Raw genomic sequence first — 113,877 nt, forward strand, 5'->3', positions numbered from 1 at the left:
CTGTGCAACCAAGTCAGTCCGCCGATCAGCGCCCAGTCCTCGGCCAGCGGCACTTCCAGCTCGGTAAAGGCATTCAGGCTGCGCGCCGTCTGCACCTGACGGTCCACCAGGTTGCCGCGTTTACCGCGCACGTTAACGTAGTTTTCTGCCTGGTTACGGCCTTGCAGCGCTTCCACGCCACCGCTCCAGCGCCAGCCATCCGTGTTCTGCCACTTGTGGGTCAGGCGTACGCCGACATCTTCACTGTCGACTTCCAGCACCTGGAATATCGGGTGCCACAGCGATTTCTCGCTGTAGAAGCTCGACAGCTCCAGACTGTGCCCGCCGTCCAGTTGCAGGGTGGTGATATTGCCGATGCGGTTGAGGGTGAAGTCGCGCTTGTTATCGCCGGTCACCGTGCTCAGCGCGGCCTGCTCAGGGTTACGCCGCAGCTGCGCCTTGGTCAGGCTGCCGGGGATTTCCGAATCGGTTTCCACATGGCTGATATAAAAGCGGGTCGACAGGCGCTCATTGATACGCCCGCCGATATTGGCGAAATAGCGCTGGTTTTCCTGACGCGCGTGATCGCGAAAACCGTCCTGGGAATAATCGGAAAAACTCAGGTAGGCATCCCAGTCGCCAAAGTCTTCAGCCACCGCCCCGAAGATGCGCTGGTAATCGAAACTGCCCGCTTCGGTGCGCAGCTGCACCGTGGGCGCGGTCTTGCCGGTGGGCGTGACAAAGTTGATCGCACCACCCAGGTTGGCAGCGCCATAGCGCCAGGCGTTGGCGCCGCGCATGACCTCGATATGATCCAGGGCAATCGGCTCAATGGCCTGAAAGTCACCACTGCCATCCGCCAGGTTGAGTGGCGCGCCGTCCTGCATCAGCAGGATGCCGCGCTGGTGGAAGGTGCGCTGCAAGCCAGAGCCACGGATCGACAGACGCGATTCCTCGGCGCCGGAGCGCGACTGAATGTACACACCGGTGGCCTGGCCCAAAGCATCCTGCGGCGAGCTGGCGCGGCCGGTCTTGTAGGTTTCGGCATCGACGACACTGGCACCACCGGGAATCCGCGCAAACTCGGCGCGCTTCTCGGCAATCGTCGGCGCAGTGGCATCGCCCTGCTGTTTACCGACGATGGTGCTGTCTTCCAGTTTTAGCTGCTCGGCATAGGCAGAACTGGCCAAGCTGATGCTGACAGCCAACAGGCTGAATACGGATATCTGACGCATGGACTTCCCCAACTTCGGTCCGTCGGGCGCTCTTCAAGCACCGACAGACGCGGTTTTTTATCTGGTTTCAAGTGATCAGCGCGGCCGCAAATGCGGCCGCAGCAACAGCAACTCAAGCCAGAACGGGGGATGCGCGGGGGTTGGCCGAGGGCCAGAGGTAGCGGACAGGTCGCGGGGTGAAGAAGAACGTCAGCAGGGGCGCGCGACTGGGCGCCAGCAGGCCCAGCAGGCCGAAGAACGCCGCCAGGATGATCGCACTGAAGGTGGAACTCAGGGAGCAACCGGAACCGGTGGCAGGATTGGGCGCCACCACACCGGAACCTTCCAGATCAGCACCGGCGCCGAAGTTGCCCTCAAAGGAGCAGTACTGGCTACCCAGCCCGCTGAGCTGCAGGCCAGCCATCTGGCCGTGACCGATACTGCAGGCGAACGCACTGAACAGAACGCTGAAATACAGCATCCAGGCCAGCAGGCGACGGTCAGTACGGGTCATTTTCATGGGGCGCGACTCTAGCATTGCTCCGGGGCGCATGTGACACAGCCGCACTGCGATGGATTGCCGCAGCGCGCTGGCGGCAATCTTAGTTCGGCCAGGGTGCCTGCGCCAACAACTCCGCGCAGCGAATTTGCACAAACTCACGCAGCAACAACACCGGCTTACTCAGTTGCGCGCGGTGCGCGCAGATCAGGTTGAGCGGTGTCGGCTCGCCGCGCAGCTCAGTTAGCAGCACCTGGAGCCGTCCGGCACGTACATCGCCAGCTACATCCAGCCAGGATTTGTAGACCAGCCCGGCACCGCTGACGGCCCAGCGCCGAACTACGTCGGCATCGTCACTGACCCGGTCACCTTTGACGCTGATGCCCTGCTCGCGCTTGCCGTCGCTGAAGCGCCAGCGGTCATGCAGCCGCCCACCGAGCATATAGAGCAGGCAGTTGTGCTCGCTCAGTTCATCGACCGTTTGCGGCGTTCCGTGCTTGTGCAGGTACTGCGGTGCGGCGCACAACACGCGGCGGTTGGACGCGGCCACTGGTAAGGCGACCAGGCTGGAGTCCTCCGGTGCGCCGTAGCGCAGGGCGATGTCCACCGGCTCGCGAAACAGATCGGCCACGCGATCGCCCAGCAGCAGGCGCAGCTGCACCTGCGGGTGCGCCAGCTGAAACTCATCCAACCAAGGCAGCAAGGTATTGCGACCGAAATCCGACGGTGCAGAAAGCTGCAACGGTCCACTGATACCGACCTTGCTACCGGCCAGCCGCTGCCGGCCGTCATCCAGACTCTGCAAGGCCAGGCGCGCATGGCCGAGAAACAGCTCGCCCTCGGGAGTCAGGCGCAGGCTGCGGGTGGAGCGGCTGAACAGGCGAACGTCCAGTTGCTGCTCCAAGCGCTTAAGCGCAGCGCTGGCCACCGCCGGGGAAATGTCCAGGCGCCGGGCGGCGGCTGACAGGTTGCCCAGGTCAGCGGTGGTGACAAACAACTGCAGATCATCAAAACGCAGCATGGCGGCTCATTTTCAAAAAAGTATTGAAAGAGACTCTAGTAGCCGCCTGTTTTTCTCGTCAATCAAATAACCGAGCATGTGCAGCACTTGAACCGGAGTCCGCCATGACCACGCCACTGACTTTGATTGCCACCATCACCGCACGCCCCGGCCATGCCGAGGCGGTTGAAGCCGGTCTGCGCCAGCTGGTGCCGCCTAGCCAGGCCGAAGCCGGTTGCCTGCAATACAACCTGCACCTGCATAAGGAGCAGCCCAACCGCTTCATCATGGTTGAACAATGGCAGGACGCCGCCGCTCTCAGCGCGCACCAGCAGACCGCGCACTTTCTGCACTTCGGCGAAACCTGCGGCAACCTGCTGGAACAGGTCGATCATCAACTGATGCAACGCATTGTCTAAGGAGCCCTTTATGAAAGCTGTCGCTTATTACCACTCCCTGCCCGCCGACCACACCGACGCCCTGCAGGATGTTGACCTGCCGACTCCAACCCCCGGTCCGCGCGATCTGTTGGTCGAGGTCAAGGCCATTTCAGTCAACCCGGTGGACACCAAAATCCGCCGTAACGTCGCCCCAACCGACGGCGACGCCAAGGTACTGGGCTGGGATGCCAGCGGTATCGTCAAAGCGGTGGGCAGCGAGGTCAGCCTGTTCCAGCCCGGCGATCAGGTTTACTACGCCGGGGCAATCAACCGTGCAGGGGCCAACAGCGAACTGCATGTGGTGGATGAGCGCATCGTCGGGCACATGCCCAACAGCCTGCCGTTTGCCGAAGCCGCCGCCCTGCCGCTGACCGCGATCACCGCCTGGGAGCTGCTGTTCGAGCGCCTGCAGATCACTCAGGGCAACACTGACCTGGGCCAGAGCCTGCTGATCGTCGGCGCCGCTGGTGGCGTTGGTTCGATTCTGGTGCAGCTGGCCCGCAAACTCACCGGCCTGACCGTGATCGGTACCGCCTCCCGTCCGGAAACTCAAGCCTGGGTCCGCGAGCTGGGCGCGCACCATGTGATCGACCATCGTCAGCCGCTGAGTGAAGAGCTGCAACGCATCGGCATCAATCAGGTCACGCACGTCGCCAGCCTGACCCAGACCGACCAGCACTTCGCGCAACTGGTCGAAGCCCTGGCACCGCAAGGCCGTCTGGCGTTGATCGATGACCCGGAGCAGCCACTGGACATCATGCAGCTCAAGCGCAAAAGCCTGTCGCTGCACTGGGAACTGATGTTTACCCGCTCGCTGTTCGAGACCGCCGACATGATCGAGCAGCATCGCCTGCTGGATCGGGTGGCCGAACTGGTGGATGCCGGCACACTGCGCACCACCCTGGGCGAGCACTTCGGCAGCATCAACGCCACCAACCTGCGCCGCGCGCATGCGCTGCTGGAGAGCGGGACAGCCAAAGGCAAGATCGTTCTCGAGGGGTTTTAACGGCGCGGCACTCCCCGGTTCACGTTCCGCGTGAGCCGGGCAGCTTTTTTATCACGCACCCTGCATTCGATAAGCGGCCAGCTAGACTCATTACATTGCCGTTGCAGGGGCAATTTCCCACTCAACTCTTTCAACCTGGCTTGCCATTGGCGGTAAGGGATGCAACCCGATCTTCAAGGCCCACTGCGCCTGGCTGGCGTATATATCCTGTTCAGCACCCTGTGGATTTTCGGCAGCGACTACCTGCTGCATGCTCTGGTCAGGGACAGTGAACTGATGGCTGAGCTGCAAACAGGCAAAGGCCTGCTGTTCATCTTGCTCAGCACCGGGCTGATCTTCTTTGTCAGCCAGCGTGATCGCCTGGCGCAGCGCCAATTACTGGAAAAACTCACCGATAAAAGCCGCCTGCTGCACCACACCCAACGTAACGCCGGCCTGGGCAGTTGGGAGTACCGCGACGGCTTTCATTGGAGCGAGGAAGCCCTCTGCCTGCTAGGCCGCAATGCTGACAGCCCACCGTGCGCTCCTGAACAGCTGCTCAGTTGGCTGCACCCTGCCGAACGCGCTGCCGTGCAACGTGCTCTGCATGCCCTGCTCGATGACCACCACCGCATGATGGTCAGCGCACGTCTGCTGCAACCCAACCCCCAGCAGACCACCTGGTTGATGCTGCGCGGCGAAGCCGACGCTGATGGCCGCATCTTTGGCACCGTGCAAAACATCAGCGCGCAGAAACGTGATGAAAGTGCCCTGCGCGAAAGCGAGCAGCGCTTTCGCCTGCTGTTCGAACAGACGCCACGGATTGCCGTACAGGGCTATGACCGCGAACGCCGGGTGATTTACTGGAACCAGGCCAGCACCCTGCTCTACGGCTACGCTGTGCATGAGGTGATGGGACGGCGCCTGGAAGAGCTGATCGTGCCGCTTCCCGCACGCAGTAAAGTGGCCAGCGCGATCAACCAGTGGCAACTCGGTGGCTCGCCAATCCCGGCGGCTGAGGTGCAGTTACAGCGCAAGGACGGCAGCCTGGTGTGGGTCTATTCCAGCCACCTGATGCTGCGCAACAGCCTGGATCAGCTGGAGCTGTACTGCGTCGATATCGACCTCACCGAACAGAAGAAAATCGACAGCGAATTGCAGGTCAGCGAGAGCCGCTACCGCTCGCTGGTCGAGCACCTCGGCGATGCGATTTTTATCACCGATGCCGACGACAAGCTGAGTTTCCTCAACCCCGCCTGGGAAGAAATCAGCGGCTACCCCATCCATGAAAGCCTGGGCAGCCCACTGCACCGTTTTATGCCCGAACTGAGTCAGACCACTGTGCGCCAACGCCTGGAAGAACTGCGCAGCGGTAAGCTCAACAGTCTGCGACTGGAGTGCCAATTGCTTACCCACAAGGGTGAAGCTCGGCAGGTTGAATTGCAGCTGAATCTGAGCAAGCTCGAACACACGCTACACGGCAGCCTGCACGACGTGCATGAGCGCTATCAGACGCAACACCTGCAGCAGGCCCGGAATGCGGTACTCGACGAACTGCTGGGGCTGCACCCACTGTGCAACATTCTCAGCGGCATCACCCGGCGCCTGGAAAGCCTGCAGCCGCAGATGCGCGTGTCGATCATGCTGCTCGACGAGCATCAGCGCCTGCGTATAGGTGCCGCACCGAGTTTGCCGGACGCCTATTGCCAAGCCATCGAGGGCGTTGAAGCCGCGCTGGAAGTGGGTTCATGCGGGCATGCGGCCGCGAGTGGCGAGTTGGTGATCGCCGAAGACCTCAGCCAGCACCCCTATTGGCGCGATTACCAACACGTTGCCCTGGCTGCTGGTCTGCACGCCTGCTGGTCACTGCCATTCAAAGATGACAATGGTCAGGTGCTGGGCACCTTTGGCATCTACTACCCACAACCAACCCGACCCAGCGCAGCCGATATCGCCCTGGTTACTGAGTTCACTCGCCTGGCGGGGCTCGCCGTGCAGTTCAGTGCCACACGGGTGAGTTGATCTGCCCGACGGCAGGTCAGCGGTGATTGATTTGTTACAGGTCAATGAAAGTTCATACCGAGCAACTAGACTGGCTTCTCCGAAAACCTAATTACCACCGCTCGCGCTGTAGCCAGGCAATGCCTGGGCGTTGACAGCCACCGAGGGTTCATAACGGGTTCTTACAGAGGAGGCTCGGCGATGAATGTCATGATCCAACCGGTCAAAACGGCTGCAGGTCCCGGCTGGCAAGTCTGCTTAGGTAAGCAGAGTGTGACCTTTCGCAGTGAAAGCGAAGCACGCCAGTTTGTCAGCACCCTGCAAGCACGCCTCAGTGCGCCACATGAATTGCCTGTGGCACAACGGCGGGCGGCCAGCTGAGCCTAAGCGCGGCCCACACCACGCTCGACCCAACGGGTGAAGAGGGAAAAGCTCACGGCCAAGACCCCGCAGCCGAATATCACCACGGCAACCGGCCAGGCACTGCCGTCATGCAAGACACCAACCATGGCGGCGGCACTGGCAGCAATAACGAATTGCAGGCTACCCAGCAGCGCTGACGCACTGCCGGCATGGCTACCCTGCCCCGCCATGGCGCAGGCCGAGGCGTTGGGCAGAAGAATGCCCAAGCTGGCAATGCAGCCGAACAAGGGAATCAGCAGCGGCCACAAGGCCTGTGGCTTGGCCAGTGCCACCAGTAGCAGCGCCAGACCACAAGCCAGGTAGAACCACACGGTCTTACCTAGCCAGTACGCCGGTCCGTGCCGCGCCACCAGCCAGGCGTTCAGCTGCGCAACCAGAATAAAGCCCAGGGCGTTGCTGCCGAACAGCCAACCGTAATGTTCGGCGGGGATGCCATACAGCTCGATAAATACGAATGGCGAGCCGGCGATATAAGCAAACATCCCGGCAATCGCACAGCCGCCGGTCAACGCGTACCCCAGAAACGGCAAGTCAGCGAACAGCCGCCTGTATTCCCCCAACGCGCCACGCAAAGGCGCAGGCGGTGCGTCTTTGGCCAGGGTTTCCGGCAACCACCTTGCCACGGCCAATAGGCAGATAAAGCTGAACAGCGTCAGGCAGATAAAAATCGATGGCCAACCCAGTGTACTGAGCAGCAACCCACCGCCCAGCGGCGCGAGAATCGGCGCCAGGCCCATCACCAGCATCAGCTGGGAAAACACCTTGGCCGAGCTGATCGGATCACACAGGTCGCGCACCACCGCCCGCGATACCACCATCCCGGCGCAACCGCCCAGGGCCTGTACAAAGCGTGCAGTAATGAGCCATTCCAGGCTGGGCGCCAGGGCACAGGCCAGTGATGCCAGACTGAACAGCATGACGCCGACCAGCAGAGGTTTACGCCGACCAAAGCGGTCTGCCAGTGGGCCGTAGGCCAGTTGACCGATGGCCAGGCCAGCAAAGTAGGCTGCCAACGACAGCTGCACGTGCTCCACATCCGTGGCAAATGCACGTGCCAAGGTTGGGAAGCTCGGCAGGTAAAAATCGATAGCCAACGGGCCAAAAGCGCTTAATGCACCGAGAACCAACAAAAGACGTAACGGCATGGGTTTCCAGACAAGAAGTGGTAACAGAGGCAGGCTCAGCGCATATGGCCTGCTCGGAGTGAACCCAGGAAAGCAAAAAAGGCGCCGGCTGACTTGCGCTGCAAGCCAACCTACGCCCCACGTTAAAGCCAGAACATCAAATGGAGGTGTCGGCTTTTTTCCGGCCCTTGCCGACCTTCTCTGCCAACGATTCCACCAACAGGTAGAACATCGGAATCAGGAAGATCGCCAGGAAGGTTGCCGCCATCATCCCGCCGATTACCCCGGTGCCGATTGAGTGACGACTCGCCGAGCCTGCGCCCGAGCTGATCGCCAACGGCACAACACCGAGAATGAAGGCCAGCGAAGTCATGATGATCGGACGGAACCGCAGGCGCGAGGCCTCCAGTGCCGACTCAAAGATGCCCATGCCCTGATGCCGGCAGAGCACGGCGAACTCGACGATCAGAATGGCGTTCTTCGCCGCCAAGCCGATTAGGGTCACCAGACCAACCTGGAAGTACAGGTCGTTCTCGATGCCGCGCAGCCACACCGCGAGAATCGCCCCGAACACCGCAAACGGCACCGCAGTAACCACGGCCAGCGGCAGGGTCCAGCGTTCATACTGGGCAGCGAGGATCAGGAACACCATGATCAGGCCGAAGATAAAGGCACTGCTGCCCGAACCTTGCGATGCCACTTCCTGGAAAGCCGAGCCGGTCCAACCGATGCTGTAATCGCTACCGAGCACCTCATCCGCCACTTGCTGAATCGCGCTCAGCGCCTGACCTGAGCTGTAGCCAGGTGCCGGCCCGCCAAGGATCTTCGCAGCTGGGTAGACGTTGAAGCGTGCATAGGTATCCGGGCCGAGAATCCGCTCAACCTTGACCAGGCTGGCCAGCGATACCAGCTCGCCACTGCCCGCGCGCACATAGACCTGGGACAAATCTTCTGGCTTGCTGCGGAACTCCGCTTCGGCCTGCAGGCTGACCTGGAAGGTACGGCCATACAGGCTGAAATCGTTGACGTAGTAGCTACCAAAGGTCGCTTGCATGGCGGTGAATACATCATTCACTGCCACACCCAGGGCGCGCGCCTTGGTCCGGTCCAGATCGATAAAGTATTGCGGCACGTTGGCGCTGAAGGTGCTCTGCACCCCTGCCAGCTCAGGGCGCTTCGCGGCGGCGGCGAGGAAGGCCTGAACCTTGGCCGCCAGTTCGGCAGTGGTGCCGCCACTGCGGTCCTGAATAAAGCCTTCAAAACCGCCGGTGGTGCTCATACCGGTGATCGGTGGCGGGTTGAAGCTGAGTACCACGCCGTCCTTCTGCGCGGCGCCCATACCCATAAATTCACCGGTCAGGTTACGCGCGTCCAATTCAGGCGTGGTGCGCTCACTCCAGTCTTTCAGCGGCACGAAGGACACCCCTGCGTTGCTGCGGGTGCCGAAGGTCAGCACGTCGAAGCCGGCGAAGGTCACTACATCCTGCACCGCTGGGTGCGCCATCAACTGCTGGGTCACGTCACCGGTGAGTTTCTCGGTGCGGGTCAGCGACGCGGCAGGCGGCAGGAAGTAAGCGTTGATCACATAGCCCTGATCTTCATTGGGCACCAGGGAGCTGGGCACCCGGTTGAACAGCAGCACCATCACCGCGATCATCGCGCCGAACAGCAACAACCCGACCGCCGAACGCTTGAGGAAGAAACGCACACCTGCGGTGTAGCCATTGGTCAGTTTGTCGAAGACCCGGTTGAAGGCGCGGAATGGTGCCGCCGGCTCGTGATGCCCAGGCTTGAGCAACAATGCACAGAGCGCCGGGCTCAGAGTCAGGGCGACGATACCGGAGATCACCACCGACACGGCAATGGTGATGGCGAACTGTTTATACATCTCCCCCGCCAGGCCGCCGAGGAAGCCCACCGGCACGAATACCGCGCAGAGCACCAGGACGATGGCAATGATCGGCCCGGTCACTTCTTCCATGGCCTTGATGGTCGCTTCACGCGGGCCGATCTTGTCGGTGGCCATTACCCGCTCGACGTTTTCGATCACCACAATGGCGTCGTCCACCACGATACCGATGGCCAGCACCATGCCGAACAGGGTCAGCAGGTTGATCGAGAACCCGAGCATGTACATGCCGGCGAAAGTACCGACCAGCGAAACGGGAATTGCCAGCACCGGGATCAGCGTGGCGCGCCAGTTCTGCAGAAAGATAAACACCACCAGCACAACCAGGATCAAGGCTTCGAAGAAGGTCTTGATCACTTCATCAATCGACACCTGAACGAACTTGGTGGTGTCGTACGGCACTTTATAGGTCATGCCGCTGGGGAAGTTTTTCGACAGACGGTCGAGCGTCTTGCTCACTGCCTCGGCAGTGTCCAGAGCATTCGCGCCGGGCTGCAGGTACACACCGAAAGCAGCGTTCTGCTGACCGTTGAGCGAGGTCATCAGCGAGTAGTCCTGAGCACCCAGTTCGATCCGTGCAACGTCCTTGAGCAGCAGGCTGGCACCGGTGTCATCGGTGCGCAGGATGACGTTCTCAAACTCTTTCGGGTCGGTGAACCGGCCCTGGGTGGTCACCGTGTAGGTGAAATCCTGCTTCTGCTTGAGCGGCTGCTGGCCGAAGCTGCCGGCGGCGAACTGCGAGTTTTGCTCACGGATCGAATTGACCACATCGGTCGGCGTCAGGTTGTACTGCGCCAGCTTGTCCGGACGCAGCCAGATGCGCATGGAATAGTCTTTCGAGCCGAACTGGCTGACATCACCCACGCCTGGCAGACGCTTGAGTTCGTCGATCACGTTGATCAGCGCATAGTTGCTGATATACACCGGGTCGCGCGAACCATCCGGCGAGTACAGGGTGACCACCTGAAGAATGTCCGAAGACTTCTTCTGCACCTTGACGCCCTGCCGGCGCACTTCTTCCGGCAGTTTGGCCAGTGCAGCCTGCACCCGGTTGTTGACGTCGATAGTGGCCTGGTCGGGGTCGCGGCCTACCTCGAAGTACACCGACAGACTCATGGCGTTGCCGCCGGAGTTGGACTGCTGGTAGATCATCCCCTCCACGCCGTTGATCGACTGCTCCAGCGGCGCTGCCACTGTTTCAGCAATCACCTGGGCGCTGGCACCGGCGTAGCTGGCGCTAACCGACACCTGCGGTGGCAGGATCTGTGGGTACTGGGCGATCGGCAACGAGCGCATGGCCATCAGGCCCGCTAGCACGATGATGATCGAGATGACCGCGGAAAATACCGGGCGGTCGATAAAGAAGCGTGAGATCACCGGGTACGCTCCTTAGGATTGGCTGGTGGCAGGGGCAACAACTTTGACGGGGCTGTCTGGACGCACTTTCGGCAGGCCTTCGACAATCACCCGATCGCCAGCGCTGATACCGGACACAATCACCCAGCGGCCTTTAGCCGTATGCCCGGTGGTGACCTGACGCTTACGCGCAACACCGCCATCGTCCACCACATAGACAAATGTTCCGCCTGGGCCCTGGGCAATCGCGCGCTCTGGCAGGGTCATGGCATTGGGAATGCTCAGGCCTTTGACCTGCACCCGGACGAACTGACCCGGCAACAGCGTCTGATCCGGGTTAGGTACCACAGCGCGCGCGCTGACGGTACCGGTGCCGCGATCCACCAGGCTATCGGTGAAGTCCACCTTGCCTTCCAGTGGGTAAACACTGCCGTCACCCAGTTTGATCTGCACACTCATCTTGCCGTCTTCCGGCAGCACCAGGCTGCCGTTTTGCAGCCCACTGCGCACGCTTTCCACATCGGAATCCGGGGCGGCAAAGTTGACGTAAATCGGGTCCAGTTGGGTGATATTGCTCAGCAGGCTGGCACTCGGATCGCCGGCCACCATCAGGCTGCCTTCGGACACGGTTTCCTTACTGGTGATACCGGAGATCGGCGCTTTTACCGTGGTGTAGTCGAGGTCAATCTGCTTGGACTGCACCTCGGCCTCGGCGGCCTGGATATTCGCCTTGCTCTGCTCGAAATTGGAGATGGCATTATCCAATTCACTTTCGCTGGCAAAGCCCTTTTTCTGCAGTTCGCGGATGCGTTTGAGGTCACGCTCGGTCTGCCGATAGCGCGCCTGCTCTTGCGCCAACGCACCCTTGGCACGGCTTAGGGCGGCCTGGTAGGTGCGCGGGTCGATGCGGAACATCACTTGGCCTTTCTTGACCTGGCTACCTTCCAGGTAAGTCCGCTCCTGCAGAATGCCGCTGACCTGAGCCCGCACCTGCACTTCGCGGAAGCCGGCAGTGCGCGCGGAATATTCAAGCTCCAGCGGCAACGCCTCGGCCTTCACGGTTTCGACCACCACCTCGGGCGCTGGCGCAGCGTCGGCAGCAAACAACGGGGCGGCCCAAAAAGCCAACAGCAAGGAACCGGCAGCGACCGGCAGGCGACGGGGAAAAAGCATGGATGTCTCCGAATAAACGCAAGGTGCAACGTTTGAGACCGGCAATGCTAGTTACATACACGAGTGTTTGTAAATAGAACATTACCCATAAGTTCATTACACTTTGTCCTGAGCCTAGCCAGAAATACGCCTACTGCCATGCGTCGAACCAAAGAAGAAGCCGAGAAAACCCGTTGCGCCATCCTTGAGGCCGCCGAAACGCTGTTTTTGGAAAAAGGTGTGGCGCACACCAGCCTGGAGCACATCGCCCGGCATGCAGGGGTGACGCGCGGCGCGGTGTATTGGCACTTTGCCAACAAGGCGGATCTGTTCAACGCCATGCTCGGCCAAGTTCGTCTGCCGCCCGAGCAATTGGCCGAGCGATTGCGCGGCTGCCCGGCTCACGACCCGCTCATGACCCTGCGAGAGCTATGCATCGAGGCCATCGAAAACCTGGCGCGCGATCAACAAAAACGCCGCATCTTCACGATTTTGCTGCGCCGATGTGAGTTCACCGAAGAGCTGCGCGAGGCCGAAGAACGCCACGAAGCCTTTATCAATCTGTTTATCGCGCTCTGCGAACAGCAGTTCAGTGCACCGTCCGTCGCATCACGGCTGCACCCTGGGTTGAGTCCGCGCCTTGCAGCGAGGGCTGTGCACGCGCTGATTGTCGGTTTATTCCACGATTGGTTACGCGACCCCAATCTGTTCGATCCGCTCAACGATGCTGCGCCGATGATCGATGCCTGCTTTCGTGGGCTGATCCGCGATTGGCCAGACGCAACCGTGCTTACGCCAGGCTAACCCCGTAGCCCTGTTCAACGATGGCCACCATCAACTGATCCACCGGCATGCTGCTGCTCACCCGCACCTCACCGCCGGGAAATTTCACTTTCACATCCGCCGCCGGATCACAGGCCAACAGCGCCTCGGTGATGGTTTTGACGCAATGTTGGCAAGTCATGCCATCAACCCGGAATGCGTGAACTTGAGACACTTGCATAAACAACCTCCTGAATTAATAAACCGCATGATAAACGGTTAGCTGAGTGTTGCCCTTGCCATAAGCGTAAGGTCAAGGGATATAACGGCTTGACCTTACCCGCATGGCAAGGTTGATCCTGTGCTGGAACTCAATAGAGGACCACCCATGTCCAGCCTCACTACCTTCAACCTGCCTATCAGCGGCATGACCTGCACCAGCTGCGCCGGGCGGGTCGAACGCGCCCTGGCCAAGGTGGCGGATGTCGCCAGCGTCAGCATCAACCTGGCCAGTGAACAGGCCCGCGTCGAAGCGCCCGCTGACAGCCTGGAACAGTTGGTAAATGCCGTTAGCGCAGCCGGCTATCAAGTACCCAGCGAGCGTCTGGAGCTGGCTCTTTCCGGCATGACCTGCGCTAGCTGTGCGGGGCGTATCGAACGCGCCCTGGCGCAGCAACCGGGCGTGCTCTCGGTCAGCGTCAACCTGGCCAGCGAGCGGGCGCAGCTGCAGGTGCTGCGTGGCACAGATAACAACGCTTTGCTGCAGGCCGTCAGCCAGGCCGGCTACCGCGCCAGCGTGCTGGACGATGCAACCCAGGCCCAACCAACGGCTGAGCGGCATCTGCAGCGCGAGCGCTGGGCCCTGCTGCTGGCCATTGTGTTGACCGTACCGCTGGTCATCCCCATGCTCGTCGAACCCTTCGGCCTGCACTGGATGCTACCGGCCTGGCTGCAATTCGCCCTGGCCACACCGGTGCAATTCATCTTCGGTGCGCGCTTCTACCGCGCGGCCTGGAGCGCCCTGCGCGCCCGTGCCGGGAATATGGACCAGCTGGTGGCCATCGGCACCAGCGCCGCCTACGGCCTAAGCCTGTATCAGTGGGCGGCAAGCCCGGCTGGCAGCATGCCGCATCTGTATTTCGAAGCCTCAGCAGTGATCATCACGCTGATTCTGCTCGGCAAATACCTGGAAAGCCGCGCTAAACGCCAGACCAGCAGCGCCATCCGCGCCCTGCAGGCGCTGCGTCCGGAACGCGCCCTGCGCCTGCGCGATGGCACCGAACAGTGGGTGGCGTTGGGTGAGCTGCAACCGGGTGACGCCATCGTGGTCAAGCCCGGTGAGCGCTTCCCGGTCGATGGCCTGGTTCGCGAAGGCCAAAGTCATGCCGACGAAGCCCTGATCAGCGGCGAAAGCCTGCCACAACCCAAACAGCCGGGTGATAGCGTCACGGCAGGGGCAATCAACGGCGAAGGCCGCCTGCTGGTGGAAACCACCGCCCTCGGCGCGGAAACCGTGCTGTCACGAATTATTCGCCTGGTCGAAGATGCACAGGCAGCGAAAGCGCCGATCCAGAAGCTGGTGGATAAAGTCAGCCAGGTCTTCGTGCCCAGTGTGCTGCTGATCGCTCTGGCCACCCTGCTCGGCTGGCTGCTGCTTGGCGTGGGTATCGAAACCTCGCTGCTCAATGCCGTAGCAGTGCTGGTAATCGCCTGTCCCTGCGCCCTTGGCCTGGCGACGCCCACGGCGATTATGGCCGGTACCGGCGTGGCGGCGCGCCATGGCATTCTGATCAAGGATGCCGAAGCCCTGGAAGTCGCCCATTCGGTAACCCTGGTGGCGTTCGACAAGACCGGCACCCTGACCTCCGGCGCGCCGCGTATCGCCCACCTGCGCGCGGTCGATGGCAACACGACCGAGCTACTGCAACTGGCCGGCGCCCTGCAGCGCGGCAGCGAACATCCGCTGGCCAAGGCAGTGTTGGATCAGTGCACAGAACAACAACTGAGCCTCGCCGACGTCAGCCACAGTAAGGCGCTGGCCGGGCGTGGTATCGCCGGGCAGATCGGCGAGCAGCAACTGGCCCTGGGCAACAAGCGCCTGCTCGAAGAACACTTTCTGCACCACGATGAACTGGCAACCGACGCCCTGGTCTGGGAGGCCGAAGGCCGCACCCTGTCCTGGCTGCTGGAGTTGGCGCCGCAACCGCAGGTACTCGGCCTGTTCGCCTTTGGCGACACACTTAAACCAGGAGCTGCCGAGGCCATCGCCGCGCTGACCACCCAAGGCATTGCCAGTCATCTGATCAGCGGCGATAACCCCGGCAGCGTCAAAGCCGTGGCCGAAGCCCTGGGCATCAGTGCCGCGCATGCCGAAGTGCTGCCGGCGGACAAGGCGGCGATCATCTCTGAGCTGAAGAAAGACGCGGTGGTGGCCATGGTCGGCGACGGCATCAACGACGCGCCAGCGCTGGCCGCTGCCGATGTCGGCATCGCCATGGGCAGTGGCACCGATGTGGCCATGCACGCCGCCGGCATCACCCTGATGCGCGGCGACCCACGCCTGGTGGCCGACGCCCTGGATATCAGCCGACGCACCTACAACAAGATCCGCCAGAACCTGTTCTGGGCCTTCGCCTATAACCTGGTCGGCATTCCGCTGGCCGCCGCCGGTCTGCTTAACCCGATGCTCGCCGGCGCCGCCATGGCGTTGTCCAGCGTCAGCGTGGTGAGCAATGCTCTGCTGCTGAAAACCTGGAAGCCCAAGGACCACGAATAAGCCGCCGGCCAGGAGAAAAACCATGAACATCGGCCAAGCCGCCAAGAAAACCGGCCTTAGCGCCAAGATGATTCGCTACTACGAAAGTATCGACCTACTGCCCGAGGCCGGCCGCAGCGAAAGCGGTTACCGTCAGTACAGCCAGCAGGACCTGCATCGCCTGGCGTTTATCAAACGCTCGCGCGATCTGGGCTTTTCCCTGGCCGAAGTCAGCCAGCTACTGGCCCTGTGGCAGGACCGCCAACGCGCCAGTGCCGATGTGAAAGCCCTGGCCGCTGCCCATATCAACGAGCTGGAACGCAAGATCAGCGAACTCAGCGGCCTGCGCGACACCCTCAAGGAGTTGATGGACAACTGCCAGGGCAACGACCGACCGGACTGCCCGATCCTCAAGGATCTGGAGTCCGGCTGTTGTCATTGAAGGTTTAGAGCCTGTTTACGATCTCGCGAGCTAGAGCCAGACAAGGCAAAAACAGCCGAGGAAGCGGAGTTTACGAGCTGTAAATGAGCATTCCGAGGCTGTTTTTACGCCGGATGGCCGACGCGCAGCAGATCGTAAACAGGCTCTTAGATCGCCTGCTGCAACGCCCGGCAATCTACCGCGAAATGGTCAGCCAACTCCGGCCAGGGGTTTTCCGCCAGGTTGACCAGCACGCTGCGCGCGCCAGCAGCGCGGGCACACTCCAGGTCAAAGCGGTAGTCACCCACCATCACCAGCTCGCTCGGTGCAACCTGCCAGGTGCGAGCGAAATGCAGCAGGCCACCCGGATCAGGCTTGGGCGGCGCCTCGTCACGGCCAATCACGTCCGGCACGGCAAAGCAGTCGTCCAGACCGATGGCGCGCAGGGTCAGCAGCGCCAGTTCATGGGCGTTGCGGGTGAGAATGCCAAGCCGGCAACCACGCCCACGCAGCTCGCGCACCAGCTCAATCGCCCCGGGGGCTGGCTGCGAGGCCAAAGCCAGTTCACGCTCATGCTCCAGCAGCCAGGCATGTTTGGCCGCAGCCACCGCCTCAGGCAACGACGCCAGATAGCCAAGAATGTCTTCAGCTAATGGAATATCCAGCGCCCGCTTGATGGCCTCGAAGTCGTGCACCGCCAGGGTCAGAGTGCCGTCCATATCGAATACCCAGTGCTTCGCACTGCGCAAAGTCACTTCCAATCCTCACGGATTCGGGTAAGCCCTTCCTGGGCAACCGAGGCAACCAATTGGCCCTGCCGGTTGAAGATGCTGCCACGGGAGAAGCCACGGGCGTTACCAGCCCAAGGGCTGTCCATGCTGTAGAGCAGCCAGTCGTCCATGCGCAGGTTACCGTGGAACCACAGCGAGTGGTCGAGGCTGGCGACCTGCATGAACTTCTGCCACACCGACACGCCATGCGGCAGCATCGAGGTGGTCAGCAGGTTGAAGTCGCTGGCGTAACCCAACAGGTACTTGTGCAGCTGAGGGTCATCCGGCAGTTCCCCAGCCGCACGGAACCATACATGCTTGACAGGCTCGCTGGGTTTGGGTGCAAACGGGTTGCTCAGGGTGACAGGACGGATCTCGATCGGTTTATCGCTTACCGCGCGCTCACGCATGCGCTCCGGCAAGGCATCCACCACCAGGCGCGCCAGTTCGGTTTCCGATTTGAGGCCTTCAGGCCCCGGCACGTCCGGCATGCTGTTCTGGTGATGAAAGCCCTCTTCATCAAACTGGAACGACGCGCTGCAGGTAAAGATCGGCTTACCCTTCTGGATCGCCGTCACCCGCCGCGTGCTGAAACTGCCGCCATCGCGTACGCGCTCAACCTGATACACCACCGGCAACGTGGCATCGCCGGGGCGCAGGAAGTAGCCGTGCATGGAATGCACATGGCGCGCGGCCTCGACCGTCTGACTGGCTGCCGATACACATTGGCCGAGCACCTGGCCGCCATACAGCTGGCGAAAGCCGAGGTCCTGGCTGACGCCGCGGAACAAATTCTCTTCGATGGTTTCCAGGGTCAGCAGGGCGACCAACTCATTCAACACCTGACTCATGCATGCTCTCCTGTTAACGCATCTGGCTGGGGGCGAGATGGTAAAGACTTTGCCAACGCTTGTCGGCCCGACTGAAAGATGGATGTGGACAATAATGGCAGCATTCTAGCCAATCGAGCGCGGAGCTTGAGCGCAAGCAGAGCCTGCCGCCATACTTTGGCCACTTCCGCCCGAGCCCGCCCCCATGCGCCTGCCGCTGGTCTATCACGACGACTACAGCCCGCCCTTCCCGGCCAACCACCGCTTCCCCATGGAGAAGTTTCGCCTGCTGCGCGATCACCTGGTGGAAAGCGGCCTGAACACCGATGCCGAACTGCTGCGCCCTGAACTGTGCCCCACCGACGTACTCGCCCTGGCCCACTGTCCGACTTATATCCAGCGTTTCGCCAGCGGCGAACTGGCGTATGAAGAACAACGCCGCCTCGGTCTGCCCTGGAGTGCCGCCCTGGCGCAGCGCACCATTCGCGCCGTGGGTGGCTCGCTGCTGGCGGCGGAGCAAGCGCTGCAACACGGTCTAGCCTGCCACCTGGCCGGCGGCACCCACCATGCGCATTACGACCACCCGGCCGGCTTCTGCATCTTCAATGACCTGGCAGTGATCAGCCAGTACCTGCTGGCCAGCGGCAAGGCCCAGCGCGTGCTGATCTTCGACTGCGACGTGCATCAGGGCGATGGCACCGCGCGCCTGCTTGAGAACACCCCGGAAGCGATCACCGTGTCGCTGCACTGCGAGAAGAACTACCCGGCGCGCAAGGCCGCCAGCGACTGGGACATTCCCCTGCCCAACGGTATGGGCGATGACGACTACCTCAAGGTGGTCAACGACAGCCTCAACTACCTGCTGCCGCTGTACCAGCCGGATATCGTGCTCTACGACGCCGGGGTCGATGTGCACCAGCACGATGCCCTCGGCTATCTCAACCTGACGGATGCAGGCATCGCTGCCCGTGATGAAGCCGTACTCAACCACTGCCTGAGCCGCGATATTCCCGTGGCCGGGCTGATCGGCGGGGGCTACGACAAGGACCGCATGGCCCTGGCCCGCCGCCACGGCATACTGCATCACAGTGCGGCCAAGGTCTGGCAAACGCGCGGGCTGGGATAAAACCTGCACACGCGCTGTCATATCGCCCACCTCTACTGCCAAGGACTTTCACACAGCATGTACGCAAAACTCAGCACCCTGCTGGCAGCACTGGCATTCGCCACTGCCGCCCAGGCCGACGACACACTGCAGTCGCTGGTAGACGAGACCATCCACCCGCTGATGGCGGAACACGATATTGCCGGCATGGCCGTGGCGATCACGCACAACGGCCAGGCGCACTACTTCAACTACGGCGTGGCGCGCCTGGACGACCAGCAAGCGGTAACCAGCGACACACTGTTTGAAATCGGCTCGCTGAGCAAACCGCTTACCGCCACCCTCGCCGCCCTGGCCCAGGCTACCGGCAAGGTGACCCTCGCCGACAGCGCCGGCCTGCACTGGCCCGAGCTGCAAGGCAGCCAGCTGGAACACGCCAGCTTGCTCAACCTCGGCACCTACACCGCCGGCGGGCTGCCGCTGCAGTTCCCTGACAGCGTGGCCGACCCGGCCAGCATGCTCGCCTACTACCGCCAGTGGCAGCCTGAATACGCGGCGGGCACACACCGGCGCTATTCCAACCCCAGCATCGGCCTGCTCGGCATGCTCGCCGCCAAGAGCATGGGCCAGCCGTTCCCCACCTTGATGGAGGGCACGCTGTTCCCCGCGCTCGGCATGTCGCACAGCTATATCCAGGTGCCGACAGCACAGCTGCCACGCTATGCCTTCGGCTACAGCAAGGACAACCAGCCGCTGCGCGTCACCCCGGGCATGCTCGACGCCGAAGCCTACGGGGTGAAAACCAACGCCCGGGACATGCTGCGTTTTGTCCAGGCCAACCTGAATCCTGCCGGCCTGAATAAAGACCTGCAGCGCGCAATCGCCATGACCCACACCGGCTATTACCGCGTCGGCGAGATGACCCAGGGCCTCGGCTGGGAGCGTTACCCCTACCCGATCAGCCTGGAGCGCCTGCAGGCCGGCAACTCCCCGGCCATGGCCCTGGAGTCGCAACCCGCTACACGTCTCCCACCACTGGAAAGTGAGCCAAGCGACAGCCTGTTCAATAAAACCGGCTCAACCGGCGGCTTCGGCGCCTACGCGGTGTTTGTCCCCAGTCAGAACCTCGGCCTTGTAATGCTGGCCAACAAGAACTACCCCAACGCTGCCAGAATCAAGGCCGCCCACGCCATACTGAGCGCGTTGGATAAGCCCCCCACACACTGAATGGAATCCTGTCATGGATGACTCGTTTGCCCTGAACCAAGCTAACTGGAATGAGCGCGCCGCCTTGCATGCAGCGTCGCCCGATTACCAGGTTCAGCTGTTTATCGCCTCGCCCACGCACTTATCCGAAGTGGTGCGCTTTGATCTACCGCGCCTCGGCGATATCCATGGCCTGCGCGCGGTGCACCTGCAGTGTCATATCGGCACCGACACCCTGTCGCTGGCCCGTCTGGGTGCGCAGATAAGCGGTCTGGATTTCTCTGCAGCCTCGTTGGAGCAAGCTCGCCTACTGGCGAGCAGCTGCGGTGAGCAGATCGAATTTGTCGAAGCCTCTGTGTACGACGCGGCCAAGGCGCTCGGCGCGCACTCGTTTGACCTGGTTTATACGGGCATCGGCGCGCTGAACTGGCTACCGCAGATTGATGATTGGGCGCGCAATGTCGCCGCCCTACTCAAGCCCGGCGGACGGCTGTTTCTGCGCGAGATGCATCCCGTACTGATGACGCTCGACCAGGACTGCCAAGATGCTCTGCAGATGGTCCATTCCTACTTTGAACACAGCGAGCCGCAGGTCTGGAATGACGAATACAGCTATGTGGCAAGCGACAGCAAGCTGACCGCCACCACCACCCACGAATGGAACCACGGCCTGGGCGAAATCATCACCGCGCTGCTGCGCCACGGCATGCGCCTGACGGCCTTGGAAGAGCACACCAGCCTGCCCTGGGAAGCCCTGCCGGGCCAGATGAGCCTGGGCGAGGATGGTGAGTGGCGGCTGGATAACCAGCCGGAAAGGCTGCCGTTGAGCTATACGCTGCAGGCGGTCAAGGTCGGCTAACCTGCAGGTGGACAACAGCGACTGTCCACCTGCAACGCCCAATTACCCCGCCAGCACCTTATCCAACGCCTGCTCCAACGTCGCTACGGTGCGTTCGATATTGCCAAGCTTATCCAGCCCAAACAGGCCCAGGCGGAAGGTCTGGAAGTCTGCTGGTTCATCGCACTGCAGCGGCACGCCGGCAGCAATCTGCAGGCCCTGAGCAGCGAATTTGCTGCCGTTCTTGATGCTCGCGTCGGTGGTGTAGCACACCACTACTCCGGGGGCCTCGAAGCCTTCGGCGGCGACGCTTTTAAAGCCTTTGCTGGCCAGTAATGCGCGCACGCGATCACCGAGTTCCTGCTGCTGGCTGCGCACGGTGGCAAAGCCGATGGCTTCGGCCTCGCGCATGGCATCGCGAAAACGCGCCAGGGCATCGCTCGGCATGGTCGCGTGGTAAGCGTGGCCGCCCTGTTCGTAGGCCTGCATGATCTGCAGCCATTTTTTCAGGTCACAGGCAAAGCTGGTGCTTTGAGTGGCTTCGACGCGGGCTTGGGCGGCTTCACTGAGCATCACCAGGGCGCAGCAGGGCGAGGCGCTCCAGCCTTTTTGCGGGGCGCTGATCAGCACGTCGATACCGCAGGCCTGCATGTCCACCCAGAGGGTGCCGGAGGCGATGCAATCGAGCACAAACAGGCCGCCGACCGCATGCACAGCATCCGCCACGGCGCGCAGGTAGCCGTCTGGCAGGATCATTCCGGACGAGGTTTCCACGTGCGGGGCAAATACCACCTGCGGCTTTTCAGCGGCGATCACCGCCAGCACATCGACCAGCCGTGGCGGCATGAATGCCGCCTGACTGCCCTCGGCAACCGGACGCGCCTTGAGCACAATCGCTTCCGAGGGGATCTGGCCCATCTCGAAAATCTGCGTCCAGCGATAGCTGAACCAGCCATTGCGCAGTACCAGGCACTTCTGCCCGGTGGCCAGCTGACGCGCTACAGCCTCCATGCCATAGGTGCCGCTACCGGGCACGATGGCCACGGCATGGGCGTTGTAGACCTGCTTCAGGGTGCTGGAGATATCCGTCATCACGCCCTGAAACGACTGCGACATATGGTTGAGGGAGCGGTCGGTGTAAACCACCGAGTATTCGATCAGGCCGTCGGGGTCGATGCTGGGGTAAAGGTCAGACATAAGGGGCTCCAGTCAGAAAAGTCTCCCGCGACCCTGCCCGAAGCCGGGGCAAATGACAAGGTCGCGGCAGGCTCGGTTAGAATGCACGCCCGTAATCCCCACCTGATATCGCCATGACCGACAGCCACCCCGCATTTGCCCCTCGCGTTGCCATTATCGGCGGCGGCCCTGCCGGGCTTATGGCGGCCGAAGTGCTGGCCCAGGGTGGTGTGCAGGTCGATCTTTACGACGGCATGCCTTCGGTGGGGCGCAAGTTCCTGCTGGCCGGGGTCGGCGGGATGAATATCACCCATTCCGAAGCCAAGCCGGCTTTTGTCGCTCGTTATGGCCCGCGCCAGGCTGAAGTGGCCGAGCTGCTAGATGCGCTCGATGCCGACGCCTTGCGCGCCTGGATTCACGACCTGGGTATCGACACCTTTGTCGGAACTTCGGGGCGAGTATTCCCCACCGACATGAAAGCCGCGCCGCTGCTGCGTGCCTGGCTCAAGCGCCTGCGTGAGCTGGGTGTGCAGATCCACACCCGCCATCGCTGGCTGGGCTGGAATAGCGAAGGTGCGCTGCGGATTGCCTCGCCCGCCGGCGAACAAGCCGTGACCGCCGACGCCACACTACTGGCCCTGGGTGGCGCCAGTTGGGCACGACTGGGCTCAGACGGCGCCTGGGTGACGCTGCTACAAGCACGTGGCGTGACCATCGCGCCCTTGCAGGCGAGCAACTGCGGCTTCGATGTCAGCGCCTGGAGCCCGTTTCTGCGGGACAAGTTCGCCGGCGCGCCGCTTAAGAACGTCAGCCTTAACCTGGCCAGCGAAACGCCGCGTCTGGGCGAATTTGTGCTGACCGCCAGCGGTATCGAAGGCAGCCTGGTCTACGCCCTGTCGGCGGATATTCGCGAGACGATCAACCAGCACGGCAGTGCCACCGTGCACCTCGACCTGCTGCCGCAAACGTCGCTGGCTAAATTGCAGGCAGCCCTGAGCAAACCGCGCGGCTCACAGTCCATGGCTAAACACCTGCATCGCCAGGCGGGGATCGACGGGGTCAAAGCTGCTCTGCTGCGGGAGCTGGCCAACGCTGCAGCCTTCAATGATCCCGTGCTACTGGCCAATGCAATCAAGGCACTGCCGATCACCCTGGTGCGTCCGCGGCCATTGGATGAAGCCATCAGCACAGCGGGCGGCGTGCCGTTCGAGCAACTGGACGAGCAACTGATGCTCAAGGCGCTGCCTGGCACCTTCTGCGCCGGGGAAATGCTTGACTGGGAAGCGCCCACCGGCGGCTACCTGCTGACCGCCTGCTTTGCCAGCGGCCGCCACGCCGCCCAAGGCATGCTCAACTGGCTGCCGCACACCAGATAAGCCCACACGCCGGGCCTCAAGCGGCTATGCTTGGGAAAACCGTCACAGAGCGGTGTTCTTCCACGCGCACAGGTACTCTCCAGCCGTGATTCCACTAGTGGTCTGCGATGACTCGAACATGGCGCGCAAGCAGTTGATCCGCGCCCTGCCGCCTGAATGGCCAGTGACCATCAGCCAGGCCACCAATGGCCAAGAAGCCTTGACCGCGCTGCGTCAGGGGCTGGGCCAGGTGATGCTGCTGGATCTCACCATGCCCGTGCTGGACGGTTATGAAACCCTCGCGGCCATGCGCGCTGAGGGCCTCGCCTGCAAGGTCGTGGTGGTGTCCGGCGACGTGCAGGATGAAGCCGTCCGCCGGGTGAAAGAACTCGGTGCACTGGCCTTTATCAAGAAGCCGGCTGACCCCGACACCCTGCGTAACACCCTGCTCGAACTGGGCCTGTTCGACCCCAAAGCCACCCCGACTGCGCTTGCTCAGGCTGCCGTACTGGATGAGTTGAAGGTCAACTTCCGCGATGCTCTGCGCGAAGTGACCAACGTCGCCATGGGCCGCGCCGCCGCGTTACTGGCCAAGGTGCTGCACGTTTTTGTGCAATTGCCGGTGCCCCAGGTGAATATCTTCGAGGTCAGTGAGCTGCACATGACCCTCACCGACGCCATGCGTGGCGAGCGCCTGAGCGCGGTGTGCCAGGGCTTTATTGGGGATGGCATCGCCGGTGAAGCACTGCTGCTGTTCCATGACTCAGAAGTCGCCGACATGGCGAAGCTGCTGGGCTGGCAGCCGAAAGACGACACCCAGACCTCGGAAATGCTGCTGGACCTGGCCAGCATCCTCACCGGCGCCTGCCTAGCCGGGATCGCCGAACAGATCGACGTGCGCTTCTCCCAGGGCCATCCACAGCTGTTGGGCCAGCATTCCTCCATCGAGCGGCTGATTCACCTCAACCAGCGACGCTGGCGCAAAACCCTGGCCATTGAGGTGAGCTATAGCCTGGAAGCCCACAACATTCACTTTGATCTATTGCTGCTGTTTACCGAAGACTCGATCAAGCGCCTGACCAACAAACTCAACTACCTGATGAGTTAAGCCATGCCAGCACAGATAGACATCAAAGAGGTTCACTGGCTGCTCGATATCGTGCAGTGCATTGACGTTGGCGTGATCGTGCTCGACCGCCAATACCGGGTTGAGGTGTGGAACAGCTTTATGGAAAACCACTCTGGCATGGGCCCGGACGAGGTGCACGGCAAAACCCTATTCAGCCTGTTCAGTGAAATCGACGAAGCCTGGCTACGGCGCAAGGTGGATACCGTCGTAGCGCTGGGCACCCGTGCTTTCAGCCTATGGGAACAGCATCCCTACCTGATGCACTTCAAGAACTACCAGCCGATTACCGGCCAGGAAGACTTTATGTACCAGAACGTCACCCTGCTGCCACTGGGCGGTTCGGGCAACGCGGTGGAACATATCTGCGTAGTGATCTACGACATGACCGCCGCGGCCACCCATAAGAAACAACTGGAAGCGGCGCAGGCCAATCGCTAAGCGATTTGCCCGCGAGCGGCGCATTCGGGCAAAAGACGCCCCCGGATTGCATCCGGGATGCGGCTGAGATTACTTAACAAACTTACCGGGCTTACCCGCTTTCCCGCCAAAGCTCGGCACCTTGCGTACAGCCTTGACCGCCGGCGCAGCCGGTTCATCGGTCTCCATCCAGCGCCCCAGGCTGCCGCCTTTACCGCCGCCGACCACTTTCGGCTTCTTGGCCTTCTTCGGCTTTTTCACCACCTGGCCGCCGGGCAGCGTCTGCGGCACACGGTGGTCAGGGATAAAGTCGGGCTCGTCGATGCGTTGCAGCACTTGTTGCGTCAGGGTTTCGATGGCCGAGAGCAGTTGCACTTCATCAGCACAGACCAGCGACACCGCCTGACCGGTGGTGCCGGCACGCCCGGTACGGCCGATGCGGTGCACGTAATCTTCGGCCACGATGGGCAGGTCGAAATTGACCACCAGCGGCATGTCGTCGATGTCCAGGCCACGGGCTGCCACATCAGTAGCTACCAGCACCTTGATCTCGCCGTCCTTGAAACGCTGCAGGGCACGCTGGCGAGTGGCCTGGGGTTTGTCGCCGTGGATCGAGTCCGCACTTATGCCGTGGCGCTGCAGCTCGGCTTCCAGCTCATCAACGCCCTTGCGGGTTTTCACGAAGACCAGGGCCTGACTCCAGCGTTTGCTCTGGTACAGGTGCAGGAAGAGTTCGGTCTTGCGCTTCTTGTCCACCGGGATCAGCCACTGTTTGACCGATTTGGCGGCGGCGTTGCGCGGGCTGACTTCGATGCTCAGCGGGTCATTCAGCATCTCGCCGGCCATGGTCCGAATCGCTTCGGAGAAGGTGGCGGAGAACAGCAGGGTCTGGCGCTTTTTCGGCAGTGCGCGGAACACACTCTCCAACTCGTTGGCAAACCCCAGGTCGAGCATGCGGTCGGCTTCATCCAGCACCAGGGTTTGCACCTGATTGAACTTCACTGCGTTCTGTCGAAACAGGTCGAGCAAGCGGCCTGGGGTGGCCACCAGCACGTCCACGCCTTTGCGCAGCTTCATCATCTGCGGGTTGATGCTGACCCCGCCATACACCGCGTAGCTGCGCAGCGGCAGGTGCTGACCGTAGGTGAGAAAACTCTGCAGCACCTGCTCGGCCAGCTCACGGGTCGGCACCAGCACCAGCGCACGCACCGAATTACTCGCCACCTGCGGCCCTTCCATCATCAACCGCTGCAACACCGGCAGGGCAAAGCCGGCAGTCTTGCCGGTACCAGTCTGCGCGGCGGCCATCAGGTCGCGTCCCTGCAGAACCGGCACGATGGCCTGAGCCTGCACGGCCGTGGGGGTTTTGTAATCGAGGCTGTCGAGGGTGCGTAGCAGAGGCTCGATCAGGCCGAGGGAGGCAAACGTCATAGGGCTAACCGCTGAAATAAGTCGATGGCGCAGAGTTTATCCTGCTTGGGCGCAGACGGCCTGGCTGTCTTCACCGGGCCATCAACTACAAAGCCCGGAATGATCCGGGCTTTAAGGTACGAGCGTACGCGTGTTGAGTTAGGGCTTGTGCGGCCGCGCGAGAAACTCGTGGGATTGCATTTCCAGCAGACGACTCAGCGTGCGCTGGAACTCGAAGGTAAGACGACCGCCAGTGTAGAGGTCTTTCAGCTCCACCTCGGCAGAGATGATCAGCTTGACGTTGCGGTCGTAGAACTCGTCCACCAAGTTGATAAAGCGCCGGGCCATGTCGTCCTTCGCGGTGCTCATCTGCTCGACATTGGCCAGCAGCACCGCATGGAAGATTTTACCCAGTTCGATGTAGTCGTTCTGGCTACGCGGGCCATCGCACAGCTCACGGAAGTCGAACCAGGCCACGTCATCACCAACCTTGCGCGCCACGATGGCGCGGCTCTCGATCATCAGCGGCTCGTTTTCCTGCACCTCGCAGTGCTCGGGCAGCAGGCTGACAAAGCTCTTCTGCAAGCTTTCCTCGGCGGCAGCGTCAAGCGGCCAGTGGAACAGCTCGGCTTGCTCCAACGCACGCAGACGGTAGTCGATACCGCTGTCGACGTTGACGATCTCGGTGTGCTGCTTGAGCAGGGCGATGGCCGGCAGGAAACGCGCGCGCTGCAGGCCGTCCTTGTACAGGCCATCCGGCACGATATTGGAGGTGGCAACCAGGCTGACGCCGTTCTTGAACAGCTCTTCCAGCAGGGTGGCGAGGATCATCGCGTCGGTAATATCACTGACGAAGAATTCGTCGAAGCAGATAACCCGTGCCTCATCGGCGAACCGTTTGCCGATAATGATCAGCGGGTTCTTCTCGCCCTTGAGGGTGCGCATTTCTTCGTGCACGCGCTTCATAAAGCGGTGGAAATGCGTGCGCACCTTGCGCTCGAACGGCAGCGCATCAAAAAAGGTATCGACCAGGTAGGTTTTGCCGCGACCCACGCCACCCCAGAAGTACAGGCCCTTGACCGGCCCCTGCGGTTTTTTGCCGAACAGTTTGCCGAAGACGCCGGCGCTGCCCTTGTCGGCAGCGATCAGGTCGTCATACAGGCGCTGCAGGTGACGCACCGCAGTTTCCTGGGCAGCGTCATGAAAGAAATCAGGGCGTTTAAGGTCAGCCTGGTAGCGTTCTAGGGGGGTCATAAATTCGTTAGCCGGGCAAGTAAAACGGGGGCGTCACTTTAGCGACGCCCCCGTTGATTGGCAATCGGCCAGCATGGCTGCTGGACGGAAATCCGATTAATGCACCGCCCTGCGCGTTACTCAGCGGGTGCTAGCGCCTCACGCAGGCGCTGAATCGCCGCCTGACAGGCACTGCTGTCGGCGAATGCAGGGCTTTGCGCCACGCACTCATCGTCCAACCAGACGCCAAAACCGCCATCTTGCTCGCGCACATCCAATGCTTCACCGGATTGCAGACGCTTATTAGCCATGCCTGCCGCTTTACCATCGGCAAACGATTTGGACAGCAGCAACTGCTCGCCAGCGGCATCCAGCAGGCGGAAGCGGAAGCTGCCGTCATCGTCGCGGAAGCTGACAAAGCGGGCGCTCTTGCCCGCTTTTTTCTTCTCGCCCGCCGTATTGACGGTTTGGCTGCGGAACGAGCGCAGGCCCACAGCCTCGCGCAACTCACCGAGAAAAGGTGTAGCAGTCTTGCGCGCCTTGGCGGCGCCGGCCAGCAGAATATCTTCCAGATCAGCCGGTTTGCTGATCAGAGCGTGATAGCGCTCGCGAGCCTCGCCCAACTCGGCTTCCAGCAGGTTGCACAACGCTTGCTTGGCTTCGCCCCAGGCCAGGCCGCCTTCCAGCGCAGCGCGGAAATCCGTCTGCTGGGTCGGTGCGGCAAAGGCCTGATAGAGGGTAAACAGGTGCGAGCTATCCGGGTCTTTTGGCTCGCCCGGCAGTTTGGAATCGGTCACCACTCGTGCAACGGCATCCTTGAGCTGCTTGGCACTGCCGAACAACGGGATGGTGTTGTCGTAGCTCTTGCTCATCTTGCGCCCATCGAGGCCTGGCAAGGTCGCTACGTCTTCCTCGATCACCGCTTCGGGCAGGGTGAACAGTTCCTTGCCATTACCAAACAGGTGGTTGAAGCGCTGACCGATATCGCGGGCCATTTCCACGTGCTGGATCTGGTCGCGGCCGACCGGCACCTTGTGCGCGTTGAACATCAGAATGTCCGCAGCCATCAGCACCGGGTAACTGAACAGGCCCATGGTGATGCCCGCATCCGGGTCTTCGCCTTGCTCGACGTTCTTGTCCACCGAAGCCTTGTAGGCGTGTGCGCGATTAAGCAGGCCCTTGCCGGCAACGCAGGTGAGCAGCCAGCACAGCTCAGGAATCTCGGGGATATCCGACTGGCGGTAGAAAGTGGCCTTGTCGGTATCCAGCCCCAAGGCTAGCCAGGTTGCAGCGATTTCCAGACGGGAACGCTGGATCCGCGCAGGCTCATCGCACTTGATCAGCGCGTGGTAGTCGGCCAGGAAGTAGAACGAATCTGCATCAGCGGCGCGGCTAGCAACGATGGCCGGGCGAATCGCGCCCGCGTAGTTGCCGAGGTGCGGCGTGCCGGTGGTGGTGATGCCGGTAAGGATACGAGTGGTCATAACGTTCGCTTATTGAGGCTCAATCAGTTCAGAGTCGCGGCAGCAGCAAATCTTTGAGATCCGTTAACTTGCCGTGAAAAAAGTGGCCGCATTCTGCCACTTTCAGCAGCTCATGGGCACGTCCGAGTGCCGCCGACCACTGGGACACCACCTGAGGGTCGATCACTTCGTCGTCTTCAGGCTGGATCAGGATCAGCGGGCAATGGCTGGCTGGGGGCGTTTCTTCGCTCAGGCGCTGCACCGCCGGCGCCACCATAAACAGCTTGTCGAGCGTCACACCCTTGGCTTCCAGGCGTGCACCGAGCGCAGCAGCGACAAAGCCACCAAAGGAAAAACCCAGCAGGGTCACGGGTAATTCGGGATGCTGCGCACGCAGCCAATTGGCCACGGCCTCGGCATCATCCACCTCACCGCTGGCCATATCGTGGCTGCCCGCGCTGGCGCCGACGCCACGGTAATTGAAACGCAACGTGGCCAGGCCACAGTCACGGGCCGTGCGTTGCAGGGTGGAGACCACCTTGTTGAGCATGGTGCCGCCCTGCACCGGATTGGGGTGGCAGATCAGCGCCACGCCACGGGCATCGGGGGTGTCCAGCCACAGGGCTTCGAGTTGGCCGCAGGGGCCGGCAATCATTAGAGGGGTTTCGCGGGTGAGCAACAGGGAACTCCGTGACCTCGCAGTGGGTCGACTCGTCTAGCTGACAGCCTGCGCCATACACACACCACCGCAAACGTTTCGGCATTGCATTGCGGTATACAGCACAGGTTCGAGCCGTTAACGTAAAGCAAAGCCGTTTAGAGAGGAAGGACTCGTGGAACAGACGCTCACCGCCTGGTTGCTACCCGCCATTACCCTGGTAGCTGGCATTGCCATTGGCTTCCTGATTGCCCGCCTGGCACCCAATGCGGCCCCTAGCCGCACCCAGCGTCAGCTGGATGAAATTCAAGAACGCTTCGACACCTACCAAAGCGAGGTGGTGACTCATTTCAACACCACCGCCAACCTGGTGAAAAAGCTCAGCCAAACTCAACTGGACGTGCAACAGCACCTGTCAGACGGGGCCAACCGCCTGGCACTCGACGAGCTGACTCGCCAGCGCCTGCTCGCGACCCTGCACGCCGATGAAAGCAGTGAAAAGCGCGAGCGTATCAAGGCACCGCTCCATCATGAAATGCCAAAGGACTACGCGCCGAAAAGCGCCGATGTGCCAGGCATGCTCGACGAAAGCTACGGTTTGAAGAACAAGTAAACGCCGCTGAGTCGGTCGTTTCGGCGACCGAATAGGCAATAAAAAGCCCCGCATTAGACGGGGCTTTTTAATGTGCAGCAGATTTAGATGGCGCCGCGCTCACGCAGCAGAGCCAACAACTGCTTGACGCCCTCTTCCACCGACAGCGACTGCGTATCGATCACCAGATCGGCATTCAGCGGCACGTCATAGGGGAAGGATTCACCCGGGATATTGTCACCACCCGCCGCGTACAAGCCCTGCGGATCACGCTCAGCGCAGACCTGCGGAGACGCCTGCACATAGACAGTGATCAGGCGCTCTGCACCGATCAATGCTTTGGCCTGCTCGCGGCCTTCGGCATCCGGCGCCACAAAGGCGGCCAGGGTTAGCAGACCGGCTTCGTTGAACTGACGCGCCACGTGCGCGGCACGGCGCCAGTTCTCGGTGCGCCCGGCACGATCCTGCGGCAGACCTTTGTTCAGGTCATGGCGCAGATTCTGGCCATCCAGCACATAAACCGCGCGACCCATGTCGAACAGCTTGCGCTCTACGGCGTAGGCCAAGGTGCTCTTGCCCGCGCCGGACAGGCCGCTGAACAGCACGGTGGCCGGCTGCTGGCCGAAGCGCGTGGCACGCTCTTCGGTGGACACATGCGCCAGCTCACCGTGATGAGTGCTGCCGCCGGCACCGACCGGTTCGGCGATGATCATACCGGCACCGACGGTGCCGTTAGTCAGGCGGTCGATGACGATAAACGAGCCGGTAGTGCGGTTATGCGCATAGCCGTCCAGCGCGATCGGTGCATCCAGGGCGATGCGCACCTGGCCAATTTCGTTGAGCTGCAGGCTGCTCGCCGCGCCCTCTTCCAAGGTATTCACATCGACCCGGTGGGTGATGCTGGCGATCGAACCCGGCACGTAGCTGGTGGCGCGTTTGATGTCGTATTTCTTGCCCGGCAGCATCGGCTCTTCGGCCATCCACACCAGCATGGCGTCGAAGCTGTCGACTACCTGCGGGCGGTTGTCGGCATGCACCAGCATGTCGCCACGGGAGACGTCGATTTCATCTTCCAGGGTGATGGTGATCGCCTGACCTGGACCGGCCTGCTCCAGCTCACCTTCAAAGGTGACGATGGATTTGACCTTGCTGCCCTTACCCGACGGCAGCGCGATGATTTCGTCGCCCTTGCGCACGATGCCGCTGGCCAGGGTGCCGGCGAAACCGCGGAAGTTCAGGTTCGGACGATTGACGTACTGCACCGGGAAGCGCAGATCGTCGAAATTGCGATCGCCCGCCACTTCCACGGTTTCGAGAATTTCCATCAGCGACTGGCCGGTGTACCAAGGCGACTGCTCGCTCTTGTTCACCACGTTGTCGCCCTTCAGCGCCGACATCGGCACGAAGTGCAGCGAGCTTGGCTTGAGCGCAATACCTTCGGCGAACTTCAGGTAATCGGCCTTGATCTGCTCGAATACGCCTTGATCGAAGCCCTTGAGGTCCATCTTGTTGATGGCCACAACGATGTGCTTGATGCCCAGCAGGCTGGCGATAAAGCTATGACGCTTGGTCTGGGTCTGCACACCGTAGCGCGCGTCGATCAGGATGATCGCCAGGTCGCAGGTGGAGGCACCAGTGGCCATGTTGCGGGTGTACTGCTCATGGCCGGGGGTGTCGGCGATGATGAATTTGCGCTTGGCGGTGCTGAAATAGCGGTAGGCCACGTCGATGGTGATGCCCTGCTCGCGCTCGGCCTGCAGGCCGTCGACCAGCAATGCCAGATCGACTTCTTCGCCAGTGGTGCCGGACTTCTTCGAGTCACGGGTGATGGCTTCCAGATGGTCTTCATAGATCATCTTCGAGTCGTGCAGCAGGCGGCCAATCAGGGTGCTCTTGCCGTCGTCGACGTTGCCGCAGGTAAGGAAGCGCAGCAGTTCTTTGCGCTCGTGCTGGGCCAGGTAAGCGAGGATGTCTTCGCTGATCAGATCGGATTGGTGCGACATATTAAAAGTACCCCTGACGTTTTTTCTCTTCCATGGAACCGGCAGCATCGTGGTCGATGACGCGGCCCTGGCGCTCGGAAGTACGGGTCAGGAGCATTTCCTGAATGATGTCAGTGAGGCTGGTGGCCGTGGATTCCACCGCGCCGGTCAGCGGGTAGCAGCCGAGGGTGCGGAAACGCACCATCTTCTTAGTGATACGCGCTTTCTCTTCATCCGAGAGGTGCTCGAGGATGCGATCGTCGTCGATCATGATCAGTGTGCCATTCTTTTCGATCACTTCACGCTCGGCGGCGAAGTACAGCGGCACGATCGGGATCTGTTCCAGGTAGATGTACTGCCAGATGTCCAGCTCGGTCCAGTTGGACAGCGGGAACACACGGATTGACTCGCCCTTCTTGACGTTGCCGTTGTACACATTCCACAGCTCGGGACGCTGGTTCTTCGGGTCCCAACGATGCTTGCTGTCGCGGAAGGAGTACACGCGCTCTTTAGCGCGGGATTTCTCTTCGTCGCGGCGCGCGCCACCGAAGGCGGCGTCAAAGCCGTACTTGTCCAGCGCCTGCTTGAGGCCTTCGGTCTTCATCACATCGGTGTGCTTGGCACTGCCGTAGGTGAAGGGGTTCATGTCCTGCGCCACACCATCGGGGTTGATGTGGGTGATCAGGTCTAGGCCGTACTCGTTGACCATCTTCTCGCGGAAGCTGTACATCTCCTGAAACTTCCAGCGCGTGTCGACGTGCATCACCGGGAACGGCAGCTTCCCAGGAAAGAACGCCTTTCGTGCCAGGTGCAGCATCACGGCGGAGTCTTTACCGATGGAATAGAGCATTACCGGGTTGTCGAATTCGGCGGCCACTTCACGAATGATGTGGATACTTTCCGCCTCCAGCTGTTTCAGGTGGGTCAGTTTATCGAGCATGGCTACTCACGAAATGCGATGTGTTTGGGCCGGCGGGCCGTGGACGAGGGCGCACTCTAGCACAGCACCCACTTCTAATCAGGAGCCCAGTTAGATCGAAACGATCTAGCTTTATACCTGCCGGGAAGGCGGTAATTGCGCCTCATACTGGGTTTGGGCAATCAATAAACAGATGCTCAATAGCAAAGCGCCACGCCAGATAATCACCCAGCGCCTGCACACCGTAACGCTCGGTGGCGTGATGGCCGGCGGCGATAAAGCTGATGCCATTTTCCCGGGCGCTGTGGAAGGTCTGCTCGGAGGCTTCGCCGGTCAGGTACAGATCGACCCCGGCAGCAATCGCCTGGTCGATATAACCCTGACCGCCACCGGTGCACCAACCGACTCGACGAATCATCTCGTCACCTTCGACCAGCAGTGGTTCGCGGCCAAGCACCTGATGCACATGGCGGGCGAAATCGCGCGGGCTCATGGCCTCGGCCAGCGAGCCAATTAGACCGACGGTGCGCGGATTTTCTGGCTCCACCGGGCCTTCCACGGTAATACCCAGCTGAGCGGCCAGTTGCACGTTGTTGCCAACGTCGGGGTGCACATCCAGTGGCAGGTGATAGGCCAGCAGACTGATGTCGTTGGCCAGCAAGGTCTGCAAACGGCGGCGCTTCATCCCGGTAATGCAGGGATTCTCACCCTTCCAGAAGTAACCGTGATGCACCAGCAGCACATCGGCGTCGGCTTCAACGGCAGCCTCTATCAGCGCCTGACTGGCGGTCACGCCACTGACGATACGCCGAACCTGCGGCCGGCCCTCGACCTGCAGACCATTGGGACAGTAATCACTGATGCGCGCGGCATTCAGGTAGCGGTCGGCTTCTTCCACTAGGGCAGCTAGGGCAATGGCCATAGGGTTTCCTTATCAACAGGTGTGCAGGCGCTGCTTTATTCGCAGCCACCTCTCTATAATGGCGCACCTTAAGGGGCGCATCCGCCCCCGGCAACCCTCAGGATTGGATCGATGTTCAAGGCCCTGCGTTTCCTCGGCTGGCCCCTTTTGGTCGGTGTGCTGTCAGCACTGCTGATCATGCAGTATTTCCCCCAGTGGGTCGGCTTGCCGGGGCAGGACGTGCACGTGCGCCAGGCGCCGTTCTACAGCCGTATGCAGGAAGGTCCGGTGTCCTATGCCGACGCGGTGAATCTGGCCTCGCCGGCCGTCGCCAACCTGTACACCACCAAGTTCGTCAACAAACCTGCGCATCCATTGTTCGAGGACCCGCAGTTTCGCAAGTTCTTCGGCGATAACCTGCCCAAGCAACGGCGCATGGAGTCGAGCCTCGGCTCGGCAGTAATCATGAGCCCGGAAGGCTACCTGCTGACCAACAACCATGTGGTCGCGGGTGCTGATCAGATCGTCGTGGCCCTGAAAGATGGCCGCGAGCCCCTGGCTCGCATCATTGGCAGCGACCCGGAAACTGACCTCGCGGTGCTGAAAATCGACCTGCAGGACCTGCCGTTTATCACCCTCGGTCGCTCAGACAATATCCGTATTGGCGACGTCAGCCTGGCCATCGGCAACCCGTTCGGCGTTGGCCAAACCGTGACCATGGGCATCATCAGCGCCACCGGGCGCAACCAGCTGGGCCTCAACACCTACGAAGACTTTATCCAGACCGACGCAGCGATCAACCCCGGCAACTCCGGCGGCGCCCTGGTGGATGCCTACGGCAACCTGGTGGGTATCAATACCGCGATTTTCTCCAAGTCCGGCGGCTCACAAGGCATCGGCTTTGCCATCCCGGTCAAACTAGCGATGGATGTGATGCAGGCGATTATTGAGCACGGCCAGGTGATTCGCGGCTGGCTAGGCATCGAAGTACAACCGTTGACCCCAGAGCTGGCGGAATCCTTCGGCATGGACGGTCGCCCTGGGATCGTCGTGGCCGGTATTTACCGCGACGGCCCCGCGCAGAAGGCCGGCCTGCAGCCAGGCGATCTGATCCTCAGCATCGATGGTGAAGCCGCCGGCGATGGCCGACGCTCGATGAACCAGGTGGCGCGTGCCAAGCCGGGTGAGAAGATCAGCATCGACATCCTGCGCAACGGCAAGCCCCTGAAACTGACCGCTGAGATCGGTGTAAGACCGCCCGTCAACGGCAGCTAACCCTCATCCTTTTTAACTTTGCGCAACGCAAGCGATAACTCTTCTCAATTTTAATGTTATGTTATTACATTAAATATAAAAGAAGGATGTCTCCCCTTGCGCGCCGCCCACGCCTTACTCGCCAGCCTGCTGCTTCCCAGCACCTTTGCTGCAGCAGCAGAAAACCCCGTTGAGCTTTCTGCCACCACCGTCACCGCCCGCCAGGAACAAGCAGATGGCCCAGTTCAGGGTTACCGCGCCACCCGTTCGGCCAGCGCGACGCGTACCGATACGCCGATTGCCCAGATTGCCCAGAGCATCAATGTGGTACCCGCCCAGGTGCTCAATGACCTGGGTACCTCGCGCATCGACCGCGCCCTGGACTTCGCTGGCGGCGTGTCCAGGCAAAACAACTTCGGCGGCCTGACCTTCCTCAATTACAGCGTGCGCGGCTTCACCACCGGCGAGTTGTACAAAAACGGCTTCGCCATCAACCGTGGCAGCTACAGTTCGCCGGACGCCTCCGGCATTGAGCGCATCGAAGTACTCAAAGGCCCGGCTGCCAGCCTGTATGGCCGTGGCGACCCGGGCGGCATGATCAATATCGTCAGCAAGAAACCGCAGGCCGAGGCTTTCAGCCAACTCAAGGCCAGCGCCGGGAGCTGGGACCGCTACCGCAGCAGCCTGGATGTCAACACCCCGCTGAATGACGACGCCACCCTGCTATCGCGGGTCAACCTGGCGGTCGAGGACAATCAGAGCTTTCGCGACCATGTCGGCAGCGAACGGCAGATCGTCAGCCCGTCGCTGAGTTGGCAGCTGAACCCCGACACCCTGCTGCTGATCGAGAGCGAATTCACCCGCACCGAGTCGGTGTTCGACCGTGGTATCCCGGCGGTGAACAACCGCATGGGCGCGGTGAAAGACTCCACGTTTATGGGCGAACCGAACGACGGCAGCATCCGCAACGACAACCAGATGCTGCAGGTCAGCCTTGAGCATTACCTCAATGACAGCTGGAAGCTGCGCCTGGCCAACCACTACGCCCAAGGTCGCCTCCAAGGCAATAGCTCCGAGCCGTCACGCCTGGTTGGCGACACCGTGACGCGTTTCTATCGCCAGCGCAGCTTCGAATGGAACGACAGCATCACCCAAGCCGAACTGCATGGCAGCTTCAACCTCGGCAGCTGGCAGCACCAGACCCTCGCCGGCCTGGAGTACGAAAACTACCGCAACAGCCAGAAGTACCCGCAAAGCGCGACCACACTGGGCTACGGCCAGAACATCTACCAACCCCAGTACGGCCAGGCCAAGCCGGCCATCGTCAATCCCAACGACTTCTTCGAGCATACCGAGAGCTTTGCCCTCAACCTGCAGGATCAGATCAGCTTCAGCGAACGCCTGAGTGGCCTGATCGGCGCGCGCTTCGAACGCTTCGAACAGACCGCGCTGAACCGCAGCACCCGGGTCAGCAATGAGCAGAACAAGGATGTCGCCACCGCGCGCACAGGGCTGCTCTATCAACTGACGCCGCAAATCGGGGTGTTCGCCAACGCCTCCACCTCGTTCAAGCCCAACAGCATCAGCAGCCAGGGCACGGTATTCAAACCGGAGAAGGGCCTGGGCTATGAAACCGGGCTGAAGCTCGACCTGCTCGACAGCCGCATGGGCGCGACCATCGCGCTGTTTCATATCGACAAGGAAAACGTGCTGACCGCCGACCCGGCCAACCCCGGCGACAGCATCGCGGCCGGCAAAGCGCGCAGCCAGGGCCTGGATATGCAGTTCAGCGGCCAGCTCAGCGATGCCGTGCGCATCATTGGCGCCTACGCCTTTATCGATGCCGAAGTCACCGAAGACAACAGCCTGCCGGTCGGCAGCAAGCTGCTCGGCGTCGCCCGCCACAGCGGTAGCCTGCTGACCGTCTACCAGTTTCAGGAAGGCCGCCTGCGCGGCTCGGATATCGGCGCCGCACTCAACTATGTAGGGGATCGCTCGGGGCAAGCCGGCAGCGACTTCGAATTGCCGGCCTACAGCACCGTCGACCTGCTCGCGCGCTACCAGGCCAATGAAGACCTGAGCATCGGCCTGAACCTCAACAACCTGTTCGACCGCGAGTACTACGAGCGCGCTTTCAACAGCGTCTGGGTCATGCCCGGCGACCCTCGCAACCTCAGCCTCAGCCTGACCCTCAATCTCTGACCCACCACTCAAGGAACCTCAGTATGCGTACTGCCAAACCCGCCATGCTCACTGCGCTGTTCGCCGCCCTGCTCGCCGGGCAAGTCCAGGCCCACGGCCTGTGGACCGAACAGCGCCGCGGCCATATCGAAACCATCTACGGTCACGGTGCCGAGGACAACGCTTTCAAGGCCGAGAAAATCAGCGGCGCCTGGGCCTATGACGCCGCCGGTAAGATGATTCCGGTGACCGTCCAGCGCCTGGAGGATCACGCCCGTCTGCAACCGCTGAAAACCCCGGCGGTGCTCGGCGTAGCCCTGGATAACGGCGCCTGGTCACTGACCCCGGACAAACAGTGGATCAACCAGGGCCGCAGCAAAGTGCCGAACTCGACCGAGTCGCTGCACACCTTCAAGTACAGCCTGGCGATTTACCAGGAAGGCGCCACGTTGCCGAAGCTGGATCAATTGAAGATGGTTATCCTGCCGGAAGTCGACCCACTCAAGGTCGGCCCCGGTAAGCCGCTGGCCGTGCGGGTACTGGTAGATGACAAACCAGCAGCGGGGGTCGAGCTGATCGGTGACTACCGTGGCGCGCCGCACCAGGTCAGCGCCACCACCGATGCCGACGGCCGCGCCCAGGTACTGGTGCGCAACGAAGGGCTGAACATCATCAGCGCGTCCATCGACCTGCCAGTCAAAGGCGACAAGGACATCGAGACGCGCGGTCTGTTTACCTCGCTGACCTTCCTCGGTGCAGCGCACCACGAGTAAGGCTTCGCTGATAACAAAAAGCCGGAGCAGTGCTCCGGCTTTTTTACGACATCCAGTTAAAGGCCTTGCAGCGCGTCCAGCAGTGCCTGGTTCTGCTCCTGTGTGCCGATGGTGATACGCAGGAACTGGGCAATGCGCTGCTGCTTGAAGTGACGCACGATCACCCCCTGCTCACGCAGGCCAGCGGCCAGGGCTGCGGCATCCTTACCCGGATGGCGGGCAAACACGAAGTTCGCCTGTGATGGCAGCACCTCAAAGCCGAGCTTTTCTAGCCCAGCCACCACAACCTCACGGCTTTCGATCACCCGCTGGCAGGTCTGCTCGAAGTAAACCTTGTCCTCAAATGCCGCCGCCGCGCCGGCAATCGCCATACGGTCCAACGGGTAGGAGTTAAAGCTGTTCTTGATCCGCTCCAGCGCTTCGATCAGGTCCGGATGCCCCACCGCAATGCCGACCCGCAATCCGGCCAACGAGCGCGACTTAGACAAGGTCTGGCTGACCAGCAGGTTCGGGTACTTGTCCACCAGACTGATCGCCGTTTCACCGCCGAAGTCGATATAGGCTTCATCCACCAACACCACGGTATCAGGGTTGGCCTTGAGCAAACGCTCGATCGCCTCCAGGGCCAGCCCGCAGCCAGTCGGCGCATTGGGGTTGGGGAAGATAATGCCGCCGTTGGGCCGCACGTAATCCTCAACGCGAATCTGGAACTGCTCATCCAGCGGCACCTGCACAAAGTCGATGCCATACAGGCCGCAGTACACCGGGTAGAAGCTGTAGCTGATATCCGGGAAAAGCAGCGGCTGGCCATGCTGGAACAGGCCGTGGAAGGCGTGCGCCAGCACCTCGTCGGAACCGTTACCGACAAATACCTGAGCGGTCTGCACGCCGTAATAGTCAGCCACCGCCTGTTTCAGGCGGTCGCTGTTCGGGTCCGGGTACAGGCGCAGGTTGTCATTGACCTCGGCCTGCATGGCGGCGATGGCCTTGGGCGACGGACCATAGGGGTTTTCGTTGGTGTTTAGTTTGACCAGCTTGGCCAGCTTCGGCTGTTCACCTGGCACATAAGGCACCAGGTCTTTGACGAAGGGGCTCCAGAATTTGCTCATCTGCCCTTCTCTCCTCGAATTCAATTCTGGGGTGAGGCGCGCCTCCGCGCGCCCTGAAATTCAGTTCTTTATGCGGTATTCGGCGCTACGGGCGTGGGCGGTCAGCGACTCGCCACGGGCCAGCACACTGGCCACCTTGCCCAGCTCCGACGCACCTTCAGCCGAACAGTGAATGATCGACGAGCGTTTCTGGAAGTCATACACCCCCAGCGGCGAGGAATAACGCGCGGTACCGGAGGTCGGCAGCACATGGTTGGGCCCTGCGCAGTAATCGCCAAGGGCTTCAGCGGTGTAACGGCCCATAAAGATCGCACCAGCATGACGAATCAGTGGCAGGTACTCTTCCGGGGTTTCCACCGACAGCTCCAAATGCTCCGGCGCGATACGGTTAGCCACTTCAATGGCCTGAGCCATGTCGGCCACCTGAATCAGCGCACCACGGCCTTCCAGTGAGGTGCGCGCAATCGTCTCGCGCTCCAGGGTCGGCAGCAGCTTGGCAATGCTTTCGGCGACGCGATCAAGGAAGGCGGCATCCGGGCTGACCAGGATCGACTGGGCGTCTTCGTCGTGCTCGGCCTGGGAGAACAGGTCCATGGCGATCCAGTCCGGATCGGTCTGGCCGTCACACACCACCAGAATTTCCGACGGCCCGGCGATCATGTCGATACCGACCTTGCCGAACACATGACGCTTAGCCGTGGCGACGTAGATATTGCCCGGGCCGACAATCTTGTCCACCGGCGGCACGCTTTCGGTGCCATAGGCCAACGCTGCGACGGCTTGCGCACCGCCGATGGTGAACACCCGGTCGACGCCGGCAATACAGGCCGCGGCGAGAACGATTTCATTGATCTCGCCACGCGGGGTCGGCACCACCATCACTACTTCCGGCACGCCAGCGACCTTGGCCGGGATGGCGTTCATCAGCACCGAAGACGGATAGGATGCTTTGCCACCCGGCACGTACAGACCGGCGCGGTCCAACGGGGTAACCTTCTGCCCCAACACCGTGCCGTCGGCTTCGGTGTAGGTCCAGGAATCCTGTTTCTGCCGCTCGTGGTAGCTGCGCACACGCTCGGCGGCTTTTTCCAGGGCACTGCGCTGCTCAGGGGTGATGCGGGTCAGGGCCAGTTCCAGACGCTCGCGCGGCAGAATCAAATCCGCCATGGACGCAACATCCAGGCCATCGAACTGCTTGGTGAACTCGACCAGCGCCGCATCGCCGCGCTCACGCACGGCTTTGATGATGTCCAGCACGCGCTGGTTGACCGCGTCGTCCGAGACACTTTCCCAGCTCAGCAGATGATCCAGATGCTGGGCAAAGTCCTGGTCAGCGGCATTGAGTCGGCGAATAGCGATAGGAGCGGTCATAGCGGGCCTCTTAAATTGGCAAATGCTCGGGCGTCGCTAGGCTACCAAGCCCACCGTATGGACGCCCGAGATAATTGGCTATGACACGGATAGGCAGACGCGGCGTAATGCCGCGTTGAGGGTATTAGCGGGGGTGTCGCGCTTCAACTGCATCGCGCAGGGTGTCGATCAACGCCTGAATGCGCGCATGCTGCATCTTCATCGACGCCTTGTTGACGATCAGCCGCGAGCTAATCATGGCAATCAGCTCCTGAGCTTCCAGGCCATTGGCGCGTAGGGTGTTACCGGTGTCAACCACGTCAATGATCTTGTCAGCCAACCCCACCAGCGGTGCCAACTCCATCGAGCCATACAGCTTGATGATGTCGACCTGACGGCCCTGCTCGGCGTAATACCGCTTGGCCACGTTGACGAACTTGGTGGCCACCCGCAGACGGCCTTTCGGCTCAGGTGCACCAACAGCACCGGCGGTCATCAGCTTGCATTGGGCAATGCGCAGATCCAGCGGCTCATACAAGCCCTGGCCGCCGTATTCCATCAGCACATCTTTACCAGCCACACCGAGATCGGCCGCGCCGTGTTCGACATAAGTCGGCACGTCAGTGGCACGCACGATTAGCAGGCGCACATCATCCAGAGTGGTCGGGATGATCAGCTTGCGACTTTTATCCGGGTTCTCGGTCGGCTCAATGCCCGCCGCTGCCAGCAGCGGCAGGGTGTCATCGAGAATCCGGCCTTTGGAAAGGGCAATCGTCAGCATGGTCTTAGCCCGGCACGCGGCGAATCTTCGCCCCCAGCAACTGCAATTTCTCTTCGATGCACTCGTAACCACGGTCGATGTGGTAAATGCGGTCGATCAGGGTGTCACCTTCGGCGACCAGTGCCGAGATCACCAGGCTGGCCGACGCTCGCAGGTCGGTGGCCATGACGGGCGCGCCCTTGAGCTTCTCGACCCCAGTGACGATGGCGGTGTTGCCCTCGACCTGGATCTGCGCGCCCATGCGGATCATTTCATGCACGTGCATAAAGCGGTTTTCGAACACGGTTTCGATCACCGTGCCGGTGCCCTCGGCAATTGCATTGAGGGCAATAAACTGCGCCTGCATATCGGTGGGGAACGCCGGGTACGGAGCGGTACGCAGGTTAACGGCTTTCGGCCGCTTGCCGTGCATGTTCAGCTCGATCCAATCGTTGCCACAGGTGATTTCCGCACCGGCTTCCTGCAGCTTGGACAGCACCGCTTCCAGGGTGGTCGGATCGGTGTCTTTGACCTTGACCCGGCCGCCCGTAACAGCTGCAGCCACCAGGTAGGTGCCGGTTTCGATACGGTCAGGCATCACGCTGAAGCGCGCGCCATGCAGACGCTCGACGCCATCGATGGTGATGGTGTCAGTACCAGCACCGCTGATTTTCGCGCCCATGGCGATCAGGCAGTTGGCCAGGTCGACCACTTCCGGCTCGCGCGCGGCGTTTTCCAGCACGCTACGGCCTTTGGCCAGAGTCGCGGCCATCATGATGTTTTCAGTACCGGTCACACTGACGGTATCGAAGAAGAAGTGCGCGCCACGCAGACCGCCTTCCGGGGCCTTGGCCTTGATGTAACCGGCTTCGACATCGATGATCGCGCCCATGGCTTCGAGGCCACGGATGTGCAGATCAACCGGACGCGAGCCGATGGCGCAGCCACCTGGCAGGGCCACTTCGGCATAACCGAAGCGCGCGACCATCGGGCCGAGCACCAGGATCGAGGCGCGCATGGTTTTCACCAGCTCATAGGGCGCAACCAGAGTCTTGATCGCCCGCGCATCGACTTCCACGCTGAGCTTCTCGTCGATGATCGGCTCGATACCCATGCGACCGAACAGCTCGATCATGGTGGTGATATCGTGCAGGTGCGGCAGGTTGCAGATGGTGACGGGTGCGTCACCGAGCAGGGTGGCGGCGAGAATCGGCAGGGCAGAGTTCTTCGCCCCGGAAATGCGGATTTCGCCATCAAGGCGCACACCGCCGGTAATAATCAGTTTGTCCATGATTCTCTCGGTTTAGGAGCGCGCGGCCCAATCGGCACGGCTGAAGAATTTCATACTCACGGCGTGAATGCTGCCATCGGCGATCCAGGCATTGAGGTGAGCGTAGATCTGCTGCTGGCGTTTGACCGGACTAATGGCGGCCAATTCGTCACTGATCAGGTTCAGCTGAAAGTTGCAGCCTTCGCCTTCAACTTCCACCTGGGTATCCGGCAATTTAGCCTCAAGGAGACTCTTTACTTCTAAGGCCTGCATGCTCAACCTCGATCAACGCATAAATTAACGACTGCCGAGCAGACGCTCGCGGGTCGAGCATCATACAAAAAAGCCCCCCGCCTGCGAACCCCGCATTACTGCCAGCCGACCGAAGCCTTGATCAGGCTTGCAGCGGAAGAATCTCCAGCAAACCGCAAACGCCAGCGATCTCGCGCATGTCCTTGGGCAGATTACTCACGCTGAGGGTCTTGCCGGCCGCACTGGCATCACGCATAAACGCCAACAACAGCGACAGCCCGACGCTACTGGATTTCTCCACACCCGCGCAATCAATCACACATGCCGCAGCCGGACTGACCTTGAGCAGGCGCGCACCTTGCTCACGCAGCGCCGGCGCGCTGAGGTAATCGAGTATGCCGGCCAGGCTAAAAACGCCAGGCGACGCCTCACGGATACTGGCTTGACTCACGATGCATTGGCCCCTTGGCGGGCTTTGGCAACGGTCTCGGTCCAGTTGTCGATGACCCTGTCCAGGTCATTGCGATTGTCTTGCATGGCCTGGGCGAACTGATCACGGAATAACTTACCGACGTTAATGCCGTTGATCACCACGTTGCGCATCTTCCAGGTGCCATCGAGGCTGACCATGGTGTAAGACAGCGGGTAAACCACGCCCTTGCCGTCCTTGATTTCCATGTTTACCGAGGTGCGCTCAGGGTCCTGCTGGCCGCTGACTGGCAGCACGCGGATATCCTGGTTGTTGTATTCGAGCAAGGCATTGCCATAGAACTGCATCAAGCTGCGCTTGAAGTTCTCCTGAAAGCGCTGCATCTGCTCAGGCGAAGCCTGTCGCGAGTAACGCACGGTCATCACACCACGAGAAATCCCGTCAACATCCACCACCGGGCCAAGAATGCTGTTCAGGGCGTTGTAAAACGCACCCGGATCGGTACGGTACTGCTCTTTGTTGGCCTTGAGGTCGGCTAGCAGCGTGGTGGTGGTCTGCTGCACCACTTCATGAGCGGCTGGAGCTGCCAACGCCTGGAATGAGATAGCGGCCAGACAGATAAACAAACCGTTACGCAGCGTTTTGAACATAGTCAGCACCCCTCTTAATTTGCCTGGTCTTTGTTGACCGAATTCAGCAAAAACTTACCAATCAGGTCTTCCAGCACCAACGACGACTGCGTGTCGTGAATGGTGCTGCCATCACGCAGCACCTCTTCTTCGCCGCCCACGCTAATCCCAATGTATTTCTCGCCCAACAAGCCCGCGGTCAGAATCGAGGCGGTAGAGTCTGCCGGCAAGTTATCCACGGCATCATCCAACACCATGGTGACGCGCCCCATGTAGCTGTTGCGGTCCAGATCAATGGCGGTGACCTTACCAATCGTCACGCCGGCCATGGTCACTTTCGATCTGACCGTCAACCCCACGATATTCTCAAAGTGCGCATACACCTTGTAGGTATTTTCACTGCTGCCAACAGTCAGGCCGCTCACGCGCAAGGCCAGCAGCAACAAGGCCAACAACCCAGCCAACATGAACAAGCCGACACCCACTTCCAGCGTGCGGTTCTGCATCAGAAATCTCCAAACATCAAAGCAGTCAGAATAAAGTCCAGCCCCAGCACGGCGAGCGAGGCGTACACCACGGTTTTCGTGGTGGCACGACTAATCCCTTCCGAAGTCGGCTCACAGTCATAGCCCTGAAACACGGCAATCCAGGTCACAACAAACGCAAAGACCACACTCTTGATCACACCATTGAGCACATCTTCACGGAATGAAACACTGCTTTGCATGTTGGCCCAGAACGAACCTTCATAAACCCCCAGCCAGTCGACGGCGACCATCGCACCGCCCCAGATACCGACCACACTGAAGATCATCGCCAGCAGCGGCATCGAAATAAAACCGGCCCAAAGCCGCGGCGCGACAATATATTTGAGCGGGTCAACGCCGATCATCGCCAGGCTCGACAGCTGCTCGGTGGATTTCATATTGCCGATTTCCGCAGTCAACGCCGAACCGGCGCGGCCGGCAAACAGCAAAGCAGTAACCACTGGCCCCAATTCGCGCAGCAGTGTGAGGGCGACCATTTGCCCCACCGCCTGCTCGGAACCGTATTTGGCCAGAATGCTAAAGCCCTGCAGCGACAGCACCATGCCGATAAAGATGCCGGACACGACAATGATGGCCAGGGACATCACCCCAACCGAATACAGCTGCTTGATTAGTAGCTGAAAACTGTTTCCGGTTGAGCCACGCCCCAACAGCGCACGCAGCAAAAACAGCACCGAGCGCCCCAGCGTGGCCACCACATCAATACCGGCGCGACCGAACAGGCGCACCCGCTCGAGCACAGATGTCTTGCGCATCAGCGCCCCCCCAGAAGATCGTCGCGGTAATTGGCCGCCGGAAAGTGAAACGGTACCGGGCCATCGGGGATGCCCTGCATAAACTGACGCACGCGCGGGTTATCCGACGCCATCAACTCAGCCGGAGTGCCCTGCCCCAGCACCTGGGTGTCCCCCACGATATAGATGTAGTCGGCAATACTGGCGGTTTCCGCCAGGTCATGAGACACCACAATGCTGGTGATCGCTAACGCATCGCTCAGCAGGCGAATCAGTCGCACCAGAACCCCCATGGCAATCGGGTCCTGGCCGACGAAAGGCTCGTCATACATCAGTATTTGTGGGTCCAGGGCAATCGCTCGAGCCAATGCCACACGACGCTTCATGCCGCCCGAGAGCTCATCCGGCATCAACTCCAGCGCACCACGAAGGCCCACCGCCTGCAACTTCATCAGGACAATGTCACGAATCATCTCTTCAGGGAGTTTGGTGTGCACGCGCAGGGGGAAGGCAACGTTCTCGAACACGTCCAGGTCTGTAAACAGCGCACCACTCTGGAACAGCACGCCCATCTGTTTGCGCATGTCGAACAGCTCACTGCGCGACAGCGTCGGCAAGTTCAGCCCATTGACCCAAACTTCACCCTGACTCGGCTTGAGTTCAGCCGCGATCAAGCGCAACAGCGTGGTTTTGCCACAGCCAGACGGCCCCATGATCCCTGTGACTTTGCCACGGGGAATCTGGATATCGATGTTTTTGAAAATATCCCGCTCGCCACGCTTGAAGCTGACGTTCTTCAGCTCAACCGCATACGGGTTCTCGGCGCTCATCTGGACTCCTTGCTCAACGCTTGCCTGACTGACGTATCGCCCTGAACAAAGGGCACTACAGATCGTCGAACGTACCGAAAATGGCCGCGAACTATACCACTGCGGCACTGACCGCCCAAGACTGAAGGTGTTGCTGAAGATAAGCACCGCACAACTACAACCTGCCACGAACCACTCGAAATACTGGGCAGGCACACCTTTCTCGTTATAATCCCCAGCTTTTAGCCTGTTCACCGCAGAGATGTCATGAGCCAATCAACCGATCTGATTCAGTCAGCGCAGCGCACCATTCGCTTGGAGCTCGAAGCTATTCAGGATCTGCTGGCGCGCATCAATGATGATTTTGTGCGCGCCTGCGAGCTGATTCTCGCCAGCAAGGGTCGTGTAGTGGTACTCGGCATGGGCAAATCCGGCCACGTCGGCAACAAGATTGCCGCCACATTGGCCAGCACAGGCACCACTGCGTTTTTTGTGCACCCAGCTGAAGCGAGCCACGGTGACATGGGCATGATCACCCGCGATGACGTGGTACTGGCCTTATCCAACTCAGGTTCTACCGCAGAAATCGTCACCCTGCTGCCGCTGATCAAACGCCTAGGCATCCGCCTGATCAGCATGACCGGCAACCCAGACTCTCCTCTGGCCACTGCAGCTGAAGTCAACCTGGACGCCCGTGTGTCTCAGGAAGCCTGCCCACTGAACCTGGCGCCAACGTCGTCGACTACCGTGTCACTGGTTCTGGGCGATGCTCTTGCCGTAGCCTTGCTCGAAGCTCGCGGCTTTACCGCCGAAGATTTTGCTTTTTCCCATCCGGGCGGCGCACTGGGCCGACGCCTGCTGCTTAAGGTGGACAACGTGATGCACGCCGGCGACAGCCTGCCACGCATCAAGCGCGGCACATCGCTGCGTGATGCACTACTGGAAATGACCCAGAAAGGCCTGGGCATGACCGTGGTAACAGAGGATGACGGTCGCCTAGCCGGGATATTCACTGACGGCGACCTGCGCCGTACCCTGGACCGCAATATCGACGTGCGCCAGACCATTATCGATGACGTAATGACCGTCCACGGCAAGACTGCCCGCGCAGACATGTTGGCGGCAGAGGCCTTGAAAATCATGGAAGACCACAAGATCAGCTCACTGGTCGTTGTCGACGAAAACGATCTGCCCATCGGCGCACTGAACATGCACGACCTGCTCCGTGCCGGAGTGATGTGATGATCGATGCCGACCTGCTGCAACGCGCTCAAGCCATAAAACTGGCCATTTTCGATGTCGACGGCGTCCTCACAGACGGCAAGCTTTATTTTCTGGTCGACGGCAGCGAATTCAAGACGTTCAACACCCTCGACGGTCACGGCATCAAGATGCTGATCAACTCCGGCGTGCGCACCGCGATTATCAGCGGCCGCAAAACACCCGTGGTTGAACGCCGCGCGCAAAATCTGGGGATTCAGCACCTCTACCAAGGTCGCGAAGACAAGCTGGTAGTTCTTGATGAACTGCTTGGCGAACTGGGCCTAGACTATGCACAGGTTGCATACCTCGGTGACGACTTGCCCGACCTGCCGGTGATTCGCCGCGTCGGCCTGGGCATGGCTGTTGCCAGCGCCGACAACTTTGTCCGCCAGCACGCCCATGGGATTACCCGCGCCCGCGGAGGCGAAGGCGCCGCCCGTGAGTTCTGCGAACTGATCATGCACGCCCAAGGCACCCTCGAAGCCGCCCAAGCTGCTTACCTATAGGCCAAACATGCCCCGCAAATTATTCAACGTTGTTCTGTTTGCCTTTGTCGCGCTACTGGTAGCGGCGCTCGGCTATTGGAACCTCAGCCCTGACAGTTTCAACGAACAGCCCCAGTCAGCCGAGACCGACACCACCATCGACTTTTACGCCACCAACACCTACACCGTTCAATACCAGGCCGATGGCAAACTGCACTATGAGTTGAAGGCCGACAAGGTCGAGCACGTTAAGGCCAGCGACATCACCCTGATGACCAGCCCGAATATGAACCTATTCCGCGGCACCGAGCTGCCCTGGAAAATCCGCAGCGAGCGCGGTGAAGTATCGCCAGGCGGCGTTGAGGTCGAGCTGATCGACAAGGTGCGCGTTGAGCGTACCGACGCCAAAGGCCGGCCGACTATTCTTACCACCAGCCGCCTGACCGTATTCCCCGAGAAGGAATATGCGCAGACCCAGCAAGCCGTTAGAATCGACGCGGCCAATGGGGTGACCACGGCACAAGGAATGAAAGCGTACATGAATGACGGCAGGATGCTCCTGCTGTCCAACGTAAGAGGTCAGCATGAGGCTCGTTAACACCCTCCCCCTACTACTCAGCCTCAGCGCCGCACTCGGAAGTGTCAGCGCCTGGGCCCTACCCTCCGATCGCGAACAGCCTATCCGCATCCAGGCTGACAGCGCGGAACTTGATGACAAGCAAGGCGTAGCGGTCTACCGCGGTGATGTCGTCATCACCCAGGGCACCATGAAGGTCACTGGCGACACCGTGACCATTACCCAGAATGCCCAAGGCGATGTCGAGGTATTTACCTCTGTCGGCAAGCCGGCCTACTACGAGCAACTGCCGTCAGCCGACAAGCAGATCGTCAAGGCCTACGGCCTGACCATCCAGTATTTCATGGCCAACGAGCGCGTCGTCCTGATCGATCAGGCCAAGGTGATTCAGGAAGGCAACACCTTCGAAGGCGAAAAAATCGTCTATGACACCCAGCGCCAGATCGTCAACGCCGGCCGTGCCACAGACACCAACGTCACCGCGCCACGCCCGCGCATCGACATGGTGATCCAGCCGAAGAACAAACCAGCCGACCAGCAGGCGCAGTAATAATGGCCACATTGAAAGCCCAACACCTGGCCAAGAGCTACAAAGGCCGCCAGGTTGTGCGCGACGTCAGCCTGAGTATCGACAGCGGGCAGATTGTCGGCTTGCTTGGCCCCAACGGCGCCGGCAAGACCACCTGTTTCTACATGATCGTCGGCCTCGTACAGGCCGATCAGGGTCGCGTGATGATCGATGATCTCGACGTCAGTCATCAGCCCATGCATGGCCGCGCTCGCGCCGGCATTGGCTACCTGCCGCAGGAAGCCTCGATTTTCCGCAAGCTCAGCGTAGCCGACAACATCATGGCCATCCTGGAAACCCGCAAGGATCTGGATGGCGCTGCTCGTCGCAAGGAACTTGAAGGCCTGCTGCAGGAATTCCATATCAGCCATATTCGCGACAACCTCGGCATGAGCCTGTCCGGTGGTGAGCGCCGCCGCGTGGAAATTGCCCGCGCCTTGGCGACTAACCCCAAGTTCATCCTGCTCGACGAACCCTTTGCCGGTGTCGATCCGATTTCCGTCGGCGATATCAAGCAGATCATCCACCACCTCAAGGCCAAGGGTATCGGTGTATTGATCACCGACCACAACGTGCGCGAGACCCTGGATATCTGCGAAACCGCCTATATCGTCAGCGATGGCCAGCTGATCGCAGAGGGTGATGCCGAGGCCATTCTGGCCAACCAGACAGTCAAAGAAGTGTATCTGGGGCATGAGTTCCGCCTGTAACCACAGCTTTTCTCAAGCCGACTGCAGCCAAGGCTAGGCAAAACCCTTAAAGTCAGGCATATAATTTGCTTCCTAGTGGCGCTTTTTTGAAAACGCCCTGTTGTGGATTGCGCACAGACGCCGGTAAATAAGGTCTGCAATGAAACCATCGCTAGTCCTGAGAATGGGCCAGCAGCTGACGATGACACCGCAGCTGCAACAGGCCATCCGCCTGCTCCAACTGTCTACCCTGGATCTTCAGCAAGAGATCCAGGAAGCTTTGGAGTCCAACCCGATGCTCGAACGCCAGGAAGATGGCGATGATTTCGACAATTCGGACCCTATGGCCGATGGCGCAGAAAGCGCCAGCCCCAGCGAACAGCCCGAAGCGCCCTATCAGGAAACCAACTACCAGGAAGCCACGCAGACCGTGGACAACCTGGAAGAAGGCGATTGGGGCGAACGCATTCCCAATGAGCTGCCCGTCGATACCGCCTGGGAAGATATCTACCAGACCAGCGCCAGCAGTCTGCCCAGCAGCACCAACGATGACGACGAGTGGGATTTCACTACCCGCACCTCCAGCGGTGAGAGCCTGCAAAGCCACCTGCTCTGGCAGCTCAACCTGGCCCCGATGTCCGACAAGGATCGCCTGATCGGCGTCACCCTGATCGACTGCATCAACGAACAGGGCTACCTGGAAGAAACCCTGGAAGAGGTGGTCGAAGCCTTCGACCCAGAACTTGATATCGAGCTCGACGAAGTTGAAGCCGTTTTACACCGCATCCAGCAATTCGAGCCCACCGGTATCGCCGCGCGCAACTTGGGTGAGTGCCTGCTTCTGCAACTGCGTCAGCTGCCAGCGAAAACCCCTTGGCTGAGCGAAGCCCAGCGCCTGGCCAGCGACTACCTCGACCTGCTCGGCAGCCGCGACTACAGCCAGTTGATGCGCCGCATGAAGCTCAAAGAAGACGAGCTGCGCCAGGTTATCGACCTAATTCAAAGCCTCAACCCGCGCCCTGGCTCGCAGATCGAATCCAGCGAGCCGGAATACGTGGTACCCGATGTAATCGTGCGCAAACACAACGAGCGCTGGCTGGTTGAACTCAACCAGGAAGCCATGCCGCGCCTGCGGGTCAACGCGCAATACGCCGGCTTTGTGAAACGCGCCGATTCCAGCGCCGACAATACCTTTATGCGTAACCAGCTGCAGGAAGCGCGCTGGTTTATCAAAAGCCTGCAAAGCCGCAACGAAACTTTGATGAAAGTGGCCACGCAGATCGTTGAACACCAGCGCGGCTTCCTCGACTACGGCGATGAGGCGATGAAACCCTTGGTGCTGCACGACATTGCCGAAGCGGTGGGCATGCATGAGTCGACCATCTCACGGGTGACCACGCAGAAATTCATGCACACCCCGCGTGGCATTTACGAGCTGAAATACTTCTTTTCCAGCCACGTCAGCACCTCCGAGGGCGGCGAATGCTCGTCCACGGCAATCCGCGCCATCATCAAAAAACTGGTCGCCGCTGAAAATGCGAAAAAGCCGTTGAGTGACAGCAAGATCGCTGGTTTACTGGAAGCACAGGGCATTCAAGTCGCTCGCCGCACGGTCGCCAAGTACCGTGAATCCCTCGGAATAGCGCCTTCCAGTGAGCGCAAACGATTGATCTAAGGCGGCACAAAGAAGGAAGACATCAACCCAGACAGAACATGCCCAGGCCTTGCCTTTTCGCAAAAGCAGCCATACTGCCAACATGCAATCAGCGATAGTGCCAGGCTCGTTCTGCCCGAGTCTTCCACGCCACAGTGTTCCGGCGGCAGGCCTCATGCCTGCCTCTTACACACGGCAACAAGGAGAAAGCGGTATGCAAGTCAACATCAGTGGACACCAGCTGGATGTGACCGACGCCCTACGCGACTACATCGCCGAAAAACTCGGTCGATTGGAGCGCCACTTCGACAAGATCACCAATGTACAAGTCACCATGGAGGTCGAGAAACTCAAACAGAAAATCGAAGCGACCCTGCACATTGCTGGCGGTGAAGTTGTCGCCAATGCTGAACATGAAGACATGTACGCAGCCATCGATCTACTGACTGATAAACTCGACCGACAACTCATCAAACACAAGGAAAAACAGCTCGAACGTCAACAGGGCGCTATGGCCCGCTGACATCGTCTATCTCCTATGATCCGACTTGAAACTATCCTGACCCCCGGCCGTTCTTTAGTGAACGTGCCGGGCGGCAGCAAAAAACGTGTCCTCGAACAGATTGCCAACCTGGTGGCCCGTGAGCTACCTGACCTGGACGGCCAAGACATCTTCGAAAGCCTGATAGCCCGGGAAAAACTTGGCTCGACCGGTTTCGGCAATGGCATTGCCATTCCGCACTGTCGCCTGCCGGGTTGTACCGCGCCGATCAGCGCCTTGCTGCGCCTGGACGCTGCTGTAGACTTCGACGCCATCGACGGTGCGCCTGTGGACCTGCTGTTTGTCCTGCTGGTGCCCGAAGCTGCCACCGACGCTCACCTGGAACTGCTCCGGCAGATCGCCAGCATGCTCGATCGCAGCGATGTGCGTGCCAGCCTGCGCCAAGCGGAAAGCAGCGAAGCCCTGTATCAGGTGGTAGTGGACGTACAAAGCCAACTCAACCGAGCCTGAGCATGCGCCTGATCATCGTTAGCGGTCGCTCCGGCTCTGGGAAGAGCACCGCCCTCGATGTGCTTGAGGACAACGGTTTCTACTGTATCGACAACCTGCCAGCCGGGCTGCTGCCTGAACTGGCTGAGCGCGCCCTGCTGCACACCGAACTGCTGCATCCGCAGGTCGCGGTGTCGATTGATGCGCGCAACCTGCCGAGCCACCTAAAGCGCTTTCCCGAGCTGCTTGAAGAAGTTCGCGCACGGCACATCAAGTGCGATGTGATCTACCTGGATGCCGACGAAGAAACCCTGCTCAAGCGCTTCTCGGAAACCCGTCGGCGCCACCCGCTGACCAACGAGAGCCGCTCGTTGGCTGAAGCCATCGCCGATGAAGCGCTGCTACTAGGGCCGATCATCGACCTGGCCGACCTTAAGATCGACACCACCCACCTCAATCTGTACCAGCTGCGCGACAGCCTCAAGCTGCGCCTGCTTAATCAGCCTGAGCCGGGTACTGCATTTCTGCTGGAGTCCTTTGGTTTCAAGCGCGGCATGCCGGTGGACGCCGACCTGGTCTTCGATGTGCGCTGCCTGCCCAACCCCTATTGGAAGCCGGACTTGCGCGACTTCTCCGGCCTCGACCAGCCGGTAGTCGACTACCTCTCGGCCCAGGCCGATGTCGAAGACATGTACCAGGACATCCTCGCCTACCTGACCAAATGGCTGCCGCGCTTTGCCGCCAGCAACCGCGCCTATGTCACGGTGGCGATTGGCTGCACCGGCGGCCACCACCGCTCGGTGTACCTGGCCAACCGCCTGGGGGAAACCCTCAAACCCATCCTGAAAAACGTTCAGACTCGCCACCGCGACCTCAGCTAAGGAATTGCCGCGATGCCCGCCTGCGAAATCACAATTATCAACAAGCTTGGCCTGCACGCCCGTGCGGCGGCCAAGTTTGTCGGCGTCGCTGGGCGTTTTCCCTGCCAGGTTAAGGTAGGCCGCACACCGGAGAGTCTGGTCGACGGCAAGAGCATCATGGCAGTAATGATGCTCGCAGCCGGCAAAGGCACACCGGTGCACCTGCACACCGAAGGCGAGCAGGATAGCGAGGCGCTGCAGGCCCTGAGCGAGCTGATCAACAACTACTTCGACGAAGGCGAATAGCTGATTGTGAGGCAGTAAAAAGGGGCTGAACGCTTACGCGACAGCCCCTTTTTTCATGCAAGCGGAATCAACTACCCGCCACGGTCATCCGCTCGATCAGCACCGAACCTGTGCGAATATTGCTGCGCAGTTCCAGATCATTACCGACTGCAACAATCTGCTTGAACATGTCGCGCAGGTTGCCGGCAATCGTGACTTCCTGCACCGGGAACTGGATTTCGCCATTCTCAACCCAGTAGCCACCGGCACCGCGCGAATAATCACCGGTGACCATATTCAGGCCCTGGCCCATTAGCTCGGTAACCAGCAAACCACGCCCCATGCGCTTGAGCAGCGCCTTCTGGTCTTCATCGCCATGGCTGACAAACAGATTATGCACCCCACCGGAGTTGGCGGTGCTGGGCATGCCCAGCTTGCGTCCGGAGTAGGTGCCGAGCACATAGGACAGCAGCTCGCCGCGCTCGACAAAGGATTTTGCGTAGGTCGCCAGACCGTCGCCATCAAAGGCAGCGCTGCCCAGCGCACGGGGGATATGTGGGCGCTCATCCAGTGTCAACCACGTAGGGAATAACTGCTGACCTAGTGTCCCTTCAAGAAACGACGACTTGCGGTACAAATTGCCGCCGGAAATCGCCGCGAGAAAACTGCCAAACAGCCCACCCGCTAACTCTGCAGCGAACAGCACTGGCACTTCGCAGGTCGGTACCGGACGCGCACCCAACCGGCTTACCGCACGCTCGGCGGCACGACGACCAATGCTGCTGGCATCGGCCAGCAACTCGCCCTGGCGATTAACGTCGTACCAATAGTCGCGCTGCATCTGCCCGCCGTCTTCGGCGATCATCACGCAGCTCAAGCTGTGCCGCGTGCTGGCGTAACCGCTGATAAAGCCATGGCTGTTGCCATAAACCCGGCAGCCTTGATGGGTATTCAGCGTGGTGCCGTCGGCGTTCTTGATCCGCTGATCGGCAGCAAAAGCCGCAGCCTCACAGCTCAAGGCCTGCTCGATGGCCTGCTCAGGCGTGATCGACCAGGCGTGGTACAAATCCAGCTGGGGCAGCTCGCGGGCCATCAGTGCAGCATCGGCCAAGCCGGCGCATTCGTCTTCAGAGGCATGTTTGGCAATCGCCAGGGCGGCCGCGACCGTTTCACGGATCGCCGCCTCACCACTTGCAGAGGTGCTGGCAGAGCCCTTGCGCTGCCCCACATACAACGTGATGCCAAAACCTTGGTCGCGGTTGAACTCGACTGTTTCCACATCACCCTGACGCACCGTGGTGGACAAGCCCTGCTCCACCGAGACGGCAACCTCGCAGGCACTCGCGCCCTGCTTTTTAGCCTCGGCAATAATCTGCTCCACCTGCGCCTGTAAATGCGGCACAGCCTGCGGGCCGACGATGTCTACTGCACTCATAAGAACTCCTGAACGATAAGCGACAAGCGCGGCCACACAGGCCAGACGCTTACAGCTGGAAACTTGCTGCTATCATGTCGGCGTTTTCCACTGGACCGCCACCATGTCTGAATACCTTGACGACGACTTCTCCGGCGAGAAGAGCAAAACCCAGATCAAGCGCGAGTTTCATGCGTTGCAGGATCTGGGGCAACGCCTGACTACCCTGAAACTTGATCTGCTAAACAAGCTGCCGCTGACCGACGAGCTGCGCCGCGCGCTGGCCGAAGCGCCCAAACACACCGCCAATGCCGCGAAGAAGCGCCATGTGCAGTTTATTGGCCGCTTGATGCGCGACCAGGACATCCCAGCCATCCTGACCCTGCTCGACCAGCTGGATGCCTCAACCCGCCAGTACAACGAACGTTTTCATAACCTGGAACGCTGGCGTGACCGCCTGCTCAACGGCGACGACGACACCCTGGAAAAATTTGTCGTCGAATACCCCGACGCCGACCGCCAGCACCTGCGCCAGCTGATCCGTCAGGGCCAGCACGAACTGGCGCAGAACAAAGCGCCTGCCGCGTCCCGCAAAATTTTCAAATACATCCGCGAACTGGACGAAACCCAGCGCGGCTTGCGCTAGACCAGCACATCGATTGGGCTGCGCAACGCTCAACCCAATCGACGATTTTTAGCTGCCCGTACCGCCCACCGTAATCGCATCAATCTTCAGCGTCGGCTGGCCCACGCCAACCGGCACCGATTGGCCGTCCTTGCCGCAGGTGCCAACGCCGCTGTCCAGTGCCAGGTCGTTACCAACCATCGACACCTTGCTCATGGCTTCCGGGCCATTGCCGATCAGGGTGGCGCCTTTAACCGGGGCGGTGATCTTACCGTCTTCGATCAGGTAAGCCTCGCTGGTGGAGAACACGAACTTGCCGCTGGTGATATCCACCTGGCCGCCGCCGAGGTTGGCGCAGTAGATGCCCTTCTTCACCGAACGGATGATTTCTTCCGGGTCGCTTTCGCCGGCCAGCATGTACGTGTTGGTCATGCGTGGCATAGGCAGGTGCGCGTAGGACTCACGACGACCGTTACCGGTGCAGGCCACGCCCATCAGGCGGGCATTCAGTTTGTCCTGCATGTAGCCCTTGAGCACGCCGTTCTCGATCAGCGTGGTGCACTGGGTCTGGGTGCCTTCATCGTCCATGCTCAGGGAACCACGGCGCTCGGCCAGGGTGCCATCGTCGACGATGGTGCACAGGCTGGACGCCACCTGCTCGCCCATGCGGCCGCTGTAGGCCGAACTGCCTTTACGGTTGAAGTCGCCCTCCAGGCCATGACCGACGGCCTCGTGCAGCAGCACGCCAGACCAACCGGCGCCCATCACTACGGGCATCGTGCCTGCTGGAGCTGGAATCGCTTCCAGATTGACCAGTGCTTGACGCAGCGCCTCACGGGCATAGCCCATGGCGCGCTCTTCGTTATTGCTGGTCTGTTCGAGGAAGTAGCGGTAATCGGTACGCCCGCCGCCGCCTTGGCTGCCGCGCTCGCGACGACCGTTCTGCTCGACGATCACGCTGACATTGAAGCGCACCAGCGGGCGAATGTCCGCGCCCAGGCTGCCGTCATTCGCCGCCACCAGAACGCGATCCCACACCCCAGCCAGGCTGACCGAGACCTGCTTGATGCGTGGGTCAAGGGCGCGGGTAGCGACGTCGATGCGTTTGAGCAGCTCGACCTTTTCCGCCCGCCCCAGCACATCCAACGGGTTGTCCTGGGCATACAGCGGTTTGACCAGCGGGCTGCTGAACGCTTGCACTCGACCGCTCTGCCCGGCACGAGCAATCGAACGGGCAGCTCGCGCAGCCTGACTCAGGGCATCGGCAGTGATCGCATTGCTGTAGGCAAAACCAGTTTTCTCACCTGACTGAGCGCGTACACCGACACCCTGATCGAGGTTGAAACTGCCTTCCTTGACGATGCCGTCTTCCAGCGCCCAGGTTTCTGAGACCTGGCTCTGGAAGTACAGGTCGGCCGCATCGATTCCCGGCCCGGCCAAGTCAGCCAGAACCGCAGGCAGGTGTTCAATGGTCAAGCCGCCCGGCCCCAGCAGATGTTCACTGACGGATACCAACATACTGTTCATTGCTCAATCTCGTTGATGACTGTTGCACCTGGCAGCCGTGGTTCGGCTGCCGCAAAAAATCGTTTATGCCGCGCCACCGGCATGCGCTGGCGGATCGCCGCCTGCTCGGCTGCATCCCGTTCGGCCAGCAGTACGCCAGGCCCCTGCGGCAGCTCGGCGAGCACGCGGCCCCAGGGATCGACCAGTGCTGAATGACCAAAGGTTTCGCGCCCGCCAGGATGAGTGCCACCCTGTCCAGCCGCCAGCACGTAGCACTGGGTTTCGATGGCCCGCGCGCGAGTCAATATCTGCCAATGTGCGGCTCCGGTAACCGCAGTAAAGGCCGCCGGCGCGCAGATCAGCTCTGCACCGGCTGCGCGCAGGGCACTGTACAACTCGGGAAAGCGCAGGTCATAGCAAACGGTCATGCCCAAGCGCCCGACCGGGGTATCGGCAACCACGACCTGAGCGCCGAAGGCATAATCATCCGACTCGCGGTAACGGCCATGGCTGTCGCTGACATCCACATCGAACAAGTGCAGCTTGTCATAGCGTGCCACGCGCTGGCCGGCATTATCGATCAGCAGCGAGCAGGCATGAGCTTTGCCATCGGGCTGGCCATCCGGCGGCAAAGGCAAGGTGCCGGCGACAATCCACAAGCCCAGGTCACGGGCAGTTTGTTGCAACCAAGGCAGAATCGGTCCCGCGCCCAACGCTTCGGCGCGCCCCAGCGCGGCCTGATCGCGCCGGCCCATGGCAGCGAAATTTTCCGGCAGCACGGCCAATCGCGCACCTTGTGCGGCAGCCTGCTCAAGCAACTGCCGAGCCTGGGCCAAATTGGCCAGGACATCGGCCTGGCTGACCATTTGAATGACAGCGAAAGTCATGACTGCCTTTATCTCAATGTCGGTATGGCTTCAGCTTACAAGCCATACCTGCAGACTGCACGGCTGCATATCAGCCATGCACGGTTTACTGAGGTTTTTCGAAGGGTTTGTCGAAGCTGATGTCCGGATTCTGCCAGGCACCCTTAACGTCATACTGCACACTGGCAAAGCGCGCCACGCGGTCACCCAGCAGCTTATCGGCGATAAACAGTGCACCACCGATGGCAGGCGCACCGACTATCAGCGCAGCCAGTGGCAGGTTGTTGGTCACCGGCAAGGTCACCAACAACTTGGCATCGATACGGTCATTGGCCATATCCAGGGTGCCATTAAGCTCCAGATTGCTCGATGGGCCTTCAAGGGTGATCGGCTCACGGGTCACGAATACACCGTTATCGGCCACCAGCAATCCCTTAACTCGGTCATAGCTCAGGCCCTTGCCAAGCAGGTCGGAGAAATCCAGGCGCAGGCGTCGGCCGATCGAGTTGAAATTCAACAGGCCGAAAACCCGCAACGCCGAAGCCGGCCCCTCCACCTCGGAGAACTGGCCTTTGCGCAGCGAAGCATCCAGCGTACCGCTGAAACGCTTCAAGCCGAACCAGGCCGGCGAGCCTGGCCAATCACCCTCGACATCCATATGAAAGTCGCGGCTGCTGGCCGTCGGTGCAAAGCCCCAGGCGATCAGCACATCGGCCAGATCGGCACCTTCCATGCGCCCCCTGTAGCTCGTGCGCACGCCATTTGCGGCGTTTAGCCAGGTGGCGCGGCCGCCAATCTTCAGGCCTTTGAGGTTGAGGTCCAACTCGTTGAAATGCACACCGGCACTGACCGGGCGCGCTTTGAGTGACCAGCTGCCCAGCGGTTCAATGCCTTGATAGACCTCGGCGATCCGCACGTCCAGCGCCGGGAAACGGCTCGGATCAAAACTGGCCAGCGGATCGGGCGCATCGACTACAGGCTCGCCGGCGATTTTCTTCTCTGCCGCTGGTAAGCGCAGATAGTCGAGTGTCAAAGCAATCGGCAGCTCACGGGCATCCGGCAAGCCGACCTGGCCTCTGAGCTGCGGGCTGTCGAGACTGACTGCCCAGGTGGCAGCCTCACGCTGAACCGCGACCTCCAGCGTATCGAGGCTGATGCCAAAGCCGCTGAAACGTCCAATACGCAGCTGCGCATCCTTGAACAGCCGCTGTGCATCACCGATCGGCACACTGGCATAGGGCTGCAACACCGCCTGCCAGGCCGACCAATCCAGCTCTGCCACGCGCCCACGCACGCGCAAGCCTTGGCTGGCAGGCAGGCTGGCTGGACCGTCGGCCAAGCGAATCTCACCACGCCCCTGATTGAACTGGCCTGGGCTAGCAGCGAAGGTCAGGCTCAGTAAATCGGCGTAATCCAACCAGTAGCGCTGCTCACGGCCGCCCAGGCTCATGCGCCACTGCGTCGCCCGCGCCTCGGCAGCGGCCTTGCCGAACGGTGCAGGCAAGGCCACCGTCGCGCCTTTGAGGGATGAACTCACGCGCAGTTGACTGTCGGCCCCCTCGAGAATCAGGTTGAGGCGATACGGCAGCGTACCGCTGATGGGCAGCGGCTGGGTCACCCCAAGCCAAGCGCTCAGTTCTTTGACGGCAATCTCTCCGCTGGCCTCAATACGGCTGCGTGCTTTACCTCGCGCACCTTCGGCCAACGCTTTGCCGCGCACCGCATGACCCAGCACCTGGGCACGAATATCCGGGGCACTCAGGCCACTGGCGGTGTTGTAACGGAAGGCGCCCTGCAACTGACTGAATTGCAGCGGCGGATTGGGCAAGCTGAGTTGTGCGCTTTCAGTAGCGAAATCCACCACCACTGCCGGAGCTAAGCCCTTGCGCAGCGGCAGATCAAGCTTGAGCTTGCCGGCCAGCGCACCTGCACCAGCCCATCCCGCAAACGTTTCAGCAGTGCCTATCGGCGCCTGTTGCAGGATATGCAGGGCATCCTCAACGTTGCTGCTCAGCTCACTGGTCAGCAACAGACGCGGCGGCTGGCCCGGCAATGCCGTCGCAATCAATGCCTGAGCATCGCTCACCTGGCTATCGAGAATGCGCCCTTCGGCCAACTCAACGCGTACGCCGGTGTCCTCGATCAAGACACGACCACGGCCTTCACGCAGGGCTGGCCAGCCGGGCTGAAAGGCCAACTCGGCATCATGCACAGCAAAGAACAGACTGATGCTGCGTGCAGCATTTTCTGCACCTTTGTTCAGCGAACCCTGGTATTGGAAATAGCCTTCATCCACCGCGCCACCCCGGATGGCACTTTTCAACCAGGCATCCAAGTCGGCACTCATGCCCGGCGCACGGCTTGGCAGGTATTTCTCGGTAAAGCGCGCATCGCCGTTGCGCAGCCCGACACGCAGGTCCATGTAATCTTCCTGCGTCGGGTCAACACGCAGGCGGATGAGGAAGTCACCGGCGACCGGCCCCTCCTCACCCTGCACACGCAGGTAAGGGCTGCGTAAGGTGAAGGCCTGCTCGTCAATCTGCCAGGTCAGCAAGGCGTTGGCTTTCTGGTAGACCCAAGGTTTAGGGAACAGGGTGTCGAGGTGCAGGGAAAAATCTTCGCTGTCCAGGCGTAACTCACCTTGTCCGAGATCACCGCTGATGCTGCCACTGACATTTTCTGCGGCCGGCGAGCCAAGGTATGCGGCAAAACCGATGCGTTCTAGATTGGCCGAGAACTGCAGGCGTTTGCCATCACTCAGCAGCGGCCGGTAGTCGAGTTGAAGATTGCGCAGCGCGCCATGCGGTTTGAGTTGTTCAAGCAGCGCCAGCCCCTTATCCGGAAGTGGTGCAAGCCCTGCCACCAAGGGCTGAAGTGGCGCCAGATCAAGGCGATCAGCACTCAGCAACCATTGTTCCTGTACTTCTGCGCTCTCTGCCTGCTGGGTCAATGCAAGACGGACATCGCCCCAACGCTGCTCACCCCGACTGAACGCCAGATCATCCAGGAGCAGTTTGAAGCCTTGCTCGGTGCGGGTGAAATAAGCATTCAGCGCAAGATTATTCAGCGCCACCGACTCGCGCTCGGCGTAGCCGGCCTTGAGCAGCGGCACATGCAGGCGACTGACAGCCCGCTGCACGCCGCCATTGGCCCAGCTCAGCCAGACCTCACCGCCCAGCTGCAACTGCTCAAGCCGCCATTGCGCCAACAGGCTCGTCGGCACCCAAGCCGCCCAATCGCTCTGCGGCAGGCTCAGATACAGCTCGGCTTTGGCGTCCTGCCAGTGCTTGGCGTTTATACGTGTGCGCAACTGCAGGGCAAGCGGCTGGCCATCGGGCAACAGCAGGCGGCCGTCCAGGCGCTGACGCGCGCTGCCGTTACGCAGGGTGAGGTTTACATAAGTCAGGGTTCGTGCCGGCTGATCGAAGGCCTGTATGGTGACTTGGCTGTTGAACAGCGACAGGCGCTTGAGCATCTGCGACTGTGTCAGCACCTGAGCCAGATCGAGCGGCGCGGGTTCATTGCGCTGCGGTAAGCCCTTGAGCGACCAGCTGCCGTCTTCAGCTTGCTGCACGACCAGCTGCACGCCATCAAGCTCAAGCCGGGCAATGCGCAACTGACGCGCCAACAGGCTAGCCAGCACATCAGGCACTACGCGCACCTGATCCAGCTGCAAGGCGCCTGCACCCTCACCGAGCGCAACATCGTGAGCGGTAAGTACGGGCGAAAAACTCTGCCAGAGGCCTTCCAATTCACCGATCTGCACCGGCATGGCCAACGCTTCACGGGCCTTGTCTTCGGCTTCCAGACGGTATTCGGCGACCAGCGGCACCAGCTCGCGCCCGAGGCTGACATACAGCGCCGCCAATACCAGAGTCAAAGCGCACAGCCCCAATGCCGTACGCAGCAGCAAGGTAACCCAGCGCGCCAACGCGGCCATTCAGTTCACGCCCAGGCGGTAAACGCGCATATCAGAGCAGCACCACATCGTACTGTTCCTGGGAATACATGGTTTCAACCTGGAATTTGATGGTGCGACCGATAAAGGCTTCGAGATCGGCGACGTTACCCGACTCTTCATCGAGCAGCCGGTCGACCACTTTCTGATTGGCCAACACGCGATAACCTTCCGGTTGATAGGCCCGCGCCTCACGCAGAATTTCGCGGAAGATTTCGTAGCAGGTGGTCTCCGCCGTTTTCAGCTTGCCGCGCCCCTGACAGGCGCTGCACGGCTCGCATAGCACCTGCTCAAGGCTCTCGCGGGTGCGTTTGCGGGTCATCTGCACCAGGCCCAGCTCGGTGATGCCGATGATATTGGTCTTGGCGTGGTCGCGCTCCAGCTGCTTCTCCAAGGTACGCAGTACCTGGCGCTGGTGCTCTTCATCTTCCATGTCGATGAAGTCGATGATGATGATCCCGCCGATATTGCGCAGGCGCAGCTGGCGAGCTATCGCTGTTGCGGCTTCCAGATTGGTCTTGAAGATGGTCTCTTCCAGCGTGCGGTGGCCGACGAACGCGCCGGTATTCACATCAATGGTGCTCATCGCCTCGGCTGGATCGATGATCAGGTAACCGCCGGACTTGAGCGGCACCTTGCGCTCCAGCGCCTTCTGGATTTCATCCTCGACGCCATACAGATCGAAGATCGGCCGCTCGCCAGGGTAATGCTCCAGGCGGTCGGCGATTTCCGGCATCAGCTCATCGACGAACTGGGTGATCTTGCCAAAGGTTTCGCGTGAATCGACGCGAATCTTCTCGATTTTCGGGTTGACCAGGTCACGCAGGGTGCGCAGCGCAAGGGACAGGTCTTCATAGATCACGAGCGGCGTCGGGCCGACCTTCATCTGCGTGGCGATCTGTTCCCAAAGGCGGCGCAGGTAACGGATGTCTGCAAGGATTTCATCAGCACCGGCACCGTCAGCCGCGGTGCGCAGAATAAAACCACCGGCTTCCTCGATGCCTTCTGCCGCCACGCAATCAGCTACCACCTGTTTGAGCCGCTCGCGCTCGGCTTCGTCTTCAATTTTCAGCGAGATGCCAACGTGGGCGGTGCGCGGCATATAGACCAGGTAGCGCGAGGGAATCGACAGCTGGGTGGTCAGACGCGCGCCCTTACTGCCAATCGGATCCTTGGTCACTTGCACGACCAGGCTCTGGCCTTCATGCACCAGAGCGCTGATGCTTTCCACCGCCGAGCCTTCACGGGTGGAAATTTCCGCCGCGTGAATAAACGCCGCACGCTCGAGGCCGATATCGATAAAGGCCGCCTGCATGCCCGGCAGTACGCGCACCACTTTGCCTTTGTAGATATTGCCGACGATGCCACGCTTCTGCGTGCGCTCGACATGCACTTCCTGCAGTACGCCGTTTTCCACCACCGCCACGCGCGATTCCATCGGCGTGATGTTGATCAGGATCTCTTCACTCATGCGCTCATCTCTTCTGAGATAAAGCTGAAAGCCCAGGGACTGCGCCGATAATGGCGATCACTCACCCGCGACCCGCAACCTCTTGACTGTGAACTGGCAGCGACTGCCAGCACGGAATAGCAAATTCTGCGAGCAACGCGGCAGTTTCACACAGCGGCAAACCCACCACCGCCGAATAACTGCCCTGCAACTGGCTGACAAACACCGCAGCCAGGCCCTGAATACCGTAACACCCGGCCTTGTCCTGCGGCTCGCCGCTGGCCCAGTAAGCCTCGATTTCGGCCTGACTCAATGCACGGAAGGTGACCTGGCTTGTGACCACCCGCGACGCTTGGCGTTCGCGGCTGACCAGCGCCACGGCCGTCAGCACCTCATGGGTTCGCCCAGACAGATCACTGAGCGTCGACAACGCATCGGCGCGGTCGGTCGGCTTGCCAAGAATTCGTCCATCAAGCACCACAGCCGTATCTGCACCGAGCACCACGGCATCCGCGGTATCGGTCAATGCAGCCAGCCCAGCTTGCGCTTTGCTAAGCGCCAGACGCTCTACATAGGCGATTGGCGACTCGCCTGGCAATGCATTTTCATCAATCGGTGCGATTTGCGTGAGGAAGGGCACAGCAATTTGCGTCAACAGCTCGCGGCGACGCGGCGATCCGGAGGCGAGATAGAGGGTGGCCATGCTGACTTCTCCCTGTCGGATAAACGCAAGGCCCAGCGGCCTTGCTTAATTGACGCCCAGACGCTGATGCAGCCCGCGCAGCAAAGTGCAGACCCAAGGCCAGAGCAGCGCACTGACCAGCGCTGGCAAGACAAAGGTCAAGGTTGGCGGGCGACTGCCGGTCAGCGCGTTCAGCCACAGCTGCACCAGCTGCGCCAAACCGAACACCACCAGCAGCACGGTGCTTTGCTGCCACATGGGGAACATGCGCAGACGCTGATGCAGGGTCAGCACCAGAAAAGTAATCAGAGTCAGGATCAGCGCATTTTGGCCGAGCAAGGTGCCATTCAGCACATCAGCTAACAGACCAATAACCCAGGCCGTAGTCATGCCCACACGATGCGGCACGGCCAAGACCCAGTAGGTCAGAAACAATGCCAACCAGAGCGGCCGCCCCAGCTCCATGAACTTGGGCATACTCGACACGCTGAGCAGCAGCGCCACAGCAAGTGTCAGCCAGACCACCCAGATGTTGCTTGATCGTGCGGCCATTATTGCGCGGCCTCCGTCGGATTGGCGGGCGCTGCGGGTGCGGGGCCCGCAGGTCGTTCGGGTTGCGCCTGCTGCAGAATTTCACGATCCAGGGCTTCCTGCGCCTGCGCTGACTCAGTGGCGCGCTGCTCCGGCGTACGCGGATCGGTGAACACCAGCAGCATGTAACGGCTGCGGTTCAACGTGGCCGTGGGCACTGCACGGACAATCGCAAAAGGCTGACCGGAGTCGTGGATCACTTCGGACACCATGGCCACCGGATAACCGGCCGGGAAGCGCTGACCAAGGCCAGAGCTGACCAGCAGATCGCCTTCTTTGATATCCGCCGTGTCAGCAACATGGCGCAACTCCAGGCGCTCAGGGTTACCGGTGCCACTGGCGATGGCGCGCAGGCCGTTGCGATTGACCTGCACGGGAATGCTGTGGGTGGTATCGGTCAGCAGGAGAACGCGAGAGGTGTAGGGCATGACCTCGACGACCTGGCCCATCAGACCGCGGGCATCCAGCACGGGCTGACCCAATACCACACCGTCTTTTTCACCTTTGTCGATCAGGATCCGGTGGGTAAAGGGATTGGGGTCAATACCGATCAGCTCGGTGGCCAGTACATCGTCATCGACCAACGCGGCCGAGTTGAGCAGCTCACGCAAGCGCACGTTCTGCTCGGTGAGCGCAGCGAGTTTCTGCAGACGACGCTGCATCATCAACTGCTCGGCCTTGAGCTTTTCATTTTCGGCGGCAAGCTCGTTACGCGTGCTCAGCTCCTGGGTCGCGCTTTCCCACACCCGAACGGGCAGCCGACCAACCCAATACACAGGTTCAACAATCAGCCCTAGTTGGGCGCGCAACGGATGCAGCAAAGTGAAGCGCGCGTCGACCACCATCAGCGCAGCCGACAACACGGTGAACACCAACAGGCGCACACCCAGCGAAGGACCTTTGGCAAATAGCGGTTTGATCAGCAGCTCCTCACAGCGTCAGGCAGCAAAACAAAAGCTGCAAGCGAGTAGAACCCGGCTTGCAGCTCAAGACGTGGAGCGGTCGCGCTTATTCCGAGGACAGCAAGTCCATGGTGTGGCGATCCATCATCTCCAGCGCCTTGCCGCCACCGCGTGCAACGCAGGTCAGCGGGTCTTCAGCGACGATAACCGGCAGGCCGGTTTCCTGCGACAGCAGCTTGTCCAGATCACGCAACAGCGCGCCACCACCGGTCAACACCAGGCCACGCTCGGCAATGTCGGACGCTAGCTCTGGCGGCGATTGCTCCAGCGCGCTTTTTACCGCCTGGACGATAGTCGCCAGGGACTCCTGCAGCGCTTCGAGCACTTCGTTGGAGTTCAGGGTGAAGCTGCGCGGCACGCCTTCGGCCAGGTTGCGGCCACGCACGTCGACTTCACGCAGTTCGCCACCGGCATACGCAGTGCCGATTTCCTGCTTTATGCGCTCAGCGGTGGATTCACCAATCAGCGAACCGTAGTTGCGACGGACGTAGGTGATAATCGCTTCATCGAAACGGTCGCCACCAACGCGGACGGATTCGGCATAAACCACGCCGTTCAGCGAGATCAGCGCGATTTCAGTGGTACCACCACCGATGTCGACGACCATCGAACCGCGGGCTTCTTCAACCGGCAAACCGGCGCCGATAGCAGCGGCCATTGGCTCTTCGATCAGGAACACTTCACGGGCACCGGCACCGAGGGCCGATTCCCGGATGGCACGGCGCTCCACCTGGGTGGATTTGCACGGTACGCAGATCAGCACGCGCGGCGACGGCTGCAGGAAGCTGTTTTCGTGAACCTTGTTGATGAAGTACTGCAGCATCTTCTCGCAGACGCTGAAGTCGGCGATCACGCCGTCTTTCATCGGACGAATGGCGGCAATGTTGCCGGGGGTACGGCCGAGCATGCGCTTGGCTTCGGTTCCGACCGCCACAACGCTCTTCTGGTTACCGTGGGTACGGATGGCGACCACGGACGGCTCGTTCAGCACAATGCCGCGTTCGCGAACATAAATCAGGGTATTGGCAGTGCCCAGGTCAATCGACAGATCGCTGGAAAACATGCCACGCAGTTTTTTGAACATGGGATAGGGACCCTAGGCAACGCGTGGGTAAAGGCGAAGCGCGGTAAAGGCGCTGCTAAAAAGTGCGGCAAACTCTAACAACGGCAGGGATTTTGAGCAAGGCACCAATATGTTAGATTGCCGGTTTTTCAGGGCTTTAAGGCCCATCATCGCGACCTTTGACCACCACCTGTCAATATCTGTTCCCTGCGCACCTGTGCATGGCGACCCGTTCACATTTCCAAAGGCGGCCAGCAAATGCGCTGCTTCATATAGGGAGAAACCTGATGGCGCTTGAACGCTCCGACGTGGAGAAAATCGCTCATCTGGCCCGACTGGGCCTGAATGAAGCCGATATCCCGGGTACCACCGAGACCCTCAACAACATTCTCGGCCTGATTGATCAGATGCAAGCGGTCAATACTGACGGCATCGAACCACTGGCTCACCCACTGGAAGCCACTCAGCGCCTACGCGCCGACCAGGTCACCGAACGCAACCAGCGCGAGGCCTATCAGGCCATCGCACCCGCCGTGGAAAACGGCCTGTACCTGGTTCCGAAAGTCATCGAGTAAGGGATAAGCCAAGCCATGCATCAATTTACCCTGGCCGAGATCGCCCGCGGACTCGCCGACAAACAGTTTTCGTCTGAAGAGCTGACCCGCAGCCTGTTGGCGCGCATCGCCCAACTCGACCCGCAGCTCAATAGCTTTATCACCGTCACCGAGGAGCTGGCCCTGAGCCAAGCCACTGCGGCTGACGCCCGCCGCGCCAACGGCGAGAACGGCGCCCTGCTCGGCGCACCAATGGGTCACAAGGATCTGTTCTGCACGCAAGACGTGCTGACCAGCTGCGCCTCAAAGATCCTCACCGGTTTCAAGGCCCCCTATAACGCCACCGTGGTCGAGAAACTCGCCAGCGCCGGCGCCGTGACCCTAGGCAAGCTGAACATGGACGAATTCGCCATGGGCTCGGCCAACGAATCCAGCCATTACGGCGCTGTGAAAAACCCCTGGGACCTGACCCGCGTACCGGGCGGCTCTTCCGGCGGCTCGGCTGCAGCTGTGGCGGCACGCTTGCTGCCTGCGGCGACCGGCACCGACACCGGCGGCTCAATCCGCCAGCCGGCAGCGCTGACCAACCTCACCGGGATCAAGCCGACCTACGGCCGCGTCTCGCGTTGGGGCATGATCGCCTACGCCTCCAGCCTCGATCAGGGCGGCCCACTGGCGCGCACTGCAGAAGACTGCGCACTGATGCTGCAAGCCATGGCCGGTTTCGACACCAAGGACAGCACCAGCGTTGATCAGCCGGTTGATGACTACTTAGCAGCGCTGACTCTGCCGCTTGCAGGCCTGCGCATCGGCCTACCAAAGGAATACTTCGGCACAGGTCTGGACGCGCGCATCGGCGAAAAGGTGATGGTGGTGGTCGAAGAGCTAAAGAAGCTCGGCGCAACCATTAAAGAAATCAGCTTGCCGAACATGCAGCACGCGATACCCGCCTACTACGTAATCGCCCCAGCTGAGGCCAGCTCCAACCTGTCGCGTTTCGACGGCGTGCGCTTCGGTTACCGCTGCGAGAACCCGGTGAATCTGGAAGACCTGTACAAGCGCTCACGCGGCGAAGGTTTTGGCGCGGAAGTGAAGCGCCGGATTATGGTCGGCACCTACGCGCTGTCCGCTGGTTACTACGACGCTTACTACCTCAAGGCGCAGAAAATCCGCCGCCTGATCAAAAACGATTTCGTTGCTGCCTTTAATGAGGTTGACGTGATCCTCGGCCCCACCACGCCAAACCTGGCCTGGAAGCTCGGCGAGAAGAACAACGATCCGGTCGCCGCCTACCTGGAAGACATCTACACCATCACCGCTAACCTGGCCGGCATCCCCGGCCTGTCGATGCCTGCCGGCTTCGTCGATGGTTTACCGGTCGGCGTGCAGTTGCTCGGCAACTACTTCCAAGAAGGTCGCCTGCTCAACGTCGCCCACCAGTACCAACAGGTCACTGACTGGCACACACACGCACCGAGCGGATTCTGAGGACGACTGACATGCAATGGGAAACCGTAATCGGGCTGGAAATTCACGCCCAGCTCAGCACCCAATCGAAGATTTTTTCCGCCAGCGCCATCGCCTTCGGCGCCGAGCCCAACACCCAGGCCAGCCTGGTTGACCTCGGCATGCCTGGCACCCTGCCGGTACTGAACGCCGAAGCCGTGCGCATGGCCTGCAAGTTCGGCCTGGCAATTGATGCCGAAATCGCCCCGCACAACATCTTTGCGCGCAAGAACTACTTCTACCCAGACCTGCCCAAGGGCTACCAGACCAGCCAGATGGACCACCCCATCGTCGGCAAGGGCTTCCTCGACATCACCCTGGAAGACGGCACGCAGAAGCGCATCGGCATTACCCGCGCGCACCTGGAAGAAGACGCCGGCAAGAGCCTGCACGAAGACTTCCACGGTATGAGCGGCATCGACCTCAATCGCGCCGGTACGCCGCTGTTGGAAATCGTCTCCGAGCCTGACATCCGCTCAGCCAAGGAAGCGGTGGCCTACGTCAAGGCAATCCACGCACTGGTACGCTACCTCGGCATCTGCGACGGCAACATGGCCGAAGGCTCGCTGCGCTGCGACTGCAACGTCTCGGTGCGCCCGGTAGGCCAGGCCGAGTTCGGCACCCGCGCCGAGATCAAGAACGTCAACTCGTTCCGCTTTATCGAAAAAGCCATCAACCATGAAGTGCAACGCCAAATCGAACTGATCGAAGACGGCGGCAAAGTGGTGCAGGAAACTCGCCTTTACGACCCGAACAAGGACCAGACGCGCTCCATGCGCAGCAAGGAAGAAGCCAACGACTACCGTTATTTCCCCTGCCCGGACCTTCTGCCGGTGGTGATTGAGCAGAGCTTCCTCGACGAAGTGTGCGCCACTCTGCCGGAGTTGCCGGTCGAGAAGCGCGCACGTTTCGAGCGCGAGTTCGGCCTGTCCGCCTACGACGCCGACGTACTGGCCGCCAGCCGCGAACTGGCTAACTACTTCGAAGCCGTCAACACCGTGTGCAGCGACGCCAAACTAGCCGCCAACTGGGTGATGGGCGAGCTGTCCAGCCTGCTCAACAAGGACAACCTGGACATCGAGCAGTCGCCGGTATCCGCCGAACAGCTGGGCGGCGTGATCCTGCGCATCAAGGACAACACCATCAGCGGCAAGATCGCCAAGATGGTCTTCGAGGCCCTGGCCGCCGGTGAAGGTGCAAGCGCTGACGAAGTGATCGAGAAGAAAGGCCTCAAGCAGGTCACCGACTCGGGCGCCATCGAAACCATGCTGGACGAAGTACTGGCCGCCAACGCTGAACAGGTTGAACAGTACCGGGCTGCGGATGAAGCCAAGCGCGGCAAGATGTTCGGCTTCTTCGTCGGCCAGGCCATGAAAGCCTCGAAGGGCAAGGCCAACCCCGGCCAGGTGAACGAACTGTTGAAGAAAAAGCTCGAAGCTTGAGCCTTGTAGCACGACACAACGCCGGGTCTACCCGGCGTTGTTTTGTCCGCCCTCCACATTCAGGGACCGCTATGCGCCTGTTACTGATTGCCATCACCAGCTTGCTGCTCAGCGCTTGCGCCAGCCAGGGCCAGGTCGACCCGCAGGGTTACCGCGCCGAGGGCCAGGCGTCCTATTACGGCGCACGGCACCACGGCAACAAGACCGCCAGCGGCGAACGCTTTGACCAGAATGCACTGACCGCTGCACACCGCACTCTGCCGTTTGGCAGCCGCGTGCAGGTGACCAATCTGCGCAATGACAAGACAGTGGTGGTACGCATCAACGACCGCGGCCCCTACGCCAAGAAGCGTATCATCGACCTCTCGCAAAAAGCCGCCGAACAGCTGGATATGCTGCGCGACGGCGTAGTGCCGGTGCGCGTGGAACAACTGGCCGACTGAACACAGCTGTTTACAAAGAAGCCATGGACAGCCCGGCCTAGCCTCTGGCGTAACGCAAGCCGATGATTAAACTAGCGCCACTTTTATGGAGCCCCTTGCAATGACCCTGATGACCTTTGTTTATCTGATTGCCGGCCTAGTGCTGCTGGTGGCCGGTGCAGAAGTGCTGGTCCGCGGCGCAGCCAAATTGGCGGCGCAATTCGGCATTCCGCCGCTGATCATCGGCCTAACTGTGGTCGCATTTGGCACCAGCGCACCGGAAACCGCCGTCAGCGTGCAAGCCGCCCTGAATGGCAGTGGCGACCTGGCGATTGGTAACGTGATTGGCAGCAATATCGCCAACGTCCTGCTGATTCTTGGCCTGACCGCGGTGGTTGCACCGCTGATCGTCTCGCGCCAGCTGATCCGCCTGGACGTACCGATCATGATCGGTGCCAGCCTGGTGGTTTATGCCCTGGCCTGGGACGGCAGCCTCAGCCGCCTCGACGGCGCCCTGCTGTTTGCCGGCGTTCTGGCCTATACCGGCTTCCTGATTATCAGCTCGCGCCGCGACAAGAGCAGCAATGAGGATGACGAGTTTGCCAAGGAGTTCGGCCTCAATGAGCCGGCCAAACCCTACGCCTGGGTAATTAATCTGGGGCTGATCATTGCTGGCCTAGTGCTGCTGGTCACAGGCTCCAACTTTCTGGTCGAGAGCGCCGTCACCATGGCCCGCGCCCTGGGCATTTCGGAACTGGTGATCGGCCTGACCGTGGTCGCCGTCGGCACTTCGCTGCCGGAACTGGCCACCTCGATCATGGCCGCCATCAAGGGCGAGCGCGATATCGCCGTGGGCAACATCGTCGGCAGCAACATCTTCAACCTGCTCTGCGTGCTCGGCCTGGCCTCGATGGTATCGCCGCAGGCGATCAACGTCGCAGCCAACGCCCTGGCCTTCGACTTCCCAGTAATGATCGCTGTGGCCGTGGCCTGCCTGCCGATTTTCTTCGCCGGCTACCGCATCAACCGTTGGGAAGGCCTGCTGTTCCTCGCCTACTACGTGGCCTATACGGTCTACCTGGTGCTGTCGTCGACCGGCCGCCCGTTCGCCGAGGTCTTCGGTGACGCCATGCTCGGCTACGCCCTACCGCTGACTGCTGTAACCCTGGTGATCATCGCCGGCCGTGCCTGGCACAAGCAGAAAGCCTGACGGTCCATTGGGAAGAAACCGCATGAGTGACAGCCACGCACAAGGCCTAAAAGTCCGCCGCGAAGTGATGGGCGATGCCTTTGTCGACCGCGCCCTGGGTAACGCAACGGACTTTACCCAGCCGCTGCAGGACTTCGTTAACGAACACGCCTGGGGCGGGGTGTGGACCCGCGACGGGCTGGACCGCAAAACCCGCAGCCTGATTACCCTGTCCGCCCTTACCGCGCTGAAATGCCCGCAGGAGCTCAAGGGCCACGTGCGCGGTGCGCTGAACAATGGCTGCACGGTCGAGGAAATCCGCGAAACCCTGCTGCACTGCGCGGTGTATGCCGGCGTGCCGGCAGCCATCGACGCCTTTCGTGCGGCCCAAGAAGTGATCGACGACTTCCAGCAGGCCTGATCGCAACAAAATAGAAAGCCGGGCATTGCCCGGCTTTTTTATGCCCGCGCGACAGCTAGATCCAACCGGCCCACTGCAGCACAAACAGCCCGAGGTTGGTGGTCACCACCGTGGCCAGGGTTGTCAGCACGATGATCGCCGCCGCCAGCTGATGATTGCCGCCCACTGCCTTGGCCATGACGAAACTAGCTGCGGCGGTTGGGCTGGCAAAGTACAGAAAGAGAATCGCCAGATCGGCATCACGAAAGCCCCACAGCCAGGCGCCCAGGGTGGCTACCAGCGGCAACCAGAGCACCTTCATCAGACTTGAACTGATCGCCATGCCACTGCTCTCACGCAGTGATTCCAGGGTCAGGGTGCCACCAATGCAGATCAGCGCCAGCGGCAGGCTCATCTGCGCAAAATATTCCCCGGAAGTCAGCAACCAGTCCGGCAGCGAAATTTGCCAGGCGGCAAAGGGAATGGCCGCCAGCACGCCGATGATCAGCGGATTGCTGAGGATATTCTTGGTCAGACTCCAGACATCGGTCTTGGCCTCTGGGCTGTAGATCGCCAGCACAATCGCCGACAGGGTGTTGTAGCTGAGGATGACTACTCCGCCGAGCACCGCACCGACCGACAGGCCGTAATCACCGTACATGTTGGTGGCCAGCGCCAGACCGATAATGCCGTTGTTGCCGCGAAACGCACCCTGGGTGTAGATGCCACGATCAGCCTCCGGGCAACGCAGGATCGCCCAGCCCCAGGCGAGCAGAAAGCAGCCCAGGGTCGCCAGCACAAAATACACCAGCAAGGCCGGCTGCAAGGCGGTGCGCAGATCCGCCTGGACGATGCCGAGAAACAGTAGGGTGGGCAGCGTGCCGCGAAACACCAGCGCCGATGCGGTGTTGATAAAGGCCGCATCAATCAGCCCCAGACGTTTGAGCGCCACGCCGAGAAACAGCATGGAGAACACCGGGGCGGTAACGCTGATGGTTTGCTGAACGACGGCGAGCATGACAGCCCCTGACCACTTAGATAGGGGGCTAATGATAGCAAGGCTGCCTGACGGAAAGCTTTCAGCAGCCTTTCATGCGGAAAAAAACGTCGGTAGCATTTTTTAACGTCGCACAGCGACAGTCCGCAGGGTGGCCGCCACGGATGGCAGGCCATAGAAATAACCCTTAGCGGCGTACCGGGCGTTTCTGCAATTTGCGCTGCAAGGTCCGCCGATGCATGCCAAGGGCACGGGCAGTGGCGGAGATATTGCCTTCATGCTCGCTGAGCACGCGCTGGATGTGCTCCCACTGCAGGCGATCCACTGACATCGGATTTTCCGGCACCAAGCTATCCAGGTCGGCATGCTGGGTCAGCAGCGCGGCCAGCACATCGTCGGCATCGGCCGGTTTGCACAGGTAGTTGCAGGCGCCACGCTTGATCGCCTCCACCGCTGTGGCAATGCTTGAATAGCCGGTGAGAATCACCACGCGCATTTCGGCGTCCAGCTCCAGCAGCTTGGGCAGCAGCACCAGACCGGAATCACCTTCCATCTTCAGGTCAACCACGGCGTAGTCCGGCAGGTCCTGCACGGCCAGGGCAAGGCCTTCCTCAGCGGAACCGGCGGTCGACACACGCAAGCCACGTCGGCTCATGGCCCGCGCCATGACGCGGGTAAAAGTCGGGTCATCGTCAACCAGCAACAGGTGCGGTTGTTCGTCGCCTTCGAACAGGATTTCGTCACTCATACTCAATGCTTCCTCAGGCTCGGCCGTAGGCGCGCGGCAGTTTCAGCTCGGTGAGCGTGCCGCCTTCTTCATGGTTATACAGTTTAACCGTGCCGCCGGCACGGGTGACGCTGGCCTGACTGAGGAACAGGCCCAGACCAAACCCCTTGCCCTTGGTGGTGAAAAACGGCCGCCCCAGCTGCTCGGCAATCGCCAGCGGCACACCGGCACCAAAGTCACGAATGCTAAAGCGCAGCCACTGGTGATCCCAATCCAGGCGAATATCCAGCTTGTCCGGGCAGGCGTCGGCGGCGTTGTTCAGCAGGTTGAGCAACGCCTGGGTCAGATCGGCCGGCGGCATCATTTTTGGAGGGGTGCCACGGCCCAGGCATTGATAGCGATAACTGGCTTCAGGGCGCATCAGGTGCCAGCGATTGAGCGTGGTTTCCAGCCATTCGACTGACGACAGCTCGATCACTGCCTGACGGCGATCCGCTTCGGCGGCACGCACCAGGTGCTGCAGGGTTTCTTTGCACAGCTTGACCTGCTCCTGCAGCACGGCCAGGTCTTCCTGCAGGGTCGGTTCCTGATGCTCGCGGCGCAGTTCCTTGATCAGCACGCTCATGGTCGCCAGCGGCGTGCCCAATTCGTGCGCCGCACCCGCCGCTTGGGTTGCCACGGCGAGCAGTTGCTGGTCACGCAAGCCTTCTTCCCGGCGCTCAGCGCGCAGCTCTTCCTGACGGCGCAGCTCTTCGGCCATCTTCGCCACGAAAAAGGTGATCAACCCGGCGGCCAAAGCAAAGCTCAGCCACATACCGTAGATCAGCAGGCTCTCACGCGGGCCTGACGGCAGGTCCAGCGGATGCGACCAGACCAGCAGAAAGGTATAACCTCCCAGCGCCAGCCCCGAGAGAGTAATGGTATAGAGCCAGGGCAAGGTCGCTGCGGCAATCGTCAGCGGCACCAAGTAATAAGAAACGAAGGGGTTGGTCGAACCACCCGAGTAATACAGCAACAGGCTGTGGATGATCAGGTCGCAGCCCAGTTGCACCGCGTACTCCTGCTCAGTCACCGGCCAGGGGCCGCGCAAACGCAGCGCCGTCAGCAGGCACAGCACCAAGGAGATGCCAAGGGTGACACTCAGTTCCAGCCAGGGCAGCGGTAACGCACCCGACTTGTACGCCAGCCCCACAGAACCAGCTTGCGCGGCCAGCACCAGAATGCGGATCAGGGTCAGGCGCCAGAGGTTTTGCCGGCTCGCCGACAGTAGCTGCACAGGTGCGAGCATAGAATCTCCAAGATGCTCATTTAGCGAGCCGCAGGAGTATAACCAAGCCTCTCTACGCCTCACTGCGGCAACACGCCGCAGCACGCACCCTGTAGAGCAAAAGAGCACGCAGCCACGCTTATTCGCAACCAGTTGAAGCGCAAGGAATAACTGGCCGTAAAAATGTGGAACCGGATTTAACCCGTTCAGTCTGATAGCTACGTCTACCCTCTGGAAAGCCGCGCATACCCCATGCGCCCATCACACAAAGGAATCGTCATGCTGCCATTGTCCCGCCTCGCCACCGCCCTGCTACTGAGCGCCACCACCCTGATGAGCGCTACAGCCATGGCCGAAGAAGCGCGCTACAACCAGGTCGCTCTGCGCGCCGAGGTCAACAAGGAAATCGCCCACGACCTGATGCACGTCACCCTCTACAGCGAAGCCCAGGACAGCGACCCAGCCGCCCTCGCCGCGCAGATCAGCAAAACCCTGAATGCCAGCATCGCTCAGGCGCGCAAGGTCAAAGGCATCAGCGTTACCTCCGGCAGCCGTAACAGCTACCCGGTTTACGATGACAAGGGCCAGAAAATCACCGCCTGGCGCGAGCGCGCCGAGCTGCGCCTGGAAAGCGCCGATTTCAGCGCGCTGTCCAAGCTCACCGGGGAAATGCTGCAAACCCTGAAAATGGGCGGGATGAACTTCAGCATCGCCTCGGACACCCGTAAAACCCACGAAGATGCGCTGCTCAAGGACGCCGTGGCAGCCTTCAAGGCCCGCGCGCAATTGGCCACCGAAGCCCTCGGCGGCAGCGGTTACAAGCTGGTCAGCCTGAGCCTGAATACCGGTGGTTTCCAGCCACCTATGCCGATGCGCATGGAGGCCATGAAAGGTGCGGCGATGATGGATGCGGCGGTGACGCCGGAGATCGAAGCCGGCACCAGCCAGGTCAACATCAACGCCGACGGTGTGATCGAAGTGCAGATGCCATAAAAACTGCTACAAACAGAAGCAGCGCCGTTATCCGACGATAGCGGCGCTTTGCCATGTTTTTCTCGCACTTTTATAGATATGCGACACCAACATACTGTTGCATCGTCATTCCTGTTCTCTCTGCGACATGTCACTTGCCTACGGCATACGCCCTGCATAGTTTCTCCCAAGGTCTCCACAAGAGGCCCCTCAGGATCACAACCACAATAACCATGAGGTCACTATGCGTAAGAACGCCGTCATCCAGGCTTTACTCGCCGCTGGGCTGATCGCCAGCACGCCACTTGCCAGCGCCGCCGGCAACCTGGTGTTCTGCTCCGAAGGCAGCCCCGCCGGGTTCGACCCTGGCCTGTACACCACCGGCACCGATTTCGATGCTGCCGCTGAAACCGTGTTCAACCGCCTGAGCCAGTTCGAACGTGGCGGCACCAAAGTCATCCCCGGCCTGGCCGAGAAGTGGGACATCAGCGAAGACGGCCTGAGCTACACCTTTCACCTGCGCCCAAAGGTGAAATTCCACACCACCGAATACTTCAAGCCGAGCCGCGACTTCAACGCCGATGACGTGCTGTTCACCTTCCAGCGCATGCTCGACAAGGACCACCCCTTCCGCAAAGCTTACCCGTCGGAGTTCCCCTACTTCACCGACATGGGCATGGACGCGAACATCGCCAAGATTGAAAAACTCGACGACATGACCGTCAAGTTCAGCCTCAACGAAGTCGACGCCGCCTTTATCCAGAACCTGGCAATGAGCTTTGCCTCGATCCAGTCCGCCGAATACGCCGACAGCCTGCTCAAGGCCGGCAAAGCCGCTGACATCAACCAGAAGCCCATCGGCACCGGCCCATTCGTGTTCAGCCGCTACCAGAAAGATGCGGTGATCCGCTTCAAGGGCAACAAGGAATACTGGCAGCCGGATGAGGTGAAGATCGACAACCTGATTTTCGCCATCAACACCGACGCCTCGGTGCGCATGCAGAAGCTCAAGGCCGGCGAATGCCAGGTCACCCTGTTCCCGCGCCCGGCGGATCTGGACGCGCTGAAAAAAGACCCGAACCTGGACATGCCCGAACAGGCCGGCTTCAACGTCGGCTATATCGCCTACAACGTGACCCACCCGCCGTTCGACAAACTCGAAGTGCGCCAGGCGCTGGACATGGCGGTGAACAAGCAGGGCATCATCGACGCGGTGTACCAGAGCGCCGGCCAGCTGGCGGTCAACGGCATGCCGCCGACCCAATGGTCGTATGACGACAGCATCAAGGACCCCGCCTACAACCCGGAAAAAGCCAAGGAGTTACTCAAGGCCGCCGGCGTCAAAGAGGGCACCGAAATCACCCTGTGGGCCATGCCGGTACAGCGCCCGTATAACCCCAACGCCAAGCTGATGGCCGAAATGCTGCAAAGCGACTGGGCCAAGGTGGGCATCAAGGCCAAGATCGTCAGCTACGAATGGGGTGAATACCTCAAGCGTGCCAAGGCCGGCGAACACGACGCCATGCTGATCGGCTGGAGTGGCGACAACGGTGACCCGGACAACTGGCTGGGCACCCTGTACGGCTGCGACGCAGTGGACGGCAACAACTTCTCCAAGTGGTGCCATGCCGACTACGACAAGCTGGTGAAAGCGGCCAAGCGCGTGACCGATACTGCAGAACGCACCGAGCTGTACAAGCAGGCTCAGGTGATTCTCAAGCGTGAAGTGCCGATCACCCCGATCGCCCACTCCACGGTCTACCAGCCGATGAGCAAGAAGGTCGTGGACTTCAAGATCAGCCCGTTCGCGCTGAATTCGTTCTACGGCGTCGGCGTCAAGTAACAGCGGTTCTCGACCATGCTGGCGAGCGGCTTACCCCGCCACTCGCCAGCCGGACAACGGCGGCCTACCCGGCTGCCGTTTGCTGGCTCCGTATAACCCGAGGATTACGCTGATGACTGGACCGACCTGGCCCGACCTAACTACCAGGCACTCTGCTGCCTGCTGCACCCCGCCTGCCACATGCGCGCTCGACCGGCACCTGGCTGCCGAGCCACTCACCGCACTACAACAGCGTCCGGCCATGCAGCCCGATGCACGCTCACCTTTTTTGGAGCATTGACCCGCATGCTGCTCTTTATTGCCCGACGCCTGCTATTGCTGATCCCCACCTTTTTCGGTGTCACCCTGTTGACCTTCGCGCTGATCCGCATGATCCCCGGCGACCCAGTGGAAGTGATGATGGGCGAACGCCGCGTCGACCCGGTGATGCATGCTGAGGCCATGGAGCGCCTGGGCCTGAACAAACCGCTGTATGCCCAGTATTTCGACTATATCAGCCAGCTGGCCCAAGGCGACCTGGGGCAATCGCTGCGTACCCGGGAAAGCGTGTGGAGCGAATTTCTCACCCTGTTTCCCGCCACCGTCGAACTGGCCCTGGCCGCCCTGCTGTTCGCCGGCACCCTTGGGCTGATCGCAGGTGTGATTGCCGCTCTCAAACGCGGCTCACTGTTCGACCATGGGGTAATGGGCATCTCGCTGGCCGGCTACTCGATGCCGATTTTCTGGTGGGGCCTGCTACTGATCATGTTCTTCTCGGTATGGCTGAGCTGGACGCCCGTGTCCGGGCGCATCGACCTGCTCTACGACATCCCGCCGGTCACCGGTTTTATGCTGATCGACACCCTGCTTTCCGGTGAGGAAGGCGCCTTTGTCGACGCCCTGCGCCATCTGATCCTGCCGGCCATCGTGCTCGGCACCATTCCACTCGCGGTCATCGCCCGCATGACCCGCTCGGCGATGCTCGAAGTGCTGCGCGAGGATTATGTGCGCACCGCCCGTGCCAAGGGCCTGTCACCGGCACGCGTGGTGTTTGTGCATGGCCTGCGCAACGCACTGATCCCAGTGCTCACGGTGTTCGGCCTGCAGGTCGGCGCGCTGCTGGCGGGCGCGGTACTGACCGAAACCATCTTCTCCTGGCCGGGCATCGGCAAATGGCTGATCGAGTCGATCGGCGCGCGTGACTACCCGGTGGTGCAGAACGGCATTTTGCTAATCGCCTGCCTGGTGATCCTAGTCAACTTCGTGGTGGACATCCTCTACGGATTGGCTAACCCACGCATTCGCCATCAGCGCTAAGAACCTGCCCATGGCCTGCTGCGCGTCGGCGATACGGCGTCAAAACCAGCTTCGGAATGCTCATGTGCAGCAGCACACTCCGCTTCCTCAGCCGCTTTTTCCTTGTCTCGCGCTAGCTCGCGAGGCCATGCACAGGTTCTACGGAGCCCACTATGACAACTGAAACCCTAAGCACCAGTCTTGATCAATCGCTGCTCTACCCTTCACCGCTCAAAGAGTTCTGGCAGGCCTTTGCCCACAACAAGGGCGCAGTCGCCGGGCTGGCCTTTATGATCCTGCTGGTGATCTGCGCGCTGTTTGCGCCCTGGATCGCCCCGCACGACCCCAGCGAGCAATACCGCGAGTTTCTGCTCACCCCGCCAGCCTGGTTGGAAGGTGGCCAGCTGCAATTTCTACTGGGCACCGATGAAGTCGGCCGCGACCTGCTGTCGCGGTTGATCCATGGCGCGCGACTGTCGCTGCTGATCGGCCTGGCCTCGGTGCTGATGTCGCTGATTCCCGGCATCCTCCTGGGGCTGGTCGCCGGCTTCTTTTCGCGCCTGCTCGGCCCGTCGATCATGCGCCTGATGGACATCATGCTGGCCCTGCCCTCGCTGCTGCTGGCGGTGGCCATCGTCGCCATCCTCGGCCCAGGGTTGATCAACACCATCTTCGCCATCGCCATCGTCTCGCTGCCGTCCTACGTGCGCCTGACCCGCGCCGCCGTGATGGGCGAGCTGAACCGCGACTACGTCACCGCTGCGCGCCTGGCCGGTGCCAGCCTGCCGCGACTGATGTTTATCACCGTGCTGCCCAACTGCATGGCACCGCTGATCGTGCAGGCCACCTTGAGTTTTTCTTCGGCAATTCTCGATGCCGCTGCCCTGGGCTTTCTCGGCCTCGGCGTGCAACCGCCAACCCCTGAGTGGGGCACCATGCTGGCCTCGGCGCGCGACTATATCGAGCGCGCCTGGTGGGTGGTCAGCCTGCCGGGCCTGACCATTCTGCTCAGCGTGCTGGCAATCAATCTGATGGGCGACGGGCTGCGTGATGCACTCGACCCGAAACTCAAGAATGCACAGTGAGGAACCCCGCATGAGCCTATTGGATATCAAAAACCTCAGCGTGCGTTTCGGCGACGCCACGGCCATCCCGGTGGTCGACGGCCTCGACCTGTCCGTGGAAAAGGGCGAAGTGCTGGCGATTGTCGGTGAATCCGGCTCGGGCAAATCGGTGACCATGATGGCGCTGATGGGGCTGATCGACGCGCCCGGCATCGTCAGTGCCGACGGCCTGCAATTCGATGGCACCGACATGCTGAGGCTTAAAGGCCGCCAGCGCCGGCATATCGTCGGCAAGGACCTGTCGATGATCTTTCAGGACCCGATGACCGCCCTCAACCCCAGCTTTACCGTGGGTTTCCAGATCGAGGAAGTGCTGCGCCAGCACCTGAATCTCAAAGGCCAGGCCGCCCGCCAGCGCGCACTGCAGCTGCTCGACCGGGTGGAAATCCCTGCCGCCGCCAGCCGCCTGAATGCCTACCCGCACCAACTGTCCGGTGGCATGAGCCAACGGGTGGCGATTGCCATGGCGATTGCCGCCGAGCCCAAATTGCTGATCGCCGACGAGCCGACCACGGCGCTGGATGTGACCATTCAGGCGCAGATCATGGATCTGCTGGTGGGCCTGCAACGCGAGCAGAACATGGGCCTGGTGCTGATCACCCACGACCTGGCCGTAGTCGCCGAAACCGCACAACGGGTCTGCGTGATGTATGCCGGGCAGGCGGTGGAAATCGGCAGCGTGCCGCAGTTGTTCGACGCGCCAACGCACCCCTACACCGAAGCACTGCTCAAGGCGATCCCGGAGCACAGCCAGGGCCAGCGCCGCCTGGCCACCCTGCCCGGTATCGTACCGGGCCGTTATGACCGTCCAGTAGGCTGCCTGCTGTCGCCACGCTGCCCCTACGCCCAGGCCAACTGCCGTGAACAACGGCCAAGCCTGGATGCCCATGACCGCGGCGCCGTGCGCTGCTTCTACCCGCTCAACCTGACTGCGGAGGTGGCCTGATGAGCGCCGTCCTGACTGCTCGCGACCTCACCCGGCACTACGAAATATCTCGCGGTCTGTTTAAGTCCAACGCTCAAGTGCAGGCGCTGAATGGCGTGTCCTTTGAACTGCAGGCGGGCAAGACCCTGGCGGTGGTCGGCGAGTCCGGCTGCGGCAAATCCACCCTGGCCCGCGCCCTGACGCTGATCGAGGAACCCAGCTCGGGCTCGCTGCAGATCGCCGGGCAGGAAGTGACCGGGGCCAACAAGGCGCAGCGCAAGCAGCTACGACGTGATGTGCAGATGGTTTTTCAGAATCCCTACGCCTCGCTCAATCCACGGCAAAAGGTCGGCGACCAGCTCGGCGAACCACTGTTGATCAACACTCAGCTGTCGCGTCTGGAACGGCGCGAGCGGGTGCAGGCAATGATGCAGCAGGTCGGCCTGCGCCCCGAGCATTACCAGCGCTATCCGCACATGTTCTCCGGCGGCCAGCGCCAGCGTATTGCCCTGGCCCGGGCGATGATGCTGCAACCCAAGGTGCTGGTGGCAGATGAGCCGACCTCGGCGCTGGACGTGTCGATCCAGGCCCAGGTGCTCAACCTGTTTATGGACCTGCAGGAGCAGTTCAACACCGGCTATGTGTTTATCTCGCACAACCTCTCGGTGGTGCGCCACGTTGCCGATGATGTGCTGGTGATGTACCTCGGCCGCCCGGTGGAAATGGGCCCCAGCGAGCTGATCTACAACCGCCCGCTGCATCCTTATACCCAGGCGTTGCTGTCGGCGACGCCGACTATCCATCCTGATCCGAGCAAACCGAAGATCAAGATCAGCGGCGAGCTGCCCAACCCGCTGTCGCCACCCAGCGGCTGCGCCTTCCATCAACGCTGCCCGCACGCCAGTGAACGCTGCAAGGTTGAACAGCCGGCACTGCGCCTGCTCGATGCGCGGCAAGTGGCTTGCCATCATGCCGAGCAGATCAATAGCTAAATAATGCGAGCCCCGCCCAGGCGGGGCTTATTCCTGCACCGGGCTCCTGTAGAACAACCTGTAACCCAGCAGTCCGGCTGCTTCATTTAGCAGCAAACTGTTCTGCCAGACCGCCTTGCTTTCTGGCAGCCAGCCGCCGGCAGGCCGGCCATTGGGCGTACCGAGAAAGCCCATCGGCGCGCTGATTACCTGCAAACCCGCCTGCTCGAAACTCCAGCGTGACCTGGGCATATGCCAGGCCTGGGTCACCAGCACCACGCGGGTAATCCCCGCCTGCTTCAGCAGCTCAGCGCTGTGGGTCGCATTCTCCCAGGTGGTACGGCTTAAGCCTTCCTGCCAACGCACCGGCACGTCGTAATCACGGGCCAATACGTCAGCCATCAAGGCCGCTTCACTGGGCGGTGCGCCAAAGTGCAACCCGCCACTGGTCAGCAGCGGCAAACCCGAGGTCTTGGCCAGACGAGCCGCGAAGCGCACCCGCTCCAACGCCAACAGACTGGGCTGATCCGCGCCCCAACCGGGGTCAGCCAGCTCACGCCCGCCACCCAGAACCACAATCACGTCAGCCTGCTGTGCCAGATCAGCCCATTGCCGCTCATTCAATGCCGGCTCGGTTTCCAGCACACGCGCCGAGTACTCGACCACCACCGGCAGGCTAAACAGCCACATACCGCCCAAGCCAACGACCAAGCAAGCCGCAGCCACACGCGGAAAACGCCGACGCAGCCACCAGGCGGCCAGCAGCAAAAGCAGGAACAGGCCTGGCGGAAGGAAGAACTGTTTGAGGATGTAGCGAATCGGCATTGAGCACCTCCATGGGTGCGCGCAGCCTACCGATGATTGCTCGCCCGAAACAACTGCGAGCCGCAGGCTTTGCAGGCCTGTACGCCATTGCCGGACTGCCAGCCCGCCAGGGTGCCGCACAGCGCGCAGCACAGCTGTAAACGGCGTTTAAGCAGGGGCTTGATCTTGCCGGGCAGCGCGGCGGTGGGTTTGTGGCCGGACCGGCCAATCTTACGTGAGTTTGGTAGTTGCTCAATCTGCGCCATTTCCTGCGCTGCGGCATGCCAGCCGCGCAGCCAGTCCAGGTCGCGATTCAGATAAGCGCGAATCAGCTCCATTTCCGCCGCCGTAAGCCCGCGTAGCTCAAGTTCCAGCGGCGGTTGTGCAGACAGTGCACTCAGGCTATCCGCCTCATCCAACGCCATGGCAAGGCGTTGCAGCAGCCGCTCATAGAGCCCGCCACCCGCTGCACCACGCCGAAACTCCGCCATCCTGCACCTCGCCCGGAGCAGGCTGCTGCTCCCTATAGCAAGCTTAGCGTTCGCGCTTTAACCGGCAGTACCTCGCGACAAACGGCGCGGCCGGCCAGGCGAAACAGACGAGCATGGCCAGGCCGCCATAGCTGGAGCGCAGCGCAATCAGGGTTTCCCTGAATAAGCGGGGCTCATGTATGCTACCGCGTTTCCCGCAAGCCCTTATTCCCAGCGCCGGTAGCCATGCAAGAACAGTACTCGCCCCGTGAAATCGAAGCCGCCGCGCAGTCCCATTGGGACGCGCAGAAATCCTTTGTAGTGAGCGAACAGCCGGGCAAGGAGACCTTCTACTGCCTGTCGATGTTCCCCTACCCGAGCGGCAAGCTGCACATGGGCCATGTGCGTAACTACACCATCGGTGACGTAATCAGCCGCTACCAGCGCATGCAGGGTAAAAACGTGCTGCAGCCCATGGGCTGGGATGCGTTCGGCATGCCGGCGGAAAACGCCGCGATGAAAAACAAGGTCGCGCCGGCCAAGTGGACCTACGAAAACATCGAGTACATGAAGAGCCAGCTCAAATCGCTGGGTTTGGCTGTGGACTGGACACGCGAAGTCACCACCTGCAAGCCGGATTACTACCGCTGGGAACAGTGGCTGTTCACCCGCCTGTTCGAAAAAGGCGTGATCTACCGTAAGAACGGCAGCGTCAACTGGGACCCGGTGGACCAGACCGTACTGGCCAACGAGCAGGTTATCGACGGCCGCGGCTGGCGCTCGGGCGCGGTGATCGAAAAGCGCGAAATCCCGATGTACTACTTCAAGATCACCGCTTACGCGGAAGAGCTGCTGAGTAGCCTGGACGAACTGGATGGCTGGCCGGAACAGGTCAAGACCATGCAGCGTAACTGGATCGGCAAGAGCTTCGGTGCTGACGTGGTATTCGACTATGACCAGGCCAGCGTCGGTATCGACGGCCAGCTCAAGGTCTACACCACCCGCCCCGACACCCTGATGGGCGCCACCTACGTCGCCGTGGCCGCCGAGCACCCGCTGGCGCAACGCGCCGCCGAGAGCAATCCGGCTATCGCAGCGTTTATCGCCGAATGCAAAGCCGGCTCCGTGGCCGAGGCCGACATGGCCACTATGGAGAAGAAGGGCGTTGCTACCGGGCAATTCGTTATTCATCCGCTCTCCGGCGACAAGCTGCCGGTGTTCGTCGCCAACTACGTACTGTGGGGTTACGGCGAAGGCGCTGTTATGGCCGTACCCGCGCACGACGAGCGCGATTTCGAATTCGCCAACAAGTACGACCTGCCGATCAAGCAGGTCTACACCGGCGAAGGCAAAGAATACGACGCCACTCAATGGCAGGACTGGTACGGCGACAAAGCCGGCCTGACCAGCATCAACTCCGGCAAGTACGACAACCTCGACTTCAGCGCCGCCTTCGACGCCATCGTCGCGGACCTGGAAGCCAACGCCCATGGCGCGCGCAAAACCCAGTTCCGCCTGCGCGACTGGGGTATCAGCCGTCAGCGTTACTGGGGCTGCCCGATTCCGATCATCCACTGTGACAGTTGTGGCGATGTGCCCGTGCCGGAAGACCAGTTGCCCGTCGTACTGCCCGAAGACGTAGTGCCGGACGGTGCCGGCAGCCCGCTGGCGCGCATGCCTGAATTCTATGAATGCAGCTGCCCGAAATGCGGCAAGCCGGCCAAGCGTGAAACCGACACCATGGACACCTTCGTTGAGTCGTCCTGGTATTACGCACGCTACGCCTCACCGCATTACACCGGCGGCATGGTCGACCCTGAAGCGGCCAACCACTGGCTGCCGGTGGATCAGTACATTGGCGGTATCGAACACGCGATCCTGCACCTGCTGTATGCGCGCTTCTTCCACAAGCTGATGCGTGACGAAGGCCTGGTGTCATCGAACGAGCCGTTCAAGAACCTGCTGACCCAGGGCATGGTTGTCGCCGAGACCTATTACCGCACCCTGGAAAACGGCGGCAAGGACTGGTTCAACCCAGCCGATGTCGAGCTGGAGCGTGACAGTAAAGCCAAGGTCATCAGCGCCAAACTGAAAAGCGACGGCCTGCCGGTGGAAATCGGCGGTACCGAGAAGATGTCCAAGTCGAAGAACAACGGCGTCGACCCACAGTCGATGATCGATCAGTTCGGTGCCGACACCTGCCGCCTGTTCATGATGTTCGCTTCGCCGCCGGACATGAGCTGCGAATGGTCTGACGCTGGCGTTGAAGGCGCCAACCGCTTCCTGCGCCGCGTCTGGCGTCTGGCGCAAAACCATGTCAACCAGGGCATCGCCGGCGCACTCGACTTGGCCAGCCTGAATGACGAGCAAAAGGCCGTACGCCGTGCGATTCATCTGGCGATCAAGCAGTCGAGCTTCGATATTGGCCAGCACCACAAATTCAACACCGCCATCGCCCAGGTGATGACGCTGATGAACGTGCTGGAGAAAGCTGCACAAACCACAGCTCAGGACCGCGCTCTGTTGCAGGAAGGTCTGGAAGCGGTGGCGCTGCTGCTGGCGCCAATCACGCCGCATATCAGCCATCAGCTGTGGCAGGAACTGGGCCACGACGAGGCCATCATCGATGCCGCCTGGCCACAGGTGGATGAGTCTGCCCTGGTACAGGACAGCCTGACGCTGGTGATCCAGGTCAACGGCAAGCTGCGCGGACAGATTGAAGTGCCGGCCAGCGCAAGCCGCGAAGAGGTTGAAGCCAGCGCCCGCAGCAACGAGAACGTACTGCGTTTTACCGAAGGCCTGAGCATTCGCAAGGTCATCGTGGTGCCAGGCAAACTGGTCAACATTGTTGCTAACTGACTAGTCGCCAACTGATTAAGCTCGGCGCGACCGCACAACGGCGCGCCGCAAGACACGCCAAGGGGATAAAAGATGATCAAACGGAATCTGTTGGTAATTGGCCTGGCCACCCTGCTCAGCGCTTGCGGCTTCCAGCTGCGTGGCACCGGTGACGTGCAGTTCGCCCTCAAGGAACTGGATGTCAGCGCGCGCAACGCCTATGGCGAAACCGTCAACCAAGTGCGCGAAGTGCTGCAGAACAACGGCGTCAAGGTCTATCCAGGCGCACAGTACCGCCTGGTATTGAGCAACGAGCAGGAAAATCGCCGCGCCGCCAGCTTTACCAGCTCGGCCCGCACCGCCGAGTACGAGCTGAGCAAGACCCTGGAATACGAGATCCGTGGCAGCAAAGACCTGCTGCTGATGAGCGACAAACTGGAAGCCCAGAGCTTCTACACCCAGGACGGCAACAACCTGATTGGTGGCGACCAAGAGGCCGCTCAGCTGCAACAGGAAATGAACCGTGAGCTGATCCAGCAACTGGTCCAGCGCCTGCAGCAGATCAGCCCAGCGCAACTGGACCAGCTCCAGCAAACCGCAGAAGCCAAGGCTCAAGCCGAAGCCGATGCCCTGGAAGCCGCTCGCCAGCAACAGGCCGCGCAACCGCAGCAGTCGCCAATCCAGCTGCCGATTCCCGCCCAGTAAGCTCGCCGGGCCGCGCAAGCGGCCCCGCTCTGCGCACGCATGAAGCTTAACTCCGCACAACTCGGCAAACACCTGCAGGGCAACCTGAGCCCAGTGTATGTGGTCAGTGGCGACGAACCGCTGCTCTGCCAGGAAGCCACCGACGCCATTCGCGCGGCAACCCGCCAGCAGGGTTTCAGCGAGCGCCAGGTGTTCAACGCCGACAACAACTTCGACTGGGGCAACCTGCTGCAAGCCGGTGCCAGCCTGTCGCTGTTTGCCGACAAACGCCTGCTGGAATTGCGCCTACCCAACGGCAAGCCCGGTGACAAAGGCGCAGCCGCATTGCTCGAATACCTCGCCCGCCCCGCCGAAGACACCGTACTGCTGATCAGCCTGCCGAAACTCGACGGCAGCGCGCAGAAGACCAAATGGGGCAAGGCACTGATTGACGGCGCGCAGACGCAATTCGTGCAGATCTGGCCGGTCGACGCCAACCAGCTGCCGCAGTGGATTCGCCAGCGCCTGGCGCAATCGGGCCTCAGCGCCAGCGCCGAAGCGGTGGACATGATTGCCGTGCGCGTCGAAGGCAACCTGCTCGCCGCGGCGCAGGAAATCGAAAAACTCAAGTTGCTCGCCGAAGGTACGCAGATCGACGTCGACACCGTGCATGCCTCGGTTGCCGACAGTGCACGCTTCGATGTTTTCGGCCTGATCGATGCAGCCCTCAATGGTGAAGCCGCCCACGCCCTGCGCATGCTCGAAGGCCTTCGCGGTGAAGGCGTCGAGCCGCCGGTAATTCTCTGGGCTCTGGCCCGGGAAATCCGTCTGCTGGCCACCATCGCCCAGCAGTACAGCCAGGGCATGCCGCTGGAAAAGGCCTTCAGTTCCGCGCGTCCGCCAGTCTGGGACAAGCGCCGCCCGCTGGTCAGCAAAGCCCTGCAACGTCTGTCGGCCGCACGTTGGGCTGCGCTGCTGCAGGATGCCCAGCAGATCGATGCGCAGATCAAAGGCCAGGCGGCCGGCGATCCCTGGAGCGGCCTGAGCCTGTTGACGCTAAACATCTGCGGTCAACGCCTGGGCCTATCTCGCTAGCGGCCAAACCCTGGACTTTTAGCGGGGTGCGGATCATGCTTCGCCCGCCTGCGACGTGCAGGTCATTTGCCGAGGAAACGTCATGGCGAAGAAAGCCAAACGCGGCCCAAATAAGGCCAAATCCCTAATCGCCCAGCCACTGTTTCGCTCCCGCCAGGAAACACCCAGCAAAGGCAAAGGCAGCTACCGCCGCGAAGCCTCCCAGCAAAACTGGGAGGCTTCATACGTTCTGGCTGCCTGAAAAGCCCGCCACAGCCCGCATACCGCCTCAATCATGCTAAGGTTACGGCCTGCAAAATGTGCCGAGATCACCATGCCTTACCTGCTTCTTCGGGGCCTATCCCATAGCGCCATCGCCTGCCTCCTGCTGCTTCTGACTGCCTGCGCCGAAGCGCCGGCGCAGCCACTTGCCGCTGCGCCCGTCACAGCCAGCACTACCCCTGCCAGCCCAGCCGCCAACGAGGCCAGCAGTCCAACCCCGTTACTCAGTTTTGATGAATGGCGCATGCTACTGCGCAGCGATGCCATTGCTGCTGGCATCGACGCTGCCTTGTTCGACCGTACATTCGCCGACATCACCCTGGACCCCAGAGTGGTCAGCTCCGACAACAGCCAGCCGGAGTTCACACGCCCGGTGTGGGAGTACATCGACGGTGCCGTTTCCGTCTCGCGCATCGCCCAAGGCCGCCTGCTCAAGGCGCAACACCGGCCGACCCTGAAAGCCATTCGCAGCACCTACGCCGTGGACCATGAAGTGCTGATCGCGATCTGGGGCATGGAAAGCAATTACGGCAGCAATATCGGCAGCCATAACGTCATCCGCTCCCTTGCCACCCTGGCCTACGATGGCCGCCGCCAAGTGTTCTGGCGCAGCCAGTTGTTGGCCGCGCTGCAGATTCTGCAAGCGGGTGATGCGCCCACGCAGGGGCTGATCGGTTCTTGGGCGGGCGCCATGGGACAGACCCAATTTATGCCGACCACCTTCAATCAGCATGCCGTGGACTTCGATGGCGATGGGCGGCGCGACCTGTGGACGTCAGCCCCCGACGCACTGGCCTCGGCCGCACATTATTTGCAGGCGTCCGGCTGGGAAAATGGTCAACCCTGGGGCTTTGAGGTAAACCTGCCACAGGGCTTCGATTACGCCTTGGCAGACCCCGAAATACGCCGCACCGTGGCGCAGTGGCGCATCCTGGGGATCAACCCGGCCCGAGCCATTGATGCCAACGAGCAGAGCCAGGCCACGCTGTTTTTGCCTGCCGGTCATCGTGGCCCGGCTTTTCTGCTGTTGAATAACTTCCGCAGCATCCTCAAGTACAACAACTCCACCGCCTACGCCCTGGCCATTGGCCTGCTGAGTGATGCATTGGATGGCAATCCGGGCGTACAAGCCGCATGGCCGCGTAACGATCGCCAACTGGGGCGCAGCGAGCGGATCGAGCTGCAAGAGTTGCTGACCAGTAAAGGCTACAAGCCTGGCCCTGCGGACGGCATCATCGGAGCGAACACACGTAAGGCCGTGCGTGCTTTTCAGCAATCCCAGGGACAACCTGCCGATGGCTACCCCAGCCACGAGTTATTGCAGCAACTCCGGTAGACGACTGAGCGGCACTCAGCACCACCTGGCAGGGCGCTTGCACCACACGGCGCACGTCGGACTGAACGGTCAGCTTCTGTGATAAGCTGCGCGGCGGCCACAAGCCGCCTCGTTCACGGAGCCTCTAGCGGAGCCCAGATTGCCGATGTCCGATACCTCCCCGCCTAAAACCGTCGCCAGTGGCGAAAAATTCCGTACCACCCAAGGCATCACCGCGATCAAGGACGGGCAAAAGCGCCGCGCCTCCAGCGAGCCTCAGGTGTTCGAGCCCAAACCCAAGTGGCTGCGAGTCAAGGCGCCTGGCGGCAGCCGCTTCGAGGCGGTCAAGCGCAATGTCAGCGAACACCGCCTGAGCACCGTGTGCCAGGAATCCCACTGCCCGAACATGGGCGAATGCTGGTCCAACGGTACCGCCACCATCATGCTGATGGGCTCGGTGTGCACCCGCGCCTGCCGCTTCTGCGCCGTCGACACCGGTAACCCCAACGGCTGGCTGGATCTGGAAGAGCCGCAGAACACCGCCAAGTCGGTGGAGCTGATGGCCCTGCGTTATATCGTACTGACCTCGGTGGATCGCGACGACCTGGATGACGGCGGCGCCAGCCACTACGCGGCCTGCGTAAGGGCGATCAAGGAAAACACCCCGCAGGTGGTGGTAGAAGCCCTGACCCCGGACTTCGACGGCGACCTGCTGGCCATTGAACGTGTGGTGGATTCTGGTCTTGAGGTGTTTGCGCAAAACGTTGAGACGGTCAAACGCCTCACTCACGTGGTACGCGATCCACGCGCGGGCTATGAAAAGACCCTGAATGTACTGGCACACGCCAAGCGTCACCGCCCGGACGTGCTGACCAAGACCAGCCTGATGTTGGGCCTTGGCGAGACGGATGAAGAGATTATCCAAACCATGGATGACCTGCGTGCCATCAACGTCGACATCCTCACCCTCGGTCAGTACCTGCAACCAACGCGCAATCACCTGAAGGTGCAGCGCTGGGTCAGCCCGGAAGAGTTCAACCGTTTCCGCGAAATCGGTCTGCAGAAAGGCTTTATGGAAGTCGCCGCCGGTCCGCTGGTACGTTCCAGCTACCGCGCCGACAAGGTGTTCGAGAAGAACAACCTGGGTCTGGCCGCTCCGGTGCCAGTGCCGGGCCAACAGCTCGATAACAGCCTGATTCCTGCCCTCAACCTGAACTGATTGAGCCGCACAACGCCTGACCTTGGGCTTTGCCTGGGGTCAGGCGCTTGTGTATCTGCTCTGCCTATCTGCCCTTCCCGCTCTAGCAGTCTATTGAGCCCGCCAGGCTCTGCTGCTGCGCATAGTCGAGGTGCTTGACCAGTTGCTCACGCAGCCGTGCGCTGACCTCGGGCATAGTGATCGGCCCCACCACCTGATCAGCTAACTGGGTCATGGCCATGCCGGCATAGCCACAGGGATTGATGCGTTGGAACGGTTGCAAGTCCATATCCACATTCAGCGCCAGACCATGAAAGGAACGACCGTTGCGAATCCGTAGGCCGAGCGACGCGATCTTTGCACCATCGACATACACACCCGGCGCATCCGGCTTTGCATTGGCGTTGACGCCATAGCTGGCCAACAGATCAATCAGGCTGCGCTCGATACGGCTGACCAGTTCACGCACACCCATACCGCTGCGGCGCACATCCAGCAGCAGGTAAGCCACCAGCTGGCCCGGACCGTGGTAAGTCACCTGACCACCGCGATCGACCTGCACCACCGGAATATCCCCCGGAAACAACACATGCTCGGCCTTGCCGGCCTGGCCCTGGGTAAATACGGGGGAGTGTTCAAGCAGCCAGATTTCGTCAGGCGTATCTGCGCCACGGCTGTCGGTAAAGCGCTGCATCGCATGCCAGGTAGGCTGATAGTCGACCTGGCCCAGCTCACGAAAGCCGAGCGGAAGGCTCATCAGAGCACCATGTGCACGATGCCAGTCGCGCGCAAGGCGCTATTGATATCGCGTAGCTGATCTTCGCTGGTGGCTTCGATATGCAGCTGTACGGTGGTGTACTTGCCGTTGCTGCTCTGGCGTTCGGCCAGGGTGCTGAGATCGACCTTGGCGTGCTGGCTAAGGATCTCTATCACCGTACTCTTGTAGTTTTCGCCACTGTCACCGACCACCTTGATCGGGTAGTCCGCGCAGGGAAATTCAATCTTGTGCGATTTGACGTCTGGTTGATTCATGGCAGTAACGGCCTCGTAAGCCGTGGCAACAACACGCCCTTGCGGGTCGGCAAGGGCGCGCTGGTCACGCTATCAGTTGAACAATCCGAAGAAGAACAGGCTGATGCTATCCCACAGGCGACGGAAGAAACTGCCTTCCTCAACGGCCTCAAGAGCAATCAGATCGGCACTGTGCACCACTTCTTCACCCAGTTTCACTTCAACCTTGCCGATCACATCACCCTGGGCAATCGGGGCGGTGAGCTGCGGGTTGAGGATCATGCCAGCCTGCAATTTTTCCAGCTGACCTTTCGGCAGCGTCAGGCTCAGATCAGCACCAAGGCCGGCTTTGACCTGACGCACAGCGCCTTTCCACACTTGGGCCTGAGCCAGTTCCTGGCCTTGCTTGTAGAAGGTGCGGGTTTCGAAGAAGCGGAAACCATAGGTCAGCAGTTTCTGAGTTTCCGCGGCACGAGCCGACTCGCTGACAGTGCCGAATACCGAAGTGATCATGCGCGCGCCATCACGTACGGCCGACGCCACCAAGCAATAGCCGGCTTCTTCGGTATGGCCGGTTTTCAGGCCATCAACGGTCTTGTCACGCCACAGCAGCAGGTTACGGTTGCCCTGCTTAATGTTGTTCCAGAGGAACTCCTTCTGCGCATAGATCGCATAGTGTTCCTGGTCTTCGTTAATGATGGCGCGAGCCAGAATGGCCATGTCATGGGCACTGGAGTAATGCTCCGGATGCGGCAGACCGGTGGCGTTCATAAAGTGGCTGTTGGTCATACCCAGGCGCGCAGCGGTCTCGTTCATCATGTCGGCGAAGGCATCTTCGCTGCCGGCGATGTACTCGGCCAGGGCAATACTGGCGTCGTTACCCGACTGAATGATGACGCCGTGCAGCAGGTCATCAACCTTCGCCTGGCTGTTCAGTGGCAGGAACATGGTCGAACCACCGGATGCAGCACCACCGGTACGCCAGGCATGCTCGCTGATAGGCACCAAGTCCTGCTCACCGATCTTACCCTTGCGGATTTCCAGCGTGGCAATGTAGGCGGTCATCAATTTGGTCAGGCTGGCCGGCGGCAGGCGCTGATCACCGTTGTTTTCGACCAGCACCTTGCCGCTGGCGGCGTCCAGCAGCACATAGGATTTGGCAGCCAACTGCGGCGCAGAAGGAATCACTTGCTGATTGGCCCATACGGCCGGAGCGCTGAGCAGGAAAAGTGATAGGAAAACGCGTTGCGCAAAGCTGGTGATATTCATCCGTCTCTCTAGATTGCTGATGGTTGAACAGGCCCAGTGGGCCTAATTTGCTAATTCTCCGACCACCCGTGAATGGCCGGAGTTGAGTGTTTAGTCCCGCAGATGCTGCAGAAGTGCCGTATTAGTCAGGCTTGACCAGGGTTGGCTCGCCAAGATTGGCCAGGCGTACGCTGCTCTGCAGCTGCTCAGCCTCGCTTTGGCTGCTCACCGGCCCCAGGCGCACGCGGTGCAATATCTGCTGGTTGCGCACCACTGAGCTGACGAACACGGGCGCAGCTACCGTCTCGCTCAACTTGGCCTTGAGGAGTTCCGCAGCGTCCGGATTGGCGAAGGCGGCCACTTGGAGATACAGGCCAGAGGCTCCGACTGAAGCGTTTTTTTTTGCGTCAATCTGCACGGGGAGCACCGCGGCGGCATGCTGCTGCGGGGGCGGTGAATACTGCTCAACCGGCTGCGCGATAGGCTGAGCCACCGGCTGGGCCTGGGCTACTTGCTGCGGGGCGGCCAAGACCATGGGTACCGGACGGCCTTGCTGAGCCCACCACTCGTGCGGGTCAATACCTTCAACCTTGACCCGCGCGGTGCCACTTTCGGCATAGCCGAGTTTCTTCGCTGCGGCAAAGGACAAATCGATAATCCGATCGGAATAGAACGGCCCGCGGTCGTTAACCCGCAGAATCGCGCTCTTGCCGTTTTCCAAGTTGGTGACGCGCACATAGCTCGGCAACGGCAGGGTTTTGTGTGCAGCGGTCATGCCGTACAGGTCGTAGGTTTCACCGTTAGCGGTGGCCTGACCGTGGAACTTGGTGCCATACCAGGACGCCGGGCCGACCGCCTGATAGCGACGGGCATCTGGAATCGGGTAGTACTGCTTGCCGAATACGGTGTAAGGGCTGGCCTTGACAGGGCCGTAGTGCGGCATCGGTATCGCATCAGGAATCCGCGATACGTCGACATCCCACCAGGGTGCGCCATCCTTATGCGGACGGTTGAAATCACCCGGCCCGGAAATCGCACCACCCGGCTGCTGCACCGGTGCAACCGGCTGCGGCGCACGGGTGGACGAGCAACTGGCCAGCAGCAGCGCCAGGCTGCCGTATGCAGCCCATTTAAAAGGCAAACGCGACATCAATTCTTACCCCGTGCATCAACCAGCAACTCGGCCAGCTGATTGACCGCCATGGCATACATCACACTGCGATTGTAGCGGGTGATCACAAAGAAGTTCGGCAGGCCTAGCCAGTGCTCAGCGCCATCAGCACCTTCCAGACGGAAGGCCGTTACCGGCAAATCGTCAGCCAGCGGGTCGGCGCTGGTCCAGCCCAACGCACGCAACTCACCAACAGTTTTCACCGGATCGAGCCCAACCGTCAGCCCTTCTTCGGCCTGCACGCCTTTGACTGTCGCGGCACTCACCACCGGCTGTCCCGGCTGCCAATGGTGACGTTTGAAGTAGCTGGCGACGCTGCCGATGGCATCCGCCGGATTGTTCCAGATATTGATATGACCATCGCCATCGAAATCCACGGCGTAGGCACGGAAGCTGCTCGGCATAAACTGCGGCAGCCCCATAGCGCCGGCGTAAGAGCCGGTCATGCTCAGTGGCTCGACCTGCTCTTCACGGGTCAGCAGAAGAAACTCGCGCAGCTCCTTGCGGAAGAACGGCGCACGCGGCGGATAATCGAAGGCCAGGGTCGACAGAGCATCCATCACCCGCCAGCTACCGGTGTTACCGCCATAGAAGGTTTCCACCCCGATAATGGCCACAATCACTTGCGCCGGCACACCATACTCAGCCTCAGCACGAGCCAGGGTTTCTTCGTGCTGCTTCCAGAACTCAACACCCTTGCTGATACGTTTGTCGGTGATAAAAATCGGCCGATAATCCTTCCACGGCTTGGCCTTTTCTGCCGGACGCGAGATGGCATCAAGGATCGCCTGTTTGCGCTCGACCTGGGCGAACAGCTCGACCAGCTGCTCACCGGCAAAGCCATAGTCACGGGTCATTTCGCCGACAAACTCAGCCACCTGCGGTGACTGCTGATAATCCCCAGCCAGCGCGGGCTGAGCCACTGCGCACACCCCGACCAACGCCAGCCAAGGTGCAGTACGAACCATCCAACCACGCGCGTTTTGCATTGAATTCATAATCCCAATCAAGCCTGTGTCATCCACTTACGATGAGTGTGGATCGACATCAAAATCCCAAACCCTGCCAACAAGGTGATCAGCGAGGTGCCGCCATAGCTGATGAAGGGCAGCGGAACCCCCACCACCGGCAGCAGGCCGCTGACCATACCGATATTGACGAAGACATAAACGAAGAAAGTCATGGTGAGCGCGCCGGCGAGAAGCTTACCGAACAGCGTCTGCGCTTGCACGGTAATCACCAGACCGCGCGCGATCAACAGCATGTACACCAGCAGTAACAAACACACACCGACCAGGCCGAATTCCTCGGCCAGTACCGCGATGATGAAGTCGGTGTGGCTCTCCGGCAGGAAGTCCAAGTGCGACTGGGTGCCTTGCAGCCAGCCCTTACCGAGCACACCGCCCGAACCAATCGCCGCCTTGGACTGGATGATGTTCCAGCCACTGCCCAGCGGATCGCTTTCCGGGTTGAGGAAGGTCAGCACGCGCTGCTTCTGGTACTGGTGCATGACGAAGAACCACATGCCAATGGCAATCGGCACCACCGCGGCCACCGCGCCAATCACCCAGCGCCACTGCAAGCCGGCGATAAACAGCACGAAGCCACCCGAAGCGATGATCAGCAAAGACGTGCCCAGATCAGGCTGCAGCAGAATCAGCACAAAGGGCACGATGATCATCGCCAGGCTGATACAGATATGCTTGAGGCGCGGCGGCAGACTGCGGTTGGACAGGTACCAGGCAATGGTTGCCGGCATGATGATCTTCATAAACTCCGAGGGCTGAAAGCGAATCACCCCGGGGATATTGATCCAGCGTGTGGCCCCCATGGCGTTGTGCCCCATGACGTCCACCACCACCAGCAGCCCCACGCCACCGACATAGGCCAACGGCACCCAGCGCGCCATAAAACGCGGTTCGAACTGGGCAATGATAAACATGCCGACCAGGCCGATGCCGAAGGAACTGGCCTGCTTCATCAGCAGATCAACGTTCTTGCCACTGGCCGAATACAGAATAAACAAGCTGCCGGTGGCGAGAATCAACAGCAGCAACAGCAGAATGCCGTCGATATGCAGGCGCTGCAGGATGGTCGCCCGGCGACGCAGCAGGTCTTCGGAGGACAGGTTGCGGTCAAAATTACTGTTCATGGCGCAGCGACCTCAGCCGCCACTGGCGGAGCGTATTCGGCTTTCAACTGACCGTTTTCATCCAGCAACCACGCATCGATGACCTGCTTGACCACTGGCGCAGCCACCCCGGAGCCAGACTCGCCGTTTTCCACCATCACCGAAACGGCAATCTGCGGGTTATCTGCCGGAGCAAATGCCACAAACAGCGCATGGTCACGGTGACGCTCGGCTACCTTGCTGCGGTCGTATTTCTCCCCTTGCTTGATCGCCACCACCTGAGCGGTACCGCTCTTGCCGGCAATCCGGTACAGCGCGGCATCACCGACCTTGCGCGCGGTGCCACGCGGGCCGTGCATAACCGACACCATGCCCTTGATACCGGCGTCCCAGAACTTCGGATCACGAAGCACGATATCCGGTAGCGGGTTGGGGTCTGTGGGAATGCGCCCCTGGATGGTCTTGGCCAGATGCGGGCGAATCCACTTGCCGCGCGTGGCCATCAGTGCCGTGGCCTGTGCCAGTTGCAGCGGCGTGGTCTGCATATAGCCCTGACCGATACCGAGAATCAGCGTCTCGCCCGGGTACCAGGCCTGACGGTAACGCGCGCGCTTCCAGTCCCGCGAAGGCATCAGCCCGGCGGTTTCTTCGAACATGTCCAGCGACACGCGCTGACCCAACCCGAAACGGGTCATGTAGTCATGCATGCGGTCGATGCCCATCTTGTGCGCCAGCGAGTAAAAGTAGGTGTCGTTGGAGCGCATGATCGCGTAATCCATATCCACCGAGCCGTCGCCCGTGCGGTTCCAGTTGCGATATTTGTGGCTGTGGCCGGGCAACTGATAGAAGCCGGGATCGAACACCCGGGTCTGCGGCGTGACTACGCCAGCATCCAGACCGGCCACCGCGACCATTGGCTTAATGGTCGAGCCGGGCGGATAGAGACCGCGCAATACGCGGTTGTATAGTGGACGGTCGATAGAATCGCGCAGGTCGGCGTAAGCCTTGAAGCCAATCCCGGTAACGAAGGGGTTGGGATCGAAACTTGGCTGACTGACCATCGCCAGCACCTCACCGGTCTGTGGCTGGATGGCCACAATCGCACCACGGCGACCAGCCAGGGCCTTTTCAGCGGCCTCCTGCAAGCGGATATCGAGGCTCAGCACGATGTCCTTGCCGGGAAGCGGGTCAGTACGTTTGAGCACGCGCAGCACGCGGCCACGGGCGTTGGTTTCGACTTCCTCGTAACCCACTTCACCGTGCAGCTCGTCTTCATAGAAACGCTCGATACCGGTTTTGCCGATATGGTGCGTACCGCTGTAAGCCACCGGATCGAGTTCTTTCAGCTCTTTCTCGTTGATCCGCCCGACATAACCCACCGAATGGGCAAAATGCTCGCCCAGCGGGTAATGCCGTACCAGCTGCGCGGAGACCTCAACGCCAGGCAGACGGAACTGATTGATCGCGATACGGGCAATCTGCTCCTCGCTCAGCTCGAACAGCACCGGCACCGGCTCAAGCGGTCGCCTCCCCTGACGCACACGCCGCTCAAACAGCGCGCGCTCATCCGGGCCCAGTTCCAGCACCTCGACAATCACGTCGAGCACCTGCGGCCAGTCGCCGGCGCGTTCGCGGGTCAGGGTCAGGCTGAAGCTGGGCCGGTTATCGGCGATGATCACCCCGTTGCGGTCGTAGATCAGCCCACGGTTCGGCGGGATCGGCTGCACGTGGATGCGGTTGTTTTCCGCCAGGGTGGTGTGGTGCTCGAACTGCACCACCTGCAGGTAATACATGCGCGCCACGAGTACCGAGGTCAGCAACAAAACCACCACAGCACCAACCACCGCGCGTTTGCGGATCAGGCGGCCGTCTTTCTCGTGGTCTTTGAGGCGGATTGGTTGCGGCATCGATGGCTGCTAGTTATTTGTGGTAAGGGTGGCCGGACAACACGGTCCAGGCACGATACATCTGTTCGCCGATCAGAATCCGCACCAAGGGGTGCGGCAGGGTCAGCGGCGACAACGACCAGCGCTGCTCACTGCGCGCCTGCACCTCAGGTGCCAGCCCTTCTGGGCCGCCGACCATCAGGTTGACGGTGCGCGCATCAAGGCGCCACTTGTCGAGTTCGACCGCCAGCTGCTCGGTGCTCCAGGGTCGCCCTTCGACTTCCAGGGTGACAATGCGTTCCCCAGGCTGCACCTTGGCCAGCATGGCCTCGCCTTCCTGGCGGATCATCCGCGCCACATCGGCATTCTTGCCGCGCGTGGTCAGTGGAATTTCCACCAGCTCCAGGGACAGCTCGCTGGGCATGCGCTTGGCATATTCCTGCCAGCCCTCTTCCACCCAGCGTGGCATCCGCGAGCCGACGGCGATCAGTTTGATCCGCACCGCTGCGCGTCCTTATTCCTGCTCTGGGCCCGGCTCGGCGCTGAACTGCGCACGGCTCTGCTCAGCACCCTGCCACAGACGCTCAAGGTCATAGAACTGGCGAGCTGTCGGCAGCATCACGTGAACCACGATGTCGCCGAGGTCGAGCAGTGCCCACTCGCCGGTATCCATGCCTTCAGTACCGATCGGGCGCACGCCCTGCTCTTTGACCTTCTCCAGCACGTTGTCGACCAGCGACTTAACGTGACGGCTAGAGGTGCCGCTGGCGATCAGCATGAAATCGGTGATGCTGGTCTTGCCGCGCACATCGATGGTGGTGATGTCCTGCGCCTTGATTTCTTCCAGAGCGCTGATGGCCAATTTGACCAGCTCTTCGCTCTGCATTTTTGCGTTTGTCATAACTAACTCGTATGCCTCGTGTTCAATTCGCGCCACGGTACAGTCCGTGGGCATGGATATAGGCCAGTACCGCGTCAGGCACCAGAAAACGTGCCGACTTTCCGCTCGCCAGTAGCGAACGGATCTGGGTAGCCGACACCGCCAGAGGTGTCTGCCAGATAAAAGCAATCTGCCCACTCGGCCCACTCAGGGCCGACGGGGCACTCACACTGCGCGCCGCCAACAGATTGCGCAGCGCCTCAGGCGCTTCACTGTCGGCATCTGGCCGTTGCAGCACCAGAATATGGCAGTGCTGCAGCAACTCATCCCAACGCTGCCAACTGGGTAAACCGCAGAAGGCATCCCAGCCCAGCAGCAGAAACAGCTGATCATCCGCAGCCAACTCACTGCGCAACGACTCCAGGGTGTCGATGCTGTAGGACGGCTTGTCGCGCTGCAGCTCGCGATCATCCACCTGCAGCACCCCGGCATCGGCTACCGCCAACCTGACCATGGCCAGGCGATCCTCGGCACTGACCTCTGGTGCGCTGCGGTGCGGCGGCCGCGCGCTAGGGATCAAACGCAACTCATCGAGTTGCAGCGCATCGGCCACTTCCACGGCGCTGCGCAGATGGCCGATATGCACCGGATTAAAGGTGCCGCCTAGCAGACCGATGCGTCGGGCGTCGGTACGTCGGGCGCCGCTGCGCTTGGCCATCAGGTACGCCCCATCAGGTACGAATATGCCCGTCGCCAAACACCACGTACTTCTCGCTGGTCAGCCCATCCAGGCCGACCGGGCCACGGGCGTGCAGTTTGTCGGTGGAAATACCGATCTCCGCGCCCAGGCCGTATTCAAAACCATCGGCAAAACGGGTCGAGGCGTTGACCATCACCGACGCGGAATCCACTTCGGTGAGGAAACGCCGCGCATCACTGAAGTTCTCGGTGATGATCGCGTCAGTGTGCTTGGAGCCGTAATGGTTGATGTGCTCGATGGCCGCATCCAGGGAATCGACAATGCGAATCGCCAGAATCGGCGCGTTGTACTCAGCAAACCAGTCGTCTTCGCTGGCTTCCAGCACATCGCTGCCGAGCAGCGTGCGGGTGGCGGCGTCGCCACGCAGTTCAACACCTTTGTCGCGGTAGATCGCCGCCAGCGGCGGCAGCACCTTGTCAGCCACCGCGGTATGCACCAGCAGGGTTTCCATGGCGTTGCACGGCGAGTAGCGATGAGTCTTGGCGTTATCAGCGACGCGGATAGCCTTGTCGAGGTCAGCAGCCACATCGATATACACGTGGCACACGCCATCCAGGTGCTTGATCACCGGCACCTTGGCGTCACGGCTGATGCGCTCGATCAGGCCTTTGCCGCCACGCGGCACGATCACGTCAACAAACTCCGACATGGTGATCAGCGCACCAACGGCGGCGCGATCCGTGGTTTCCACCACCTGCACAGCGCTTGCGGGCAAACCGGCCTCAGACAGGCCGAGCTGAATGCAACGAGCAATCGCCTGGTTGGAATGAATCGCCTCGGAGCCGCCACGCAGGATGGTCGCGTTACCGGACTTCAGGCACAGGCTGGCGGCGTCGATGGTCACGTTCGGCCGCGACTCATAGATGATGCCGATCACACCGAGCGGCACGCGCATCTTGCCGACCTGAATACCCGACGGCAGGTAGCGCATATCGCGGATCTCGCCAATCGGATCGGGCAGCGTGGCGACCTGACGCAGACCTTCGATCATCGAGTCGATCACTGCCGGCGTCAGCGCCAGACGGTCAACCATGGCCGGTTCCAGACCATTGGCGCGTGCGGCGGCCAGGTCCAGTTCGTTGGCTGCAGTCAAATCGCTGCGGGCCGCATCCAGCGCGGCGGCGGCGGCCTGCAGGGCACGATTCTTCTGCGCGGTACTGGCGCGCGCCAGCACGCGCGAAGCGCTGCGGGCGGCCTGTCCCAGGCGGGTCATATAGTCGAGCACGGACTCAGTCATGGTCTTGGCAGGTCTGGCGGTTGAAAAAAGTCGCTGAGTATAACGGCCGCGCCGCTCCACGCCCAGCGCTGCGCGGCGGACGGTAGACACTGCGTTCGCCACAACCCGCGGTAACGCCGCCAAGCCCCACACAGCAAGCCACCGGAAGAAACAGTGACACCACGGGCCATCAGCCGCCCGAAGGTTAGGTAAACAAAAACCGTCCGAATGTTTACCTTGCCATCACAAGCAAGACAGGCGGCCGACCGCCGGGGTGGGATCAGCATGCATTACCGTACCGACTACTGCGCCGCACAACTCAACGAAGCCCCACAGGTGCTGCATATCGGCGACCTGCGCCTGCACTACCAGGCCTACGCCTGCCGCAGCCATGACCCACGCCCGCCCGTATTGCTGCTGGGCGGCGCGTTCCAGAGCTTTCGCTCGTTTGCAGCCGAAGTCAGCGAGCTGCTCGGCGAGCACCCGGTGATCCTGCTCGACCTGCCCAGCCAGGGCGGCAACCTGCAACTGGTGCCTGACCTGAGCCTGGAACAGCTGGCTGACCTGATCGCCGCCTTCGCCGAAGAACTCGACCTGCCGCCGCTGATGCCCATCGGCCTATCCTACGGCTCAGCCCTGGCCGCGCTGTTTGCCGCGCGTCACCCAGAGCGCTGCGCCCGCGTGCTGCTGGCCGGGATTACCGCGTTCGGCCGCCCCGGTGCGCGCCTGTTGCTACAAGAAGGCTTGGCGCTGCTGGCCGAAGGGCGCTGCGAGGCCTTTGCCCATGGTGCGCTGACCGGCCTGCTCAACCCCTTGCGCCTGGAGCAGACCGGCGTAGCCCCGGTATTTCGCAAGGCATTGCTGCGGCAGATCCAGCGACTGTCAGCCGCCGATATCGAGCGCTACCGGCAGAACAGCCAGCGCCTGCTGGATTTTCAGGGCTTTCACGCGCACCCCAGCTGCCCGACTCTGGTGCTGGCCGGCGAATATGACCACTTCACCCAACCCTGGGAGCACGCGCACTTTGCCGCCGCCTGCGCCCAGGCCACTTGCGCGCTGATCCACAACGCCGACCACCTAGCCCAGTTTGAACAGCGCGACGCCTGCGCCAGCCTGTACAACCCGTTTCTGCGCGGCGACGCCCTGCCGGGCCGCAGCTCGGGCAGCAGCCTGCTGAGCAATCCACAGCTGCTGCATCTGGAAAAGCGTCACGAGCCGCGCCTGCCGCCCAGCCAGCGCCAAGCGCGCCTGCAACATGCCGAGGGTGGTGAATGGCGGGTGGACATCAGTGAATTGGGCTTCTTCGGCGGTTTACTGCAGGGCAACCTGCCGACTATTGGAAGCGGCCGCGGTTGGCTGCTCCTCTGCAAAGACCTGCCCGCACAGCCGATACTCGCACTGCGCCATGATCAAAACGGCCTGGCATTTGTCTTCCCGCACAGCGATCAGCACGCCAGCCAGGCGCTGGCAACGCACTTTCAACGGCAGCCCCTGCCGGCAGCAGCCTGTGCCTAGCGCCTGCTCCGGAGCTGTTTAGCACCGGCAATACCGTTCTCAAAACAGACTCTTAGACCCGCGCCTCAATCACCCGCACCAGCCCGGCATTGCGCGATGGCGCCAGGCCAAGCGCCTGGGCCGTGCGGCTCGGGTCGAAGACTTCGACCGTGCCGAAGCCGCAGCGCTGAAAGCCCTGCACAATCGCCTGATCGTTGCGGTAGTGCAGCGGGTAGTTGCCACGGGTCAGCCGCCCGATCAGGCCGACACCCCAGCGTAACTGGCGGTAACGCGGGTGTTCGCGTAGGTCAGGGTACAGCTCGGTCAGGTAGGTAGCCTGCGGGAACTGCCGCAGCTGGTCGGCCAGGCGCGTCCAGAATGACTCGATCAGCGCCAGCTCGAAGTAGTTCACCAAGCCTTCGGTGATGACCACCACCGGCTTGCTGTGATCCAGCTCGGCGAACAGCGCCGCCAGACTTTTACCCCCCTCCTCGGCGAGGATATCTACCGCACGCACCTGATGCTGACTGCCCAGCCAGCCTTCCGCATTCAGCAGCAGGCGCTTGCGCGCAGCCATTACCGGTAGGTCCGCCTCAACATAGCGCAGCTGCGGGTAACGCGCGGTAAAGCGCCGGCCGCGCGGCGACAGGCCGCAGGCAATCTCCACTACCTGGCACACGCCGCCCTGCTCAATCGCCGCCGTCAGCTGCGCGTCGATCTGCAAGTGCCGCTGCAGCAGAAACTGCTCAATATCCAGCCCAAACCCCACCCGCGCGCCCCAGGTAATCGGGCTGAGTAAGCCATGCACAAACCGCCCGAAACCCGTCACGAAGGCGGCATCGGCCAACTGATGGCGATACCAGATATAGCCGGTGTAGTGGGCGCTGGGGCTGATATGGGCACTGCTGACGCGAGCACGTTCAGACATGGTTAAGACTCTTATTGTTATGATCGCAGGCCTTTAAACGGTGCGCTGTTGAGCACCTGATACGGCAACAATCCCAGCCTATGCCCTGCCGAGTAAGCACAACACCGCATGTCAGCCGATCCCAACCTTAGTTTGCCCTGGCCCCGGGGCCGGGCATTGCCCGCGAGCTTCTTCGACCGCGATGCGCGCCTACTGGCCCGCGAGCTGCTCGGTAAAGTGATTCGCCATCGCCACGGCGAGCAATGGCTAAGCGCGCGCATTATCGAAACCGAGGCCTATTACCTGAGCGAAAAAGGCAGCCATGCCTCACTCGGCTACACCCACAAACGCCGCGCACTGTTTATGGAGGGCGGACATATTTATATGTATTACGCCCGTGGCGGCGACTCGCTGAACTTCAGCGCCCAAGGCCCAGGCAATGCGGTACTGATCAAATCTGCCTACCCCTGGCAGGATGCCCACAGCGGCGCAGACGCACTGATGCAAATGCAAAAAAACAATCCCGACGCCCAAGGCCGGCCACGCAGCACTGCAACCCTCTGCGCAGGGCAGACGCTGCTGTGCAAGGCCCTAGGCCTGAAAGTGCCGGACTGGGATGCTCAGCCCTTCGATGAGCAGCGCCTGTTTATCGAAGACCTCGGCGAGCGCCCGCAACACATTGTGCAATGCGCGCGCCTGGGCATTCCCCACGGCCGGGATGAACTGCTGCCGTACCGGTTTGTCGATGCTGCCTTTGCCCGTCACTGCACACGCAACCCATTACGGCGCGGCCAACAGGCCGGCCAAGACTACTACTTGCTAACCCCCACGGATGACCACCGATGAGCCAATGGTTCGACACCCTAACCCTGTGGCTAAGCGCCAACCCCGAATGGCTGGGCCTGGCGATCTTTGTCATTGCCTGCGTCGAATGCCTGGCCATTGCCGGCATCATCGTGCCGGGCACTATTCTGCTGTTTACCGTGGCAGTCCTGGCCGGTAACGGCGCGCTGTCACTCTGGGAAACCCTGCTATTGGCCTACTTCGGCGGCTTGCTCGGTGACGCGCTGTCCTATGGTATCGGCCGCTATTTTCATCAGGATATTCGCCGCCTGCCGTTGTTGCGCAGCCACCCCCAGTGGTTGAGCGCGGCCGAGGTTTATTTTCAGCGCTACGGCGTCGCCAGCCTGTTAGTCGGCCGTTATATCGGCCCGCTGCGGCCGATGCTACCGATGGTCGCCGGCATGCTGAACATGCCGCTCCCGCGTTTTATCGCCGTCAGCCTACTGGCAGCTGCCGGCTGGGCCATGGCCTACATGCTGCCGGGCTGGGCCACGGGTGCCGCCTTGCGCCTGCCGCTGCCAGAAGGGTTCTGGCCACAGGCCGGCGCCGTAGCGGCAGGCGTGGCCATCGTGGTCGGTCTGAGCATTCAAGGCAGCATGCGCGGGCAACGCCATGCCAGCCTGCTGGCGGCCGGCGCCTGCCTGGTGCTGTTGGTCGGCATGATGCTCAGCTGGCCGCTGCTCAGCCACTTTGATCAAGGCCTGCTGGCCCTGGTGCAGGAACAGCGCAGCAGCACCCTCGATACACTGATGGTGCTGATTACCCACCTCGGCGACCTGCACACTCAAGTGGCGGCGGCCGTGCTGCTGTGCCTGATTCTGCTGGCTACCCGACAGTGGCGCAGCCTGTGCCTGGCCATCGGCGCCACGCTTGGCACAGCCCTCGCGAATGGCGCGCTAAAAGCACTGTTTGCACGAAGCCGTCCAGATGTACTGCTGGAACCACTGGGCAGTTTTAGCTTCCCCAGCGGCCACAGTTCAGCGGCTTTTGCCTTCTTTCTGCTGCTCGGCATACTCGCGGGTCGCGGCCAACCGCCACGCATGCGTCTTACGTGGCTGCTGCTGGCCAGCCTGCCGGCGGCAGCAATCGCCCTCTCTCGGGTCTACCTCGGGGTGCATTGGCCCAGCGACATCATCGCCGGGGCCATGTTGGCGGGCTGTTTCTGCGCCCTGAGCCTGGCGCTGGTGCAATTGCGCGCACCACTGCCTGCTCTGACGGCAAGAATCTGGTGGCTATTGCTGCCGGCGATTCTGGCGCTGCTCGGCGGCATCGCCACCTGGCAGCTGTCCACTGGCCTGCTGCTGTATCGCTACTGATGACCGCCTTGCAGCAGCTCCAGCAACGCCTGCAACCGTTCTAGCCGCAGCTGCACGTCCGGCATTTCGAGCAGTTGCAGCTTCTGTTCGGCGTCCAGCGGCAATAGGTAGGCCAGCTGATTGGCCAGGGCCTCCTGGCCCGCTGGCGCACTCGCCATGCCCAGTGAGGCCACCAACGGGTGAGCGCTCAGCGCACCGAGCAATGCTGCCAAATCCACATGCTCAGCCTCCAGCGGCTGCTCCGGCTGCTCGTCCAGCCACTCGACGTCGCCCAGGGTCAGTTGATCGGGCAGCACCTGAGCGCGCTGCACGCGAAAACGCCGACCACCCTCGACGCGAATCCCCAATAAGCCATTGGGCCGCTGCTCGAAATCGCGAATCAACGCCTCGCAACCGATCGCCGAGAATTGCCCCGCGGCCTCGCCCACCTCGGCGCCATCAATGATGCACACCACACCAAAGCCCTGCCCTTGCTTCATGCAGCGGCTGACCATGTCCAGGTAGCGTGCTTCGAATATCTGCAAGTCGAGCATGCAGCCGGGAAATAACACAGTGTTCAGTGGAAACAGCGGCAGGGTCACACACACCTCCTTATAGCCACAACAGAATCGCCAGCGGCAGCAGCACGGCCGTGAATACGCCCATCAGGCTCATCGCCAGAGCTGAAAACGCGCCGCACTCCTCACCTTCCTGCAGTGCACGGGCGGTGCCAACCGCATGCGCGGTCAGGCCCAGGGCCATGCCCAATGCAGCCGGGTGATGCACGCCACAGCGCTTAAGCAGCGCCGGACCGATGATGGCGCCGATGATCCCGGTGATCATCACAAACACCGCAGCCAGGGCAGCAATCCCGCCAATCTGATTGGCCACCAGCATGGCAATCGGTGAGGTCACCGACTTGGGCGCCATACTCATCAGCATGATCTGCTCGGCGCCGAAGACCCAGGCCAGGGTAATGCCTAAGACCGTGGCGACCACGCCGGCCACCAGCAAGGTGATCAGGGTCGGCCAGAACAGCTGGCGAATACGCCGCAGATTAAGGAACAGCGGCACCGCCAGCGCCACCGTGGTTGGCCCGAGGAACAGCGTCAACGCCGCAGCGCTGTCTTTGTATTCGGCAAAGGTCAGGCCGCAGGCCAAAAGAATGCCGATTACCGCAAGCATCGACAGCAGCACCGGCTGCAGAAACACCAAGCGGGTTTTCTCGTAGGCGGCAATCGCCAGTTGATAAGCACCAAGGGTGATGCCTACACCAAATAGCGGGTGATGGATCAACGCCTGCCAGGCGGCGTGCCAGTCCAAACTCATGCGTCCTCCCGGCGTTGTTGGCGGTCAATCAGCTTCTGCATCAGCCAGCCGGCAAACACGATCGAGATCAGCAATGACAGCAACAGCGCACCGGCAATCGCCCAAAAGTCGGCAAAGATATCCTCGGCATAGGCCATCACGCCCACCGCTGGCGGTACCAACAGCAGCGGCAGGTATTTCAGCAGACTGGTAGAGGCCAGATGCAGCGGCTCGCCGACTTCTCCGCGCAGCAGCAGGAAGACGAACAACAGCAACATACCGATGATTGGCCCCGGCAAAATCGGGATCAACAGGACATTCAGCGCAGTGCCGAGCAACTGGCACAGCACCAGCCAGGAAAGGCCGCGTAGCAGCATGATGGGTAATCTCCGAATCGTATGATCCCAGACGCAGTGCCGCGCATTATAAGCAGAAGCACCCGGCAAGGGCCGGTTTACAGCGGTTGCGCACGAGCCAACGGCATACCTTGTCCCATCGCAATAGGCACTTGACCCTGCGTCGAACCCATGATGATCTTAGGGCAGAAGGATTTTACGCCCCAAAAAAAACAACACTTGCGTCTTCAAGGAGAAACCATGACATCAGTACCCGCCGCTGAATTGCCCAGCTATATCGGTAAAGAGCTCGGCCGTTCCGATTGGCTGACCATCGACCAGGAACGCATCAACCAGTTTGCCGAATGCACGGGTGATCACCAGTTCATCCACGTCGACCCGGAAAAAGCCAAACTCACCCCCTTTGGCACCACCATCGCCCACGGCTTTCTCTCGCTGTCACTGGTGCCCAAGTTGATGGAAGGCATCATGATTATGCCTAAAGGGCTGAAGATGGCCGTCAACTACGGCCTGGACAGCGTGCGCTTTATCCAGCCGGTGAAGGTCAACTCCAAAGTCCGCCTGGTGGTGACGCTGACGGATGCCACCGAGAAGAACCCAGGCCAATGGCTGCTCAAGGCCAAAGTGGTACTGGAGATTGAAGGCTCGGAAAAACCCGCCTACATCGCCGAGCCACTGACCCTCTGCTTCGTCTGATTACCACCGCCGGATCAAGGCGCACCTGCATCTGCGGTGCGCCTTTTGTATTTTTAAATGCCCGACGGTGCGCTCAATCACGGCACTCCGGGCGTGTTAAGGCATACTCGGCATCGACCTTCCAGCCTGGATTTTCTGCATGCGCACGCTCGCCCGTCTGGCCCCTCTGAGTCTCGCCCTGTTGTTGGCCGCTTGCGGTGATGGCGAACCCTTACTGCCCCCCAATGCCGTGCTGCCTGATGGTGGCCGCTACCGCGGTGAGGTTGTCGACGGCCTGTTGCAAGGTCCTGGCCGCCTGGATTATAGCGATGGCAGTTACTACGACGGGCTGTTCAAGGACGGTCAGTTCAACGGCCCGGGCGAATGGCGCAGCAAGCACGGCGAGTTCTACAGTGGCGAGTTTCAGAACGGAGACTTCCACGGCCAAGGCAGCCTCACCTACAGCGATGGCAGCCGTTACGAGGGCGGTTTTATCAACGGCAGGCCCAGCGGCGAAGGCCACCTGGAAAGCAGCCAATTGGAATACCGCGGGGAGTTCAGTAAGGGTCAATACAGCGGGCTGGGCAAACTGCAATGGAGTAACGGTGCCAGCTTCCAGGGCCAGTTCAAACAAGGCGAACCCGACGGCCAGGGTGTGCTCACCGACGCCGAAGGCAATGCGTACACCGGCACCTTCGATAACAGCCAACTTAACGGCCAGGGCAGCTTCAAGAATGCGGATGGCGACCTGTACAGCGGCCAGTTCCGTCATAACCAGTTCCACGGCAAGGGGCGCTACCAAAGCGCCGCTGGCGACGTCTGGAGTGGCCGCTTTGTGAACGGCAGCCTCACCGGCAAAGGCGAATTCAAGGGCAGCGACGGCAGCCATTACGCAGGCCAGTTCGACGATTGGAGCTACCACGGTGAAGGTCACCTAAACCTGGCCGACGGCAGTGCCTATCAAGGCAACTTCGCCTACGGCAGCTACCAGGGCAATGGCAGCCTGACCCTGGCCGATGGTACCCAGCAAAGCGGCACCTGGCAGAACGGCCGACTGATTCGTGATGCCCAGGGCAAGGCCATACCGGACGCCCTGGCCACCGGCGTGCTGGAGCAAGGCCGCCTGCTTGATGCCGCCATCGCCAAGCTGCCTGCCTCAACACCGGCTATCGAGCTGTATGCCCTGACCCTGGCGGGTGACGGCAAGCAAAGTGTATTCATGCGCGAAGCCGATTATGTCGGCAACCTGCTGCAGGAACGCTTCGCCGCCCACGGCCTGATCACCTTGGTCAACCACCGTGATCACCTGACCGATCGCCCCCTGGCCACTAGCGCCAGCTTGAGCCGCAGCATTCAAGCCCTGGCCGAGCGCAGCGGCAAGGAAGACCTGATCTTTATTTACCTGACCAGTCACGGCTCGGCGCAACACGAGCTGAACCTCGACCAGCCACGCATGCAGCTTGATGACCTGCCGGCCAGTGAGCTGGCAGCCCTGCTCGAACCGCTTAAGGATCGGCACAAGGTGCTGGTGATCTCGGCCTGCTACTCCGGTGGTTTTATCCCAAAGTTGCAGGATGACAAGAGCCTGGTGATAACCGCAGCCCGGGCCGACCGGGTGTCCTTCGGTTGCTCGGAGGAAAACGATTTCACCTACTTCGGCCGCGCCCTGTTTGCCGAGGCCCTGCAGCAGACCGATGACCTGCAGCGCGCCTTCAAACTGGCCCAGGCCAGCGTCGCTGAACGCGAAAAGGCTGATGGCTTTGAGCCCTCCGAGCCGCAGATCTGGCCTGCCAAAGCGGTGCTCGCACAATGGCGTACGCTGCGCGAACAACAGGCCGAGCGCGCCCTGAACAATGCACTTGAGGCGCAATCTGCGGTCAACCGCTAACAGCCATGCGCGCCACCAACGGCCTGATAAGCTGATTGATATCAGCGGAGAACCTCACACTATGTATTTAACACCCCAGCACATCCTCCTCGCAGGTGCCACCGGACTGACCGGCGAACACCTGCTGGATCGCCTGCTGAACGAGCCCACCGTCGCCCGCGTACTGGCCCCCAGCCGCCGCCCGTTGGCGGCCCATGCGCACCTGGAAAACCCGCAAGGCGAACTGCTGACCTTGCTGCCGGAGCTGAACGGCAAGGTCGATACCGCCTTCTGCTGCCTGGGCACCACGATTAAACAGGCCGGCTCGCAAGAGGCTTTTCGTGCGGTCGACCATGACCTGGTGCTCGCCTTCGCCGAACGCGCACGCGCCCTCGGCGCACGTCACTTGCTGGTGATCAGCGCCCTCGGTGCAGATGCCAACTCCACCGTGTTCTACAACAAGGTCAAAGGCCAAATGGAGCAAGCCCTGCGCGCGCAAGGCTGGCCGCAGTTAACCATCGTCCGCCCGTCGTTACTGCTGGGCGCCCGCCAAGAGTTTCGCCTTGGCGAGCGACTGGCCGCGCCCTTTATGCGCTGGCTACCGGGCAAGTACCGTGGTATTGAAGCCACCGTACTGGCCCGCGCGCTGTGGCGCTTGGCGCTGGAAGAGGATGCCGGCACTCGCGTGATCGAATCAGACCAACTGCGCCGTCTCGGCCGCTAACGACAAGAAGCCATCGACCTATGAGCACCACCCCGCACGACCTGATCAGCGCCCTGAGCGGCGCCGATATGCTGGAAATCGACGAGCTGCATGCCTGGCAGTTCAGCCTCAACGACGATCAACTGGCTCAACATCATGCCGGCACCACGCCCACTGACGATGCGCCGCTGCTGAGCATCGAATGCATGGACGGTCGAGCCCTGCGCAAATGGCATTTCAACCTGGCCCAGGTAATCGCCGCACGTTTTGATGGTGAGGCCGACGCCTGGCGCATCAGCGGCACGGCCGGCGTGCACCTGATCAAGTGTTTTGCCGCTGTCAGCGGCGACAACAGTGATCTGCCAGACGACGCCGAATAACCCTGCCGAGGGCAATCCGTGGGCCTGTATGACCGTTACCTGCTGCCACACCTGATCGACTTCGCCTGCGGCATGGGCGCGGTGATGAAAGCCCGCTCGCAACTGGTGCCCCAGGCCCATGGCCGGGTGCTGGAAATCGGCATCGGCAGCGGCCTTAATCTGGCCTTCTACGATGCAGCAAAGGTCAGTGTGATCATTGGCGTCGACCCCAGCGCCGATATGCAGAAACTGGCCAGGCAACGGGCCGCCGCGATCAGCATTCCAGTGGAGATGATTGCCCTCGAACTGGGGCAGATCCAGGCTGATGACGCCAGCTTCGACAGCATTGTCTGCACCTTCACCCTGTGCACCATTCCTGATGCTGTAGCCGCACTGCAAGAAATGCGCCGCGTGCTCAAACCTGGCGGTCGCCTGTTGTTCTGCGAACACGGCCTGGCTCCCGAGCTGCCCGTGCTGCGCTGGCAGAACCGCCTGACCCCGATTTGGAAGCCGTTAGCCGGTGGCTGCCACCTCAATCGCGATATCCCGGCGTTGATCACAGCCGGCGGATTTCAGATGGGCGAGCTGAGCAATCGCTACCTCAAAGGGCCAAAACCCATGACCTATATCTACCAAGGCTGGGCCTACTGAGCCACGCCTGACGACCCATCACGCGGCAAATCGCTCGTCGCCATCATCACGCCACACCCCAGGCCATATTCTGGCTATCGTTAGGCTACGGACTTTGCATAGAAGTAGCCCCACGCATGATGCGCCTGCTCACTCGCCATCTCATCGCCCTGCTGCTCTTCATCGTGGGTTTCACGGTCACGCCTTATAGCGGCGCGCAGTCTCGTGCGGTCAGCGTGGGGGTCTACGCCAACGAGCCGAAAATCCTCCTGGATCAAGAGGGTAAACTCTCCGGCATTCTCGGCGAGCTGCTGAACGAGATCGCCCGCCAGGAAAAGTGGCAACTGCAACCAAGGCCCTGCGAGTGGCAGCAATGCCTGGAGCTGGCGCAGAGCGGCGAGATCGACCTGATGCCGGACGTGGCCTATAACGACAGCCGCGCGCAGGTACTCGACTTTCACACAGTGCCTTCGCTGGTCAGCTGGTCGCAGGTGTACAGCAACGAGAACCTGCAGCTGAAATCAGTACTCGACCTCAAAGACCTGCGCATTGCCGTCCTGCAAGGCTCGGTGCAGGAGGACTACCTGCGTGGGCTGCTGGACAGCTTCGACTTGAAAGCGCAATTGATCGGCGTACCCAGTCTGCAGCAAGGGTTTGCCCTGGTAGCGGACGAGCATGCCGACGCCGTAGTCGCCAACCAGCGCTTTGGTGATTTCCATGCGCCGAGCTACCGGCTGCAAAGCTCCTCAATCATGTTTCAGCCTGCGCAGCTGTTCTACGCAACCCGCAAAGGACAAAACGCCGATTTACTGGCCGCCATCGATCAGCACCTGGCGAACTGGCAGAACTCGCCGTCCTCTGTGTACTACCAAACCCTGCTGCGCTGGGGCGGTGAGCGGCCACGCCTACTAATCCCCACGGTTGTTTGGTGGGGACTGACGACCCTGGTACTGCTGCTGATTGCTGCCTTGGGCGGCGCATGGCTGTTACGCCGTCAGGTGCATGAGAAAACCCGCCACCTGCAGGCCGGCGAAGCACGCCTGAACACCATCCTAGACAGCGTCGAGGCGTACATCTACATCAAGGATGTGCAGCTGCGTTATCAATATGCCAACCGCAAGGTCTGCGAGCTGTTCGGCCAGAACCTTGAGCAGGTGATTGGCAAAACCGATGAACAGTTCTTCGACATCGACACTGCAACCAACCTGTATGACAACGACAGTCGCGTACTCACACTCGGCGAACGGGTGCAGACCGAGGAAATCAATCGCAGCCTGGACGGCAACACGCAGCACGCCTTTCTCTCAGTCAAGCTGCCGCTGCGTGACGATCACGGCAAGATTTACGCGCTATGCGGCATCTCCACTGACATCACAGAACACAAGAAGAACCTCGAAAAAATCAACCAGCTGGCCTTCTACGACCCACTCACCGGCCTGCCCAACCGCCGTCTACTGCTCGACCGCCTGCAACAGGCCCTGGCCAAGCATGCCCGCGGCCTGCAACAGGGCGCACTGCTGTTTATCGACCTGGACAATTTCAAAGACCTCAACGACACCCTTGGCCACGACATGGGCGACCAGTTGCTGCAGCAGGTCGCCGAACGCCTGAGCAGCCATGTGCGCGCCCAGGACACCCTGGCTCGTCTCGGCGGCGATGAGTTTGTGTTGATGCTCGAAGGCCTGAGCCTGAAGCCTGAACAGGCCGGCCAACAGGTTGAACACGTCGGCAACAAGATCATTAAGGCGCTCGCCGTGCCCTACACCCTGCAAGGCCGCAGCTATATCAGCACGGCCAGCATCGGCATCGCCCTGTTCCCCATGGAGGACAGTACGGTCGACGAGGTACTCAAGCGTGCCGATATGGCCATGTACCAGGCAAAAGCTGCCGGCCGCAACGCGTTGCGCTTTTTCGACCCGGCGATGCAGGCCGAAGTCAGCGCCCGCGCCAGCCTGGAAAGCGACCTGCGCCATAGCCTCGACCAGCACGACTTTATCCTGCACTACCAACCTCAGGTGGATGCTCACGGGCAACTGGTTGGCGCCGAGGCCCTGGTTCGCTGGCAGCATCCGCTACGTGGGCTGGTGCCGCCGGGCGACTTCATTCCCCTGGCAGAAAGCACAGGGCTTATTCTGCCGCTGGGTCGCCTGATCTTGCGTGCGGCGTGCCAACAACTGGTGGTATGGGCCCATGATCCACAGCTGGCGCACCTGACACTGGCGGTCAACGTCAGCGCCAGGCAGTTCCACCACCCCGATTTTATTGA

Annotated in this window: 111 protein-coding genes (2 of these 111 running past the window's edge); 55 read left to right on the plus strand and 56 right to left on the minus strand. The window is 61.1% G+C overall.

Translation table 11 applies throughout. From position 1 onward, the window contains the following. The 3 genes from HBN63_RS08795 to HBN63_RS08805 all read right to left on the minus strand — a co-directional run. Positions 1-1,214, minus strand: partial view of a TonB-dependent receptor gene (locus HBN63_RS08795; protein ID WP_170049138.1) — the 5' portion only. Its footprint begins 832 nt before the window's first position; 1,214 of the gene's 2,046 nt are visible here — the first part of the coding sequence; the start codon lies at positions 1,212-1,214; the stop codon falls past the left edge of the window. A gap of 112 nt (positions 1,215-1,326) precedes the next feature. Then, a complete protein-coding gene (locus HBN63_RS08800) occupies positions 1,327-1,713 on the minus strand; it encodes a DUF2946 domain-containing protein (RefSeq protein ID WP_160089054.1) in 387 nt (128 codons plus the stop codon). Positions 1,714-1,795: 82 nt separating this feature from the next. Further along, positions 1,796-2,713, minus strand: coding sequence for a LysR family transcriptional regulator (locus HBN63_RS08805; protein WP_170049139.1), 918 nt, complete (start codon positions 2,711-2,713; stop codon positions 1,796-1,798). Between the two features lie 104 nt (positions 2,714-2,817). Between HBN63_RS08805 and HBN63_RS08810 the strand changes: the two genes are divergently transcribed. The 4 genes from HBN63_RS08810 to HBN63_RS08825 all read left to right on the plus strand — a co-directional run bounded on the left by HBN63_RS08810 (position 2,818) and on the right by HBN63_RS08825 (position 6,499). Further along, the gene (locus HBN63_RS08810) at positions 2,818-3,111 is read left to right on the plus strand and encodes a putative quinol monooxygenase (RefSeq protein WP_170049140.1); all 294 of its coding nucleotides are present in this window, start codon (positions 2,818-2,820) and stop codon (positions 3,109-3,111) included. 10 nt (positions 3,112-3,121) lie between these two features. After that, positions 3,122-4,138, plus strand: a complete 1,017-nt coding sequence (locus tag HBN63_RS08815) for a zinc-binding alcohol dehydrogenase family protein (protein ID WP_170049141.1) — start codon at positions 3,122-3,124, stop codon at positions 4,136-4,138. A 159-nt stretch (positions 4,139-4,297) separates the two neighbouring features. Then, complete coding sequence (locus HBN63_RS08820; RefSeq protein ID WP_170049142.1) at positions 4,298-6,139, plus strand: PAS domain S-box protein; 1,842 nt, start codon at positions 4,298-4,300, stop codon at positions 6,137-6,139. A 180-nt stretch (positions 6,140-6,319) separates the two neighbouring features. Next, complete coding sequence (locus HBN63_RS08825) at positions 6,320-6,499, plus strand: hypothetical protein (RefSeq protein WP_170049143.1); 180 nt, start codon at positions 6,320-6,322, stop codon at positions 6,497-6,499. A 2-nt stretch (positions 6,500-6,501) separates the two neighbouring features. On the opposite strand, the gene HBN63_RS08830 is transcribed toward HBN63_RS08825, so the two are convergent. The 3 genes from HBN63_RS08830 to HBN63_RS08840 all read right to left on the minus strand — a co-directional run bounded on the left by HBN63_RS08830 (position 6,502) and on the right by HBN63_RS08840 (position 12,103). Next, positions 6,502-7,686, minus strand: a complete 1,185-nt coding sequence (locus tag HBN63_RS08830) for a multidrug effflux MFS transporter (RefSeq protein ID WP_160089064.1) — start codon at positions 7,684-7,686, stop codon at positions 6,502-6,504. Positions 7,687-7,822: 136 nt separating this feature from the next. Continuing rightward, positions 7,823-10,951, minus strand: a complete 3,129-nt coding sequence (locus HBN63_RS08835; protein ID WP_160089066.1) for an efflux RND transporter permease subunit — start codon at positions 10,949-10,951, stop codon at positions 7,823-7,825. A gap of 12 nt (positions 10,952-10,963) precedes the next feature. After that, a complete protein-coding gene (locus HBN63_RS08840) occupies positions 10,964-12,103 on the minus strand; it encodes an efflux RND transporter periplasmic adaptor subunit (RefSeq protein WP_170049144.1) in 1,140 nt (379 codons plus the stop codon). A 138-nt stretch (positions 12,104-12,241) separates the two neighbouring features. On the opposite strand from HBN63_RS08840, the gene HBN63_RS08845 reads away from it, so the two are divergent. After that, positions 12,242-12,886: a TetR family transcriptional regulator gene (locus HBN63_RS08845; protein WP_170049145.1), complete on the plus strand. Its 645-nt coding sequence runs from the start codon at positions 12,242-12,244 to the stop codon at positions 12,884-12,886. On the opposite strand, the gene HBN63_RS08850 is transcribed toward HBN63_RS08845, so the two are convergent. After that, positions 12,873-13,085 (minus strand): heavy-metal-associated domain-containing protein, encoded by a 213-nt coding sequence (locus HBN63_RS08850; RefSeq protein ID WP_090255433.1) that lies wholly within the window; start codon positions 13,083-13,085, stop codon positions 12,873-12,875. The genes HBN63_RS08845 and HBN63_RS08850 overlap by 14 nt on opposite strands. A 147-nt stretch (positions 13,086-13,232) precedes the next feature. Between HBN63_RS08850 and HBN63_RS08855 the strand changes: the two genes are divergently transcribed. Together HBN63_RS08855 and cueR are read left to right on the plus strand one after the other, a co-directional pair. Beyond that, positions 13,233-15,620 (plus strand): heavy metal translocating P-type ATPase, encoded by a 2,388-nt coding sequence (locus tag HBN63_RS08855; RefSeq protein WP_170049146.1) that lies wholly within the window; start codon positions 13,233-13,235, stop codon positions 15,618-15,620. A 22-nt stretch (positions 15,621-15,642) separates the two neighbouring features. Continuing rightward, the gene (gene cueR, locus HBN63_RS08860) at positions 15,643-16,041 is read left to right on the plus strand and encodes a Cu(I)-responsive transcriptional regulator (protein ID WP_170049147.1); all 399 of its coding nucleotides are present in this window, start codon (positions 15,643-15,645) and stop codon (positions 16,039-16,041) included. 146 nt (positions 16,042-16,187) lie between these two features. Here cueR and HBN63_RS08865 read toward each other — a convergent pair whose 3' ends face one another. Together HBN63_RS08865 and tesB are read right to left on the minus strand one after the other, a co-directional pair. Then, positions 16,188-16,775, minus strand: coding sequence for an HAD family hydrolase (locus HBN63_RS08865; RefSeq protein ID WP_289240551.1), 588 nt, complete (start codon positions 16,773-16,775; stop codon positions 16,188-16,190). Then, a complete protein-coding gene (tesB, locus tag HBN63_RS08870; RefSeq protein WP_090255441.1) occupies positions 16,772-17,641 on the minus strand; it encodes an acyl-CoA thioesterase II in 870 nt (289 codons plus the stop codon). Before tesB ends, HBN63_RS08865 begins: the two co-directional genes overlap by 4 nt. A gap of 184 nt (positions 17,642-17,825) precedes the next feature. Between tesB and HBN63_RS08875 the strand changes: the two genes are divergently transcribed. The 3 genes from HBN63_RS08875 to HBN63_RS08885 are packed head-to-tail and all read left to right on the plus strand — an operon-like array spanning position 17,826 to position 20,790. Continuing rightward, positions 17,826-18,746, plus strand: coding sequence for a histone deacetylase (locus HBN63_RS08875; RefSeq protein ID WP_170049148.1), 921 nt, complete (start codon positions 17,826-17,828; stop codon positions 18,744-18,746). Between the two features lie 57 nt (positions 18,747-18,803). Then, positions 18,804-19,952 carry a class C beta-lactamase gene (ampC, locus tag HBN63_RS08880; RefSeq protein ID WP_170049149.1) on the plus strand — a complete coding sequence of 383 codons (1,149 nt, stop codon included), beginning with the start codon at positions 18,804-18,806 and terminating at the stop codon, positions 19,950-19,952. Between the two features lie 13 nt (positions 19,953-19,965). Beyond that, the gene (locus tag HBN63_RS08885; protein ID WP_170049150.1) at positions 19,966-20,790 is read left to right on the plus strand and encodes a class I SAM-dependent methyltransferase; all 825 of its coding nucleotides are present in this window, start codon (positions 19,966-19,968) and stop codon (positions 20,788-20,790) included. A 42-nt stretch (positions 20,791-20,832) separates the two neighbouring features. On the opposite strand, the gene HBN63_RS08890 is transcribed toward HBN63_RS08885, so the two are convergent. Next, the gene (locus HBN63_RS08890; protein ID WP_160089084.1) at positions 20,833-21,966 is read right to left on the minus strand and encodes an aminotransferase class V-fold PLP-dependent enzyme; all 1,134 of its coding nucleotides are present in this window, start codon (positions 21,964-21,966) and stop codon (positions 20,833-20,835) included. Between the two features lie 113 nt (positions 21,967-22,079). On the opposite strand from HBN63_RS08890, the gene HBN63_RS08895 reads away from it, so the two are divergent. From HBN63_RS08895 to HBN63_RS08905, 3 genes are all read left to right on the plus strand, one after another. Continuing rightward, on the plus strand, positions 22,080-23,321 hold the full coding sequence (locus HBN63_RS08895) for a TIGR03862 family flavoprotein (protein WP_170049151.1): 1,242 nt from the start codon (positions 22,080-22,082) through the stop codon (positions 23,319-23,321). An 85-nt stretch (positions 23,322-23,406) separates the two neighbouring features. Beyond that, positions 23,407-24,408, plus strand: coding sequence for a response regulator (locus tag HBN63_RS08900; protein ID WP_090255453.1), 1,002 nt, complete (start codon positions 23,407-23,409; stop codon positions 24,406-24,408). 3 nt (positions 24,409-24,411) lie between these two features. Continuing rightward, positions 24,412-24,867, plus strand: coding sequence for a PAS domain-containing protein (locus HBN63_RS08905; RefSeq protein ID WP_090255456.1), 456 nt, complete (start codon positions 24,412-24,414; stop codon positions 24,865-24,867). A 69-nt stretch (positions 24,868-24,936) separates the two neighbouring features. Here HBN63_RS08905 and HBN63_RS08910 read toward each other — a convergent pair whose 3' ends face one another. The 4 genes from HBN63_RS08910 to HBN63_RS08925 all read right to left on the minus strand — a co-directional run bounded on the left by HBN63_RS08910 (position 24,937) and on the right by HBN63_RS08925 (position 29,631). Next, positions 24,937-26,277, minus strand: a complete 1,341-nt coding sequence (locus HBN63_RS08910; protein ID WP_170049152.1) for a DEAD/DEAH box helicase — start codon at positions 26,275-26,277, stop codon at positions 24,937-24,939. 138 nt (positions 26,278-26,415) lie between these two features. Next, a complete protein-coding gene (zapE, locus tag HBN63_RS08915; RefSeq protein WP_170049153.1) occupies positions 26,416-27,510 on the minus strand; it encodes a cell division protein ZapE in 1,095 nt (364 codons plus the stop codon). A 116-nt stretch (positions 27,511-27,626) separates the two neighbouring features. Next, positions 27,627-28,973, minus strand: a complete 1,347-nt coding sequence (locus HBN63_RS08920) for a tryptophan--tRNA ligase (protein WP_170049154.1) — start codon at positions 28,971-28,973, stop codon at positions 27,627-27,629. A gap of 28 nt (positions 28,974-29,001) precedes the next feature. After that, entirely contained in the window at positions 29,002-29,631 is a 630-nt protein-coding gene (locus HBN63_RS08925; protein WP_170049155.1) for an alpha/beta fold hydrolase, read from the minus strand. A 154-nt stretch (positions 29,632-29,785) separates the two neighbouring features. Here HBN63_RS08925 and HBN63_RS08930 point away from each other — a divergent pair, with 154 nt between their 5' ends. Further along, entirely contained in the window at positions 29,786-30,223 is a 438-nt protein-coding gene (locus tag HBN63_RS08930; protein ID WP_170049156.1) for a DUF1043 family protein, read from the plus strand. An 83-nt stretch (positions 30,224-30,306) separates the two neighbouring features. Here the strand turns inward: HBN63_RS08930 and cysN are convergent, their stop codons facing one another. The 3 genes from cysN to HBN63_RS08945 form a co-directional block, all read right to left on the minus strand. Beyond that, positions 30,307-32,205 (minus strand): sulfate adenylyltransferase subunit CysN, encoded by a 1,899-nt coding sequence (gene cysN / locus HBN63_RS08935; protein ID WP_170049157.1) that lies wholly within the window; start codon positions 32,203-32,205, stop codon positions 30,307-30,309. Position 32,206: 1 nt separating this feature from the next. Continuing rightward, positions 32,207-33,124 (minus strand): sulfate adenylyltransferase subunit CysD, encoded by a 918-nt coding sequence (gene cysD, locus HBN63_RS08940; RefSeq protein WP_069517898.1) that lies wholly within the window; start codon positions 33,122-33,124, stop codon positions 32,207-32,209. Between the two features lie 142 nt (positions 33,125-33,266). Beyond that, the gene (locus tag HBN63_RS08945) at positions 33,267-34,025 is read right to left on the minus strand and encodes a Nif3-like dinuclear metal center hexameric protein (protein WP_170049158.1); all 759 of its coding nucleotides are present in this window, start codon (positions 34,023-34,025) and stop codon (positions 33,267-33,269) included. Positions 34,026-34,136: 111 nt separating this feature from the next. Here HBN63_RS08945 and algW point away from each other — a divergent pair, with 111 nt between their 5' ends. From algW to HBN63_RS08960, 3 genes are all read left to right on the plus strand, one after another. After that, complete coding sequence (gene algW / locus HBN63_RS08950) at positions 34,137-35,279, plus strand: Do family serine endopeptidase AlgW (RefSeq protein WP_170049159.1); 1,143 nt, start codon at positions 34,137-34,139, stop codon at positions 35,277-35,279. Between the two features lie 96 nt (positions 35,280-35,375). Next, positions 35,376-37,460 (plus strand): TonB-dependent siderophore receptor, encoded by a 2,085-nt coding sequence (locus HBN63_RS08955; protein WP_170049160.1) that lies wholly within the window; start codon positions 35,376-35,378, stop codon positions 37,458-37,460. A 23-nt stretch (positions 37,461-37,483) separates the two neighbouring features. Then, positions 37,484-38,212, plus strand: a complete 729-nt coding sequence (locus HBN63_RS08960; RefSeq protein ID WP_170049161.1) for a DUF4198 domain-containing protein — start codon at positions 37,484-37,486, stop codon at positions 38,210-38,212. Between the two features lie 56 nt (positions 38,213-38,268). On the opposite strand, the gene hisC is transcribed toward HBN63_RS08960, so the two are convergent. The 10 genes from hisC to HBN63_RS09010 form a co-directional block, all read right to left on the minus strand. After that, complete coding sequence (gene hisC, locus HBN63_RS08965) at positions 38,269-39,321, minus strand: histidinol-phosphate transaminase (protein ID WP_170049162.1); 1,053 nt, start codon at positions 39,319-39,321, stop codon at positions 38,269-38,271. 60 nt (positions 39,322-39,381) lie between these two features. After that, a complete protein-coding gene (gene hisD, locus HBN63_RS08970; RefSeq protein ID WP_170049163.1) occupies positions 39,382-40,692 on the minus strand; it encodes a histidinol dehydrogenase in 1,311 nt (436 codons plus the stop codon). Positions 40,693-40,816: 124 nt separating this feature from the next. After that, complete coding sequence (gene hisG, locus HBN63_RS08975) at positions 40,817-41,452, minus strand: ATP phosphoribosyltransferase (protein ID WP_090255484.1); 636 nt, start codon at positions 41,450-41,452, stop codon at positions 40,817-40,819. 4 nt (positions 41,453-41,456) lie between these two features. Further along, positions 41,457-42,722 (minus strand): UDP-N-acetylglucosamine 1-carboxyvinyltransferase, encoded by a 1,266-nt coding sequence (murA, locus tag HBN63_RS08980; RefSeq protein WP_170049164.1) that lies wholly within the window; start codon positions 42,720-42,722, stop codon positions 41,457-41,459. Between the two features lie 12 nt (positions 42,723-42,734). Continuing rightward, positions 42,735-42,974, minus strand: a complete 240-nt coding sequence (locus HBN63_RS08985; RefSeq protein ID WP_170049165.1) for a BolA family protein — start codon at positions 42,972-42,974, stop codon at positions 42,735-42,737. Between the two features lie 121 nt (positions 42,975-43,095). After that, positions 43,096-43,404: an STAS domain-containing protein gene (locus tag HBN63_RS08990; RefSeq protein ID WP_170049166.1), complete on the minus strand. Its 309-nt coding sequence runs from the start codon at positions 43,402-43,404 to the stop codon at positions 43,096-43,098. After that, positions 43,401-44,033 (minus strand): ABC transporter substrate-binding protein, encoded by a 633-nt coding sequence (locus tag HBN63_RS08995; RefSeq protein WP_170049167.1) that lies wholly within the window; start codon positions 44,031-44,033, stop codon positions 43,401-43,403. The genes HBN63_RS08990 and HBN63_RS08995 overlap by 4 nt, the downstream gene beginning before the upstream one ends. Positions 44,034-44,047: 14 nt before the next feature. Beyond that, positions 44,048-44,518 (minus strand): outer membrane lipid asymmetry maintenance protein MlaD, encoded by a 471-nt coding sequence (gene mlaD, locus HBN63_RS09000; protein WP_170049168.1) that lies wholly within the window; start codon positions 44,516-44,518, stop codon positions 44,048-44,050. After that, positions 44,518-45,315: a lipid asymmetry maintenance ABC transporter permease subunit MlaE gene (mlaE, locus tag HBN63_RS09005; RefSeq protein WP_090255496.1), complete on the minus strand. Its 798-nt coding sequence runs from the start codon at positions 45,313-45,315 to the stop codon at positions 44,518-44,520. The genes mlaD and mlaE overlap by 1 nt, the downstream gene beginning before the upstream one ends. After that, positions 45,315-46,124 carry an ATP-binding cassette domain-containing protein gene (locus HBN63_RS09010; protein WP_160089118.1) on the minus strand — a complete coding sequence of 270 codons (810 nt, stop codon included), beginning with the start codon at positions 46,122-46,124 and terminating at the stop codon, positions 45,315-45,317. The genes mlaE and HBN63_RS09010 overlap by 1 nt, the downstream gene beginning before the upstream one ends. A 246-nt stretch (positions 46,125-46,370) precedes the next feature. On the opposite strand from HBN63_RS09010, the gene HBN63_RS09015 reads away from it, so the two are divergent. From HBN63_RS09015 to HBN63_RS09060, 10 genes are all read left to right on the plus strand, one after another. Then, positions 46,371-47,345, plus strand: coding sequence for a KpsF/GutQ family sugar-phosphate isomerase (locus HBN63_RS09015; RefSeq protein ID WP_160089120.1), 975 nt, complete (start codon positions 46,371-46,373; stop codon positions 47,343-47,345). Further along, positions 47,345-47,872, plus strand: coding sequence for an HAD family hydrolase (locus HBN63_RS09020; RefSeq protein WP_170049169.1), 528 nt, complete (start codon positions 47,345-47,347; stop codon positions 47,870-47,872). The genes HBN63_RS09015 and HBN63_RS09020 overlap by 1 nt, the downstream gene beginning before the upstream one ends. Before the next feature lie 7 nt (positions 47,873-47,879). Further along, the gene (lptC, locus tag HBN63_RS09025) at positions 47,880-48,449 is read left to right on the plus strand and encodes an LPS export ABC transporter periplasmic protein LptC (protein WP_170049170.1); all 570 of its coding nucleotides are present in this window, start codon (positions 47,880-47,882) and stop codon (positions 48,447-48,449) included. Continuing rightward, positions 48,436-48,978, plus strand: coding sequence for a lipopolysaccharide transport periplasmic protein LptA (gene lptA / locus HBN63_RS09030; protein WP_170049171.1), 543 nt, complete (start codon positions 48,436-48,438; stop codon positions 48,976-48,978). The genes lptC and lptA overlap by 14 nt, the downstream gene beginning before the upstream one ends. Positions 48,979-48,980: 2 nt before the next feature. Then, a complete protein-coding gene (gene lptB, locus HBN63_RS09035; RefSeq protein WP_090255506.1) occupies positions 48,981-49,706 on the plus strand; it encodes an LPS export ABC transporter ATP-binding protein in 726 nt (241 codons plus the stop codon). A 139-nt stretch (positions 49,707-49,845) separates the two neighbouring features. Then, positions 49,846-51,360 (plus strand): RNA polymerase factor sigma-54, encoded by a 1,515-nt coding sequence (locus HBN63_RS09040; RefSeq protein WP_160089126.1) that lies wholly within the window; start codon positions 49,846-49,848, stop codon positions 51,358-51,360. A gap of 193 nt (positions 51,361-51,553) precedes the next feature. Next, positions 51,554-51,862, plus strand: a complete 309-nt coding sequence (gene raiA, locus HBN63_RS09045; RefSeq protein WP_090255510.1) for a ribosome-associated translation inhibitor RaiA — start codon at positions 51,554-51,556, stop codon at positions 51,860-51,862. 15 nt (positions 51,863-51,877) lie between these two features. Beyond that, the gene (gene ptsN / locus HBN63_RS09050; protein ID WP_108488228.1) at positions 51,878-52,351 is read left to right on the plus strand and encodes a PTS IIA-like nitrogen regulatory protein PtsN; all 474 of its coding nucleotides are present in this window, start codon (positions 51,878-51,880) and stop codon (positions 52,349-52,351) included. A 2-nt stretch (positions 52,352-52,353) separates the two neighbouring features. Then, positions 52,354-53,211 carry an RNase adapter RapZ gene (gene rapZ, locus HBN63_RS09055; RefSeq protein WP_090255514.1) on the plus strand — a complete coding sequence of 286 codons (858 nt, stop codon included), beginning with the start codon at positions 52,354-52,356 and terminating at the stop codon, positions 53,209-53,211. Between the two features lie 12 nt (positions 53,212-53,223). Further along, positions 53,224-53,496, plus strand: a complete 273-nt coding sequence (locus tag HBN63_RS09060; protein WP_090255517.1) for an HPr family phosphocarrier protein — start codon at positions 53,224-53,226, stop codon at positions 53,494-53,496. Between the two features lie 67 nt (positions 53,497-53,563). Here HBN63_RS09060 and pmbA read toward each other — a convergent pair whose 3' ends face one another. Beyond that, positions 53,564-54,910, minus strand: coding sequence for a metalloprotease PmbA (gene pmbA / locus HBN63_RS09065; RefSeq protein WP_160089128.1), 1,347 nt, complete (start codon positions 54,908-54,910; stop codon positions 53,564-53,566). Positions 54,911-55,013: 103 nt separating this feature from the next. On the opposite strand from pmbA, the gene yjgA reads away from it, so the two are divergent. Then, on the plus strand, positions 55,014-55,535 hold the full coding sequence (yjgA, locus tag HBN63_RS09070; protein WP_160089130.1) for a ribosome biogenesis factor YjgA: 522 nt from the start codon (positions 55,014-55,016) through the stop codon (positions 55,533-55,535). 48 nt (positions 55,536-55,583) lie between these two features. On the opposite strand, the gene tldD is transcribed toward yjgA, so the two are convergent. The 8 genes from tldD to mreB all read right to left on the minus strand — a co-directional run bounded on the left by tldD (position 55,584) and on the right by mreB (position 66,613). After that, positions 55,584-57,041 (minus strand): metalloprotease TldD, encoded by a 1,458-nt coding sequence (gene tldD / locus HBN63_RS09075; RefSeq protein ID WP_170049172.1) that lies wholly within the window; start codon positions 57,039-57,041, stop codon positions 55,584-55,586. Further along, positions 57,038-57,907 carry a carbon-nitrogen hydrolase family protein gene (locus HBN63_RS09080; protein ID WP_170049173.1) on the minus strand — a complete coding sequence of 290 codons (870 nt, stop codon included), beginning with the start codon at positions 57,905-57,907 and terminating at the stop codon, positions 57,038-57,040. Before HBN63_RS09080 ends, tldD begins: the two co-directional genes overlap by 4 nt. An 85-nt stretch (positions 57,908-57,992) precedes the next feature. Next, on the minus strand, positions 57,993-61,826 hold the full coding sequence (locus tag HBN63_RS09085) for a YhdP family protein (protein ID WP_170049174.1): 3,834 nt from the start codon (positions 61,824-61,826) through the stop codon (positions 57,993-57,995). Positions 61,827-61,857: 31 nt separating this feature from the next. Beyond that, the gene (gene rng, locus HBN63_RS09090; RefSeq protein ID WP_160089138.1) at positions 61,858-63,315 is read right to left on the minus strand and encodes a ribonuclease G; all 1,458 of its coding nucleotides are present in this window, start codon (positions 63,313-63,315) and stop codon (positions 61,858-61,860) included. Between the two features lie 61 nt (positions 63,316-63,376). Then, the gene (locus tag HBN63_RS09095; RefSeq protein WP_170049175.1) at positions 63,377-63,997 is read right to left on the minus strand and encodes a Maf family protein; all 621 of its coding nucleotides are present in this window, start codon (positions 63,995-63,997) and stop codon (positions 63,377-63,379) included. Between the two features lie 45 nt (positions 63,998-64,042). Continuing rightward, a complete protein-coding gene (gene mreD / locus HBN63_RS09100; protein WP_090255532.1) occupies positions 64,043-64,528 on the minus strand; it encodes a rod shape-determining protein MreD in 486 nt (161 codons plus the stop codon). Next, the gene (gene mreC, locus HBN63_RS09105; protein ID WP_170049223.1) at positions 64,528-65,487 is read right to left on the minus strand and encodes a rod shape-determining protein MreC; all 960 of its coding nucleotides are present in this window, start codon (positions 65,485-65,487) and stop codon (positions 64,528-64,530) included. Before mreC ends, mreD begins: the two co-directional genes overlap by 1 nt. Positions 65,488-65,575: 88 nt before the next feature. Then, a complete protein-coding gene (mreB, locus tag HBN63_RS09110) occupies positions 65,576-66,613 on the minus strand; it encodes a rod shape-determining protein MreB (RefSeq protein WP_090255536.1) in 1,038 nt (345 codons plus the stop codon). 266 nt (positions 66,614-66,879) lie between these two features. Between mreB and gatC the strand changes: the two genes are divergently transcribed. The 6 genes from gatC (at position 66,880) to pcaC (ending at position 72,126) form a co-directional block, all read left to right on the plus strand. Beyond that, complete coding sequence (gatC, locus tag HBN63_RS09115; RefSeq protein WP_160089142.1) at positions 66,880-67,167, plus strand: Asp-tRNA(Asn)/Glu-tRNA(Gln) amidotransferase subunit GatC; 288 nt, start codon at positions 66,880-66,882, stop codon at positions 67,165-67,167. Positions 67,168-67,182: 15 nt separating this feature from the next. Further along, a complete protein-coding gene (gatA, locus tag HBN63_RS09120; protein WP_170049176.1) occupies positions 67,183-68,634 on the plus strand; it encodes an Asp-tRNA(Asn)/Glu-tRNA(Gln) amidotransferase subunit GatA in 1,452 nt (483 codons plus the stop codon). 11 nt (positions 68,635-68,645) lie between these two features. Further along, positions 68,646-70,094 (plus strand): Asp-tRNA(Asn)/Glu-tRNA(Gln) amidotransferase subunit GatB, encoded by a 1,449-nt coding sequence (gatB, locus tag HBN63_RS09125; protein ID WP_170049177.1) that lies wholly within the window; start codon positions 68,646-68,648, stop codon positions 70,092-70,094. 71 nt (positions 70,095-70,165) lie between these two features. Next, positions 70,166-70,537, plus strand: a complete 372-nt coding sequence (locus HBN63_RS09130; protein ID WP_170049178.1) for a septal ring lytic transglycosylase RlpA family protein — start codon at positions 70,166-70,168, stop codon at positions 70,535-70,537. Positions 70,538-70,637: 100 nt separating this feature from the next. Next, positions 70,638-71,726, plus strand: coding sequence for a calcium/sodium antiporter (locus HBN63_RS09135; protein ID WP_170049179.1), 1,089 nt, complete (start codon positions 70,638-70,640; stop codon positions 71,724-71,726). Between the two features lie 22 nt (positions 71,727-71,748). Continuing rightward, entirely contained in the window at positions 71,749-72,126 is a 378-nt protein-coding gene (gene pcaC / locus HBN63_RS09140) for a 4-carboxymuconolactone decarboxylase (protein ID WP_167147383.1), read from the plus strand. A gap of 55 nt (positions 72,127-72,181) precedes the next feature. On the opposite strand, the gene HBN63_RS09145 is transcribed toward pcaC, so the two are convergent. The 3 genes from HBN63_RS09145 to HBN63_RS09155 form a co-directional block, all read right to left on the minus strand. Beyond that, positions 72,182-73,123, minus strand: a complete 942-nt coding sequence (locus HBN63_RS09145; RefSeq protein WP_170049180.1) for an AEC family transporter — start codon at positions 73,121-73,123, stop codon at positions 72,182-72,184. 166 nt (positions 73,124-73,289) lie between these two features. Then, a complete protein-coding gene (locus HBN63_RS09150; RefSeq protein ID WP_090255553.1) occupies positions 73,290-73,850 on the minus strand; it encodes a response regulator transcription factor in 561 nt (186 codons plus the stop codon). 13 nt (positions 73,851-73,863) lie between these two features. Beyond that, positions 73,864-75,117, minus strand: coding sequence for an ATP-binding protein (locus HBN63_RS09155; RefSeq protein WP_167147377.1), 1,254 nt, complete (start codon positions 75,115-75,117; stop codon positions 73,864-73,866). A gap of 258 nt (positions 75,118-75,375) precedes the next feature. Here HBN63_RS09155 and HBN63_RS09160 point away from each other — a divergent pair, with 258 nt between their 5' ends. From HBN63_RS09160 to HBN63_RS09185, 6 genes are all read left to right on the plus strand, one after another. Next, the gene (locus HBN63_RS09160) at positions 75,376-76,089 is read left to right on the plus strand and encodes an SIMPL domain-containing protein (protein WP_170049181.1); all 714 of its coding nucleotides are present in this window, start codon (positions 75,376-75,378) and stop codon (positions 76,087-76,089) included. A 223-nt stretch (positions 76,090-76,312) separates the two neighbouring features. Beyond that, positions 76,313-77,911 carry an ABC transporter substrate-binding protein gene (locus tag HBN63_RS09165; protein WP_170049182.1) on the plus strand — a complete coding sequence of 533 codons (1,599 nt, stop codon included), beginning with the start codon at positions 76,313-76,315 and terminating at the stop codon, positions 77,909-77,911. Between the two features lie 285 nt (positions 77,912-78,196). Beyond that, positions 78,197-79,207, plus strand: a complete 1,011-nt coding sequence (locus HBN63_RS09170; RefSeq protein ID WP_170049183.1) for an ABC transporter permease subunit — start codon at positions 78,197-78,199, stop codon at positions 79,205-79,207. A gap of 152 nt (positions 79,208-79,359) precedes the next feature. After that, complete coding sequence (locus HBN63_RS09175; RefSeq protein WP_170049184.1) at positions 79,360-80,271, plus strand: ABC transporter permease subunit; 912 nt, start codon at positions 79,360-79,362, stop codon at positions 80,269-80,271. Between the two features lie 10 nt (positions 80,272-80,281). Continuing rightward, entirely contained in the window at positions 80,282-81,256 is a 975-nt protein-coding gene (locus HBN63_RS09180; RefSeq protein WP_170049185.1) for an ABC transporter ATP-binding protein, read from the plus strand. Beyond that, on the plus strand, positions 81,256-82,227 hold the full coding sequence (locus tag HBN63_RS09185) for a peptide ABC transporter ATP-binding protein (RefSeq protein ID WP_170049186.1): 972 nt from the start codon (positions 81,256-81,258) through the stop codon (positions 82,225-82,227). The genes HBN63_RS09180 and HBN63_RS09185 overlap by 1 nt, the downstream gene beginning before the upstream one ends. Before the next feature lie 27 nt (positions 82,228-82,254). On the opposite strand, the gene HBN63_RS09190 is transcribed toward HBN63_RS09185, so the two are convergent. Beyond that, the gene (locus HBN63_RS09190; RefSeq protein ID WP_170049187.1) at positions 82,255-83,031 is read right to left on the minus strand and encodes a YdcF family protein; all 777 of its coding nucleotides are present in this window, start codon (positions 83,029-83,031) and stop codon (positions 82,255-82,257) included. Between the two features lie 26 nt (positions 83,032-83,057). Next, entirely contained in the window at positions 83,058-83,501 is a 444-nt protein-coding gene (locus HBN63_RS09195; protein ID WP_170049188.1) for a hypothetical protein, read from the minus strand. Positions 83,502-83,726: 225 nt separating this feature from the next. Here HBN63_RS09195 and leuS point away from each other — a divergent pair, with 225 nt between their 5' ends. From leuS to lipA, 6 genes are all read left to right on the plus strand, one after another. Further along, on the plus strand, positions 83,727-86,339 hold the full coding sequence (gene leuS / locus HBN63_RS09200; RefSeq protein WP_170049189.1) for a leucine--tRNA ligase: 2,613 nt from the start codon (positions 83,727-83,729) through the stop codon (positions 86,337-86,339). 72 nt (positions 86,340-86,411) lie between these two features. Then, a complete protein-coding gene (lptE, locus tag HBN63_RS09205; protein WP_170049190.1) occupies positions 86,412-87,023 on the plus strand; it encodes an LPS assembly lipoprotein LptE in 612 nt (203 codons plus the stop codon). A gap of 39 nt (positions 87,024-87,062) precedes the next feature. Continuing rightward, positions 87,063-88,097 carry a DNA polymerase III subunit delta gene (holA, locus tag HBN63_RS09210; protein ID WP_170049191.1) on the plus strand — a complete coding sequence of 345 codons (1,035 nt, stop codon included), beginning with the start codon at positions 87,063-87,065 and terminating at the stop codon, positions 88,095-88,097. An 82-nt stretch (positions 88,098-88,179) separates the two neighbouring features. Beyond that, positions 88,180-88,338 carry an alternative ribosome rescue factor ArfA gene (gene arfA, locus HBN63_RS09215; RefSeq protein ID WP_090255580.1) on the plus strand — a complete coding sequence of 53 codons (159 nt, stop codon included), beginning with the start codon at positions 88,180-88,182 and terminating at the stop codon, positions 88,336-88,338. Positions 88,339-88,410: 72 nt separating this feature from the next. Further along, positions 88,411-89,694 carry a lytic murein transglycosylase gene (locus HBN63_RS09220; protein WP_170049192.1) on the plus strand — a complete coding sequence of 428 codons (1,284 nt, stop codon included), beginning with the start codon at positions 88,411-88,413 and terminating at the stop codon, positions 89,692-89,694. A gap of 145 nt (positions 89,695-89,839) precedes the next feature. Beyond that, positions 89,840-90,892 (plus strand): lipoyl synthase, encoded by a 1,053-nt coding sequence (lipA, locus tag HBN63_RS09225; RefSeq protein ID WP_090255584.1) that lies wholly within the window; start codon positions 89,840-89,842, stop codon positions 90,890-90,892. 82 nt (positions 90,893-90,974) lie between these two features. On the opposite strand, the gene lipB is transcribed toward lipA, so the two are convergent. From lipB to HBN63_RS09280, 11 genes are all read right to left on the minus strand, one after another. After that, entirely contained in the window at positions 90,975-91,628 is a 654-nt protein-coding gene (gene lipB, locus HBN63_RS09230) for a lipoyl(octanoyl) transferase LipB (protein ID WP_170049193.1), read from the minus strand. Further along, positions 91,628-91,903 (minus strand): DUF493 domain-containing protein, encoded by a 276-nt coding sequence (locus HBN63_RS09235; RefSeq protein WP_160089186.1) that lies wholly within the window; start codon positions 91,901-91,903, stop codon positions 91,628-91,630. The genes lipB and HBN63_RS09235 overlap by 1 nt, the downstream gene beginning before the upstream one ends. 72 nt (positions 91,904-91,975) lie before the next feature. After that, entirely contained in the window at positions 91,976-93,151 is a 1,176-nt protein-coding gene (locus HBN63_RS09240) for a D-alanyl-D-alanine carboxypeptidase family protein (RefSeq protein ID WP_090255588.1), read from the minus strand. 121 nt (positions 93,152-93,272) lie between these two features. Beyond that, positions 93,273-94,280, minus strand: a complete 1,008-nt coding sequence (locus HBN63_RS09245) for a septal ring lytic transglycosylase RlpA family protein (RefSeq protein ID WP_170049194.1) — start codon at positions 94,278-94,280, stop codon at positions 93,273-93,275. Beyond that, positions 94,280-95,290 carry a lytic murein transglycosylase B gene (mltB, locus tag HBN63_RS09250; RefSeq protein ID WP_170049224.1) on the minus strand — a complete coding sequence of 337 codons (1,011 nt, stop codon included), beginning with the start codon at positions 95,288-95,290 and terminating at the stop codon, positions 94,280-94,282. The genes HBN63_RS09245 and mltB overlap by 1 nt, the downstream gene beginning before the upstream one ends. A gap of 17 nt (positions 95,291-95,307) precedes the next feature. Then, positions 95,308-96,411 (minus strand): rod shape-determining protein RodA, encoded by a 1,104-nt coding sequence (gene rodA / locus HBN63_RS09255; protein WP_170049225.1) that lies wholly within the window; start codon positions 96,409-96,411, stop codon positions 95,308-95,310. Between the two features lie 38 nt (positions 96,412-96,449). Then, a complete protein-coding gene (gene mrdA, locus HBN63_RS09260; RefSeq protein WP_170049195.1) occupies positions 96,450-98,339 on the minus strand; it encodes a penicillin-binding protein 2 in 1,890 nt (629 codons plus the stop codon). 13 nt (positions 98,340-98,352) lie between these two features. Beyond that, the gene (rlmH, locus tag HBN63_RS09265; protein WP_160089194.1) at positions 98,353-98,820 is read right to left on the minus strand and encodes a 23S rRNA (pseudouridine(1915)-N(3))-methyltransferase RlmH; all 468 of its coding nucleotides are present in this window, start codon (positions 98,818-98,820) and stop codon (positions 98,353-98,355) included. 12 nt (positions 98,821-98,832) lie between these two features. Further along, positions 98,833-99,204 carry a ribosome silencing factor gene (gene rsfS / locus HBN63_RS09270; protein WP_160090215.1) on the minus strand — a complete coding sequence of 124 codons (372 nt, stop codon included), beginning with the start codon at positions 99,202-99,204 and terminating at the stop codon, positions 98,833-98,835. Between the two features lie 37 nt (positions 99,205-99,241). Further along, on the minus strand, positions 99,242-99,916 hold the full coding sequence (gene nadD, locus HBN63_RS09275) for a nicotinate-nucleotide adenylyltransferase (protein WP_167147329.1): 675 nt from the start codon (positions 99,914-99,916) through the stop codon (positions 99,242-99,244). A gap of 13 nt (positions 99,917-99,929) precedes the next feature. Next, positions 99,930-101,195, minus strand: a complete 1,266-nt coding sequence (locus HBN63_RS09280; RefSeq protein WP_170049196.1) for a glutamate-5-semialdehyde dehydrogenase — start codon at positions 101,193-101,195, stop codon at positions 99,930-99,932. Between the two features lie 264 nt (positions 101,196-101,459). On the opposite strand from HBN63_RS09280, the gene HBN63_RS09285 reads away from it, so the two are divergent. Then, the gene (locus HBN63_RS09285; RefSeq protein WP_170049197.1) at positions 101,460-102,689 is read left to right on the plus strand and encodes an alpha/beta hydrolase; all 1,230 of its coding nucleotides are present in this window, start codon (positions 101,460-101,462) and stop codon (positions 102,687-102,689) included. 52 nt (positions 102,690-102,741) lie between these two features. Here the strand turns inward: HBN63_RS09285 and HBN63_RS09290 are convergent, their stop codons facing one another. Further along, positions 102,742-103,596, minus strand: coding sequence for a class I SAM-dependent methyltransferase (locus tag HBN63_RS09290; protein ID WP_170049198.1), 855 nt, complete (start codon positions 103,594-103,596; stop codon positions 102,742-102,744). Positions 103,597-103,704: 108 nt separating this feature from the next. Between HBN63_RS09290 and HBN63_RS09295 the strand changes: the two genes are divergently transcribed. Together HBN63_RS09295 and HBN63_RS09300 are read left to right on the plus strand one after the other, a co-directional pair. Next, the gene (locus HBN63_RS09295) at positions 103,705-104,421 is read left to right on the plus strand and encodes a DNA-3-methyladenine glycosylase (protein ID WP_170049199.1); all 717 of its coding nucleotides are present in this window, start codon (positions 103,705-103,707) and stop codon (positions 104,419-104,421) included. Continuing rightward, positions 104,418-105,734: a bifunctional DedA family/phosphatase PAP2 family protein gene (locus tag HBN63_RS09300; RefSeq protein WP_170049200.1), complete on the plus strand. Its 1,317-nt coding sequence runs from the start codon at positions 104,418-104,420 to the stop codon at positions 105,732-105,734. Before HBN63_RS09295 ends, HBN63_RS09300 begins: the two co-directional genes overlap by 4 nt. On the opposite strand, the gene HBN63_RS09305 is transcribed toward HBN63_RS09300, so the two are convergent. The 3 genes from HBN63_RS09305 to HBN63_RS09315 are packed head-to-tail and all read right to left on the minus strand — an operon-like array spanning position 105,728 to position 107,398. Next, positions 105,728-106,315 carry an LON peptidase substrate-binding domain-containing protein gene (locus HBN63_RS09305; RefSeq protein WP_170049201.1) on the minus strand — a complete coding sequence of 196 codons (588 nt, stop codon included), beginning with the start codon at positions 106,313-106,315 and terminating at the stop codon, positions 105,728-105,730. The genes HBN63_RS09300 and HBN63_RS09305 overlap by 7 nt on opposite strands. A gap of 10 nt (positions 106,316-106,325) precedes the next feature. Continuing rightward, positions 106,326-107,036 carry an LrgB family protein gene (locus tag HBN63_RS09310; RefSeq protein WP_170049226.1) on the minus strand — a complete coding sequence of 237 codons (711 nt, stop codon included), beginning with the start codon at positions 107,034-107,036 and terminating at the stop codon, positions 106,326-106,328. 2 nt (positions 107,037-107,038) lie between these two features. Then, positions 107,039-107,398 carry a CidA/LrgA family protein gene (locus HBN63_RS09315; protein ID WP_160089210.1) on the minus strand — a complete coding sequence of 120 codons (360 nt, stop codon included), beginning with the start codon at positions 107,396-107,398 and terminating at the stop codon, positions 107,039-107,041. Between the two features lie 219 nt (positions 107,399-107,617). On the opposite strand from HBN63_RS09315, the gene HBN63_RS09320 reads away from it, so the two are divergent. From HBN63_RS09320 to HBN63_RS09345, 6 genes are all read left to right on the plus strand, one after another. Next, the gene (locus HBN63_RS09320; protein ID WP_090255625.1) at positions 107,618-108,073 is read left to right on the plus strand and encodes a MaoC family dehydratase; all 456 of its coding nucleotides are present in this window, start codon (positions 107,618-107,620) and stop codon (positions 108,071-108,073) included. A 139-nt stretch (positions 108,074-108,212) separates the two neighbouring features. Continuing rightward, positions 108,213-109,940, plus strand: a complete 1,728-nt coding sequence (locus tag HBN63_RS09325) for a C13 family peptidase (protein ID WP_170049202.1) — start codon at positions 108,213-108,215, stop codon at positions 109,938-109,940. A 61-nt stretch (positions 109,941-110,001) separates the two neighbouring features. Then, on the plus strand, positions 110,002-110,643 hold the full coding sequence (locus HBN63_RS09330; RefSeq protein WP_170049203.1) for an oxidoreductase: 642 nt from the start codon (positions 110,002-110,004) through the stop codon (positions 110,641-110,643). Between the two features lie 20 nt (positions 110,644-110,663). Further along, positions 110,664-111,002, plus strand: a complete 339-nt coding sequence (locus tag HBN63_RS09335) for a DUF5629 family protein (protein ID WP_160089216.1) — start codon at positions 110,664-110,666, stop codon at positions 111,000-111,002. Between the two features lie 18 nt (positions 111,003-111,020). After that, positions 111,021-111,632, plus strand: a complete 612-nt coding sequence (locus HBN63_RS09340; RefSeq protein WP_170049204.1) for a class I SAM-dependent methyltransferase — start codon at positions 111,021-111,023, stop codon at positions 111,630-111,632. Between the two features lie 116 nt (positions 111,633-111,748). After that, on the plus strand, positions 111,749-113,877 hold the 5' portion of the coding sequence (locus HBN63_RS09345; RefSeq protein ID WP_262498924.1) for an EAL domain-containing protein. It continues 430 nt past the right edge of the window; 2,129 of the gene's 2,559 nt are visible here — the first part of the coding sequence; it begins with the start codon at positions 111,749-111,751; its stop codon lies off the right edge, out of view.

Origin of the sequence: Pseudomonas sp. WS 5011 (assembly GCF_012985775.1) — a bacterium.
Classification (GTDB): domain Bacteria; phylum Pseudomonadota; class Gammaproteobacteria; order Pseudomonadales; family Pseudomonadaceae; genus Aquipseudomonas; species Aquipseudomonas peli.

What these genes read in the sequence shown, in the direction of transcription:
- HBN63_RS08800 (WP_160089054.1), bottom strand. Translation starts at nt 1,713, where the DNA reads ATGAAAATGACCCGTACTGACCGTCGCCTGCTGGCCTGGATGCTGTAT.
- HBN63_RS08805 (WP_170049139.1), bottom strand. Translation starts at nt 2,713, where the DNA reads ATGCTGCGTTTTGATGATCTGCAGTTGTTTGTCACCACCGCTGACCTG.
- HBN63_RS08810 (WP_170049140.1), top strand. Translation starts at nt 2,818, where the DNA reads ATGACCACGCCACTGACTTTGATTGCCACCATCACCGCACGCCCCGGC.
- HBN63_RS08815 (WP_170049141.1), top strand. Translation starts at nt 3,122, where the DNA reads ATGAAAGCTGTCGCTTATTACCACTCCCTGCCCGCCGACCACACCGAC.
- HBN63_RS08820 (WP_170049142.1), top strand. Translation starts at nt 4,298, where the DNA reads ATGCAACCCGATCTTCAAGGCCCACTGCGCCTGGCTGGCGTATATATC.
- HBN63_RS08825 (WP_170049143.1), top strand. Translation starts at nt 6,320, where the DNA reads ATGAATGTCATGATCCAACCGGTCAAAACGGCTGCAGGTCCCGGCTGG.
- HBN63_RS08830 (WP_160089064.1), bottom strand. Translation starts at nt 7,686, where the DNA reads ATGCCGTTACGTCTTTTGTTGGTTCTCGGTGCATTAAGCGCTTTTGGC.
- HBN63_RS08840 (WP_170049144.1), bottom strand. Translation starts at nt 12,103, where the DNA reads ATGCTTTTTCCCCGTCGCCTGCCGGTCGCTGCCGGTTCCTTGCTGTTG.
- HBN63_RS08845 (WP_170049145.1), top strand. Translation starts at nt 12,242, where the DNA reads ATGCGTCGAACCAAAGAAGAAGCCGAGAAAACCCGTTGCGCCATCCTT.
- HBN63_RS08850 (WP_090255433.1), bottom strand. Translation starts at nt 13,085, where the DNA reads ATGCAAGTGTCTCAAGTTCACGCATTCCGGGTTGATGGCATGACTTGC.
- HBN63_RS08855 (WP_170049146.1), top strand. Translation starts at nt 13,233, where the DNA reads ATGTCCAGCCTCACTACCTTCAACCTGCCTATCAGCGGCATGACCTGC.
- cueR (WP_170049147.1), top strand. Translation starts at nt 15,643, where the DNA reads ATGAACATCGGCCAAGCCGCCAAGAAAACCGGCCTTAGCGCCAAGATG.
- tesB (WP_090255441.1), bottom strand. Translation starts at nt 17,641, where the DNA reads ATGAGTCAGGTGTTGAATGAGTTGGTCGCCCTGCTGACCCTGGAAACC.
- HBN63_RS08875 (WP_170049148.1), top strand. Translation starts at nt 17,826, where the DNA reads ATGCGCCTGCCGCTGGTCTATCACGACGACTACAGCCCGCCCTTCCCG.
- ampC (WP_170049149.1), top strand. Translation starts at nt 18,804, where the DNA reads ATGTACGCAAAACTCAGCACCCTGCTGGCAGCACTGGCATTCGCCACT.
- HBN63_RS08885 (WP_170049150.1), top strand. Translation starts at nt 19,966, where the DNA reads ATGGATGACTCGTTTGCCCTGAACCAAGCTAACTGGAATGAGCGCGCC.
- HBN63_RS08890 (WP_160089084.1), bottom strand. Translation starts at nt 21,966, where the DNA reads ATGTCTGACCTTTACCCCAGCATCGACCCCGACGGCCTGATCGAATAC.
- HBN63_RS08895 (WP_170049151.1), top strand. Translation starts at nt 22,080, where the DNA reads ATGACCGACAGCCACCCCGCATTTGCCCCTCGCGTTGCCATTATCGGC.
- HBN63_RS08905 (WP_090255456.1), top strand. Translation starts at nt 24,412, where the DNA reads ATGCCAGCACAGATAGACATCAAAGAGGTTCACTGGCTGCTCGATATC.
- HBN63_RS08910 (WP_170049152.1), bottom strand. Translation starts at nt 26,277, where the DNA reads ATGACGTTTGCCTCCCTCGGCCTGATCGAGCCTCTGCTACGCACCCTC.
- zapE (WP_170049153.1), bottom strand. Translation starts at nt 27,510, where the DNA reads ATGACCCCCCTAGAACGCTACCAGGCTGACCTTAAACGCCCTGATTTC.
- HBN63_RS08920 (WP_170049154.1), bottom strand. Translation starts at nt 28,973, where the DNA reads ATGACCACTCGTATCCTTACCGGCATCACCACCACCGGCACGCCGCAC.
- cysN (WP_170049157.1), bottom strand. Translation starts at nt 32,205, where the DNA reads ATGTCGCACCAATCCGATCTGATCAGCGAAGACATCCTCGCTTACCTG.
- cysD (WP_069517898.1), bottom strand. Translation starts at nt 33,124, where the DNA reads ATGCTCGATAAACTGACCCACCTGAAACAGCTGGAGGCGGAAAGTATC.
- HBN63_RS08945 (WP_170049158.1), bottom strand. Translation starts at nt 34,025, where the DNA reads ATGGCCATTGCCCTAGCTGCCCTAGTGGAAGAAGCCGACCGCTACCTG.
- algW (WP_170049159.1), top strand. Translation starts at nt 34,137, where the DNA reads ATGTTCAAGGCCCTGCGTTTCCTCGGCTGGCCCCTTTTGGTCGGTGTG.
- HBN63_RS08960 (WP_170049161.1), top strand. Translation starts at nt 37,484, where the DNA reads ATGCGTACTGCCAAACCCGCCATGCTCACTGCGCTGTTCGCCGCCCTG.
- hisC (WP_170049162.1), bottom strand. Translation starts at nt 39,321, where the DNA reads ATGAGCAAATTCTGGAGCCCCTTCGTCAAAGACCTGGTGCCTTATGTG.
- hisD (WP_170049163.1), bottom strand. Translation starts at nt 40,692, where the DNA reads ATGACCGCTCCTATCGCTATTCGCCGACTCAATGCCGCTGACCAGGAC.
- hisG (WP_090255484.1), bottom strand. Translation starts at nt 41,452, where the DNA reads ATGCTGACGATTGCCCTTTCCAAAGGCCGGATTCTCGATGACACCCTG.
- murA (WP_170049164.1), bottom strand. Translation starts at nt 42,722, where the DNA reads ATGGACAAACTGATTATTACCGGCGGTGTGCGCCTTGATGGCGAAATC.
- HBN63_RS08985 (WP_170049165.1), bottom strand. Translation starts at nt 42,974, where the DNA reads ATGCAGGCCTTAGAAGTAAAGAGTCTCCTTGAGGCTAAATTGCCGGAT.
- HBN63_RS08995 (WP_170049167.1), bottom strand. Translation starts at nt 44,033, where the DNA reads ATGTTCAAAACGCTGCGTAACGGTTTGTTTATCTGTCTGGCCGCTATC.
- mlaD (WP_170049168.1), bottom strand. Translation starts at nt 44,518, where the DNA reads ATGCAGAACCGCACGCTGGAAGTGGGTGTCGGCTTGTTCATGTTGGCT.
- mlaE (WP_090255496.1), bottom strand. Translation starts at nt 45,315, where the DNA reads ATGCGCAAGACATCTGTGCTCGAGCGGGTGCGCCTGTTCGGTCGCGCC.
- HBN63_RS09010 (WP_160089118.1), bottom strand. Translation starts at nt 46,124, where the DNA reads ATGAGCGCCGAGAACCCGTATGCGGTTGAGCTGAAGAACGTCAGCTTC.
- HBN63_RS09015 (WP_160089120.1), top strand. Translation starts at nt 46,371, where the DNA reads ATGAGCCAATCAACCGATCTGATTCAGTCAGCGCAGCGCACCATTCGC.
- HBN63_RS09020 (WP_170049169.1), top strand. Translation starts at nt 47,345, where the DNA reads ATGATCGATGCCGACCTGCTGCAACGCGCTCAAGCCATAAAACTGGCC.
- lptC (WP_170049170.1), top strand. Translation starts at nt 47,880, where the DNA reads ATGCCCCGCAAATTATTCAACGTTGTTCTGTTTGCCTTTGTCGCGCTA.
- lptA (WP_170049171.1), top strand. Translation starts at nt 48,436, where the DNA reads ATGAGGCTCGTTAACACCCTCCCCCTACTACTCAGCCTCAGCGCCGCA.
- lptB (WP_090255506.1), top strand. Translation starts at nt 48,981, where the DNA reads ATGGCCACATTGAAAGCCCAACACCTGGCCAAGAGCTACAAAGGCCGC.
- HBN63_RS09040 (WP_160089126.1), top strand. Translation starts at nt 49,846, where the DNA reads ATGAAACCATCGCTAGTCCTGAGAATGGGCCAGCAGCTGACGATGACA.
- raiA (WP_090255510.1), top strand. Translation starts at nt 51,554, where the DNA reads ATGCAAGTCAACATCAGTGGACACCAGCTGGATGTGACCGACGCCCTA.
- ptsN (WP_108488228.1), top strand. Translation starts at nt 51,878, where the DNA reads ATGATCCGACTTGAAACTATCCTGACCCCCGGCCGTTCTTTAGTGAAC.
- rapZ (WP_090255514.1), top strand. Translation starts at nt 52,354, where the DNA reads ATGCGCCTGATCATCGTTAGCGGTCGCTCCGGCTCTGGGAAGAGCACC.
- HBN63_RS09060 (WP_090255517.1), top strand. Translation starts at nt 53,224, where the DNA reads ATGCCCGCCTGCGAAATCACAATTATCAACAAGCTTGGCCTGCACGCC.
- pmbA (WP_160089128.1), bottom strand. Translation starts at nt 54,910, where the DNA reads ATGAGTGCAGTAGACATCGTCGGCCCGCAGGCTGTGCCGCATTTACAG.
- yjgA (WP_160089130.1), top strand. Translation starts at nt 55,014, where the DNA reads ATGTCTGAATACCTTGACGACGACTTCTCCGGCGAGAAGAGCAAAACC.
- tldD (WP_170049172.1), bottom strand. Translation starts at nt 57,041, where the DNA reads ATGAACAGTATGTTGGTATCCGTCAGTGAACATCTGCTGGGGCCGGGC.
- HBN63_RS09080 (WP_170049173.1), bottom strand. Translation starts at nt 57,907, where the DNA reads ATGACTTTCGCTGTCATTCAAATGGTCAGCCAGGCCGATGTCCTGGCC.
- HBN63_RS09085 (WP_170049174.1), bottom strand. Translation starts at nt 61,826, where the DNA reads ATGGCCGCGTTGGCGCGCTGGGTTACCTTGCTGCTGCGTACGGCATTG.
- rng (WP_160089138.1), bottom strand. Translation starts at nt 63,315, where the DNA reads ATGAGTGAAGAGATCCTGATCAACATCACGCCGATGGAATCGCGCGTG.
- HBN63_RS09095 (WP_170049175.1), bottom strand. Translation starts at nt 63,997, where the DNA reads ATGGCCACCCTCTATCTCGCCTCCGGATCGCCGCGTCGCCGCGAGCTG.
- mreD (WP_090255532.1), bottom strand. Translation starts at nt 64,528, where the DNA reads ATGGCCGCACGATCAAGCAACATCTGGGTGGTCTGGCTGACACTTGCT.
- mreB (WP_090255536.1), bottom strand. Translation starts at nt 66,613, where the DNA reads ATGTTCAAAAAACTGCGTGGCATGTTTTCCAGCGATCTGTCGATTGAC.
- gatC (WP_160089142.1), top strand. Translation starts at nt 66,880, where the DNA reads ATGGCGCTTGAACGCTCCGACGTGGAGAAAATCGCTCATCTGGCCCGA.
- gatA (WP_170049176.1), top strand. Translation starts at nt 67,183, where the DNA reads ATGCATCAATTTACCCTGGCCGAGATCGCCCGCGGACTCGCCGACAAA.
- gatB (WP_170049177.1), top strand. Translation starts at nt 68,646, where the DNA reads ATGCAATGGGAAACCGTAATCGGGCTGGAAATTCACGCCCAGCTCAGC.
- HBN63_RS09130 (WP_170049178.1), top strand. Translation starts at nt 70,166, where the DNA reads ATGCGCCTGTTACTGATTGCCATCACCAGCTTGCTGCTCAGCGCTTGC.
- HBN63_RS09135 (WP_170049179.1), top strand. Translation starts at nt 70,638, where the DNA reads ATGACCCTGATGACCTTTGTTTATCTGATTGCCGGCCTAGTGCTGCTG.
- pcaC (WP_167147383.1), top strand. Translation starts at nt 71,749, where the DNA reads ATGAGTGACAGCCACGCACAAGGCCTAAAAGTCCGCCGCGAAGTGATG.
- HBN63_RS09145 (WP_170049180.1), bottom strand. Translation starts at nt 73,123, where the DNA reads ATGCTCGCCGTCGTTCAGCAAACCATCAGCGTTACCGCCCCGGTGTTC.
- HBN63_RS09150 (WP_090255553.1), bottom strand. Translation starts at nt 73,850, where the DNA reads ATGAGTGACGAAATCCTGTTCGAAGGCGACGAACAACCGCACCTGTTG.
- HBN63_RS09155 (WP_167147377.1), bottom strand. Translation starts at nt 75,117, where the DNA reads ATGCTCGCACCTGTGCAGCTACTGTCGGCGAGCCGGCAAAACCTCTGG.
- HBN63_RS09160 (WP_170049181.1), top strand. Translation starts at nt 75,376, where the DNA reads ATGCTGCCATTGTCCCGCCTCGCCACCGCCCTGCTACTGAGCGCCACC.
- HBN63_RS09165 (WP_170049182.1), top strand. Translation starts at nt 76,313, where the DNA reads ATGCGTAAGAACGCCGTCATCCAGGCTTTACTCGCCGCTGGGCTGATC.
- HBN63_RS09170 (WP_170049183.1), top strand. Translation starts at nt 78,197, where the DNA reads ATGCTGCTCTTTATTGCCCGACGCCTGCTATTGCTGATCCCCACCTTT.
- HBN63_RS09175 (WP_170049184.1), top strand. Translation starts at nt 79,360, where the DNA reads ATGACAACTGAAACCCTAAGCACCAGTCTTGATCAATCGCTGCTCTAC.
- HBN63_RS09180 (WP_170049185.1), top strand. Translation starts at nt 80,282, where the DNA reads ATGAGCCTATTGGATATCAAAAACCTCAGCGTGCGTTTCGGCGACGCC.
- HBN63_RS09185 (WP_170049186.1), top strand. Translation starts at nt 81,256, where the DNA reads ATGAGCGCCGTCCTGACTGCTCGCGACCTCACCCGGCACTACGAAATA.
- HBN63_RS09190 (WP_170049187.1), bottom strand. Translation starts at nt 83,031, where the DNA reads ATGCCGATTCGCTACATCCTCAAACAGTTCTTCCTTCCGCCAGGCCTG.
- HBN63_RS09195 (WP_170049188.1), bottom strand. Translation starts at nt 83,501, where the DNA reads ATGGCGGAGTTTCGGCGTGGTGCAGCGGGTGGCGGGCTCTATGAGCGG.
- leuS (WP_170049189.1), top strand. Translation starts at nt 83,727, where the DNA reads ATGCAAGAACAGTACTCGCCCCGTGAAATCGAAGCCGCCGCGCAGTCC.
- lptE (WP_170049190.1), top strand. Translation starts at nt 86,412, where the DNA reads ATGATCAAACGGAATCTGTTGGTAATTGGCCTGGCCACCCTGCTCAGC.
- holA (WP_170049191.1), top strand. Translation starts at nt 87,063, where the DNA reads ATGAAGCTTAACTCCGCACAACTCGGCAAACACCTGCAGGGCAACCTG.
- arfA (WP_090255580.1), top strand. Translation starts at nt 88,180, where the DNA reads ATGGCGAAGAAAGCCAAACGCGGCCCAAATAAGGCCAAATCCCTAATC.
- HBN63_RS09220 (WP_170049192.1), top strand. Translation starts at nt 88,411, where the DNA reads ATGCCTTACCTGCTTCTTCGGGGCCTATCCCATAGCGCCATCGCCTGC.
- lipA (WP_090255584.1), top strand. Translation starts at nt 89,840, where the DNA reads ATGTCCGATACCTCCCCGCCTAAAACCGTCGCCAGTGGCGAAAAATTC.
- lipB (WP_170049193.1), bottom strand. Translation starts at nt 91,628, where the DNA reads ATGAGCCTTCCGCTCGGCTTTCGTGAGCTGGGCCAGGTCGACTATCAG.
- HBN63_RS09235 (WP_160089186.1), bottom strand. Translation starts at nt 91,903, where the DNA reads ATGAATCAACCAGACGTCAAATCGCACAAGATTGAATTTCCCTGCGCG.
- HBN63_RS09240 (WP_090255588.1), bottom strand. Translation starts at nt 93,151, where the DNA reads ATGAATATCACCAGCTTTGCGCAACGCGTTTTCCTATCACTTTTCCTG.
- HBN63_RS09245 (WP_170049194.1), bottom strand. Translation starts at nt 94,280, where the DNA reads ATGTCGCGTTTGCCTTTTAAATGGGCTGCATACGGCAGCCTGGCGCTG.
- mltB (WP_170049224.1), bottom strand. Translation starts at nt 95,290, where the DNA reads ATGCAAAACGCGCGTGGTTGGATGGTTCGTACTGCACCTTGGCTGGCG.
- mrdA (WP_170049195.1), bottom strand. Translation starts at nt 98,339, where the DNA reads ATGCCGCAACCAATCCGCCTCAAAGACCACGAGAAAGACGGCCGCCTG.
- rsfS (WP_160090215.1), bottom strand. Translation starts at nt 99,204, where the DNA reads ATGCAGAGCGAAGAGCTGGTCAAATTGGCCATCAGCGCTCTGGAAGAA.
- nadD (WP_167147329.1), bottom strand. Translation starts at nt 99,916, where the DNA reads ATGGCCAAGCGCAGCGGCGCCCGACGTACCGACGCCCGACGCATCGGT.
- HBN63_RS09280 (WP_170049196.1), bottom strand. Translation starts at nt 101,195, where the DNA reads ATGACTGAGTCCGTGCTCGACTATATGACCCGCCTGGGACAGGCCGCC.
- HBN63_RS09285 (WP_170049197.1), top strand. Translation starts at nt 101,460, where the DNA reads ATGCATTACCGTACCGACTACTGCGCCGCACAACTCAACGAAGCCCCA.
- HBN63_RS09290 (WP_170049198.1), bottom strand. Translation starts at nt 103,596, where the DNA reads ATGTCTGAACGTGCTCGCGTCAGCAGTGCCCATATCAGCCCCAGCGCC.
- HBN63_RS09295 (WP_170049199.1), top strand. Translation starts at nt 103,705, where the DNA reads ATGTCAGCCGATCCCAACCTTAGTTTGCCCTGGCCCCGGGGCCGGGCA.
- HBN63_RS09300 (WP_170049200.1), top strand. Translation starts at nt 104,418, where the DNA reads ATGAGCCAATGGTTCGACACCCTAACCCTGTGGCTAAGCGCCAACCCC.
- HBN63_RS09315 (WP_160089210.1), bottom strand. Translation starts at nt 107,398, where the DNA reads ATGCTGCTACGCGGCCTTTCCTGGCTGGTGCTGTGCCAGTTGCTCGGC.
- HBN63_RS09320 (WP_090255625.1), top strand. Translation starts at nt 107,618, where the DNA reads ATGACATCAGTACCCGCCGCTGAATTGCCCAGCTATATCGGTAAAGAG.
- HBN63_RS09325 (WP_170049202.1), top strand. Translation starts at nt 108,213, where the DNA reads ATGCGCACGCTCGCCCGTCTGGCCCCTCTGAGTCTCGCCCTGTTGTTG.
- HBN63_RS09330 (WP_170049203.1), top strand. Translation starts at nt 110,002, where the DNA reads ATGTATTTAACACCCCAGCACATCCTCCTCGCAGGTGCCACCGGACTG.
- HBN63_RS09335 (WP_160089216.1), top strand. Translation starts at nt 110,664, where the DNA reads ATGAGCACCACCCCGCACGACCTGATCAGCGCCCTGAGCGGCGCCGAT.